The sequence below is a fragment of the Pseudomonas sp. AC255 genome, assembly GCF_979258175.1.
Genome location: NZ_OZ409841.1, coordinates 1,479,878 through 1,595,220 on the forward strand (window position 1 = coordinate 1,479,878; position 115,343 = coordinate 1,595,220).

At 59.9% G+C, this 115,343-nt stretch carries 84 protein-coding genes, 4 tRNA genes and 3 pseudogenes (2 of these 91 running past the window's edge); 47 read left to right on the forward strand and 44 right to left on the reverse strand.

Features of this window, described 5'->3' with window-relative positions; all coding sequences use genetic code 11:
- Positions 1-512: the 5' portion of a serine/threonine transporter SstT gene (gene sstT / locus ACZZ0K_RS06935; RefSeq protein ID WP_150741182.1), read on the reverse strand. Its footprint begins 721 nt before the window's first position; 512 of the gene's 1,233 nt are visible here — the first part of the coding sequence; the start codon lies at positions 510-512; its stop codon lies beyond the left edge, outside the window.
- A gap of 307 nt (positions 513-819) precedes the next feature.
- On the opposite strand from sstT, the gene ACZZ0K_RS06940 reads away from it, so the two are divergent.
- Positions 820-1,977 (forward strand): MFS transporter, encoded by a 1,158-nt coding sequence (locus ACZZ0K_RS06940; RefSeq protein WP_024013467.1) that lies wholly within the window; start codon positions 820-822, stop codon positions 1,975-1,977.
- Here the strand turns inward: ACZZ0K_RS06940 and nhaR are convergent.
- A complete protein-coding gene (gene nhaR / locus ACZZ0K_RS06945) occupies positions 1,972-2,871 on the reverse strand; it encodes a transcriptional activator NhaR (RefSeq protein ID WP_016775345.1) in 900 nt (299 codons plus the stop codon). The two genes, ACZZ0K_RS06940 and nhaR, sit on opposite strands and share 6 nt — an antisense overlap.
- Before the next feature lie 133 nt (positions 2,872-3,004).
- Here nhaR and ACZZ0K_RS06950 point away from each other — a divergent pair, with 133 nt between their 5' ends.
- Both ACZZ0K_RS06950 and ACZZ0K_RS06955 read left to right on the forward strand, forming a co-directional pair.
- Positions 3,005-3,247 carry a hypothetical protein gene (locus ACZZ0K_RS06950; RefSeq protein WP_024013465.1) on the forward strand — a complete coding sequence of 81 codons (243 nt, stop codon included), beginning with the start codon at positions 3,005-3,007 and terminating at the stop codon, positions 3,245-3,247.
- Between the two features lie 29 nt (positions 3,248-3,276).
- Positions 3,277-4,026: a TerC family protein gene (locus tag ACZZ0K_RS06955; protein WP_056788748.1), complete on the forward strand. Its 750-nt coding sequence runs from the start codon at positions 3,277-3,279 to the stop codon at positions 4,024-4,026.
- Between the two features lie 259 nt (positions 4,027-4,285).
- Here the strand turns inward: ACZZ0K_RS06955 and ACZZ0K_RS06960 are convergent, their stop codons facing one another.
- The gene (locus ACZZ0K_RS06960; RefSeq protein ID WP_191622348.1) at positions 4,286-4,450 is read right to left on the reverse strand and encodes a hypothetical protein; all 165 of its coding nucleotides are present in this window, start codon (positions 4,448-4,450) and stop codon (positions 4,286-4,288) included.
- A 235-nt stretch (positions 4,451-4,685) separates the two neighbouring features.
- Here ACZZ0K_RS06960 and ACZZ0K_RS06965 point away from each other — a divergent pair, with 235 nt between their 5' ends.
- The 3 genes from ACZZ0K_RS06965 (at position 4,686) to ACZZ0K_RS06975 (ending at position 5,873) form a co-directional block, all read left to right on the forward strand.
- A complete protein-coding gene (locus tag ACZZ0K_RS06965) occupies positions 4,686-5,357 on the forward strand; it encodes a cysteine peptidase family C39 domain-containing protein (RefSeq protein WP_056788752.1) in 672 nt (223 codons plus the stop codon).
- Positions 5,358-5,447: 90 nt separating this feature from the next.
- Positions 5,448-5,654 carry a DUF6021 family protein gene (locus ACZZ0K_RS06970; RefSeq protein ID WP_041477158.1) on the forward strand — a complete coding sequence of 69 codons (207 nt, stop codon included), beginning with the start codon at positions 5,448-5,450 and terminating at the stop codon, positions 5,652-5,654.
- Between the two features lie 12 nt (positions 5,655-5,666).
- Positions 5,667-5,873, forward strand: coding sequence for a hypothetical protein (locus ACZZ0K_RS06975; RefSeq protein ID WP_258706943.1), 207 nt, complete (start codon positions 5,667-5,669; stop codon positions 5,871-5,873).
- Positions 5,874-5,927: 54 nt separating this feature from the next.
- On the opposite strand, the gene pbpG is transcribed toward ACZZ0K_RS06975, so the two are convergent.
- Together pbpG and folD are read right to left on the reverse strand one after the other, a co-directional pair.
- On the reverse strand, positions 5,928-6,866 hold the full coding sequence (gene pbpG, locus ACZZ0K_RS06980; protein ID WP_095182110.1) for a D-alanyl-D-alanine endopeptidase: 939 nt from the start codon (positions 6,864-6,866) through the stop codon (positions 5,928-5,930).
- Positions 6,867-7,096: 230 nt separating this feature from the next.
- Entirely contained in the window at positions 7,097-7,951 is an 855-nt protein-coding gene (folD, locus tag ACZZ0K_RS06985) for a bifunctional methylenetetrahydrofolate dehydrogenase/methenyltetrahydrofolate cyclohydrolase FolD (RefSeq protein WP_016775338.1), read from the reverse strand.
- 275 nt (positions 7,952-8,226) lie between these two features.
- Here folD and ACZZ0K_RS06990 point away from each other — a divergent pair.
- The 11 genes from ACZZ0K_RS06990 (at position 8,227) to ACZZ0K_RS07040 (ending at position 19,656) form a co-directional block, all read left to right on the forward strand.
- Positions 8,227-8,303, forward strand: a tRNA-Arg gene (locus ACZZ0K_RS06990).
- A 32-nt stretch (positions 8,304-8,335) separates the two neighbouring features.
- A tRNA-His gene (locus ACZZ0K_RS06995) sits at positions 8,336-8,411 on the forward strand.
- A 57-nt stretch (positions 8,412-8,468) separates the two neighbouring features.
- Positions 8,469-8,553: transfer RNA gene (locus tag ACZZ0K_RS07000), tRNA-Leu, on the forward strand.
- Positions 8,554-8,630: 77 nt separating this feature from the next.
- Positions 8,631-8,706, forward strand: a tRNA-His gene (locus tag ACZZ0K_RS07005).
- Between the two features lie 401 nt (positions 8,707-9,107).
- A complete protein-coding gene (gene tig / locus ACZZ0K_RS07010) occupies positions 9,108-10,418 on the forward strand; it encodes a trigger factor (protein ID WP_258706942.1) in 1,311 nt (436 codons plus the stop codon).
- A gap of 92 nt (positions 10,419-10,510) precedes the next feature.
- On the forward strand, positions 10,511-11,146 hold the full coding sequence (clpP, locus tag ACZZ0K_RS07015; RefSeq protein ID WP_016775336.1) for an ATP-dependent Clp endopeptidase proteolytic subunit ClpP: 636 nt from the start codon (positions 10,511-10,513) through the stop codon (positions 11,144-11,146).
- Positions 11,147-11,258: 112 nt separating this feature from the next.
- Positions 11,259-12,542, forward strand: coding sequence for an ATP-dependent Clp protease ATP-binding subunit ClpX (clpX, locus tag ACZZ0K_RS07020; RefSeq protein ID WP_016775335.1), 1,284 nt, complete (start codon positions 11,259-11,261; stop codon positions 12,540-12,542).
- A gap of 161 nt (positions 12,543-12,703) precedes the next feature.
- Positions 12,704-15,100 carry an endopeptidase La gene (lon, locus tag ACZZ0K_RS07025; protein WP_016775334.1) on the forward strand — a complete coding sequence of 799 codons (2,397 nt, stop codon included), beginning with the start codon at positions 12,704-12,706 and terminating at the stop codon, positions 15,098-15,100.
- 148 nt (positions 15,101-15,248) lie between these two features.
- Positions 15,249-15,521: an HU family DNA-binding protein gene (locus ACZZ0K_RS07030; RefSeq protein WP_016775333.1), complete on the forward strand. Its 273-nt coding sequence runs from the start codon at positions 15,249-15,251 to the stop codon at positions 15,519-15,521.
- 227 nt (positions 15,522-15,748) lie between these two features.
- On the forward strand, positions 15,749-17,620 hold the full coding sequence (locus tag ACZZ0K_RS07035) for a SurA N-terminal domain-containing protein (protein ID WP_258706941.1): 1,872 nt from the start codon (positions 15,749-15,751) through the stop codon (positions 17,618-17,620).
- A 1,181-nt stretch (positions 17,621-18,801) separates the two neighbouring features.
- Positions 18,802-19,656 carry a DUF2242 domain-containing protein gene (locus ACZZ0K_RS07040; RefSeq protein WP_150741177.1) on the forward strand — a complete coding sequence of 285 codons (855 nt, stop codon included), beginning with the start codon at positions 18,802-18,804 and terminating at the stop codon, positions 19,654-19,656.
- Between the two features lie 386 nt (positions 19,657-20,042).
- Here ACZZ0K_RS07040 and ACZZ0K_RS07045 read toward each other — a convergent pair whose 3' ends face one another.
- A complete protein-coding gene (locus tag ACZZ0K_RS07045) occupies positions 20,043-21,083 on the reverse strand; it encodes an AraC family transcriptional regulator (RefSeq protein ID WP_236168548.1) in 1,041 nt (346 codons plus the stop codon).
- Between the two features lie 3 nt (positions 21,084-21,086).
- The gene (locus tag ACZZ0K_RS07050) at positions 21,087-22,217 is read right to left on the reverse strand and encodes a nitrilase-related carbon-nitrogen hydrolase (protein ID WP_258706940.1); all 1,131 of its coding nucleotides are present in this window, start codon (positions 22,215-22,217) and stop codon (positions 21,087-21,089) included.
- Between the two features lie 208 nt (positions 22,218-22,425).
- Between ACZZ0K_RS07050 and ACZZ0K_RS07055 the strand changes: the two genes are divergently transcribed.
- Both ACZZ0K_RS07055 and ACZZ0K_RS07060 read left to right on the forward strand, forming a co-directional pair.
- On the forward strand, positions 22,426-24,465 hold the full coding sequence (locus ACZZ0K_RS07055; protein WP_056788766.1) for an NADPH-dependent 2,4-dienoyl-CoA reductase: 2,040 nt from the start codon (positions 22,426-22,428) through the stop codon (positions 24,463-24,465).
- 125 nt (positions 24,466-24,590) lie between these two features.
- Positions 24,591-25,513, forward strand: a pseudogene (locus ACZZ0K_RS07060) (1-aminocyclopropane-1-carboxylate deaminase/D-cysteine desulfhydrase).
- Between the two features lie 141 nt (positions 25,514-25,654).
- Here ACZZ0K_RS07060 and ACZZ0K_RS07065 read toward each other — a convergent pair.
- Complete coding sequence (locus ACZZ0K_RS07065) at positions 25,655-26,179, reverse strand: collagen-like protein (RefSeq protein ID WP_290127737.1); 525 nt, start codon at positions 26,177-26,179, stop codon at positions 25,655-25,657.
- On the opposite strand from ACZZ0K_RS07065, the gene ACZZ0K_RS07070 reads away from it, so the two are divergent.
- On the forward strand, positions 26,157-26,498 hold the full coding sequence (locus ACZZ0K_RS07070; RefSeq protein ID WP_143498023.1) for a hypothetical protein: 342 nt from the start codon (positions 26,157-26,159) through the stop codon (positions 26,496-26,498). The two genes, ACZZ0K_RS07065 and ACZZ0K_RS07070, sit on opposite strands and share 23 nt — an antisense overlap.
- 86 nt (positions 26,499-26,584) lie before the next feature.
- On the opposite strand, the gene phnX is transcribed toward ACZZ0K_RS07070, so the two are convergent.
- A complete protein-coding gene (gene phnX, locus ACZZ0K_RS07075) occupies positions 26,585-27,412 on the reverse strand; it encodes a phosphonoacetaldehyde hydrolase (RefSeq protein WP_252884494.1) in 828 nt (275 codons plus the stop codon).
- A 128-nt stretch (positions 27,413-27,540) separates the two neighbouring features.
- Positions 27,541-28,650, reverse strand: coding sequence for a 2-aminoethylphosphonate--pyruvate transaminase (locus ACZZ0K_RS07080; RefSeq protein WP_258706938.1), 1,110 nt, complete (start codon positions 28,648-28,650; stop codon positions 27,541-27,543).
- A gap of 113 nt (positions 28,651-28,763) precedes the next feature.
- Here ACZZ0K_RS07080 and ACZZ0K_RS07085 point away from each other — a divergent pair.
- Positions 28,764-29,606 (forward strand): annotated as a pseudogene (locus ACZZ0K_RS07085) (LysR substrate-binding domain-containing protein); the annotation flags it as partial.
- Positions 29,607-29,718: 112 nt separating this feature from the next.
- Here ACZZ0K_RS07085 and ACZZ0K_RS07090 read toward each other — a convergent pair.
- Positions 29,719-30,591, reverse strand: coding sequence for a LysR family transcriptional regulator (locus ACZZ0K_RS07090; RefSeq protein WP_258706936.1), 873 nt, complete (start codon positions 30,589-30,591; stop codon positions 29,719-29,721).
- A 270-nt stretch (positions 30,592-30,861) separates the two neighbouring features.
- On the opposite strand from ACZZ0K_RS07090, the gene ACZZ0K_RS07095 reads away from it, so the two are divergent.
- Both ACZZ0K_RS07095 and ACZZ0K_RS07100 read left to right on the forward strand, forming a co-directional pair.
- Positions 30,862-32,187, forward strand: a complete 1,326-nt coding sequence (locus ACZZ0K_RS07095; RefSeq protein ID WP_258706935.1) for an MFS transporter — start codon at positions 30,862-30,864, stop codon at positions 32,185-32,187.
- 72 nt (positions 32,188-32,259) lie between these two features.
- Positions 32,260-33,651 carry an FAD-dependent oxidoreductase gene (locus ACZZ0K_RS07100; RefSeq protein WP_258706934.1) on the forward strand — a complete coding sequence of 464 codons (1,392 nt, stop codon included), beginning with the start codon at positions 32,260-32,262 and terminating at the stop codon, positions 33,649-33,651.
- An 8-nt stretch (positions 33,652-33,659) separates the two neighbouring features.
- Here the strand turns inward: ACZZ0K_RS07100 and ACZZ0K_RS07105 are convergent, their stop codons facing one another.
- Positions 33,660-35,048: a type VI secretion system Vgr family protein gene (locus tag ACZZ0K_RS07105; RefSeq protein ID WP_258706933.1), complete on the reverse strand. Its 1,389-nt coding sequence runs from the start codon at positions 35,046-35,048 to the stop codon at positions 33,660-33,662.
- Positions 35,049-35,269: 221 nt separating this feature from the next.
- On the opposite strand from ACZZ0K_RS07105, the gene ACZZ0K_RS07110 reads away from it, so the two are divergent.
- Positions 35,270-35,974 carry a YebC/PmpR family DNA-binding transcriptional regulator gene (locus ACZZ0K_RS07110; protein WP_252882301.1) on the forward strand — a complete coding sequence of 235 codons (705 nt, stop codon included), beginning with the start codon at positions 35,270-35,272 and terminating at the stop codon, positions 35,972-35,974.
- 102 nt (positions 35,975-36,076) lie between these two features.
- Here ACZZ0K_RS07110 and ACZZ0K_RS07115 read toward each other — a convergent pair whose 3' ends face one another.
- The 4 genes from ACZZ0K_RS07115 to ACZZ0K_RS07130 form a co-directional block, all read right to left on the reverse strand.
- Positions 36,077-37,390, reverse strand: a complete 1,314-nt coding sequence (locus ACZZ0K_RS07115) for a leucine-rich repeat-containing protein kinase family protein (protein WP_258706932.1) — start codon at positions 37,388-37,390, stop codon at positions 36,077-36,079.
- A 204-nt stretch (positions 37,391-37,594) separates the two neighbouring features.
- Positions 37,595-38,725, reverse strand: coding sequence for a cell division protein ZapE (gene zapE, locus ACZZ0K_RS07120; RefSeq protein WP_258706931.1), 1,131 nt, complete (start codon positions 38,723-38,725; stop codon positions 37,595-37,597).
- Positions 38,726-38,933: 208 nt separating this feature from the next.
- A complete protein-coding gene (locus tag ACZZ0K_RS07125) occupies positions 38,934-39,689 on the reverse strand; it encodes an anti-sigma factor family protein (RefSeq protein ID WP_056788803.1) in 756 nt (251 codons plus the stop codon).
- Positions 39,686-40,192, reverse strand: coding sequence for a sigma-70 family RNA polymerase sigma factor (locus ACZZ0K_RS07130; protein WP_463559027.1), 507 nt, complete (start codon positions 40,190-40,192; stop codon positions 39,686-39,688). Before ACZZ0K_RS07130 ends, ACZZ0K_RS07125 begins: the two co-directional genes overlap by 4 nt.
- 156 nt (positions 40,193-40,348) lie before the next feature.
- On the opposite strand from ACZZ0K_RS07130, the gene ACZZ0K_RS07135 reads away from it, so the two are divergent.
- Both ACZZ0K_RS07135 and ACZZ0K_RS07140 read left to right on the forward strand, forming a co-directional pair.
- Positions 40,349-41,455, forward strand: coding sequence for a catalase family peroxidase (locus ACZZ0K_RS07135; protein WP_258706930.1), 1,107 nt, complete (start codon positions 40,349-40,351; stop codon positions 41,453-41,455).
- Positions 41,452-41,997 (forward strand): cytochrome b, encoded by a 546-nt coding sequence (locus ACZZ0K_RS07140; RefSeq protein ID WP_252878530.1) that lies wholly within the window; start codon positions 41,452-41,454, stop codon positions 41,995-41,997. The genes ACZZ0K_RS07135 and ACZZ0K_RS07140 overlap by 4 nt, the downstream gene beginning before the upstream one ends.
- A gap of 58 nt (positions 41,998-42,055) precedes the next feature.
- On the opposite strand, the gene ACZZ0K_RS07145 is transcribed toward ACZZ0K_RS07140, so the two are convergent.
- Positions 42,056-43,207: a M14 family metallopeptidase gene (locus tag ACZZ0K_RS07145; protein WP_252884485.1), complete on the reverse strand. Its 1,152-nt coding sequence runs from the start codon at positions 43,205-43,207 to the stop codon at positions 42,056-42,058.
- A 95-nt stretch (positions 43,208-43,302) separates the two neighbouring features.
- Between ACZZ0K_RS07145 and ACZZ0K_RS07150 the strand changes: the two genes are divergently transcribed.
- A complete protein-coding gene (locus ACZZ0K_RS07150) occupies positions 43,303-43,521 on the forward strand; it encodes a hypothetical protein (protein WP_252882297.1) in 219 nt (72 codons plus the stop codon).
- A 104-nt stretch (positions 43,522-43,625) separates the two neighbouring features.
- Here the strand turns inward: ACZZ0K_RS07150 and ACZZ0K_RS07155 are convergent, their stop codons facing one another.
- Positions 43,626-44,024, reverse strand: coding sequence for a DUF6124 family protein (locus tag ACZZ0K_RS07155; RefSeq protein WP_056789870.1), 399 nt, complete (start codon positions 44,022-44,024; stop codon positions 43,626-43,628).
- A gap of 130 nt (positions 44,025-44,154) precedes the next feature.
- Between ACZZ0K_RS07155 and ACZZ0K_RS07160 the strand changes: the two genes are divergently transcribed.
- A complete protein-coding gene (locus ACZZ0K_RS07160; RefSeq protein WP_071172928.1) occupies positions 44,155-44,814 on the forward strand; it encodes a LexA family protein in 660 nt (219 codons plus the stop codon).
- Between the two features lie 42 nt (positions 44,815-44,856).
- Here ACZZ0K_RS07160 and ACZZ0K_RS07165 read toward each other — a convergent pair whose 3' ends face one another.
- The 4 genes from ACZZ0K_RS07165 to ACZZ0K_RS07180 form a co-directional block, all read right to left on the reverse strand.
- Positions 44,857-46,806: an acetyl/propionyl/methylcrotonyl-CoA carboxylase subunit alpha gene (locus tag ACZZ0K_RS07165; RefSeq protein WP_258706929.1), complete on the reverse strand. Its 1,950-nt coding sequence runs from the start codon at positions 46,804-46,806 to the stop codon at positions 44,857-44,859.
- Positions 46,806-47,618: a gamma-carboxygeranoyl-CoA hydratase gene (locus tag ACZZ0K_RS07170; RefSeq protein ID WP_258706928.1), complete on the reverse strand. Its 813-nt coding sequence runs from the start codon at positions 47,616-47,618 to the stop codon at positions 46,806-46,808. The genes ACZZ0K_RS07165 and ACZZ0K_RS07170 overlap by 1 nt, the downstream gene beginning before the upstream one ends.
- A 118-nt stretch (positions 47,619-47,736) precedes the next feature.
- A complete protein-coding gene (locus ACZZ0K_RS07175; RefSeq protein ID WP_056788823.1) occupies positions 47,737-49,341 on the reverse strand; it encodes a carboxyl transferase domain-containing protein in 1,605 nt (534 codons plus the stop codon).
- A gap of 107 nt (positions 49,342-49,448) precedes the next feature.
- A complete protein-coding gene (locus ACZZ0K_RS07180) occupies positions 49,449-50,612 on the reverse strand; it encodes an isovaleryl-CoA dehydrogenase (protein WP_024013438.1) in 1,164 nt (387 codons plus the stop codon).
- A gap of 300 nt (positions 50,613-50,912) precedes the next feature.
- Here ACZZ0K_RS07180 and ACZZ0K_RS07185 point away from each other — a divergent pair, with 300 nt between their 5' ends.
- Positions 50,913-52,610 carry an AMP-binding protein gene (locus tag ACZZ0K_RS07185; RefSeq protein WP_258706927.1) on the forward strand — a complete coding sequence of 566 codons (1,698 nt, stop codon included), beginning with the start codon at positions 50,913-50,915 and terminating at the stop codon, positions 52,608-52,610.
- Between the two features lie 649 nt (positions 52,611-53,259).
- Here ACZZ0K_RS07185 and ACZZ0K_RS07190 read toward each other — a convergent pair.
- The 3 genes from ACZZ0K_RS07190 to ACZZ0K_RS07200 all read right to left on the reverse strand — a co-directional run bounded on the left by ACZZ0K_RS07190 (position 53,260) and on the right by ACZZ0K_RS07200 (position 55,831).
- Positions 53,260-54,159, reverse strand: coding sequence for a hydroxymethylglutaryl-CoA lyase (locus ACZZ0K_RS07190; RefSeq protein WP_095182085.1), 900 nt, complete (start codon positions 54,157-54,159; stop codon positions 53,260-53,262).
- A gap of 144 nt (positions 54,160-54,303) precedes the next feature.
- Positions 54,304-54,702 (reverse strand): MerR family transcriptional regulator, encoded by a 399-nt coding sequence (locus ACZZ0K_RS07195; RefSeq protein ID WP_039763349.1) that lies wholly within the window; start codon positions 54,700-54,702, stop codon positions 54,304-54,306.
- A gap of 199 nt (positions 54,703-54,901) precedes the next feature.
- Complete coding sequence (locus tag ACZZ0K_RS07200; protein WP_056788837.1) at positions 54,902-55,831, reverse strand: LysR family transcriptional regulator; 930 nt, start codon at positions 55,829-55,831, stop codon at positions 54,902-54,904.
- 171 nt (positions 55,832-56,002) lie between these two features.
- Here ACZZ0K_RS07200 and ACZZ0K_RS07205 point away from each other — a divergent pair, with 171 nt between their 5' ends.
- On the forward strand, positions 56,003-57,232 hold the full coding sequence (locus ACZZ0K_RS07205) for an acyl-CoA dehydrogenase (protein ID WP_024013435.1): 1,230 nt from the start codon (positions 56,003-56,005) through the stop codon (positions 57,230-57,232).
- 140 nt (positions 57,233-57,372) lie between these two features.
- Here the strand turns inward: ACZZ0K_RS07205 and ACZZ0K_RS07210 are convergent, their stop codons facing one another.
- A complete protein-coding gene (locus tag ACZZ0K_RS07210) occupies positions 57,373-58,707 on the reverse strand; it encodes a phosphate ABC transporter substrate-binding/OmpA family protein (RefSeq protein WP_258706926.1) in 1,335 nt (444 codons plus the stop codon).
- A gap of 179 nt (positions 58,708-58,886) precedes the next feature.
- Positions 58,887-59,699 carry an exodeoxyribonuclease III gene (xthA, locus tag ACZZ0K_RS07215; protein WP_258706925.1) on the reverse strand — a complete coding sequence of 271 codons (813 nt, stop codon included), beginning with the start codon at positions 59,697-59,699 and terminating at the stop codon, positions 58,887-58,889.
- Between the two features lie 324 nt (positions 59,700-60,023).
- On the opposite strand from xthA, the gene ACZZ0K_RS07220 reads away from it, so the two are divergent.
- The 7 genes from ACZZ0K_RS07220 (at position 60,024) to ACZZ0K_RS07250 (ending at position 71,297) form a co-directional block, all read left to right on the forward strand.
- Positions 60,024-60,674 carry a GNAT family N-acetyltransferase gene (locus ACZZ0K_RS07220; protein WP_041477100.1) on the forward strand — a complete coding sequence of 217 codons (651 nt, stop codon included), beginning with the start codon at positions 60,024-60,026 and terminating at the stop codon, positions 60,672-60,674.
- Between the two features lie 66 nt (positions 60,675-60,740).
- Positions 60,741-62,468 carry an autotransporter assembly complex protein TamA gene (locus ACZZ0K_RS07225; protein WP_252884477.1) on the forward strand — a complete coding sequence of 576 codons (1,728 nt, stop codon included), beginning with the start codon at positions 60,741-60,743 and terminating at the stop codon, positions 62,466-62,468.
- A complete protein-coding gene (locus ACZZ0K_RS07230; protein WP_258706924.1) occupies positions 62,465-66,139 on the forward strand; it encodes a translocation/assembly module TamB domain-containing protein in 3,675 nt (1,224 codons plus the stop codon). The genes ACZZ0K_RS07225 and ACZZ0K_RS07230 overlap by 4 nt, the downstream gene beginning before the upstream one ends.
- 249 nt (positions 66,140-66,388) lie before the next feature.
- Complete coding sequence (locus tag ACZZ0K_RS07235; protein WP_016775300.1) at positions 66,389-66,871, forward strand: MarR family winged helix-turn-helix transcriptional regulator; 483 nt, start codon at positions 66,389-66,391, stop codon at positions 66,869-66,871.
- Positions 66,861-68,330 carry an efflux transporter outer membrane subunit gene (locus ACZZ0K_RS07240; RefSeq protein ID WP_258706923.1) on the forward strand — a complete coding sequence of 490 codons (1,470 nt, stop codon included), beginning with the start codon at positions 66,861-66,863 and terminating at the stop codon, positions 68,328-68,330. The genes ACZZ0K_RS07235 and ACZZ0K_RS07240 overlap by 11 nt, the downstream gene beginning before the upstream one ends.
- A 15-nt stretch (positions 68,331-68,345) precedes the next feature.
- The gene (locus ACZZ0K_RS07245) at positions 68,346-69,548 is read left to right on the forward strand and encodes an HlyD family secretion protein (protein ID WP_258706922.1); all 1,203 of its coding nucleotides are present in this window, start codon (positions 68,346-68,348) and stop codon (positions 69,546-69,548) included.
- A 219-nt stretch (positions 69,549-69,767) separates the two neighbouring features.
- Positions 69,768-71,297, forward strand: coding sequence for a DHA2 family efflux MFS transporter permease subunit (locus ACZZ0K_RS07250; protein ID WP_024013426.1), 1,530 nt, complete (start codon positions 69,768-69,770; stop codon positions 71,295-71,297).
- 179 nt (positions 71,298-71,476) lie between these two features.
- Here the strand turns inward: ACZZ0K_RS07250 and lpxH are convergent, their stop codons facing one another.
- Both lpxH and ACZZ0K_RS07260 read right to left on the reverse strand, forming a co-directional pair.
- Entirely contained in the window at positions 71,477-72,223 is a 747-nt protein-coding gene (gene lpxH, locus ACZZ0K_RS07255; protein WP_252876571.1) for a UDP-2,3-diacylglucosamine diphosphatase, read from the reverse strand.
- A complete protein-coding gene (locus ACZZ0K_RS07260; protein ID WP_095189877.1) occupies positions 72,220-72,726 on the reverse strand; it encodes a peptidylprolyl isomerase in 507 nt (168 codons plus the stop codon). The genes lpxH and ACZZ0K_RS07260 overlap by 4 nt, the downstream gene beginning before the upstream one ends.
- A 250-nt stretch (positions 72,727-72,976) precedes the next feature.
- Between ACZZ0K_RS07260 and ACZZ0K_RS07265 the strand changes: the two genes are divergently transcribed.
- Both ACZZ0K_RS07265 and cysS read left to right on the forward strand, forming a co-directional pair.
- The gene (locus ACZZ0K_RS07265; RefSeq protein ID WP_024013424.1) at positions 72,977-74,674 is read left to right on the forward strand and encodes a glutamine--tRNA ligase/YqeY domain fusion protein; all 1,698 of its coding nucleotides are present in this window, start codon (positions 72,977-72,979) and stop codon (positions 74,672-74,674) included.
- 18 nt (positions 74,675-74,692) lie between these two features.
- Positions 74,693-76,074, forward strand: a pseudogene (gene cysS / locus ACZZ0K_RS07270) (cysteine--tRNA ligase).
- A 185-nt stretch (positions 76,075-76,259) separates the two neighbouring features.
- On the opposite strand, the gene ACZZ0K_RS07275 reads toward cysS, so the two are convergent.
- Entirely contained in the window at positions 76,260-78,098 is a 1,839-nt protein-coding gene (locus tag ACZZ0K_RS07275) for a sigma-54-dependent Fis family transcriptional regulator (protein ID WP_252884473.1), read from the reverse strand.
- A gap of 382 nt (positions 78,099-78,480) precedes the next feature.
- Between ACZZ0K_RS07275 and ACZZ0K_RS07280 the strand changes: the two genes are divergently transcribed.
- The 6 genes from ACZZ0K_RS07280 to ACZZ0K_RS07305 are packed head-to-tail and all read left to right on the forward strand — an operon-like array spanning position 78,481 to position 84,433.
- A complete protein-coding gene (locus ACZZ0K_RS07280; RefSeq protein WP_252884472.1) occupies positions 78,481-79,575 on the forward strand; it encodes an ABC transporter ATP-binding protein in 1,095 nt (364 codons plus the stop codon).
- Entirely contained in the window at positions 79,575-80,687 is a 1,113-nt protein-coding gene (locus ACZZ0K_RS07285) for an ABC transporter ATP-binding protein (RefSeq protein WP_041477087.1), read from the forward strand. Before ACZZ0K_RS07280 ends, ACZZ0K_RS07285 begins: the two co-directional genes overlap by 1 nt.
- The gene (locus tag ACZZ0K_RS07290) at positions 80,684-81,550 is read left to right on the forward strand and encodes a carbohydrate ABC transporter permease (protein ID WP_007912484.1); all 867 of its coding nucleotides are present in this window, start codon (positions 80,684-80,686) and stop codon (positions 81,548-81,550) included. Before ACZZ0K_RS07285 ends, ACZZ0K_RS07290 begins: the two co-directional genes overlap by 4 nt.
- A 9-nt stretch (positions 81,551-81,559) precedes the next feature.
- The gene (locus ACZZ0K_RS07295; RefSeq protein WP_073471306.1) at positions 81,560-82,360 is read left to right on the forward strand and encodes a carbohydrate ABC transporter permease; all 801 of its coding nucleotides are present in this window, start codon (positions 81,560-81,562) and stop codon (positions 82,358-82,360) included.
- Between the two features lie 10 nt (positions 82,361-82,370).
- Positions 82,371-82,643: a DUF2160 domain-containing protein gene (locus tag ACZZ0K_RS07300; protein ID WP_038861868.1), complete on the forward strand. Its 273-nt coding sequence runs from the start codon at positions 82,371-82,373 to the stop codon at positions 82,641-82,643.
- Positions 82,644-82,690: 47 nt separating this feature from the next.
- Positions 82,691-84,433 (forward strand): ABC transporter substrate-binding protein, encoded by a 1,743-nt coding sequence (locus ACZZ0K_RS07305; RefSeq protein ID WP_016775286.1) that lies wholly within the window; start codon positions 82,691-82,693, stop codon positions 84,431-84,433.
- 135 nt (positions 84,434-84,568) lie between these two features.
- Here ACZZ0K_RS07305 and ACZZ0K_RS07310 read toward each other — a convergent pair whose 3' ends face one another.
- The 5 genes from ACZZ0K_RS07310 to ACZZ0K_RS07330 are packed head-to-tail and all read right to left on the reverse strand — an operon-like array spanning position 84,569 to position 100,288.
- On the reverse strand, positions 84,569-87,247 hold the full coding sequence (locus tag ACZZ0K_RS07310; RefSeq protein WP_258706921.1) for an RHS repeat domain-containing protein: 2,679 nt from the start codon (positions 87,245-87,247) through the stop codon (positions 84,569-84,571).
- On the reverse strand, positions 87,244-87,648 hold the full coding sequence (locus ACZZ0K_RS07315; RefSeq protein WP_463559029.1) for a hypothetical protein: 405 nt from the start codon (positions 87,646-87,648) through the stop codon (positions 87,244-87,246). Before ACZZ0K_RS07315 ends, ACZZ0K_RS07310 begins: the two co-directional genes overlap by 4 nt.
- Positions 87,588-91,853 (reverse strand): SpvB/TcaC N-terminal domain-containing protein, encoded by a 4,266-nt coding sequence (locus ACZZ0K_RS07320; RefSeq protein WP_463559030.1) that lies wholly within the window; start codon positions 91,851-91,853, stop codon positions 87,588-87,590. Before ACZZ0K_RS07320 ends, ACZZ0K_RS07315 begins: the two co-directional genes overlap by 61 nt.
- Positions 91,850-96,700 carry a Tc toxin subunit A-related protein gene (locus tag ACZZ0K_RS07325; RefSeq protein ID WP_463559031.1) on the reverse strand — a complete coding sequence of 1,617 codons (4,851 nt, stop codon included), beginning with the start codon at positions 96,698-96,700 and terminating at the stop codon, positions 91,850-91,852. The genes ACZZ0K_RS07320 and ACZZ0K_RS07325 overlap by 4 nt, the downstream gene beginning before the upstream one ends.
- A gap of 9 nt (positions 96,701-96,709) precedes the next feature.
- Positions 96,710-100,288, reverse strand: coding sequence for a Tc toxin subunit A (locus tag ACZZ0K_RS07330; RefSeq protein ID WP_252884468.1), 3,579 nt, complete (start codon positions 100,286-100,288; stop codon positions 96,710-96,712).
- A gap of 124 nt (positions 100,289-100,412) precedes the next feature.
- Here ACZZ0K_RS07330 and ACZZ0K_RS07335 point away from each other — a divergent pair, with 124 nt between their 5' ends.
- The gene (locus ACZZ0K_RS07335; RefSeq protein ID WP_463559032.1) at positions 100,413-100,715 is read left to right on the forward strand and encodes a hypothetical protein; all 303 of its coding nucleotides are present in this window, start codon (positions 100,413-100,415) and stop codon (positions 100,713-100,715) included.
- A gap of 15 nt (positions 100,716-100,730) precedes the next feature.
- Positions 100,731-104,699, forward strand: coding sequence for a hypothetical protein (locus tag ACZZ0K_RS07340; RefSeq protein ID WP_463559033.1), 3,969 nt, complete (start codon positions 100,731-100,733; stop codon positions 104,697-104,699).
- A 256-nt stretch (positions 104,700-104,955) separates the two neighbouring features.
- On the opposite strand, the gene nuoN is transcribed toward ACZZ0K_RS07340, so the two are convergent.
- From nuoN to nuoF, 9 genes are all read right to left on the reverse strand, one after another.
- The gene (gene nuoN / locus ACZZ0K_RS07345) at positions 104,956-106,419 is read right to left on the reverse strand and encodes an NADH-quinone oxidoreductase subunit NuoN (protein ID WP_024013420.1); all 1,464 of its coding nucleotides are present in this window, start codon (positions 106,417-106,419) and stop codon (positions 104,956-104,958) included.
- Between the two features lie 7 nt (positions 106,420-106,426).
- Positions 106,427-107,959, reverse strand: coding sequence for an NADH-quinone oxidoreductase subunit M (nuoM, locus tag ACZZ0K_RS07350; RefSeq protein WP_016775285.1), 1,533 nt, complete (start codon positions 107,957-107,959; stop codon positions 106,427-106,429).
- A 39-nt stretch (positions 107,960-107,998) separates the two neighbouring features.
- Positions 107,999-109,852, reverse strand: coding sequence for an NADH-quinone oxidoreductase subunit L (gene nuoL, locus ACZZ0K_RS07355; protein ID WP_024013419.1), 1,854 nt, complete (start codon positions 109,850-109,852; stop codon positions 107,999-108,001).
- Positions 109,849-110,157 carry an NADH-quinone oxidoreductase subunit NuoK gene (gene nuoK / locus ACZZ0K_RS07360; protein ID WP_003180046.1) on the reverse strand — a complete coding sequence of 103 codons (309 nt, stop codon included), beginning with the start codon at positions 110,155-110,157 and terminating at the stop codon, positions 109,849-109,851. Before nuoK ends, nuoL begins: the two co-directional genes overlap by 4 nt.
- Positions 110,158-110,160: 3 nt before the next feature.
- Positions 110,161-110,661, reverse strand: a complete 501-nt coding sequence (gene nuoJ, locus ACZZ0K_RS07365) for an NADH-quinone oxidoreductase subunit J (protein ID WP_007951462.1) — start codon at positions 110,659-110,661, stop codon at positions 110,161-110,163.
- A gap of 9 nt (positions 110,662-110,670) precedes the next feature.
- Positions 110,671-111,219, reverse strand: a complete 549-nt coding sequence (nuoI, locus tag ACZZ0K_RS07370; RefSeq protein WP_016775283.1) for an NADH-quinone oxidoreductase subunit NuoI — start codon at positions 111,217-111,219, stop codon at positions 110,671-110,673.
- An 11-nt stretch (positions 111,220-111,230) separates the two neighbouring features.
- On the reverse strand, positions 111,231-112,238 hold the full coding sequence (gene nuoH / locus ACZZ0K_RS07375; RefSeq protein ID WP_039763316.1) for an NADH-quinone oxidoreductase subunit NuoH: 1,008 nt from the start codon (positions 112,236-112,238) through the stop codon (positions 111,231-111,233).
- Positions 112,235-114,949 (reverse strand): NADH-quinone oxidoreductase subunit NuoG, encoded by a 2,715-nt coding sequence (gene nuoG / locus ACZZ0K_RS07380; protein ID WP_150741145.1) that lies wholly within the window; start codon positions 114,947-114,949, stop codon positions 112,235-112,237. Before nuoG ends, nuoH begins: the two co-directional genes overlap by 4 nt.
- A 136-nt stretch (positions 114,950-115,085) precedes the next feature.
- Positions 115,086-115,343: the 3' portion of an NADH-quinone oxidoreductase subunit NuoF gene (nuoF, locus tag ACZZ0K_RS07385; protein ID WP_024013417.1), read on the reverse strand. 1,098 nt of this gene lie beyond the right edge of the window; only the last 258 of its 1,356 coding nucleotides appear in the window; its start codon lies off the right edge, out of view; its stop codon occupies positions 115,086-115,088.

Below are 115,343 nucleotides of genomic sequence, written 5' to 3' on the forward strand. Positions count from 1 at the left end.
TCGCGAGTGGTGTCGCCAGCGTGGCGGATGGCAATGCCCATGCCGATCGCCCAGGCCAGAATGCCGATGAAGTTGGCATTCATCAGCGCGCTGACCGGGTTATCGACGACGCTCAGCAACAGGCTTTGCAGGACTTCGCCGATGCCGCCGGGCGCAGTCACAGCAACGTTTTCCGTCGACAGCACCAGATTCGACGGAAAGCTCATGCTGGCAACCACGGCCACCACCGCTGCGGCGAAAGTGCCCAGCAGGTAAAGGAACAGGATCGGCCGGATGTGGGTTTCCTGGCCGTGCTTGTGGTTGGCGATCGAGGCCATCACCAGCACGAACACCAGAATCGGCGCCACGGCTTTCAACGCCGAGACAAACACTTTGCCGATGAACGCGGTGGACTTCGCCAGCTCCGGTGCAATCAGGGCCAGGGCGATACCGGCGATCAGACCAATGACGATCTGGGTCACCAGACTCAGGCGTTTCAGGCGTTGCAGTAACGAAGGGGATGAAGCGGTCATAGCGGCATCTCTGTTTTTTATAGGGTGCGAAGCGTCGTGGGCAGTCACGAAACGCCTGTCGAAGTGACATCAACGCCGCCAAACGGCACGTTGAACAGCTGTACGATTTTCAGGGCGCGGACTTTATCACAGCGTAGGCGTGAACCTTCAGGCCTGTGACGATCTGCCACCGGATCGGCCCGGCAGATCGGCAGTTTTGGGCAACTCAGTGCGGACGCAGTCTGTTAAGCTTCGCCATCCTCATTTTCAAGTTCTGCCAGCGGGCCTCCGGGTCATCGCTGGTGTCGTCGTTTTGCTGGAGTTGCGCATGCTGTTGCCTATTCTTCTGTTGTCCGCCGCCGGGTTCACGGTGCTGACCACGGAATTCGTCATTGTCGGCCTGTTGCCGGCGATCGCCCGAGACCTCGAAGTCAGCATCCCGCAAGCCGGGCTGCTGGTGACCTTGTTTGCCTTTACCGTGGCGCTGTTCGGCCCATTCCTGACCGCGTATTTCGCCCGTTTCGAACGGCGCAAACTGTTCATCAGCATTCTGATCATGTTCGGTCTGGCCAATACCGTTGCAGCGTTGGCGCCGAATATCTGGGTGATGGCCATCGCGCGTCTGATTCCGGCGTTGGGTTTGCCGGTGTTCTGGGCCTTGGCCAGTGAGACAGCGGTGGACATCGTCGGCCCGGATTTCGCCGGCCGCGCCATCGCCAAGATCGGCTTCGGTATCGTCTGCGCCACGGTGTTTGGCATTCCGGTCGGCACGCTGATTTCCGACGCGTTCGGCTGGCGCAGCGCATTCGGCATTCTGGCGTTGATCGCATTTGCCAAAGCCTTGCTGCTGTTTGTCTATCTGCCGAAAACCAGTCTGCACCAGCATCAGGTCAGCTTCCGTTCACAATTCAAGATCCTGCGCAGCCCGCTGATGCTCGGCCATATCTTGTTGTCGATTCTGGTGTTCAGCGGCATGTTTACCGCTTACACCTACCTTGCCGACATCCTCGAACGACTCGCCGGTTTCAACGGCACCGTGGTCGGTTGGTGCCTGATGGCGTTTGGCGCGGTCGGGCTGATCGGCAACTCGCTCGGTGGGCGCGCGGTGGATCGGCATCCGCTGGGGGCGTCGGTGTTGTTCTGCGCGTTCATGATCGCCGGTATGGTTTCGCTGGTGCCGAACATTCATTCGCCAGTCGGCCTGGCGGTGGCGATGGGCATTTGGGGCGTGACCCAGGCGGCGTTGTTCCTGGTCAGCCATGTGCGCCTGATGAAAGCCGCGCCGGAAGCGCCGGCCTTCGCCGCGTCGCTGAACATCGCCGGGGCCAATCTCGGCATCGGCTTGGGCGCGATGGTCGGCGGCCGGGTGATCGACAGTGCCGGGCTGGGCTTTCTCGGCTTTGCCGCTGCTGGGTTCATCCTGCTGTCGGTGTTCCTCGCCATGGTTCTGATGACGCTGAAGCCGCGCGAAGTCTGCGCTTCATAATCCGGTAAACAGCTCGCGTCGGGCACCTTCGGTAATCGCTACGATGCCAGGGTGCTTGACCTTGCGCTCCACGGAAATGGCATAGAACGACTCGCTCACGGCGTCGGTCTGGCCGATCAACTCGACGCCGTACTGGCGCTTCACTTCCTCGGCAATCACGCTCGGACCGATAAAGATCCCGCTGCCGGATTGGCCGAAGGCCTGCATCAAAGCACTGTCATCGAACTCGCCGACAATCTGCGGCTGGATCTGCTGTTCGGCGAACCAGCGCTGCAAACGGCTGCGCACCACGGTTTCCGCGCCGGGAATCAACAGCGGCGCGCCGTGCAGGCTGCGCGGGAAATCCTGGCCATACTGTGCGGCGAGTTCGGCGGTGGCGAAAAAACTGATCCCGCACTCACCGAGTTTCTGGCTGTAGCCTTTGATGTCCAGATGCGATGGCATCGGGCTGTCGGAAATCACCAGATCCAGGCGCTGGATCGCCAGATCGGCGAGCAGGCGTTCAAGTTTGTCCTCGCGGCAGGTGATGCGCAGCGGCTCGCTCAACTCCATGGTCGGCGCGATCAGGCGATAAACAATGGATTTTGGGACCACGTCGGCCACGCCGACGCGAAAGAGGATCTGCTGCTCGTTGGGCTGCGCACGCAGCATCAGCTCCAGCTCGCCGCCCAACTGAAACATCTGCTCGGCGTAGGGCAGGGCCTGGCGCCCGGCTTCGGTGAGCTCCAGTTGTCGGCCAACCCGGCGAAACAATTCCACGCCATAGGTTTGTTCGAGCAGTGAAATCTGTCCGCTAATGGTCTGTGGCGTCAGATTGAGCTGCTCGCAGGCCCGGACGATGCTGCCGGTTTTGGCCACAACCCAGAAGTAATGCAGTTGTCGGTAATTGAGCATAGTGATGGCCACTTCGTGAAAACCGAAGTATAGCCGCTAAAAATACGAATTTTCCTGAAGTGTTCATCTCCCTAGAATGCCCAGCCATCGACGGCCGGTGTGTGCGCCTGTCTGTTCATTCGAAGGAAACTTTATGAAATACACATTTCCCGCAGTGATGTTTGCGTCTTTACTGGTTCTGGCCGGTTGTGATCAGGCGGAAAAAAGCGCCCAACAACTGATGGGCGCGGCGGCTGAGACTGCCAAGCAAGCGATCGACGACACCCATAAAGCCGCTGAGCAAGCGCTCAGTGATGCCACCGGTGGTTTGATCGAGAAAAAAGAAACGCCGGAAAAACAAGCGGAAGAATCCGAATCTTCCTCCAAGACCATCTAAACCGTCGTACACAGAGTCAGGACTGACCCATGGAATATCTGTTAGAACTCGCCGCCAGCCCCACCGCTTGGGTTGCTTTGGCCACACTGGTGGTAATGGAAATCGTGCTTGGCATCGATAACCTGATCTTTATTTCGATCCTGACCAACAAGCTGCCCGAACAGCATCGGCAGAAGGCGCGCCGTATCGGTATCGGCATGGCCCTGATTCTGCGTCTGGCGTTGTTGAGCACCATCGCGTTCATCGTGCAGTTGACCGAGCCTGTGATCGAAATCCTTGGCCAGGCGTTCTCCTGGAAGGACATGATCCTGATCGCCGGTGGCCTGTTCCTGGTGTGGAAAGCCACGACCGAGATCCATCACAGCATGGACCCGTCGCCGGAAGACCCGAAGACCGCGACTTCGACCGTAACCCTGGGTTTTGCCGCGGCCATCGGTCAGATCCTGATGCTCGACATGGTGTTCTCGATCGACAGCATCATTACCGCTGTCGGCATGACCGAACACTTGCCGATCATGATCATCGCGGTGGTGGTGTCGGTGCTGGTGATGCTGCTCGCGGCTGATCCGCTGGCCAAGTTCATCAACGACAACCCGACCGTGGTCATGCTGGCGCTGGGCTTCCTGATCATGATCGGCATGACGCTGATCGCTGAGGGCTTCGGCGCCCACGTACCGAAAGGTTATGTGTACGCGGCCATGGCGTTCTCGGCCGGTATCGAAGTGTTGAACATGCTGTCGCGCCGGGCGAAGCAGAAGAAGGTTGTTCAGCAGGCGTAATTGCTGAGAACACAAAAAACCGCCTGGGCTGGTTGAGCTCAGGCGGTTTTTTTCGCTTTGATGTTGGGGGTGTGGTTTAGAGCTTGCCCCTCATCGGAACGCCGCCCGCCCAGCTCTCTCCCGAGGGAGAGGGGGCCGATTGGGGGGCTTTTCAGATCCTGAGTTCGGCTGGATATTTCACGTCGACCTAATTCGGAAGAACAACCCGGTCAGTTCCCTCTCCCTCCGGGAGAGGGCTAGGGTGAGGGGCTCTTGATCTTCAATGCGCAGCAACGTGCCGCACGGCATGCTTTTCTGTCTTCTCAACCGGCATCGTCTGCACCGGATGATGCCGCCGCGAAATCCGCAGCACGCCCCACAACATGGCAGTCGCCACGGCCAGCCAGCCGGCTATCAACATCACGATGGTCATGGTCAGGCTCATTGGTGCCTCCTCTTCGCCCTGCGTCGGGCGCTCGCTTTTCGCAATTCGCTCTATTTCAGTGACAGTCTAGTCAATGGGGTGTTTCAAGCTATTGACCAAAGGTCGTTAGTGACCAATCAGTTTGCTCTATGCAATCGCCCGCTCTGCCGTTTAAGGCTATACCGCAGGCGGGTGCGGCTCTATGATCGCTGGCGTTGCCGGAACACGATGACCGGCGTCTGGAAGAGAGTGATTGATGGTGCAGGTATTTTCTCGAGTGCGCGGAGCGTTGCTTGCTGGCGCTTGCGCGGTGTTGCTGAGCGGATGTGCGGGCAACGTAGCGCCAGAAGTCAAACGCTTGCCGGAGCGGGTTGAACTCAGTGGCACCTTCTATCGTGGCGAAGCCAACCAGAGTGGGCCGCAGGTGCTCGCCAGTCTGCTGTCGCAACAAGGCATCGTCATCACCCCGGGCCTTCTGGAAAAACCGCTGCACTTGCCGGGGGCTGAGGACAAGCTGCAGCAGAACATGCAGAACCTCGCCCGCGAATATGGCCTGGTGGTTTATCCGCTCGACAGCCAGCTGCCAGCCTTGCTGACCCAGGTCGCGGCGGGCTACCCGGTCATGGTGCGTTTCAGTGAAGGTTCGGCATTCTGGGCCGAGCCGCGTTACGCGATCCTGTCCGGCTACGACCGCAACAAACAGAAGGTCCTGCTGCGCGCCGGCATGAATCGTCGGCAGTTGATGGATTTCGGCAGCTTTCAAGCAGCGCTCGAAAAGGCCGGTGGCTGGGCGATCCTGATTCAGAAACCGTCGCAGATCCCGGCAGCCGTCGACCGCTCCCGTTGGCTGAAAGCCGCCGATGAACTGGCGCAGGCCGGTGAAGAAAACGCTGCGGCGCAGGCGCGAAAGGCTCTGGCGGCGCAATAAACCTCCGTTCGTCATCTGCCGGGCACGACTGCGCCGGGCCGGCCTCTGAAGATTAATGCCCGTGCTTCGCGGGTGAATCAAGGAGGCAACATGGCAGATTCCCAAACCCCGAAAGGCCCACACTCGTCCGAACATTCCTCGGGCGATGATCTGGGCTTCGATCCGGATTCGCCGGACCTCGACGATCCGCAAGTTGATCCAGTCGGTCCGGCGAAAGCCCCGCTGGATGTCGAGCCCGGTGAAGATCCGAAGAAACCGGCCAAGCCCTATGATCCGTTAGCCGATCTGAAACCTTGATGTGAGGTGCGTATGAGTACCGATTCAAGCTTCAATGACCACAAACCTGACAGCGTGCCGACCACGCCGGAGCCGGAGGTTGATCCGGTGCTGGACCCGGACAGCCCGATGCGCGACCCGATGGCGCGGCCAAATGTGCTGACGCCTGACGTTTCGCCTGAGCCGAGCTCGGGCGACGGCATCCCCGATGACGACAAAATGCCGCTGCCCAACGACTGATGCGCAGACGAAAAAAAGCCCCGAACATTCGGGGCTTTTTCATGATTGCTGGGTCTACTTCGCCGCCTCGACCACGCCGCTCTGACGGCTCTTGAGGTTCTTGTCGGCTTTGTATTGCTGTGCCACGGCAGGCACGTTGGCGCTGCGCCCGGTTTCCACCCAGCTGCGGATACGGCTGGCGTCGGCAAAATGCGTGTATTTGCCAAACGCATCGAGAATCACCAGGGCGACCGGACGGTTGCCCATCTTCGTCACCAGCACCAGGCAATGGCCGGCCGGGTTGGTAAAACCGGTCTTGGTAATCTTGATGTCCCAATCGGCCTTATTGACCAAGTGGTCGGTATTGCGGAAGCCCAAGGTGTAGTTGGGCTTGCGGAACGCCACGGTCTTTTCCTTGGTGGTGGTCAGTTGCACCAGAAGCGGTTGCTTGTGCGCGGCCACCAGCAATTTGCTCAGGTCGCGCGCGGTGGAAACGTTGCGCTCTGACAGCCCGGTCGGCTCGACAAAGTGCGTGCTGGTCATGCCCAGCGCCTTGGCCTTGGCGTTCATTGCCGCAATAAAAGCAGCGTAGCCACCTGGATAGTGGTGCGCGAGGCTGGCGGCGGCACGGTTTTCCGAAGACATCAAGGCGATCAGCAGCATCTCGCGGCGAGGCAGCTCACTCTTGAGTTTGACCCGGGAGAACACACCCTTCATTTCCGGGGTGTTCCTGATATCGACATCGATCCATTCGTCCATGTTCTGTCGAGCTTCCACCACGACAAGGCCAGTCATCAGCTTGCTGACGGAAGCGATCGGTACGATCACGTCAGGGTTGCTGGAATAAATGACTTTGTTGGTCTGCATATCCATGAGCAGGGCGCTGCCAGACGCGATCTTCAATGTCGAAGCGTCACGTGGAGCAGCGGTGGTTTCCGCAGCGTTGATCGTTGGCGTGATGAATGTGCCTGTAACAGCAAACAACAGGCTCAGAATCGAGAGACGAATTTTCACGCGGGCGAACTCTAAAAGGTTGGATATACCGTTAGTTTGTAACGGGTTATTTCTCAAAACCGGCGCATTTTAGGAGTATGGCTGAAGAACTGTCGATGGTTGTTTGTAAGACCTGAAAATCTCGTGAAAAGGCCTGTAAAAAGAGCGGTTTCCGGCGAACGGTTGAAGTTTTTTCTCAGGCACGAAAAACCCCGCACGAGGCGGGGTTCTTATGCGGCGTAAAAACCCGGTCAGACGTGCAGTGTTTCTGCGGCGTAGAGGGTGTTTTCCAGCAGGCAGGCGCGGGTCATCGGGCCAACGCCGCCCGGTACCGGGGTGATCCAGCCAGCGCGGGGCAGGGCGGTTTCGTAGACAACGTCACCGACCAGTTTGCCGTCGTCCTGACGGTTGATGCCGACGTCAATCACGATCGCGCCTTCCTTGATCCACTCGCCCTTGACCAGGCCCGGCTTGCCGGCGGCAACGACCACCAGATCAGCGCGGCCGACGTGGCCGGCCAGATCCTTGGTGAAGCGGTGAGTCACGGTGACGGTGCAGCCGGCCAGCAGCAATTCCATGGCCATCGGGCGACCGACGATATTGGAGGCGCCCACGACTACCGCGTCCATCCCGTAAAGATCAGCGCCAGTGCTTTCCAGCAAGGTCATGATGCCTTTCGGGGTGCAGGGGCGCAGCAACGGGATGCGCTGGGCCAGGCGGCCGACGTTGTACGGATGGAAACCGTCGACGTCTTTATCCGGGCGAATGCGTTCCAGCAGCTTGGACGCGTCGAGGTGTTCGGGCAGAGGCAATTGCAGGAGAACGCCGTCGATAGCCGGATCGTCGTTGAGGCGATCGATCAGATCGGTCAGGGCGTCCTGAGTGGTGTCGGAGGGCAGGTCGTAGGCTTGAGAGAGGAAGCCAACCTCTTCACAGTCTTTACGCTTGTGCGAGACATAAACCTGAGAGGCAGGATCGCTGCCGACCAGGATCACCGCGAGGCCGGGGGTGCGCAGGCCTTGCTGGCGACGCTCGGCAACTCGTTGGGCGATCTGCTGGCGCAGGCTGGCGGCGATCGATTTGCCGTCGATTAGTTGTGCAGTCATTGCGCGTGATTAACCATCGAGAGGGGAAAAAATGAGAACGCATTCTCGCATGTCGAGCGGTGAGGGCAAAGGCGCTTGGTCAGCAAATTCCTCTAACTCCTTTAATTAAATGAATTTTTTTCAAAAAGGATTTGACGACCTTTGGAGCCCTCTATACTATTCGTCGCACTTGTCGGGCACAGCCTAGCACTGGTTAAGAAGGTGAAGCGGAATCAAGGTTCTGCGACGCTGGAAAGCACTTAGTTTGTAGTCCTTTAAGAGTACAGATTAACAAGGCGCCCGTAGCTCAGCTGGATAGAGCATCCGCCTTCTAAGCGGATGGTCGCAGGTTCGAGTCCTGCCGGGTGCGCCATTAGGCAGCTTTGGCACAAGTAACGCGATATGGTGGGCGTAGCTCAGTTGGTAGAGCACGGGATTGTGACTCCCGTTGTCGTGGGTTCGATCCCCATCGTCCACCCCATATTTCGAAAGGCGCCAGATTTAACGGTCTGGCGCCTTTGCTTTAAAAGCTTCATCCGCGGATGTGGTGGAATTGGTAGACACACTGGATTTAGGTTCCAGCGCCGCGAGGCGTAAGAGTTCGAGTCTCTTCATCCGCACCAAATAAAGCTTCATCTGTGCCTAGGGCCTGATGAAGTTTCGACAAAGAAGTTGTTTGGCTTTTTTGTTACGCAATATGGTGGGCGTAGCTCAGTTGGTAGAGCACGGGATTGTGACTCCCGTTGTCGTGGGTTCGATCCCCATCGTCCACCCCATATTTCGAAAGGCGCCAGATTTAACAGTCTGGCGCCTTTTTTGTTTTAGCGGTTTCGAAATCCGGCCATGGCCGATTTCGAGGCGCTGGGCAGGGCACTTCATCGCTTTTAAAGGATCGGATGACGCTGAACTGCTCGTCGTTCCGGTTTTGCTGGAACGTCTGTCGGGGCGGATTTGATAGTTGCTTCTATATATAGAAGCGTTGCTGCAGAGCCCTGACGTGATCGCTTGTATTCGCCAGTGGAGTGCACGGCATTCGTGCGGCGCTCCCTATAAATTGCCTGCTGTTTTTTTACCCGTTTCCAGTAGGGTGACTTCTTGAGTTTGACCCACTAGAATGCATGCCCTTGATTCTGGGGTCGGAAACGGCCGGCTAACGTCTGTGCAACGAGGAATATCCATGCAAGTTTCTGTTGAAAATACTACTGCTCTCGAGCGCCGCATGAGCGTCACCGTGCCGGCAGAGCGCATCGAGACTCAGGTCAACAAGCGTCTGCAGCAGACTGCCCAAAAGGCCAAAATTGCTGGCTTCCGTCCAGGCAAAGTGCCAATGAGCGAAATCAAGCGCCGTTTCGGTGCTGATGCGCGTCAGGAAGCGGTAGGCGACGTCATTCAGTCTTCCTTCTACGAAGCTGTGGTCGAGCAGAAGCTCAACCCTGCCGGTTCGCCTTCGATCGAGCCAAAGTCGCTCGAAGCGGGCAAGGATCTGGAATACGTTGCTGTATTCGAAGTCTTCCCTGAGTTCACCGTTGCTGGCTTCGAAGGCATCACCGTTGAGCGTCTGAGCGCTGAAGTGGCTGACGCTGATCTGGACAAGATGCTCGAAATCCTGCGCAAGCAGAACACCCGTTTTGAAGTGGCCGACCGTGCTGCCCAGAACGAAGACCAGTTGAACATCGATTTCGTTGGCAAGGTTGACGGCGAAGTATTCGCTGGCGGCTCCGCCAAGGGCACTCAGCTGGTGCTGGGTTCCGGCCGCATGATCCCGGGCTTCGAAGAAGGCCTGGTTGGCGCTAAAGCCGGCGAAGAACGCGTTCTGAACCTGACCTTCCCTGAGGACTATCAGAACCTGGACCTGGCTGGCAAAACCGCCGAGTTCACCGTGACCGTCAACACTGTGTCCGAGCCTAAGCTGCCTGAGCTGAACGAAGAGTTCTTCGCTCAATTCGGCATCAAGGAAAGCGGCATCGACGGCTTCCGCACCGAAGTTCGCAAGAACATGGAGCGTGAACTGCGTCAGGCGATCAAATCCAAGGTCAAGAATCAGGTAATGGACGGTCTGCTGGCCACCAACCCGATCGAAGTGCCAAAGGCTCTGCTGTCCAACGAAGTTGACCGTCTGCGCGTGCAAGCTGTTCAGCAGTTCGGCGGCAACATCAAGCCAGATCAACTGCCGGCCGAGCTGTTCGAAGAGCAAGCCAAGCGCCGCGTCGTGCTGGGTCTGATCGTTGCTGAAGTGGTCAAGCAGTTCGATCTGAAGCCTGATGAAGCTCGCGTTCGCGAAATGATTCAGGAAATGGCTTCCGCTTACCAGGAGCCAGAGCAGGTCGTGTCGTGGTACTACAAAAACGAGCAGCAACTGAACGAAGTGCGTTCGGTTGTGCTGGAAGAACAAGTTGTGGATACTGTTCTGCAGAAAGCTAGTGTGACCGACAAATCGGTCTCCTACGAAGAAGCAGTCAAGCCGGTAGAAGCTCCAGCAGCCGACTGATTGATTTTGCGTTAGAAGTGCACACCATAAGCCAGCTCTCGAGCTGGCTTATGCGTATTCAAGACATAACTATTTGGGAGCGACTGCAGAGCATGTTCCGTAATTCTTATATTCAGCAGAACTCTGATATCCAGGCCGCCGGCGGCCTGGTCCCGATGGTTGTCGAGCAGTCCGCTCGTGGCGAACGTGCCTACGACATCTACTCGCGCCTGCTCAAGGAGCGAGTGATCTTTCTGGTGGGCCCGGTAGAGGACTACATGGCCAACCTGATCTGTGCGCAACTGCTGTTCCTTGAAGCGGAAAACCCGGACAAGGACATCCATCTGTACATCAACTCGCCGGGCGGTTCGGTGACTGCCGGCATGTCGATCTACGACACCATGCAGTTCATCAAGCCGAACGTGTCGACCACCTGCATCGGTCAGGCGTGCAGCATGGGCGCATTCCTGCTTACCGCAGGTGCACCGGGCAAGCGTTTCTGCCTGCCGAACTCGCGCGTGATGATTCACCAGCCACTGGGCGGTTTCCAGGGCCAGGCGTCGGACATCGAAATCCACGCCAAGGAAATCCTCTTCATCCGCGAGCGTCTGAACATGCTGATGGCCAAGCACAGCGGCCGCACTCTGGAAGAAATCGAGCGCGATACCAATCGCGACAACTTCATGAGTGCCGAAGCTGCGAAGGAATATGGCCTGATCGACGAAGTGATCAACCAGCGTCCAGCTTAATATAAGCAGCGCAAAACAGGCCTGATCGGCATGTCCGATCAGCGGCGGGCTTGAAAAAGCCCGCAATAGCCTTCATCTTGTGTTGCAAGCCTATCGGATTTGGATCGAACGAATGACTGACACCCGCAACGGCGAGGACAACGGCAAGCTGCTCTATTGCTCCTTCTGTGGCAAAAGCCAGCATGAAGTGCGCAAATTGATTGCCGGCCCCTCGGTCTTTATCTGCGACGAGTGCGTCGACCTGTGCAATGACATCATCCGCGAGGAGGTGCAGGAAGCACAGGCCGAAAGCAGCGCGCATAAATTGCCTTCGCCTAAAGAAATCAGCGGCATCCTTGACCAGTACGTCATTGGTCAGGAGCGTGCGAAAAAGGTTTTGGCCGTAGCGGTGTACAACCACTACAAGCGCCTGAACCAGCGTGACAAAAAGGCTGACGATGTCGAACTCGGCAAGAGCAACATCCTGCTGATCGGCCCGACAGGCTCCGGTAAAACCCTGCTGGCCGAAACACTGGCCCGCTTGCTGAACGTTCCGTTCACCATCGCTGACGCAACTACCCTCACCGAGGCCGGTTACGTGGGTGAAGATGTCGAGAACATCATTCAGAAGCTGCTGCAGAAGTGCGATTACGACGTAGAGAAAGCCCAGATGGGCATTGTCTACATCGACGAAATCGACAAGATTTCCCGCAAGTCCGACAACCCGTCGATCACCCGTGATGTTTCCGGTGAAGGCGTGCAGCAGGCCTTGCTCAAGTTGATCGAAGGCACGGTCGCTTCGGTACCGCCGCAAGGTGGCCGCAAGCATCCGCAGCAGGAATTCCTGCAGGTCGACACCCGTAACATCCTGTTCATCTGCGGTGGTGCGTTCTCCGGCCTGGAAAAGGTCATTCAGAACCGTTCCACCAAAGGCGGCATCGGCTTCAACGCCGAAGTGCGCAGCAAGGAAGAGGGTAAGAAGGTTGGTGAATCCCTGCGTGAAGTCGAGCCTGACGATCTGGTCAAGTTCGGTCTGATCCCGGAATTCGTCGGTCGTCTGCCGGTCCTGGCGACACTGGATGAGCTCGACGAGGCTGCGCTGATGCAAATCCTCACCGAGCCGAAAAATGCTCTGACCAAACAGTATGCCAAGCTGTTCGAGATGGAAGGCGTGGATCTGGAATTCCGTTCCGACGCGCTGAAATCGGTCGCCAAGCGTGCCCTGGAACGTAAAACCGGTGCCCGTGGCCTGCGTTCGATTCTCGAAGGTGTGCTGCTCGACACGATGTATGAGATCCCCTCGCAGTCCGAGGTGAGCAAAGTCGTGATCGATGAAAGCGTGATCGAAGGCAAGTCCAAGCCACTGTATATCTACGAAAACAGTGAGCCGACGGCCAAGGCAGCGCCGGACGCGTAAGCGTCCACCGCGCCGCAACAAAGAAGGGGCCTTCGGGCCTCTTTTTTTATGTCGATTTTTACACCCGCTTTGCGCTTGTTTTTTTTCGAGGCAGCCCCCATCTTGGTTTCAAGCTTAATTCCAACTGATTACGGCCATACGGCCGCCGTAGAGGCGAAATCATGAAGACAACCATCGAATTGCCTCTCCTGCCATTGCGTGATGTCGTGGTTTATCCGCACATGGTTATCCCGCTGTTCGTGGGGCGCGAGAAATCCATCGAAGCCCTCGAGGCAGCGATGACGGGTGACAAGCAGATTCTGCTGCTGGCCCAGAGAAACCCGGCTGACGATGATCCCGGTGAAGACGCTCTCTATCGCGTAGGTACAATTGCCACGGTTCTGCAACTGCTGAAGCTGCCTGATGGCACTGTCAAGGTTCTGGTCGAAGGCGAGCAGCGTGGCACCGTCGAACGCTTCAGCGAAGTCGATGGCCATTGCCGCGCCGAAGTCTCGTTGATCGAAGAAGTCGACGCCGCTGAGCGTGAGTCGGAAGTCTTCGTGCGCACGCTGCTGTCGCAGTTCGAACAATACGTTCAGCTGGGCAAGAAGGTTCCGGCTGAAGTCCTGTCGTCGCTCAACAGCATCGATGAGCCCGGTCGTCTGGTCGACACCATGGCCGCGCACATGGCGCTGAAAATCGAGCAGAAGCAGGAAATCCTCGAGATCATCGACCTGTCGGCGCGTGTCGAGCACGTGCTGGCGCTGCTGGATGCCGAAATCGACCTGCTCCAGGTTGAAAAACGCATTCGCGGTCGCGTCAAAAAGCAAATGGAGCGCAGCCAGCGCGAGTACTACCTGAATGAGCAAATGAAGGCCATTCAGAAAGAACTCGGTGACGGCGACGAAGGCCACAACGAAATCGAAGAGCTGAAAAAGCGCATCGATGCTGCCGGCTTGCCGAAAGACGCGCTGGCCAAGGCCACCGCTGAGCTGAACAAGCTCAAGCAGATGTCGCCGATGTCGGCTGAAGCCACCGTGGTGCGTTCCTACATCGACTGGCTGGTGCAAGTGCCGTGGAAGGCGCAGAGCAAAGTACGCCTCGACCTGGCCCGTGCGGAAGACATTCTCGACGCCGATCACTACGGCCTCGAAGAGGTCAAGGAGCGCATCCTTGAATACCTCGCCGTGCAGAAGCGCGTGAAGAAAATCCGTGGTCCGGTGTTGTGCCTGGTCGGTCCTCCAGGTGTGGGTAAAACCTCGCTGGCGGAATCGATTGCCCATGCCACCAATCGCAAATTCGTACGTATGGCCTTGGGCGGCGTGCGTGACGAAGCGGAAATTCGTGGTCACCGCCGGACTTACATCGGTTCGATGCCGGGTAGATTGATTCAAAAGATGACAAAAGTGGGCGTACGCAACCCGCTGTTCCTGCTCGATGAAATCGACAAGATGGGCAGCGATATGCGTGGCGATCCGGCTTCGGCGTTGCTGGAAGTGCTTGATCCCGAGCAAAATCACAACTTCAACGATCACTATCTGGAAGTCGATTACGACCTCTCTGATGTGATGTTCCTGTGCACCTCGAACTCGATGAATATCCCGCCAGCGCTGCTGGACCGGATGGAAGTCATCCGTCTGCCGGGTTACACCGAAGACGAGAAGATCAACATCGCTGTGAAATACCTCTCGCCGAAACAGATCGCCGCCAATGGTCTGAAGAAGGGCGAGCTGGAGTTCGATGAGGAAGCGATTCGCGACATCATCCGTTATTACACCCGTGAAGCGGGCGTGCGGGGCCTCGAGCGACAGATCGCCAAGGTCTGCCGCAAGGCAGTCAAAGAGCATGCGCTGGAAAAACGCTTCTCGGTAAAAGTGACAGCTGACCTGCTCGAGCATTTCCTCGGCGTGCGCAAGTTCCGCTACGGCCTGGCCGAGCAGCAGGATCAGGTGGGGCAGGTGACTGGCCTGGCGTGGACTCAGGTTGGCGGTGAATTGCTGACTATCGAAGCCGCAGTGATTCCGGGTAAAGGTCAACTGATCAAGACCGGTTCGCTCGGTGATGTGATGGTCGAATCGATCACTGCCGCACAGACCGTTGTGCGCAGCCGCGCCAAGAGCCTGGGCATTCCGCTGGACTTCCACGAGAAGCGCGACACGCACATTCACATGCCGGAAGGTGCTACGCCGAAAGACGGCCCAAGTGCTGGCGTCGGTATGTGCACGGCGCTGGTCTCGGCATTGACCGGCATTCCGGTGCGTGCGGATGTGGCCATGACTGGTGAGATCACTCTGCGTGGGCAAGTGCTGGCAATTGGCGGTTTGAAAGAAAAACTGCTGGCGGCTCACCGCGGCGGAATCAAGATTGTGATTATTCCGGAAGAAAACGTCCGCGATCTGAAGGAGATTCCTGACAATATCAAGCAGGATCTGCAGATCAAGCCGGTTAAATGGATTGACGAGGTCCTGCAAATTGCGCTGCAATACGCGCCGGAGCCCTTGCCGGATGTGGCTCCGGAGATAGTTGCCAAGGACGAAAAACGCGAGTCTGATGCCAAGGAAAGAATTAGCACGCATTAATACGTTTTAGCCTGGGGGCTTTCCTTGACAGCATTTTAGAGCCCTTGTTATAAAGCGGCTCTTAAGTGTCTGTAGGCCATTCAGCACTCGTTTTTGCTTTCACCAAAAAACTTAGAAACATCTCAAAATAGATATAAGGGGACTTAGAGTGAACAAGTCGGAACTGATTGATGCTATCGCTGCATCCGCTGATATCCCGAAAGCTGCTGCTGGCCGTGCGCTGGACGCTGTAATCGAATCCGTCACTGGCGCTCTGAAGGCTGGCGACTCCGTTGTTCTGGTTGGTTTCGGTACTTTCTCCGTGACTGACCGTCCGGCTCGTACCGGTCGCAACCCGCAAACTGGCAAGTCTCTGGAAATCCCGGCTGCCAAGAAGCCAGGTTTCAAAGCCGGTAAAGCGCTGAAAGAAGCTGTTAACTGAGTTTCCAGGTTTTTACCCATCCGGGTCGGGGTCAAGCCTGACTTGGCAGCGGAGCGGTAGAGCAGGTGGCTGGAACAGGCACCTGTAACGCCGGGATCGAGGGTTCGAGCCCTGTCCGCTCCGCCAGTTACGAGAAGGCGCATCCTCGGATGCGCCTTTCTTCTATCCGGATTCTACCCACGCTCCACGGTTGCCTAAATTGAAGTTCAACCGTTTCTGGGGGACGCATGCTGCAAAATATCAGGGACAATTCACAAGGCTGGATTGCCAAGACCATTATCGGGGTCATCGTTGCACTGATGGCCCTGACCGGTTTCGATGCCATTTTCCAGGCCACGACTCACAAGAACGAGGCGGCCAAGGTCAACGGTGACGAAATCAGCCAGAACGAGCTGAGCCAGGCCGTTGATATGCAACGCCGTCAGCTGATGCAACAGCTGGGCAAGGACTTCGATGCGTCCTTGCTCGACGAAAAAATGCTGCGCGAATCGGCGCTCAAAGGCCTGATCGACCGCAAGTTGCTGCTGCAAGGCGCCGAACAGGCGAAGTTCTCGTTCTCCGAAGCCGCGCTGGATCAAGTGATCCTGCAGACGCCTGAATTCCAGGTCGACGGCAAGTTCAGCTCCGAGCGCTTCGACCAGGTGATCCGTCAACTGGGCTACAGCCGCATGCAGTTCCGTCAGATGCTGGCTCAGGAAATGCTTATCGGCCAGCTGCGCGCTGGTGTTGCCGGCAGCGGTTTCGTCACCGACGCCGAAGTGCTGGCTTTTGCCCGTCTGGAAAAACAGACCCGTGATTTCGCCGCTCTTAACGTCAAGGCCGACCCGGCTGCGGTCAAGCTGACCGATGACGAGGTCAAGGCTTACTACGACGAGCACGCCAAGGAATTCATGACGCCGGATCAGGTGATCATCGATTACGTCGAGCTGAAGAAATCGTCGTTCTTCGATCAGGTTGCGGTCAAGGATGAAGATCTTGAGGCGGCTTACCAGAAAGAGATCGCCAACCTGTCGGAACAGCGTCGTGCCGCGCACATCCTCATCGAAGTGAACGACAAGACTACCGAAGCGCAGGCAAAGGCGAAGATCGACGAAGTCCAGGCGCGTCTGGCCAAGGGCGAGAAGTTCGAAGCGTTGGCCAAGGAGTTCTCGCAGGATCCGGGTTCCGCCAACAATGGTGGTGACCTTGGTTATGCCGGTCCTGGCGTTTACGACCCGGCTTTCGAAAAAGCGCTGTACTCCTTGTCGAAAGACCAGGTGTCCGAGCCGATTCGTACCGACTTCGGTTATCACCTGATCAAGCTGTTGGGCGTGGAAGCGCCTGAAGTGCCGACCCTGGCCAGCCTGAAAGACAAGCTGACCCGCGAGCTGAAAGCCGCTCAGGTCGAGCAGCGTTTTGTTGAGGCGACCAAGCAACTGGAAGACTCGGCGTTCGAAGCTTCTGACCTGGCGCAGCCAGCAGCGGATCTGAAACTGACCGTGCACACTTCCAAACCGTTCGGCCGTGAAGGTGGCGAAGGTGTTGCAGCCAACCGTGCCGTGGTCACTGCCGCGTTCAGCCCGGAAGTGATTGATGAAGGTGCCAACAGCACCGCCATCGAGCTGGATCCGGAAACCGTGATCGTGCTGCGGGCCAAGGAGCATCTCAAGCCTGCGCAATTGCCACTGGAAAGCGTCAGCGCGGCGATCCGCACTCAGTTGACCAAGGAGCACGCCAGTGCCGAGGCCAAGACCCGCGCCGAGAAGCTGATCGCTGATCTGCGCGATGGCAAGGCGCCGCTGGACAAGGCCATTGACGGTCAGAACTGGAAGATCACCGAAGCGGCCACCCGTGGTCAGGAAGGGGTTGATCCGGCTGTGCTGCAGGCACTGTTCCGTATGCCGAAGCCGGCTGCCAAGGACAAGCCGACGTTCTCCAGCGTTACCTTGCCGGATGGCAGCCTGATGGTGGTGCGCCTCAACGGTGTTAACGAAGCTGCTGCACCGACGGAAGAAGAGAAAGCGCAATATCGTCGTTTCCTCGCTTCCCGTGAGGGCCAGCAGGACTTTGCGGCGTATCGCAAGCAACTGGAAGCTGAGGCGAAGATCGAGCGGTTCTGATCTTTTGACTGACGTTTGAAGGAGCCCCGGCCTGATGGTCGGGGCTTTTTTGTTTTTGGTGGCGTGGCGGCCTTTGGGCCGGCCATGCTCTGGGTGGTTTGGGTGAATATCCGTTGCTGCGGGGGTTGCTGATTACGGTTCCGCCCTTACGGCGGGTCACCTTTTCCAAACGCCGAAAAGGTAACCGAAAAGGCTTGCTCCTACGTTCGGCCCTCGCAAGCTCGGGTCCCTTCGCTCCGGGACTGATCCGGGCGCAGCGGCTCCGGTTTGCTACGCTGCACCTCCTTCCGCTGTGTCTGGCTGCGCCAGACGGTCGCTGCGCTCCCACGCCCGGATCAATCCCTCCGCTCAGCCTTCCGACGTTGCCGGTGGATCAAAAGCAAGATCAAAAGCACTCGAGCTTGCGCTCGTTGTGTAGGAGCTGCCGAAGGCTGCGATCTTTTGCTTTTGCTTTTCTGTGGGAGGAGCCCCGGCCTGGTTGGTCGGGTTTTTTTTTGGCGTGGCGGCCTTTGGGCCGGCCATGCTTTGGGTGGTTTGGGTGAATATCCGTTGCTGCGGGGGTTGCTGATTACGGTTCCGCCCTTACGGCGGGTCACCTTTTCCAAACGCCGAAAAGGTAACCGAAAAGGCTTGCTCCTACGTTCGGCCCTCGCAAGCTCGGGTCCCTTCGCTCCGGGACTGATCCGGGCGCAGCGGCTCCGGTTTGCTTCGCTGCACCTCCTTCCGCTGTGTCTGGCTGCGCCAGACGGTCGCTACGCTCCCACACCCGGATCAATCCCTCCACTCAGCCTTCCGACGTCGCCGGTGGATCAAAAGCAAGATCAGAAGCACTCGAGCTTGCGCTCATTGTTGAGTGGGGCGGCTTTGCCGCGGGCAGCTGCGCTGCTTTGCTTTTCTGTGGGAGCGAGCCTGCTCGCGAAGGCGGCCTGACAGCCGACCTGATCTTGAGCTTTTACCTTTCTTTTGCATTTAGAACACGCCGGTCGGTTCTGGGGTTAATGGCCGTCGAGCCGACAAGCCATGGCGAAATTGCGCGCATTGATTGATCATTTGTCGGCGCGGCTTTTTCCTGACGGCCATGACCGGTAAAGTTGTAACCGATTCTTGACACTATTCCATGCGCCATGGGGCGACGATCTGTTGCACAATACGCCCCGGACTGTTTTCCCTCAGGATGTTCAATGTTGATTTCCACTCCCATGCGTGTTGTCGGGCTGGCGCTTTTGTTGACTGCGGTGGCCGGTTGTTCGAAGGACAAGCCGATCTATGAGCATGAGAACTTCGATGACTCCGGCACCTTTTCGCGCAATTACCCGGTAACCGACACCGCCAGTTGCGAAGCGGCCCGGCGCGCGTTGCTCAGTCAGGGCTACATCATTACCAGCAGTGATCCCAAACTGGTCAGCGGGCACAAGAGCTTCCAGCAGACCGGCGAGACGCACCTCGAGATCAGTTTCAACGTGGTCTGCGCCGAAGATGGCAGCGCCGGGCATCATGCGACGGTGTTCGCCAACGCCTTGCAGGACCGTTATGCGCTGAAGAAGACCAACAACTCGGCCAGCCTCGGGGTTGGTGTGTTGGGCTCGGTGTCGATGCCGATCGGCTCCTCGGACGACTCGATGGTCAAGGTCGCCAGTGAGACGGTCATTGCGCAGAAGTTCTACGAGCGTTTCTTCACACTGGTGGAGCAGTTCCTGCCCGCCGATGCGAAGAAAGCTGCACACATCGAAGAAAAGCCGAAAACCGATCTTGGTGTGCCAGAACCAAAAGCGGCACCTGCACCTGCGCCTCTGGCGCCGACACCTGCAGCGGAACCGGCCCCCGCGCCGGCTGCGGAACCTGCACCGGCCCCGGTTGAAGCCGCGCCAGTGAGTTCCGAGCCGGTGGTACCGCCAGCGGAGTCGACGCCGATTACGCCTGCGCCAGCGCCAGTGGAAGAGCCAGCGCCGGCCAGCGAAACCATCACCCCGCCGACCAACCCGGATATTCCGCCACCATCCGAGCCGATTCCGGCGATGCCTGCGTCGGGCCAATAAGAAACCAAGCGAAACCCTGTGGGAGCGAGCCTGCTCGCGAAGCGGTGTATCAGTCGACAGATGATTAGACTGACACACCGCTTCGCGAGCAGGCTCGCTCCCACAGTGGTTTTCGGGTTGGCTTAAAATCTGGTAACACACCTGCGGCATCATCGCCGCGATAAATCCCCAACCACCTGCTACGTTTTATTCATGAAGGCAGCGTTTCACTTTTCCTTCACACGGGCACTTTATGCTCGGGGCACAGGTCGATTGATCAGGCCATTTTCATAGCGAGCACTTGGGGGATTCATACGATGGATGAGTATCAGGAAGAACTGCTTGAATACCAGGCCTTTGAACTGGATCAACCGGAACCGGCTGACGACGCGACGGAACTCTGAGCTTCAGGCCCCCGAGCGGTAATTTCGTCGGGATTCGCCGGGCGTCTGCCCGCTCCAGCGCTTGAATGCGCGCTGGAAGGCTTCAGCTGAGGCGAAGCCCAGCAGGTAGGCGATTTCGCCGAATGCCAGTTCGGTGTCGCGGATGTAGGTCATCGCCAGGTCGCGGCGTGTGTCATTGAGGATCGCGCGAAATTGCGTGCCTTCCTCAGTGAGCTTGCGGCGCAAGGTCCAGGTCGGCAGTTTCAGGCGTGCCGCGACTTCTTCAAGGTCCGGCTCGCGGCCGCCATTGAGCAGCGGGCCGAGCAACTGAGTGATGCGCTCGCGCAGGCTGCGGGTGCGGGTCAGTTGTTCCAGCTCCCGCTCGCACAATTGCAGCAGATGTCGCCAGGTGCTCGGGCAATGTTCAGGGTTGCGCAGGGCGAGGCTGCTCAGGCTCAGGCGCAGTTGGTTGCGCTCGGCGCTGAACTGGATCGGGCAGTCGCCGAGCATTGTGTAGGCGTCGCGGTAATCCGGCGCTTCGAATTCGATTTCAATTCGCTCGGCGCGCAACGTTTCGCCGCAAAGGCTCGACAACTGATGCAGCCAGCCGGCGAGGATCGAGTCGACCACGAAGCGGTTATAGGTGTTGTACGGGCTGATCGAGTAGAAGCGCAGCCAGGCACCGTTGGCATCTTCATGAAAACTGGACTGCCCGCGATAGTTCGAGCCGTAAAGCGGCTCGAAGCGCGTCAGGCAGCGGGCCGCTTCACGCACGGTGGGTGCTTGCGCCGCAGTGATGCCGGCCAGACCGGCCTGATTCAAGCGGATCATCCGGCCCATGCGCAGGCCCAGGGCCGGGTCGCCGGTGAGTTGAATCGCCGCATGGCCGAGGCGCATGTAACGCGGGATCGACAAGCGCGCCCCGGCCTCGGCCAGTCGCGCGGCATCAAGGCCATATTGTTCAAGCAGAGGCAGCGGATCGACGTCGTGGCTGCGCACGGCATCGGCCAGACTATGGACGAAGCCCACTGACAGATCCCCGAGGCGCATCGGCTGTGGCTTCATGGTTTACAGCCAGACGTTCAGCAAGCGCGCACCACGGGCCTCGCCATCGGCGAACTGCTGACCGTTGCTGCTGAGGAAGCTTGTGCCGGTACTCGACTTGTCCCAGAACTGCCCGCGCATGAACACACTGACGCCGGCAATCGCGTGGCTGCTTGGCGGTTGCGCGGTGAGGGTCAGTCGGTGCCAGGCCTGACCTTCACTGAGGTCGCCGGGCTTGAGGCTGACCGAGCCCGGCGTGCTCGAACCCTTGTAGCCACGCCATGGCTTGTCCCAGGCGCCTTGGCCAATAACCTGCGCCGGCACGGCCACCAGTTGCGCGCCTTGCTCATCGAGGGTGCGGTAGTTGGCGGGGTACCAGCTGTCACTGCCGATCAGGATGCCCAAGCGTCCGGCCGGTGTGTCGACGACCTGGATGGCGTGTTTATCTTCGGCCTGAATCACACCTTGCTGATCAAAGATCGGATGCATCTGCCGCTGCGGCTGGCCCAACGGTACGCCGTCGCGACCAAACACCACGCTGCTGTTGAACAGGGCGCCGCTGCCGGGCTTGAGCCGGCCGTCGCGGATGCTTGGCTCCGGCAGCACGATGGAGCCGGCCACCAGGGTGACCTGGAACTCCTTGGCCAGACCGCCGAACAGCGCCTGGTAATCCTTGGCCATGGCTTTCGCTTTCATCCGCAGATAAGCGTCATCCAGGCGTTGCTCGCCCTTGGCCCGCAGCCACGCTCGGGCAAACAGCAGTGGATTGCTCGCCGCCAGCCAGTTCATTGCCTCCGCCAGCGTTGGCGCCTGATACAACTCGTCTTTCTCGCCGCTGATCATCAGCCAGGTGCCGACGTGCTCGGGCAACACCACCACGGTTTTTTCGTTGAGCAAGCCCTGATCGCGGGCCTGCTGCAGATACGCCGCGAGTTTGCGGTGCAGGCGTGCGGAGCTTTGGTAATCGGTGGGGAACAGTTCGGGCTGGATGCCGAGCAGATTGCCACGGTCGCCGGGCGTGCCCTGATTGACGGCGAGCTTGATGCGCAGGTCCGACAGGTAATGTCCCGCCGGCCGGTCTGCCGCCCACATGGCGTAGGTGGTCAGGGCGGCAACGAGGGCCATGGAGAAAAACAGATACAGAAGTTTGCGCATGAAAACCAACAACAGCCGGGTACAGGATGTGCCGACTAGGGTAGGGCTCATGGCCCGGGTTGCCAAGGGGCGCTGTGCATTTGGATCAATAACTTGTCAGTTACGGTCATTGAGTGACAGCGGTGCGACTCTTAGTCTGTCGAACATGACTGACGGGGGACGCAGAGCTCCCGCAACTTTTCCGTGATCGCTCGTTGTGGAGTTACCGATGACCGCCGCTCATTACCCGCATCTGCTGGCCCCGCTGGACCTGGGATTCACCACGCTGCGCAACCGTACCCTGATGGGCTCGATGCACACTGGCCTTGAAGAAAAGCCGGGTGGCTTCGAGCGCATGGCGGCGTACTTCGCCGAACGTGCCCGTGGCGGTGTCGGCCTGATGGTCACCGGCGGCATCGGCCCGAATGACGAGGGCGGCGTGTATTCCGGCGCGGCCAAGCTCACTACCGAGGAAGAGGCGCTCAAGCACCGCATCGTCACTCGCGCGGTGCACGAGGCGGGCGGCAAGATCTGCATGCAGATTCTTCACGCCGGGCGTTACGCCTACAGCCCGAAACAAGTAGCACCGAGCGCGATTCAGGCGCCGATCAACCCGTTCAAGCCCAAAGAGCTGGACGAAGAGGGCATCGAAAAACAGATCAGCGATTTCGTCACCTGCTCGGTATTGGCGCAAACCGCCGAATACGACGGCGTCGAGATCATGGGCTCGGAAGGTTACTTCATTAACCAGTTCCTCGCCGCGCACACCAACCACCGCACTGACCGCTGGGGTGGCAGCTACGAAAACCGCATGCGCCTGCCGGTAGAAATTGTCCGTCGTGTGCGCGAAGCGGTCGGGCCGAATTTCATCATCATCTTCCGCCTGTCGATGCTCGATCTGGTCGAAGGTGGCAGCACCTGGGATGAAATCGTCATGCTGGCCAAAGCCATCGAGCAGGCCGGTGCGACCATCATCAACACTGGTATCGGCTGGCACGAAGCGCGGATTCCGACCATCGCCACCAAGGTTCCGCGTGCAGCGTTCAGCAAGGTTACGGCCAAGTTGCGCGGCTCGGTGAGCATCCCGCTGATCACCACCAACCGCATCAATACCCCGGAAATTGCCGAGCAGATTCTTGCCGAGGGCGATGCCGACATGGTCTCCATGGCCCGACCATTCCTCGCCGATCCGGACTTCGTCAACAAAGCCGCCGAAGGCCGCGCCGACGAAATCAACACCTGCATCGGCTGCAACCAGGCGTGCCTCGACCACACCTTTGGCGGCAAGCTCACCAGTTGCCTGGTCAACCCGCGCGCCTGCCACGAAACCGAACTCAATTACCTGCCGGTGCAGCAGATCAAGAAAATCGCCGTGGTCGGTGCCGGCCCTGCCGGCTTGTCTGCCGCCACCGTGGCCGCCGAGCGCGGTCATCAGGTGACGTTGTTCGATTCGGCCAGTGAGATCGGTGGCCAGTTCAACATTGCCAAGCGCGTGCCGGGCAAGGAAGAGTTTTTCGAAACCCTGCGCTACTTCAACCGCAAGCTGCAAACCACCAATGTCGAGGTGTGCCTGAACACCCGCGTCGACGTTGCGAAACTGGTCGAAGGCGGTTACGACGAGATCATCCTTGCCACCGGTATCGCCCCGCGCGTGCCGGCGATTCCGGGCATCGAAAATGCCAAGGTGCTGAGTTATCTGGATGTGATCCTCGAGCGCAAACCGGTCGGCAAGCGTGTCGCGGTAATCGGTGCGGGCGGGATCGGTTTCGATGTCTCGGAATTTCTCGTTCATCAAGGCGTAGCCACCAGTCTGGATCGCGCGGCGTTCTGGAAAGAGTGGGGCATCGACACGCAACTGGAGGCCCGTGGTGGTGTGGCGGGAATCAAAGCGGCACCGCATGCGCCGGCCCGTGAGGTGTTCCTGTTGCAGCGCAAGAAAACCAAGGTCGGCGACGGTCTGGGCAAAACCACCGGCTGGATTCACCGCACCGGTCTGAAGAACAAACAGGTGCAGATGCTCAACAGCGTCGAATACCTGAGCATCGATGACCAAGGCTTGCACATTCGCATCGGCGAGTCCGGCGAGCCGCAACTGCTGGCAGTGGACAACATCGTGATCTGCGCGGGGCAGGATCCGTTGCGTGAGTTGCACGATGGTCTGGTTGAAGCCGGGCAGAACGTGCACTTGATCGGCGGCGCGGATGTGGCGGCGGAGCTGGACGCCAAGCGCGCGATCAATCAGGGTTCGCGGCTGGCGGCTGAGTTGTAAACACATTCTGTAGGAGCTGCCGAAGGCTGCGATCTGTTGATCCTGATTTCAAAAGCAAGATCAAAAGATCGCAGCCTGCGGCAGCTCCTACTAGTATGTGGTCTTTTCCAGATTGTGCAGTGCCCATGCTTTTGCCTCCCCCAACTGGCTACCCCCGGCCCCTCTCGAACCGCTCTATCTGGACTGGCTTGCAGTTGCCGGCATCGAGGTCGCGATCCTGCGCCTGGACCGCATCGACCCGCTGATCAGCGGCAACAAGTGGTTCAAACTCGTCGAACACCTCAAAGCCGCCGAGCGTGCCGGTGCCGAGGGCATCATCAGCCTCGGCGGTGCGCATTCCAATCACCTGCATGCGCTGGCGGCGGCGGGCAAGCGGCTGGGTTTCAAAACCGTGGGACTGCTGCGCGGGCACCCGCAGGACACGCCGACAGTGCGGGATCTGCAAGCGTTTGACATGCAGTTGCATTGGCTGGGTTACGCCGGCTATCGCGCGCGGCACGAAGCGGGATTCTGGACGCCATGGCAAGCGCAATATCCGACGCTGCGTGCAGTGCCCGAGGGCGGTGGTGGACTGGCCGGCGCACTGGGTTGCGCAGCGATCAGGCAGCAAGCCGAAGAGCAATTGGCCAAGCTGGGCTGGGATGATTTCGACGCCTGGTGGCTGGCCTGCGGCACCGGCACGACACTGGCCGGGCTGGCGCTCGCCGAGAAAGGCAAGCGCGCGGTGTACGGTGCTCTGGCGGTACCGGATGATCACGGCGTAGCGCCGAACATCGAGTCGATCCTCGCGCCCGCCACCGAGCATGCGGCGGGCTATCAACTGATCGACGCCAGCCGTGGTGGTTTCGCCAAAGTTGACGAGGCGTTGCTGACCTTCATCGATCAGACCGAGCAAACCAGCGGCATCCCTTTGGAACCGCTGTACACCGGCAAGGCCTTGCTGGCGCTCAAGCAGCATGTCGAAGCAGGCGAATTTGCCATCGGCACGCGTCTGATCTTTATCCACACGGGGGGCTTGCAGGGGCGACGCGGATTTGCAAAGACATAGCCGATGGACGCGATCAGTACATGCCAGCGTTTCGGCGTAATGATATTTGCAACACACAAAAGTCTTGTTTGTACGGTTTATTATTTCTGCTTATTTAAAGTTGTTGGTGTGCGTTGATCTGTGGGCGTAACTCTATGTTGCTTATATCTTGTAGGTTCTTTTGATTTGAATAGTTTGTTGTGCGTGATTATTGTTGGTTCGGCTCTTTAGTTTGTTATTAAAGATCATAATTATATTTGTAAATTTGAGTGTGAATATGAAAAGTCCGATCTCCAAGCCTCGCCCCACTACCACTACACCAAAGCCAGTGGCGCCAACCAAACCCGTAGCACCGACCAAACCAGTGGCGCCGACAAAACCAGTGGCACCAACCAAGCCAGTAGCACCAACCAAACCGGTAGCGCCGACCAAGCCGGTAGCGCCGACCAAGCCGGTAGCGCCAACCAAGCCAGTAGCACCAACCAAACCGGTAGCGCCGACCAAGCCAGTGGCACCAACCAAACCGGTAGCGCCGACCAAGCCAGTGGCGCCAACCAAGCCAGTAGCACCGACCAAACCAGTGGCGCCAACCAAACCGGTAGCGCCAACCAAACCAGTGGCGCCGACCGCACCAGTAGCGCCGGTCGATACCAAGCGTCCGCCAATGCCATGGCCGACTCTTAACATCAACATCGATCCGGTGGCCTTGATTACGCTGATTCAAACACTCGGTGCGACCGTCAATGTCGATGGTTCGACCACACTGCCTGACGGTAGCGTGGTTGACGTTGATAAGACTTCGATCAAGCGTCCCGACGGCATCATTCAATATGACGACGGCCGGGTAGAGTATCCGGACGGGCGAATCGTATGGTCTGATAATACCGTTGAATATCCGGATGGCCGTATTGTCTGGGAAGATGGTACTGAACAATTGCCTGACGGAAGCGTTAAACATCCCGATGGTAGTGCGTACGACGCAGAGGGCAACCTTGTTTCAGAGTAAGTAATAACCGGGCAATATATTTATTTAAGACAGTGCAAAAAAACACCGCTGATTGTCATGGATCAGCGGTGTTCCGGTTATCGGCCTCAGGCGTTTTGCGGCATCTCACCGTTGGCCAGACGCTTGTTGATGTCGGCGATCACTTCCGGCAGATCGCTGATGGTGTCGATCATGTAATGCGGCCGCGAACTTGCGAACAGCGCGTGGATGCGCTGGCGCTCGCTGGCCAGTTCATCGCTGCCCAGCGCGCGGAAACCCTCATAATCCAGACCCAGCGCGTTGCCCGAGCAAATCAGCGCAACCGTCCACATGCCGGCCCGGCGGCCTTCGAGAATGCCCGGCACGGTGTCGTCGATCTTCACGCACGCTGCAACATCGTCGATGCCCAGAGCGATCACGTTGGCCAACGCTTGCGCCGGCCATGGACGACCGTTTGGCACTTCGTCGGTGGCGACCACGTGGTCGGCGACGTAGCCGTTGCTGGCGGCGAGTTCGACGACTTTGTCCATCACCGCTTTCGGGTAGCCGGAGCAGGAACCGATCTTGATCCCTTGCTGGCGCAGTTGGGCGATGGCGTCCAGCGCGCCGGGAATCAGTGCCGAGTGCTCGGCGATTTTCTCGATCTGCAACGGCATGAAGCGGTTGTAGATAGCGGTGACGTCATCGTCGGTCGGCGTGCGACCGAATACCTTGCGATAACGCTCGGCCACTTGCGGCTGATCACAGAGGGTGCGGATGTGATCCCACTTGCCCATGCCCATCGGCCCACGGGCCTCTTCGATCGACACCTGCACATCGAACTCGGCGAAGGCTTCGACGAAGATCTGCGTCGGCGCGAACGAGCCGAAATCGACCACGGTACCGGCCCAGTCGAGGATCGCGGCTTGCAGCTTGCTTGGATTGGTGTAGTTCATGGCAATCAATTCCTGATTTGAAAATGAGATCAAAATGTGGGAGCGAGCCTGCTCGCGAAAGCGGTCTGACATCAGCGTATGTGTCGCCTGGGACGACGCTTTCGCGAGCAGGGGATTTTTGGTGAGGCTCAGATATCGAGCACTTCCATCTCGCGCAGCACTTCACCCACTGCTGCCACGGCCTGGCGCATTTCGTCCGGGGTGACGTGGCCGATGCAGCCGACGCGGAAAGTTTCGACCTGGGTCAGCTTGCCGGGGTAGAGGATGTAACCCTTGGCCTTGACCCGCTCATAGAAGTCCTTGAACTGGTAGCGCGGATCCTGCGGCGCATGGAAAGTGGCGATGATCGGCGCCTGAATCGCCGCCGGCAGGAAGCTGCGCAAGCCGAGCTCGTTCATCTCTTCCATCAGCGCCTGACAGTTGGCGGCATAACGCGCATGCCGCGCCGGCAGACCGCCTTCTTCGCGGTATTGCAGCAACGCTTCGTGCAGCGCCGCGACCACATGGGTGGGCGGGGTGAAGCGCCATTGCCCGGTTTTCATCATGTAGGCGTGCTGGTCGTACAGGTCCATCGCCAGCGAGTGCGAGTTACCGGCAGATGCGGCCAGCGATTCCTTGCGGGCGAAGACAAAACCCATCCCCGGTACGCCTTCCAGGCATTTGCCGGAAGCGGCAATCAGCGCGTCGAATGGCACTTGTTGCGCATCCACGGGCAATGCGCCGAATGAGCTCATGGCGTCGATGATCAGACGTTTGCCGTGTTGCGCGACGACCTCGGCTATCTCTGCCAGCGGATTGAGAATGCCGGTGCTGGTTTCGCAGTGGATCAGCGCCACGTGGGTGATGTCAGCGTCGGCGCGCAGCAAGCGGTCGACGTCGGCGGCGGTGGTCGGCTCGTCTTCGGCGGTTTCGAAGGTGCTGAACGAGCGCCCAAGCACTTCGCAGATCTTCGCCAGCCGTTTGCCGTAAGCGCCGTTGATCAGCACGAGGATTTTGCCATCACGCGGTACCAACGTGCCGATCGCCGCTTCGACAGCGAACGTGCCGCTGCCCTGTAACGGTACGCAATGGTGGCTGGCGGCGCCGTTGAGGATGGCCAGCAATTGCTCGCACAGGCTGGCGGTCAGCTGGTTGAAGCGGTCATCCCACGAACCCCAATCGACCATCATGGCCTGACGGGTGCGGGCCGAAGTGGTCAAGGGGCCGGGAGTGAGCAGAATCGGTGCGGCGGTACTCATTCGTTTGTCCTCGCGAAAACGCTGTGGGATGAAGCTACGGGGCCTACGTTGCAATTCGCCGTTGCATCAATCAAATTGTTTGTTGTTATGCCAGTCATCAGTGAGGGTTATCCATGAATCTGTTTCAGCTGCGCGCCTTCGATGCCGTGGCCCGCGAAGGCAGCTTCACCCGCGCGGCTGCGCGGTTGTTCATCAGCCAGCCAGCGGTCACCGGACACATCAAGGCACTGGAAGAGCATTACCAGATCACTTTGCTGCGGCGTACCGCGCGACGGGTGGAACTGACCGAGGAGGGCACCAAACTGGCAGCGATCACCCGCGCCATGTTCGGCCTGGCGGAAGAAGCGCAGACGCTGCTCGAGGCCAATCGGCAATTGTTGACCGGGCGTCTGGAGGTGGCGGCGGATGGGCCGCACATGGTCATGCCGATGCTGGCGAGTTTGCGCGCACGCTATCCGGGCATCACCGTCAACCTGCGTCTGGGCAATGCGCAGGAAACCCTGGCGGCGCTGTTGTCGGAACACGCCGATGTCGCGGTGCTTACCGAGGTCGAGCCGCGCAAGGGCCTGCATCTGCAAGCGCTGAGCAAATCGCGGATCTGCGCGCTGGTGCCGGCGGGGCATCGCTGGGCGAATCGCTCAGGCGAAGTGAAACTCAAGGAGCTGGATCAAGTGATCATGGTCCTGCGCGAGCCGACTTCGATCACCCGCCGCACGTTTGACCAGGCGTGTGCGCAGGCGTCGATTCAGCCGCGGGTGTTGCTGGAGCTGGACAGTCGCGAGGCGGTGACCGAAGCGGTCGCGGCCGAGTTGGGGGTCGGTGTGGTGTCATCGGTGGAGGTCAGTCATGATCCGCGCGTGGTGGCGATCCCGATTGCCGGGGAAGGGCTGGTGAACCGGCACATGATTGGCTGCATGGAGCGCCGGCGCGAGTTGCGCTTGATTCAGGCTTTTTTGATCTGGCGCCAGCCTGAAAACCGTGGCGACTTTTCGCGAGCAGGCTCGCTCCCACATTGCAGAGCGCGGTCCCATGTGGGAGCGAGCCTGCTCGCGAAGGGGCCGATACTGTTTACGCAAGACTCTCGCGAACCATATCGAGAAACGTCGCCACCACCCGCCGCGAACTCTGCTCGCGCAAGCACACCAGGGTTTCGGTCAGGCGCCTCGTGCAATCGGTGATCGGCAACGCGCAGACCCGTGAGTCGGCGCCGAACTCCGCCGCTGAAACCACACCAACCCCGATCCCCACCACCACTGCTTCGCGCGCCGCTTCCCGACCTTCAACCTGAATCGCCGGGCGGATGCGCAAACCTGCGCGGGCCATTTCCTCCTCCAGGGTCTGCCGTGTCACCGAACCGGTCTCACGCAGCACCAGTGGCGTGTCATCCAGATCGGCCAGACAGATCGATTCGCGTTCGGCCCACGGATGATTGCGCGAAACGAACGCCACCATCGGATCGTTGCGCAACGGCACACACAGCAAGCGTTCATCGGTTACGTCGCGGCCGAGCAGCGCCAGATCGGCCTGATAGTTGAACAGGCGAAACAGCGATTCATCGGTATTGCCGGTCTCGATTTTCACGCTGATGCCCGGGTAGCGCTCGCAGAACCGCGCGATCTGCGGCAACACGTGGATCGGCGCGTCCACCGCGAGAATCAGGCTGCCGGTCTGCAGGGCCTGGGATTCCTGCAGCAATTCCTGCGCTTCGGCTTCGATCACGAACAGGCGCTGGGTGATCGCCAGCAGACGCTCGCCCAGGTCGGTCAGGCGTACGGAACGTTTATTGCGGTGAAACAGCAGCACGCCGAAGCGTTCTTCGAGTTTGCGCACCTGGTCGGAAATCGCCGGTTGCGTCAGATAAAGCCGCTCGGCGGCGCGGGTGAAGCTGCCATGGACGGCCACCGCGTGGAACGCTTTGAGTTGGGCGTGAGAGACAGACATGGTGGCTCCAGTAACAAGCTCGGCTTATTTGTGAAATACGATAAATCGATTTTATTTATTAAACAGTAATTGCTTTGATCGGCTCACGCCATCGCTGACTGCTCGGTCGAGCAGCGGCGCCGGCCCATGAGCCTGTGCGTGCAACAGCAGACTCATCTGACCGTTATCGCCGAAGGGAAGGGGCGGTATCGCAGTGCTCAACAATAAAAAACACAGGCGTTTTTCTTAACGATTCTGCCGGCACACTCACACCCTGAGGTCAGAACCACCATGAACAAGCACATCGGCACCCTGGCGCGTTGGCGCGTGCAGATCTTCGCTATTACCTGGCTCGCGTACGCCGCGTTCTACTTCACCCGCAAAGCGTTTTCGGTGGCCAAACTGGGCATCGCCGAAGACCCCGATTTCACCCTCGACAAAATGGCCATGGCCAACCTCGACGCGATCTATCTGGCGGCGTATGCCCTCGGACAGTTCACCTGGGGCATGCTCGCCGATCGCTTTGGCCCGCGAGTCGTAGTGCTTGGCGGTTTGCTGATATCCGCCGCTGCGGCGCTGGTGATGGGCAGTTTCGCTACATTGCCGATCTTCGCCACGTGCATGTTGATTCAAGGTCTGGCGCAGTCCACTGGCTGGTCGGGGCTGTGTAAAAACCTTGGCAGCTTCTTCCCGTCAGAGCAGCGCGGGCGCGTGCTCGGCTTGTGGAGTTCCTGTTACGCGTTTGGTGGTCTGGTCGCCTCGCCGTTCGCCGGCTGGTGGGCCTACACGCTGGTCGGCACCTGGCACGCGGCATTCATTTCCAGCGCGGCGGTGGTCGCGGTGGTGGCCGTGCTGTTCTTTATCTTCCAGCGCAACAAACCGGAAGACGTCGGCTTGCCGGCGGTGGAGCCCGAGCCGGAACTGACCGCCGAGGAAACCGAAGCCAACAGCAAACTCAGCGTGTGGGAGCCGTTAAAGGAAATCCTGCGCAACCGCACGGTGCTGGTGCTGGGCCTGGCGTATTTCCTGCTGAAACCGGCGCGCTACGCGATTCTGTTGTGGGGCCCGGTGATTGTTTTCGAGCAGATGCCCAGTGTCGGCAAGGTCGGCGCGGCGATCATTCCCACCGCGTTTGAACTGGCCGGATTGCTCGGGCCGATCATGATCGGCCTGGCCTCGGACAAACTCTTCGGCGCCCGACGCATGCCGGCCTGCGTGCTGAGTCTGTTGGCGCTGACCGTAACGCTGGCGCTGTTCATGGCTGCGCTGAACACCGGCAGCGTGTTGTTGGTCGTCGCGTTGCTGTTCGTCATGGGCCTGACGTTGTACGGCCCGGACTCGATGATCAGCGGTGCGGCCGCCATCGATTTCGGCAAGGCCAAGGCCGGTGCCACCGCCGCCGGTTTCGTCAACGGCTGCGGCTCCGTAGGCGCGGTGCTCGGCGGTTTGCTACCGGGCTACTTCGACTCGGTGACGGTGTTCATCGTCTTCGCCGGATGCGCGCTGTTCTCGGCGCTGGTGCTGATTCCGCACTGGAACAGTCGGCCGGTCGGCGTGATGGAGTCGCGCGCGGCGATCCCCAACTGCCCGCTGAGCGTCAAACCGCTGCGTTCCTGAAACCCTTCGCCCCGTGGCCTGCTGCGCGGTGCGCGGCAGGCTGCGTCGTGGCTTTCTGACTGGAGATTTCCCATGCGACCGTTCTGGCTCGAGCAAGCCTTGCAGGCCGACCCATCCGAGCAGTGTCCACCGCTGCAAGGCGAGGTGCGCACCGATGTGTGCATCGTTGGCGGCGGCTACACCGGATTGTGGACGGCGATCATGCTCAAGCAGCAAAACCCCGAGCTGGAGGTGCTGCTGATCGAGGCGGACATCTGCGGCGCTGGCGCCAGTGGCCGCAATGGCGGCTGTGCGCTGTCGTGGTCGGCGAAATATTTCACCCTGGAACGCTTGTTCGGCGTCGACGAGGCGGTGCGTCTGGTCAAGGAATCCGAGCGCAGCATCCATGCGATCGGCGAGTTCTGCGAGCAGTACGGCGTCGATGCCGACTACCGCCTCGACGGCACGCTGTATACCGCGACCAATCGCGCCCAGGTCGGCGCAACTGACGCGGTGATCGCGGCGCTGGAGCGTAACGGCATCAACTCGTTCAGCCAGCGACCGCTCGCCGATGTGCAGCGCATGGCTGGTTCAGCAAAACACCTGGAGGGCTGGTTTTCCCCGGCGGCTGCCAGCGTGCAACCGGGCAAACTGGTGCGCGGCCTGCGCCGGGTGGCGCTGCAATCGGGCGTGAAGATCCATGAAGGCACGGCGATGACCGGGCTGGAAGAGGGCCGCCCGGCACGCATCCACACGCCCGGCGGCAAGGTCATCGCCGACCGGGTGGTGCTGGCGATGAATGCGTGGATGGCCCGCGCGTTTCCTCAGTTCGAGCGCAGTGTGGCGATCGTTTCCAGTGACATGCTGATCACCGAACCGCGCCCGGACCTGTTGCAGCAAATCGGTTTGACCAGCGGCGTCAGCGTCCTCGATTCGCGGATTTTCGTGCATTACTACCACAACACCCCGGACGGCCGGATCATGCTCGGCAAGGGCGGCAACACCTTCGCCTATGGCGGGCGGATGCTGCCGGTGTTCGATCAGCCGTCACCTTATGCCGGCTTGCTCAAGCGCAGTCTCGCGGATTTTTTCCCGGCGTTCGCCGAGGGCAAAATCGACGCGACGTGGAACGGCCCGTCGGATCGTTCGGTGACCGGTTTACCGTTTTTCGGCCAGATGAGCGGGGCGGGCAATGTGTTTTACGGCTTCGGTTATTCCGGCAGCGGCGTCGGCCCGTGTCACATGGGCGGGCAGATTCTCGCCGCGCTGGTGCAAGGCCTGGATAACCCGTGGACCCGCTCGCCGCTGGTCAACGGGCCGCTGGGTTATTTCCCGCCGGAACCCATCCGCTACCTCGGCTCGTTGATGGTGCGCAACGCCATCCGCCGCAAGGAGCGCGCCGAAGATCACGGGCACCGGCCTCGGCATCTGGACGTGCGCCTGGCCAGGTTCGCGGCGGCGGCGGGCAAGGCGGACAAAGGCTGAGGCGCCGATCAATGCTCGGCGCGGTGGCTCAGCCAGTCGAGCAACAGGCTGTCGCGCACGGGCTCTGATTCGCGCTCCGGCGGCTGGCGTGCGTGGCTGAGGCACAGGATCGGTCGGTCCGGATCGCTGTCGAGGAAACTCACCCACACTTCACTGCCGGCACACGGTAATTGATCGATGGCGACGGGGCCGCTGAGCCGACTCATGGCGATCGGCAGCCACAGGGCGTCGCTGGCGGATTTATCTTCAGCCGGCCACAGGCTTACAGCGAGGCAGCCGTTTTCGTCCACTTGCGCAGGTTGCCCAGGCGCACCCGCCACTTTTGCCAAGTGATAACCGGCAATATTCGGGCGAGCTTGTTTGAGTGGCGGACGGAAATCGGTCGACCAGGGCTGCGCAGTGAAGTCGTTGTGATAACGCTGAACGCTTGGCGCCGGATCAAGGATCGAAGGGTGCTGCCCGTGGTGGCGCACCGCGCTGATCAGCCATTGTTCGTTGAAATGATGAATCGGGTGGTCGGCCACAAGCAGCAGTCGTCCACTGAGCAAATCGCTGCAATCACTGCGCCCGTGAATGGAGCGCAACTGGCAGCGTTGGCGTTGCAGATGACGTCGGCTGCGTTGTTCGGCGTGCAGACGTTCCGGCGATCGCGCGGGCATCGGCAACTCGGTCGAGACCTCGTTGGCGGCTTCGGCATTGCCGGTTGGCTGACCGCGATTGCGCACCGCATGCAGCATCGGTACAGGCGCCGCGCGATGCTGTTGATAGAGCGCGCTGACGCAGGGCGACGGTGGTTGCTCATCAGCACTGAAAGGGATTTCGACCGGTTCCTGCGGCAGGCTCAGGCTGTCGTCAGCGAACACCACGACGTGTCCGTCCGGCCCGTGTTCGAAGTGATAGTGGATGCCTTCTTCTTCGCATAGCCGCTGCAGCAGCGCCAGATCGCTTTCTTCGTACTGAATGCAAAACGCCCTTGCCGGGTAGTGACCGACGCTCATTTCAATGCGATAGCTGTGCGCTGGCAGGGCATGTTCTTCGAGCAGTTGTTGAATGATCTGCGGCACACTCAGGTGAGTAAACACGCGGCGCTTATGCGTTTGCGCCAGTTGTTGCAGATGCGGCACCAGAATCAGTCGATAGCCGACCCGATGCGTCCCGCGATGTTCGCAGCTGGCGCTGGAAATGACGCCGTGGAATCCGTGCTGCTCACTGAGCCGCAAAAAGGCTGGCCTGTGCAGGAAGGATCCCGGGACGATGGCCGGGGCCAGTCCGAGCAGTTCAATGTCGAAACGGTAAGGCTGGTTCAGCGCTTCCTCGCCGCGAAAACGCACCACCGGCAGGCGCAATCCGCTGTCGGTCAGCGTAAGGGTGAAGGGACTTTCCTTGTCATTGAGCATTCGAGCAGGCCCTGTCAGGCGATACGGGGTTTCAAGGGTACGAAACCGTCGGGCTGAATGGTCATGTCAAAGGCGCTTTTCAGAATCCCCCTACATGCTTTGGTGAAGATGTCGATTCCGTCGGCTGTTTTTTTGGTCGATTGCCGACTTTAGGCCGTATAAACTTGCCGCCACGCGTCGGCCAATAGATGTCTCGGCGCCACAGATCAAGAGAGTGAGTAATGGGCGCACAGTGGAAGGTTAAACACAAAGAAGCGGCAGCCAACGCCAAAGGGAAGATCTTCGGCAAACTGGTGAAGGAAATCACCATTGCTGCGCGCAACGGTGCCGATACCGCCACCAACGCACACCTGCGTCTGGTGGTCGAACAGGCGAAAAAAGCCTCGATGCCAAAAGAAACCCTCGATCGCGCGATCAAGAAAGGCGCCGGTCTGCTGGGTGAAACCGTGCAATACCATCGCGTGACCTACGAAGGCTTCGCGCCGCATCAGGTGCCGCTGATCGTCGAATGCGTCACCGACAACATCAACCGCACCGTCGCGGAAATTCGTGTGGCGTTCCGCAAGGGCCAGTTGGGCGCTTCGGGTTCGGTGGCGTGGATGTTCAACCACGTCGGCATGATCGAAGCCGCGCCGGACAGCCCGGAAGCCGATCCGGAAATGGCTGCGATCGAAGCCGGTGCCCAGGATTTCGAGCCGGGCGAAGAGGGCGCGACGCTGTTCCTCACCGACCCGACCGACCTCGACGCTGTGCAGAAAGCCCTGCCGGAACAAGGCTTCACCGTGCTCTCAGCCAAGCTCGGCTACCAGCCGAAGAACCCGGTCAGCGGCTTGAGCGACGAGCAGATGGCTGAAGTCGAGGCGTTCCTCGAAGGCCTCGACAACCATGATGACGTGCAGGACATGTTTGTTGGTCTGGCTGGCTGATCCGTCGCGCCAGTAATGACCTCTTCGCGAGCAGGCTAGCTCCCACATTTGCAATGCATTCCAATGTGGGAGCGAGCCTGCTCGCGAATGACCGCGCAGCGGTCACAGATTCTCCAGCATCTCGATGACTTCACTGAACCCCGGCCGCCCCAGCACATCCGCCTGACAGCAACGTCGTTCCAGCGCCTCCAGGTGCGCGCGCCGCTCCGTACTCAATCCTGAGTCGACACGCTCCAGCAACTCCCCCAACAACACACCGAACGCACGGACTTCCAGGCGCTGCAATGCGCGCGTCTGCACATCATCGCGGGTGGCATGAAACGACGCCGCGCCGAAATCCCCCAGCAGACAATCGCCCTGATCGTTCAACAGAATGTTGTGGCCATACAGATCGCCGTGGGTAATGCCTTGGTGGTGCAGGTGCTCGGCCGCTGAGGCGATGCCTTGGGCGACGCGCAGGGCAACCTCCGCCGTGAACCGGCAGTCCTCGGCATAAACATCCCGCGAGCACGAGGCCAGGCTCGGCAAGCCGGCGAGATTGCCGAAGCTCGGATCTACCAACTGCATCACCAGCCCCTGCTGCTGATCGGGGTGGCCGCTAATGCGGCCCTCGACGCGGATCAGGTTGGGGTGCAAACCGGCAGTGATGCAGGCGTTCATCTCGTGCAATGGCGAGCCGTCGCTGGTCATCTCGCCTTTGTACAGCTTCACCGCAACCGCCTGCGCCGTGCCATCGTCGCACTGCCAGACCGCCCGGGAAATCACCCCGGAAGCGCCTTCGCCCAGTTGCTGTTCCATGCGCAGCGTCGACCAGTCGATCAGCGGCGTGGCCTCAAGGGCAGCGGCATCGGCTTCGGTTTCCAGCGGATTGCCGGCGTAGGCCAGCCAGGTCAGGCTCGGCAAGGTCAGCAGCCATTGCGGCAGTTCGCTGAGTTGGTTGGCAGCGATGCGCAGCAATTCCAGCCGATGGCAGTGACGCAGGGAGTCTGGCAGCGAGCGCAGGCGATTGCCGGCGAGCATGAGCTTCTGCAGGGCGGGCCGTTCACCGAGTTCGCTGGGCAGGCTTGCGATGCGGTTATCGGTGAGGATCAGCCAGCGCAGCTGCGGCGGCAGAGCTTCACCAGGGACATTGACGATGCGGTTGGCCTTGAAGCCGACCATCGTCAGCGCGGTGCATTGGCCGAGGCACGCCGGCAGTTCGCTGAACTGGTTGTCGGAGCAGAACAGCACGCGCAGGCGTGTCAGGCGATGCAGGTCATCGGGCAGGCTGCTCAGCGCGTTGCCGCTGAGGTTGAGCACTTCCAGCGTGTCGGCCAGTTGGAATATTTCGCGGGGGAATTCGGTCAGCCCGCAGGACAGGTCGAGGCGGGTAATGCCTGACAGCTCGCCGGCGCGCAGTTGAGCAAGGGTGTGCATGTCTGGTTTCGCTATTGATCGGTGGAGCGACGCGGGGGCGCTGGAATGGGCGACATGATAGCGGTAAAGCGGATGCTGAACGGATTTTGAGTTGTCCCGGGACCTTGTGGGAGCGAGCCTGCTCGCGAAAGCGGTGTATCAGTTAAATGAACCCTGACTGACATACCGCTTTCGCGAGCAGGCTCGCTCCCACAGGGTAGGGTGTCAGTTGGGTTCGTGAATTTCCTGCAATTGCCCCAACCGGCTGCGCGTGCGCGCCAGGTCGATGGCGTGACCTTCCAGGCTCTGGCCCAGCGGCAGTTGGCCGAGCAGGGTCAGGTGCTTGTCCTGATCGTAGAGCACGTCGATCAAATTGATGAAGCGCTGTTGCACGGCGATCGGACACTCGCCGAGCGGCGGCAGGTCATCGATGATCCACTGGTCGAAACGCTGGCACAGTTGCAGATAATCCATCACTGCCGTTGGCTGTTCACACAGGTCGTTGAAGGTGAAGGCGACTCGCCGGCCTTGGCAGAAACGGGCCTGAAGCTGGCGCTTGCCAACTTCGAGGGCAAGGGCAGGCGCGTCTGCCGGTGGCAGGTCCAGAGCCTGGCGCTGCGCTGTTGAAGCCGGCCAGACGTAATGCCCTTGGGTAAACACTTGATGCGAATGCTGGCGGTTGAGTGTGCGGTAGTCGTGGTCGCCGCCGACTTCCATCACCTGCATGCGCGTGTTGATCAGCTCGATCACCGGTTTGAAGCGTGCGTGATACAGCGGGTTGGGCAGCAGGCCCTCGGGTGCATAGTTGGAGGTCACCAGCAGCATGATCCGCCGTTTGAACAGGGCCTTGAACAAACGCGTGATCAGCATCGCGTCGCCGATGTCGTGCACATGAAATTCGTCGAAACACAGCACCTGGCAATCTTCCAGCAACTCATCCAGGGTGATTTCCAGCGCGTCTTCCTGCAGGCGGTGACGGAACATGCCGTCGTGCAGCCGGGCAAAGAACTGATGGAAGTGCAGGCGACGTTTGCGCGTGATCGGCAGCGCCTGGAAAAAACCGTCGAGCAACCAGCTCTTGCCGCGCCCGACGGCTCCGTACAGGTACAGACTCGGCGGTGTGTGGCCGCTGTCGCCCAGCAGTACGCTGGCCTGCTGCGCCATGCAGTCGATGACGTGCTGCTGACTGCGGCTAAGGGTGTAGCCCTGGCTTTTGGCTTTGTCGCGGAAATAATCGCGGATGGTCGCGGCATGAGCATCGTGCCCGGCGCTGACGGGCAGGCTTTTGCCGAACAGGCGGCGCAACAACGGCCAGCGTTGGCTCAGTCGTGATCGTTTCGGCGTTCGGGCGGGCACGCGGGAAAGGCTCCTGGTTGATTGGGCGGGCTCCACCGGGAGCGCGGTGGCCCAAGTGTAACCAGAGCTCAGGCGTCGGCTCCATGAAATATGTGCACGGTCCCCTGTAGGAGCTGACGAGTGCAACGAGGCTGCGATCTTTTGATCTTGGTTGCCGCCAACAGATCGCAGCCTCGTTGCACTCGTCAGCTCCTACAAGGGGCGGATTTCAGAACGGCGGCGATTGCTTGAGCAACTCTGCTGCCGGCGAGTCGGTCGGGCTGACCACCGCATAGTTGTAACCCGGCCCTGACCAGTAATCGGCCTGCAGATCGCCATCGCTGCGCGAACCGCGCGGCAGCAGGGTGTTTTTCGGCCCCGGTGGACGCAGGTAGAAACTGACCTTGTGACCGCTGCCATCCTCATACATCACCATCGCCGCCGCGCCTTCATCGGTGCTGAGCAAACGCCCGCTGACCGGCTCGAATCCGGCAGCTTTCAAGTCCGGCAAGCGCCCGGCGCCGCTGAAGTAGCGGTCGAGCCAACGCTGCATGTCGCCGTCGCTGTCGACCTTGTAATCGGCGGGCAGTACGCCTTGCTGGGCGATCAGGCGATAGGCTTGCAACGCGTCAGTCATCGGCAATTGCGCAGGGCGCGCCAGGGTCATTTCCCGCGCCTGCCAGCCACTGAAACCGCCAATGCTCACGGCAATCAGCAACACCGCCGCGCTGGCCAGGTGCCGACGGGACTGCTGGCGACGGCGCTGGCGAATCATCATCGGGTCAAGCGCCGGATTGGCCGGTTGCTGCAACGCGCCACTCAGCGCTGCGCGCAATTGCTGGGCGTCGCGTTGCCAGGCGCGAACCTGCGCCGCTTCTTCAGGGTGGCTGGCCAGCCAGGTTTCGAGCACGCGCCGATCGGCGTCGCTGAGCTGGTGGTCGATGTAGGCGTGCAAATCACGTTCGTTGGGAGGCAGGCTGATCATTTGAGTATCCGCAAGGAAGGGCTGCTGATTTCGCCGTCGCTGAGTTGGCGCAAGGCCTGGCGGGCGCGGGACAGGCGCGACATCACGGTGCCGATCGGGGCGCCGAGGATCTCGGCGACCTCTTTATAGGACAGGCCTTCCACCGAGACCATCAGCAGCAAAGCGCGCTGTTCGGTCGGCAGGCGTTCGAAGGCTTGCAGGGTCGACTGGGCAATCACCGTGCGTTCCACAGACGGCTCGGCATCGTCGACACCGGTGAAAAATTCCAGCATCCGCGCATAGCGCCGCGAACGACGGTGCGCATCGAGAAATTGCCGATAGAGGATCGCGAACAGCCAGGCGCGCACGTCGCCGTCAGCGCGTTTTTCGCCCCACGCCGAGAGTGCCCGCTCGAGGCTGGCCTGGACCAGATCGTCAGCGCTGCTGCTGTTGCGCGTCAACGACACGGCGAAGCGGCGCAATCTGGGAATGATTTCTCTCAACTGTTCGTCGAATTCGCTCATGAATGTCTGCTGGTCGCTACGCTGTGGACTAGGAAGACGCCCGTCAGCGCAGGTTATTCCCCGTGCGCAAAAATAAATACCGCGCCGTGGAATAAACCCGGACGGGGTGCGTCTTGCTGACTCTTTCCACTTGTGGCCGATGGCCTGGAGATATTCATGGTTGATCGCTCGTCCCCCAACGCTGCACCGCCCGGCAGGCCGCCGCGCCAGCCACTGAGCGCCGCGAGCCTGGTTTTACGTCTGGGCGGCATTGCCGTGATTGTCGCCGCCGTGGCCGGGGCGTTTGCCTACGTGCATGGCAACCTTGACCCGCAACGATTGACGCCAAAAGCGTTGGTCGATGTGCTGGAAAAGAACAACGGCGTGCATCCCGGCTTTCGTCGCAATCACGCCAAGGGTGTCTGCGTGATCGGCCATTTCGAAAGCAGCGGCGAGGCGCGCGCGTTCTCCACGGCACAGCTGTTCAACCTGCCACAGACACCGGTGGTGGGGCGTTTCGCCTTGCCGGCCGGCAATCCCTACGCGCCGGACAGCGCCGTACCGATCCGCAGCCTGGCGCTGCGCTTCACCCAGGCGAACGGTCAGCAATGGCGCACCGGGATGAACAGCATGCCGGTGTTTCCGGTGGGCACGCCCGAAGCGTTCTACCAATTGCAGCAGGCGCAGTCGCCGGATCCAGCCACCGGCAAGCCAGACCCGACGAAGGTGCCGGCGTTTTTTGCCGCACATCCGGAAGCCGTGCCGTTTCTGACGTGGGTGAAGACCGCCAAGCCTTCGGCCAGCTACGCCACCGAAACCTATAACAGCATCAATGCGTTCTATCTGGTCGATGGCAACGGTAAAAAACAGGCCGTACGCTGGAGCATGACGCCGCTGGCGCAGGACGCGGCGGGTGCCACGGCTCCTGAAGGCGCGGACTTTCTCGAGAAGGATCTGGTGCAACGCCTGGCCGCCGCACCCTTGCGCTTTCAGTTGAACATCACCCTGGCCAACGCCGGTGACCCGGTGAACGATGCCAGCAAGACCTGGCCCGCAGATCGCAAAGTGCTGAACGCCGGAACCCTGGTGCTGGAGAAGACCCAGCCGCAACTCAGTGGCGAGTGCCGTGACATCAACTACGATCCGCTGGTGCTGCCGGCCGGGATTCAAGGCTCGGAAGATCCACTGCTGGCCGCGCGTTCTGCCGGCTATGCCGATTCCTACCTGCGTCGCACCAGCGAAGTCAGCCAGTTGCCCGCCGCCAAACAGGAGGCTCGTCCATGAACAAGCAACCGACGCATTTCGTTTTGCTGGCGCGCCTGCTGCACTGGCTGATGGCGCTGATGATCATCGCTATGCTGTTTATCGGCGCGGGCATGGTCACTTCGGTGTCGTCTCGCCATGAATGGCTGATTCATCTGCACAAGCCGCTGGGCATCGCGATTCTGGCGCTGGTGATCGTGCGCCTGCTGGTGCGCTTCACCACGCGCCAACCGCCGCTGCCGGATGATCTGCCGGGCTGGCAGGTGCTCGCAGCCAAGGCTTCCCACGTCTTGTTGTATGCGTTGATGCTGGTGTTGCCGTTGCTCGGCTGGGCGATGATCAGTGCCTCGGGCGAGCCGGTGATGCTCTCGGCGTCGCTGCATCTGCCGTCGATTGTGCCGGCCGATGCGCAACTGTTTGCATTGCTGCGCAAGTCCCATGGCTATCTGGCGTATCTGCTGTTTCTGACGGTGCTGCTGCACTTGGCGGCGGCGCTGTTCCATGGCTGGGTGCGGCGTGACGAAGTGCTCGACAGCATGTTGCGCGGGCGCGATCGCGGCTGACCGGTTAAAGCAAAAGATCGCGGACAGGCCGCGATCTTTTGTTGTTGCAGGGAGGGGATCAGCGCAGGGTGTCGACCATGTCGGCGAAGGTGGTCAGCACATCCTTGCCCAATTGCTTGGAACGTTTGCCCGACCAGCCGGTGATCTTGTCCGGGTGGTCGTCGTGGTCCTTGAACGGCATCTCCAGGGTCAGCGACAGGCAGTCGTATTTCTGCCCGACGCTGTTGCACGCCAGGGTCATGTTGGCCTGTCCCGGTTCGTCGCGGGTGTAGCCATAGGTGGTCTGGAAGTCTTTGGTGGTGTGCTTCAAGTGGCTGCGGAAATGCTCTTCAAGCTTTTCGATGCGCGGCGTAAAACCAGGATTGCCTTCACAGCCGGCGGTGAAAACGTGAGGTATGGTTTCGTCGCCGTGTACGTCGATAAACGCATCGACGCCATACTTTTGCATCTGCTGCTGAACGAATAGCACTTCCGGGCTGATGTCCTGACTGGCGCTCTGCCAGGCCCGGTTCAAGTCCTGCCCCATGGCGTTGGTGCGCAGGTGGCCGTGGAACGCGCCGTCCGGGTTCATGTTCGGCACCAGATAAAGATCGGCGCTGGCCAACAGTTTGTTCAATACCGGATCGTCCTGTCGTTCCAGACGCTCGATCACACCTTCCATGAACCATTCAGCCATGTGCTCGCCCGGATGCTGCTGGGCGATGATCCAGATTTTGCGCTGGCCTTCGGCACCGGTGCCTTTGCGCAGCAGCTGAATGTCGCGGCCCTCGACACTTTTGCCGGTCGCCAGCAATTCGGTGCCAGCCTTGCTTAGCGCTTGCTCGATCAACCAGTCGTGGCGGCCGCGGCTGTAGGGTTCGAAGTAGGCGAACCAGGCGTGGGTCTGTTCCGCTTCGAGGCAGAAGCGCAGGCTGTCGCCTTCGAAGCTGGTGGGGATGCGGAACCAGTTGACGTGATCATACGACGCCACCGCTTGATAGCCCGGCCAGCCTTTGCTGTAGGTCGATTGGCTGGCGTTGACCAGGCGAAACCAGTGTTCCTGGTGCACATGCAGGCCGCTGGCCTTGAAGTGGAACCACTGAAAATGAGCGCTGCGGGTGTCCGGGCGGATGGCCAGGACGGGACTGAGCGGGTTGCTGATATCGATGACTTGGATATTGCCGCTGTCGAAATTGGCGCTGATGTCGAACGAAGATTTGGCCACGGTCATGGTCGGTTCCTGATCAGGATTTTTATGACCGGTACTTTACACGCAGGCAGGGCTGAAACCGAGGGGAATCGCGGGTGTAGCGGGGGGCGTCTTCCGTGACGCTCCAGCAGCTTAGAGGCTATGCGATTGATTCTCAAGTGCTGATTGCCATTAGTTTCGCCCAATGTGGCTGGGCTCGGCTTGCCAATCAATATTCTTTTGATATTATCCGCGCCATCGAATTTGCAGCACCCAAAGACTTCATTAGCCTGAAGACACAAGCCCGAAAAACGGGCAAAAAAAGACCCGGCAAAAAGCCGGGTCAAAAACCGTGATTAGCCTGATGAGGAGATAGTCCAGAAGACCGACCTAAGGTCTCTGGTCCATCGACTGATCTCGCGACCAGCTGCTTGCAATAATAATCATTATCATTTGCAAGTCAAATGTTTTTATCTGCGCGATGGGAAAATTCTTTCCTGTCCGCCCGTACCTTGTCCGCCGTGACTTCATCGTTGTCGATCGAATGGTCGACCATCGCCCGCGCCATATCCACCATGTGCACCACCGAAAAGGCCAGATCGCGACTGGTGCCTTGCAGGTTTTCTGCGGCCTTGAACGCGGTGGCGGCCGCACATCGCAACAGATCCGAGGCATGCACCAGTGCTTCCTCGCCGCTGAGATGGCCTTTGACATTGAAAAAACGTTCGTCCGTCTCGGATTTCGAAACAGTCGGTTTCAAGTAGTAGTCCAGCGCGCGCTGTGCGGCGGCATTGCCCTGAGGGGAGGTGAAGCTGGTGTCAATTTGCAGATCGGGCATGTCTTTGCTGCTGATGTTCATCATGAAACGTCACTCCATGTTCGATTGAAAGTCCGTTCCTCTAGGATAGTACCGCCTGTATTTGTGACTAGGATTTAAATACTACAATATGTGTTTTGCCGGTCGAAGACGTCCGCGTAAGGTGCGGCACATGGATAAATGGATTGAGTTGGTCAAGGCCAAGATGAGTGAACTCAAAGTCACTCAAACAGAGCTCGGAGAGCGCGTCGGCATGTCCCAGGGCGGGATCGGTCATTGGCTGAACAAGCGTCGCGAACCCGGTGTTACCGAAATGAACCGCGTGCTCAAGGCGCTGGGAATGGACTTCCTTGAAGTCGTTCTGGTGATTCGCGAACCGCAGCCGACGCCGGAAGACGAGATGCCGCTGGCGCAGAAGTACAACCCGTACTTCCGTTATCCGGTCTGCGATTGGCGTGCACCGTGCGAAGTGCGTGACACTGCGGCGAGCTATCCCGGAGCATCAGCGAAGCAGCGCTTCGAACTGACGGATTACCACGCTCGCGGCGGTGCGGCGTTCTGGCTGACGGTGACGGGGGATTCGATGACCGCGCCGAGCGGGCAGAGCGTTGCCGAGGGCATGCTGATTCTGGTCGATCCGGAGTTGGAGGCGGTGCCAGGCAAACTGGTGATCGCCCAGTGGCCGGACAGCGAAGAAGCGATTTTCCGCAAACTCGACGAGCAGGCCGGCCAGCGTTACCTGGTGCCGCTCAATCCGACCTGGCCGAAAACCCTGCTCACCGATGAATGCCGGATCATCGGCGTAGTGGTTCAGGCAACGGCGCGTTACTGAACGGATCGATCCTCGCGCAAGGCCAGGATCGACCCTTTTATTTCATCCCTCTTCCAGTTCAACCAAAGCGCTGCCTTCGCTGACCATATCGCCTTCCTGGCAATACAGCGCTTTGATCACACCGGCCTGCGGCGCGCGGATGCTGTGTTCCATCTTCATGGCTTCCAGCACCACCAGTTGCGCCCCGGCCTCAACCGACTGTCCCGTTTCGACCAGCACGCGCACGATGCTGCCGTTCATTGGCGCGGTCAGACCGCCCTGATGGCTGTGGCTGGCTTCAACGGCACTGATCGGATCGAACGCCTCGATGCGCCGCAACTCGCCGTCCCATTCCAGATACAACGCGCCAGCCTGACGAATCGCCCGCAATGTGCGGCGCACGCCGTCATGCTCGACGATTAGTGCTTCGCCCAGCAGTTTTGCATGGGCCGCAGTTCTCAAGGTCAACGCGCGATCCTGTCCCTCGCAACTCAAATGCGAGGTGATTTGCGCCGGCAAACCTGCTCGCAATCCGCCACCTGAAGCCCACGGCGAAGCGGGATCATCCGCCCGAGCACGCTGCGGCAGACTCTGCGCAAACGCCTGCGCCGCCGCCTGCCAGAACTCATCGCTCAACGTGCCTGGTGCTGGCAGCAATTGCTCCTGATAGCGCGGAATGAACCCGGTATCCAGCTCTGCCGCCGCAAACGCCGGATGCGCGATGATCCGGCGCAGGAAATTGATGTTGGTCTTCAGCCCGCCAATCGCAAACTCGTCGAGCATGCTCAACAGACGCAAGCGCGCCTGTTCGCGATCTTCACCCCAGGCAATCAGCTTGCCGAGCATCGGGTCGTAGAAGGGCGATATCTCGTCACCTTCCTCAACGCCGCTGTCCACCCGCCGCCCCGGTCCCTGCGCCGATTCGCGATACAAGTCCAGACGCCCGGTGGCCGGCAGGAAATCATTCGCCGGATCTTCGGCATACAAGCGCACTTCGATCGCATGACCATTGAGCGGCACCTGCGCCTGAGTGATCGGCAGCGTTTCCCCACGGGCGACGCGAATCTGCCAGGCGACCAGATCGAGCCCGGTGATTGCTTCGGTCACCGGGTGCTCGACTTGCAGCCGCGTGTTCATCTCCATGAAGAAAAACTCGCCGCGCGCATCCAGCAAAAACTCCACGGTGCCGGCGCCGACATAACCGATCGCCTGCGCCGAACGCACGGCCGCTTCGCCCATTGCCCGGCGTAGCTCGGGCGTCAGGCCCGGCGCCGGGGCTTCTTCGACGACTTTCTGGTGACGGCGCTGGATCGAGCAGTCGCGCTCGTTGAGATACAGGCAGTTGCCGTGCTGATCGGCGAACACCTGAATCTCCACATGACGTGGCTTGAGCAAATACTTTTCCACCAGCATCCGCGAGTCGCCAAACGACGATTGCGCTTCGCGCTGCGCCGAGGCGAGGGCTTCAGCCAGTTGGCTGACATCCTCGACGACTTTCATGCCTTTACCACCGCCGCCGGCCGTAGCCTTGAGCAGCACCGGATAACCGATGCGTTCGCAGGCTTCGCGGAAGGTGTCGAGGTCCTGCGCCTCGCCGTGATAGCCCGGCACCAAAGGCACACCGGCCTTTTCCATCAACGCTTTGGCGGCGGATTTGCTGCCCATCGCGTCGATGGCCGAGGCGGGCGGGCCGAGGAAGATCAGCCCGGCGGCTTCGATGGCGCGGGCGAATCCAGCGTTTTCCGAGAGAAAACCGTAGCCGGGATGAATCGCCTGGGCACCGCTGGCCTTGGCGGCGGCGATCAATTTATCGATTTGCAGATAACTCTCGGCAGCCTTGCTGCCGCCCAGATCGACGCGGATATCGGCTTCACGGCTGTGGCGCGCATCGCGGTCGGTGGCGCTATGCACAGCGACGGTAGTCAGGCCCAAGGCCTTAGCGGTGCGCATCACGCGGCAGGCGATTTCGCCACGGTTGGCCACCAGCAGGGTGGTAATCACAGGTGCGCTCATCAACGCGACTCCTTGGTGGGTGCGGCTTGCCAGTTCGGTGGGCGTTTTTGCAGGAAGGCGCGCAAGCCTTCCTGGCCTTCGGCGCTGACGCGAATCCGCGCGATGGCATTTTCCGTGTAGCGGCGCAGGGCCGGGGTCAGCGCGCCGTTGCCGACTTCGCGCAGCAAGTCCTTGCTGGCGCGCATCGCGGCGGGGCTGTTGAGCAACAGGTTGTCGATCCACTGTTCGACCTGTTGCTCCAGTTCAGCCGCAGGATAGCTTTCGGCGAGCAAGCCAATCTCCCGCGCCCGCTGCCCGTTGAAGCGCTCGGCAGTCAGCGCATAGCGCCGCGTCGCACGCTCACCGATCGCTTGCACCACGAACGGGCTGATTACCGCTGGGGCCAGACCGATGCGCACTTCCGACAGGCAGAACTGCGCGTCATCGGCGCCGATCGCCATGTCACAGCAACTGATCAAGCCCAGCGCGCCACCAAACGCCGCGCCCTGAACCACAGCCAGAGTGGGGATTTTCAGCTTGGCGAGGTTGTACATCAGCTCGGCCAGTTCGCGGGCGTCATCGAGGTTGGTGTGGTAATCGAGTTCCGCCGATTGCTGCATCCACGCCAAGTCGGCGCCGGCACTGAAGTGCTTGCCGCGCCCACGCAGCAGCAGGAAACGCAGGCTCGAATCGCTGGCGACCTTGTCGAGGGCGAGGATCAGTTCGCGGATCATCTCGGCGTTGAAGGCGTTGTTTTTCTCGGCGCGATTGAGCCATAGCGTCGCGAAACCGCGTGGATCGGTTTGCAGTTCGAGGGTATTGAAGTCGCTCATATTCATCTGTCTCCACGGTTCTTGTGGGAGCGAGCCTGCTCGCGAAAGCGGGGTATAAGTCGATCTATCCGCCGCCTGACAGAGCGCATTCGCGAGCAGGCTCGCTCCCACAAAAACATCACATCCGGAACACGCCGAAGCGGCTCGGTTCGATTGGCGCGTTCAGCGACGCGGACAGGGCCAGGGCCAATACATCGCGGGTCTGCGCCGGGTCGATGACGCCGTCGTCCCACAGCCGTGCGCTGGAATAATAGGGGTGACCCTGTTCTTCGTACTGATCAAGAATCGGCTGCTTGATCTCGGTCTCCTGCTCGGCGCTGAACGCCTGACCGCTGCGTTCGGCTTGTTCGCGTTTGACCTGCACCAGCACACCGGCGGCCTGTTCGGCGCCCATCACGCCAATCCGCGCGTTCGGCCACATCCACAAGAAACGCGGATCATAAGCGCGCCCGCACATGCCGTAGTTGCCGGCACCGAAGCTGCCGCCGATGATCACGGTGAATTTCGGCACCTTGGCGCAGGCCACCGCGGTCACCAGTTTCGCGCCGTGCTTGGCGATGCCGCCGGCCTCGTATTTCTGGCCGACCATGAAACCGGTGATGTTCTGCAGAAACAGCAGCGGGATGCCGCGCTGGCAGGCCAGTTCGATGAAGTGCGCGCCTTTCTGCGCGGCTTCGGCGAAGAGGATGCCGTTGTTTGCCAGAATCGCGATCGGGTAGCCGTGCAAGTGCGCGAAACCGCAGACCAGCGTGGTGCCGAACAGCGCTTTGAATTCATCGAACACCGAGCCGTCGACCAGCCGCGCAATCACTTCGCGCACATCGAATGGCTGCTTGGCGTCAGCCGGAACCACGCCGTACAACTCGTCGCTGGCGTACAGCGGCGCGATCGGCGTGCGTTGCTGCACCTCGCCGAGCTTGCGCCAGTTGAGGTTGGCGACGCTGCGGCGGGCGAGGGCGAGGGCGTGTTCGTCGTTCTCGGCGTAATGGTCGGCCACGCCGGAGGTCTTGCAGTGCACATCGGCGCCGCCCAGATCTTCGGCACTGACCACTTCGCCGGTCGCGGCTTTCACCAGCGGCGGGCCGGCGAGGAAAATCGTCGCCTGGTTGCGCACCATGATCGCCTCGTCCGCCATCGCCGGCACATACGCGCCGCCAGCGGTGCACGAGCCCATCACCACGGCGATCTGCGGGATGCCCATGGCGCTCATGTTGGCCTGATTGAAGAAGATCCGCCCGAAATGCTCGCGATCCGGAAACACTTCGTCCTGACGCGGCAGATTGGCCCCACCGGAATCCACCAGATAAATGCACGGCAGGCGATTCTGCTGGGCGATGGTCTGCGCGCGCAGGTGTTTTTTCACGGTGAGCGGGTAATACGAGCCACCTTTCACCGTCGCATCGTTGGCGACGATCATGCACTCGACGCCTTCAACGCGACCAATCCCGGCGATCACCCCGGCAGCCGGCACGTCTTCGCCGTAAACCGCATGGGCGGCCAGTTGGCTGATTTCGAGAAACGGCGAGCCCGGATCAAGCAAGCGATTGATGCGCTCGCGCGGCAGCAATTTACCCCGCGAGGTGTGGCGTTCCTGCGCTTTGACACCGCCACCCTGCGCCACTTGGGCGAGCAAGGTGTGCAGCGCGTCGACCTGTTTGAGCATCGCCGCACTGTTGGCGGCGAACTCCGCTGAACGCGGGTTGAGCTGAGTGTGCAGAATCATGGGGCTTACTCCGTAAGCAGCTTCCAGCTACAAGCGGCAAGCTGCAAGTTGGGGCAAGAGCGTGGTTCTCTTGCAGCTTGTCGCTTGCGGCTTGCAGCTGACGAAATTCATTTCGTCTCGTTGAACAGTTCGCGGCCGATCAGCATGCGGCGGATCTCGCTGGTGCCTGCGCCGATTTCGTAGAGCTTGGCGTCGCGCAGCAGGCGGCCGGCGGGGAATTCGTTGATGTAGCCGTTACCGCCGAGAATCTGGATCGCGTCGAGGGCCATTTGCGTGGCGCGTTCGGCGGTGTAGAGGATCACCCCGGCAGCGTCCTTGCGCGTGGTTTCGCCGCGCTCGCAAGCCTGGGCCACCGCGTACAGATAGGCACGGCTGGCATTGAGCTGGGTGTACATGTCGGCGACTTTGCCCTGGATCAGCTGGAATTCGCCGATGCTCTGGCCGAACTGCTTGCGGTCGTGGATGTACGGCACGATCAGGTCCATGCACGACTGCATGATCCCGGTCGGGCCACCGGAAAGCACCACGCGTTCGTAATCGAGGCCGCTCATCAGCACTTTCACGCCACCGTTGAGCACGCCGAGAATGTTTTCCTCCGGTACTTCGACGTCATCGAAAAACAGCTCGCAGGTGTTGGAGCCGCGCATGCCGAGCTTGTCGAACTTGTTGCTGCGGCTGAAGCCTTTCCAGTCACGCTCGACGATGAATGCAGTAATGCCGTGCGGGCCTTTTTCCAGATCGGTCTTGGCGTAGATCACGTAGGTGTTTGCGTCAGGGCCGTTGGTGATCCAGGTTTTGCTGCCGTTGAGGACGAAGCGATCGCCGCGTTTGTCGGCGCGCAGCTTCATCGAGACCACGTCGGAACCGGCGTTGGGCTCGCTCATCGCCAGGGCGCCGACGTGCTCGCCGCTGATCAGCTTCGGCAGGTATTTGGTTTTCTGTTCGTGGTTGCCGTTGCGGTTGATCTGGTTGACGCAAAGGTTGGAGTGCGCGCCATAGGACAACGCCACCGACGCCGAGCCACGGCTGATTTCTTCCATCGCCACCACATGCGCCAGATAACCCAGACCTGCGCCGCCGTACTCCTCTGGCACGGTGATGCCGAGCAGGCCCATGTCACCGAATTTGCGCCACATGTCGGCGGGGAACAGGTTGTCGTGGTCGATCTGCGCGGCGCGCGGGGCGATCTGATCGGCGACGAAGGACTGCACCTGATCGCGCAGCATGTCGATGGTTTCACCGAGGGCGAAATTCAGGGATGGATAGCTCATGAGGCACCTTTTGGCTTTTTTATCGGGTGGAGCGCACGACGAATCGGCGTTCAGCTTTACGTTAACGTAAAGCTTCCACAGTTCGACTGTCAATCGGCTTTACGTAAGCGTCAACTTGGGCGAGAGTAAGGACAGTTCAGGATCAGATATCGGTTTGTTTCTGGTGGGAGCGAGCCTGCTCGCGAAAGCGCTGTATCAGTCGCCCTCAAGGCTGAATGACGCAGCGTATTCGCGAGCAGGCTCGCTCCCACAGGGATTCAAAACCGGGAAAACCCACTAATAAAGACAATAGGGGTCGTCATGGATCTACCCAGTGCAAACCCGCAGCGCAGCTACACCCGTGGCTCGCAGGACAAAGCCCTGCTGGCGATGACCATCGGTCAGCGCTTCGATCAGACTGTCGCGCAATACCCGGACGGCGAGGCTTTGGTGGTGCGCCATCAACAGTTGCGTTACTCCTGGCGGCAACTGGCCGACGCGGTGGATGAGCAGGCCAGGGCCTTGCTCGCGCTGGGCTTGCAGACCGGAGATCGCCTGGGTATCTGGGCGCCGAATTGCGCGCAGTGGTGCATCACTCAGTTCGCCACGGCGAAGATCGGCGTGATCCTGGTCAACATCAATCCCGCCTACCGCAGCTCCGAACTCGAGTACGTGCTCAAGCAATCCGGCTGCCAGTGGCTGGTCTGTGCCGGAGCGTTCAAGACCTCGAATTACCACGAAATGCTCCAGGGCCTGGCGCCAGAATTGGCTGAGCACGCCATCGGTCAGCTGCGTAGCGAACGCCTGCCGGAGTTGCGCGGCGTGATCAGCCTCGATGCCAATCCGCCGCCCGGTTTTCTGCCGTGGTCGCAGCTCAGCGATCTGGCCGTCAGCGTCTCGCCCGATCAATTGCGCGAACGCAGCGCCAGTCTGCATTTCGATCAACCGGTGAACATCCAGTACACCTCCGGCACCACCGGTTTCCCCAAGGGCGCGACCCTCAGTCACTACAACATTCTCAACAACGGCTACATGGTCGGCGAAAGCCTCGGCCTGACGACTGCCGATCGTCTGGTGATTCCGGTGCCGCTGTATCACTGCTTCGGCATGGTCATGGGCAACCTCGGTTGCGTCACCCATGGCAGCACGATGATCTACCCCAACGACGCTTTCGATCCGGCGCTGACCCTGCAAGCGGTCGCCGAAGAAAAAGCCACGGCGCTGTACGGTGTGCCGACCATGTTTATCGCCATGCTCGATCAGCCGCAGCGGCAGACCTTCGACCTGTCGAGCCTGCGCACCGGGATCATGGCCGGCGCGACCTGTCCGATCGAGGTCATGCGCCGGGTCATCAACGAAATGCACATGAGCGAAGTGCAGATCGCCTACGGCATGACCGAAACCAGTCCGGTGTCGTTGCAGACCGGGCCGGCGGATGAGCTGGAGTTGCGCGTCACCACCGTCGGCCGCACCCAGCCGCAACTGGAAAGCAAGATCATCGACACCGCTGGCAACGTGGTGCCCCGCAACACCATCGGCGAATTGTGCACGCGCGGCTACAGCGTGATGCTCGGCTACTGGAAGAATCCGCAGGCCACCGCCGAATCAATCGATGAGGCGGGGTGGATGCACACCGGCGACCTGGCGAGCATGAACGAGGAGGGTTATGTCAACATCGCCGGGCGTAACAAGGACATGATCATTCGTGGCGGCGAGAACGTTTATCCCCGTGAGCTGGAGGAATTCTTCTTCACCCATCCGGCGGTGGCGGACGTGCAGGTGATCGGTATTCCGTGCTCGCGCTACGGTGAGGAAATCGTCGCCTGGATCAAATTCCACCCCGGCCACAGCGCCTCCGAACTGGAGCTGCAAGCCTGGTGCAAGGAGCGCATCGCCCATTTCAAGACACCGCGTTACTTCAAATTCGTCGACGCGTTTCCGATGACGGTGACGGGCAAGATCCAGAAATTCAGGATGCGTGAGATCAGTATCGAGGAGCTGAAAACAACCGAGCGGTAACCTAAACCCTGTGGGAGCTGGCTTGCCAGCGATGGCGTCAGGTCAGCCAGCATCAATGTTGAATGTTCTACCGCAATCGCTGGCAAGCCAGCTCCCACAGGGATCGGGGGATTCAGGAATCACAGAAAGCACAAAGGGGAGCCGAAGCTCCCCTTTAATTTGTCGTTGCGTGCTCTTTTTATTATTGAGGGTCGGTCTGTTGTTGTTTTTGGCAACCGTGGCCCTGTACAGCTTTTGGCGACCCCCATCCGGGGTCAAGAGCAAACGTATTTTTTTGAGCGCTGATCTGCTTTCTCGTTAACGATCCAACCGATTCGGGAGCTACCTGAAGGTAGTTTTATTGTTCTCTGCCCGGTTGCGGGTCACTCCTGAGAGCACCCTGAAAAGCACACCTTCTCCAAAAAAATCTGTTAGCTGCGTCTCTGCCGTGTTGTTCTTGTTATGTCAGAGTCGTTTCGTCTTGTTTTTATTGGTTTGCGGCTTTTTATTCTTGTTATGCCATAGAGATAGCAGGTGTCGTGCCAACTTTTAAAAAGCCTTACAAATCAGTGACTTAGGTTTTTCTGGCTTTTTCACTCCCGGGCAAAGCCAGACAATTTGTTTCCGTGTTACTCGCTTTTGCCCACTTCACTGATCCAGCGGTAACACCTCACTGCGCGCTGCGTGCCTTGGCCACTCGCGAACCGCTTGGACGACCGAGTACTGCACTGATCTGCTGGCCCGCAGCAATCAAGGCGTTCAGATCAATACCGGTCTCGATGCCCAGGCCATTGAGCAGGTACACCACGTCTTCGGTCGCAACGTTACCGCTCGCGCCTTTGGCGTACGGGCAGCCGCCGAGGCCGGCGATAGAGCTGTCGAACACTGCAATGCCTTCGAGCAGGCTGGCATAGATATTGGCCATGGCTTGGCCATAGGTGTCGTGGAAATGCCCGGCGAGTCTGTCCCGTGGCACCTGCGCCGAGACCACCTCGAACAGGCGCCGGGTCGCGCCCGCCGTGCCGGTGCCGATGGTGTCGCCCAGCGACACTTCGTAGCAGCCCATCGCGTACAGTTCGCGCGCGACCAGCGCCACTTGCTCCGGCGCAACCGTGCCTTCATACGGGCAGCCCAGCACACAGGAAACGTAACCGCGCACGGTAACGCCGTGTTGTTTGGCGGCCTCCATGATCGGCGCAAACCGCGCCAGGCTTTCGCTGATCGAGCAATTGATGTTGCGCTGCGAGAACGCCTCGGAGGCGGCGGCGAACACCGCGACTTCCTTGACCCCGGCGGCGAGCGCGTCTTCAAAGCCGCGCAGGTTCGGCGCCAGCGCGCCGTAGGTCACGCCGGGCTTGCGCTGAATTTGCGCGAACACCTCGGCGGAGCCGGCCATCTGCGGCACCCACTTGGGCGAAACGAAACTGCCGACTTCGATGTAGCCGAGCCCGGCGGCACTCAGGGCATCGACCAGTTGCACCTTGTCAGCGACGCTGATCGGTTGGGCTTCGTTCTGCAGGCCATCGCGCGGGCCGACTTCGATCAGGCGTACTTGGGAGGGGAGGGACATGGGTGGGACCTGCCTGTTTTTTAGTTCACGAAGAACCCTGTGGGAGCGAGCCTGCTCGCGAAAGCGGTGGATCAGTCACCGTTAATGTTGGATGACAGAATGCATTCGCGAGCAGGCTCGCTCCCACAGGGGCGCCAGTGTTGGCTAGACCGCCTGCTGGCTCTTGAGCGTCTGCTCCAATGCCTGCACGCAGCGCTCTTCAGCAGTGTCCAGCTCGAGCTTCATCTGTTCGATATCGAGCAACTGCTGTTCGAGCTGTTCGCGGCGTTCGCTGATTTTTGCCAGCATGCTGTTGAGCTGTTTGGTGTTACCGCCGGACGGATCATAGAGTTCGATCAGCTCGCGGCATTCGGCAAGGGAAAAACCGATGCGCTTGCCGCGCAGGATCAGCTTCAGGGTGACCTTGTCGCGCGGCGAATAGATACGTTCCTGGCCACGACGCTCGGGGCTGAGCAGGCCTTGCTCTTCATAAAAGCGGATCGCCCGGGTGGTGATGTCCAGCTCGCGGGCGAGATCGGAAATGCTGTAGGTCTGACTGCTCATGAAAGCGCTCGGAAAAGGGGCATGGCGCTAAGCTAATCGGTGGTTTACGTTTACGTCAAGCGGGATGGATTTGGGGTGTCCGTACAGGCCTCTTCGCGAGCAGGCTCGCTCCCACATTCGACCGCGTTCCTTCAGATGAAATGCAATTCATTGTGGGAGCGAGCCTGCTCGCGAAGAACGATAACGCGGTAAAAAAGCCCTACACCTTCTCCAGCTTCTTCTCCTGCGCCGTCACCTGTTGGCACAACTCGATCATCTGCTCGCGCATCCAGCGGTTGGCCGGGTCCTGGTCGGTGCTCTCATGCCAATACAGGTGCGTTTCCACCGAGGGCACATCATTCACCGGCAAATTGAACGATTGCAGATCATGGCGGCGGGCGAAGCGTTCCGGCACGGTCATGACCATGTCGGTCTGCTGCATCACTTGCGAAGCCATCAAATAGTGCTGCGAGCGCAGGGCGATCTTGCGCTGGATACCCATTTTGCCCAGCGCCAGATCGACATAGCCCAGCCCGCTGCGGCGGCTGGAAATATGGATGTGAGTCAGCGACAAATAGTCATCGAGGCTGAGTTTTTCCTTGCCCGCCATTGGATGGCCCTTGCGCATGGCGCAGACGTAACGGTCGTCCATCAGCTTGACGTGGCGTACCTGCGGGTCGGTGTTGAGCGGCGCATCCACGGCGAAATCCAGACGCCCGGCGGCCAGTTCCTTGGTGGTTTCCCGGCGCTTGGACAGAAAGCTTTCGATGATCACCGTCGGCGCCAGGCGGCGCAGACGCTGGAACAAGGGCGGCAGAATGATTGCCTCCGTCAAATCGGTCATGCTGATGCGGTAAGTCTTGGCCGCCTGCGCCGGGTTGAAGATGCGGCTTTCCTGCACCGACACGCGCAGCAGCGACAGGGCGTTGCGCACCGGGCCGATGATGTTCTGCGCCATCGGCGTGGGCACCATGCCCTGAGCGGTACGCACGAAGAGCGGGTCGTTGAAGGTTTCGCGCAACCGCGCCAGGGCATTGGACACCGCCGGCTGGGTGATGCCGACAATCTGCCCGGCGCGGGTCAGGTTGGCTTCGGTGTAGATCGCGTCGAAGACGATGAAAAGGTTCAGGTCGACCTTGCTCAGATTCATAACGCGGCTTCTCTTGTTATTAAGTGCAAGTGTTTTGGGGCTGACGATCAGCGGATCATATATTGGTGATGAATGTTTATACACGCCGAGAATAGGCTAGGTAAATGATCAGCGCTGTTCTAGCATCGATTGCATGACTTGAACAACCTCTGCCCGAGAAGGTAACTACCCATGGATTTCGCTTATTCGCCCAAGGTTCAGGAACTGCGTGAGCGCGTGACTGCGTTCATGGACACTTACGTTTACCCGGCCGAAGCGGTGTTCGAACGCCAGGTCGCCGAGGGCGATCGCTGGCAGCCGACCGCAATCATGGAAGAGCTCAAGGCCAAGGCCAAGGCTGAGGGTCTGTGGAATTTGTTTCTGCCTGAGTCCGAGCTGGGCGCCGGCCTGAGCAACCTCGAATATGCGCCATTGGCGGAAATCATGGGCCGTTCCCTGCTGGGGCCGGAGCCGTTCAACTGCTCGGCGCCGGACACCGGCAACATGGAAGTATTGGTGCGCTACGCCAACGAAGAGCAGAAACAGCGCTGGCTCGAGCCGCTGCTGCGCGGCGAGATCCGTTCGGCGTTCGCCATGACCGAGCCCGACGTGGCATCTTCCGACGCGACCAACATGGCCGCTCGGGCCGTGCGCGATGGCGATCAGTGGGTGATCAACGGTAAGAAATGGTGGACTTCCGGCGCCTGCGATCCGCGCTGCAAGATCCTGATTTTCATGGGCCTGAGCAACCCCGACGCGCCGCGTCACGCCCAGCACTCGATGATTCTCGTGCCGGTCGACACCCCCGGGGTGAAAATCGTCCGTCCGCTGCCGGTGTTCGGCTACGACGACGCACCGCACGGTCACGCCGAAGTGCTGTTCGACAACGTTCGCGTGCCGTACGAAAACGTCCTGCTCGGTGAAGGACGCGGCTTCGAAATCGCTCAGGGTCGCCTTGGCCCAGGCCGCATTCACCACTGCATGCGTTCGATCGGCATGGCCGAGCGTGCGCTGGAACTGATGTGCAAACGCTCGGTGAGCCGCACCGCATTCGGCAAACCGCTGGCGCGTCTGGGCGGCAACATCGACAAGATCGCCGACTCGCGGATGGAGATCGACATGGCGCGTCTGCTGACGTTGAAAGCGGCGTACATGATGGACACCGTCGGCAACAAAGTGGCGAAAAGCGAGATTGCGCAGATCAAAGTCGTCGCACCGAACGTGGCCCTGCGGGTGATCGACCGCGCTATCCAGATGCACGGTGGGGCAGGGGTGTCGAACGATTTCCCGCTGGCCTACATGTATGCGATGCAGCGCACCCTGCGTCTGGCCGACGGCCCGGACGAAGTGCACCGCGCGGCGATTGGCAAGTTCGAGATCGGCAAGTATGTGCCGAAGGAGATGATGCGTAGCGGCCAGTAATACCGCGTTATCGTTCATCGCGGGCAAGCCCGCTCCCACAAGGATCTACAGTGAACATGAAATCTCGTGTTCACGATCGAACCTGTGGGAGCGGGCTTGCCCGCGATGGCCTAAGCAGGTTCACCACAGCAGGGGCTGAGTCAATACACCCAAACCTCAACCCGCCGGTTCTTGATCCGCCCCTCATCCGCGCTGTTGGTCGCCACCGGCATCAGCGCACCAAAGCCGCGTACTTCGCGCATGACCACACCGTTCCTGACCAGCTCGCGCCGCACCGCCATCGCTCGCAGCTTCGACAGCAGATCGGCCCGCGCCGGGTCATCCTTCAAATCACCAAACCCCACCAGCGTCACCGCCCGTTCGGTCTTGCCATTGCGCTTTATATAGTCGAGCACCCGCGCCAGATCCTGCCGCGCCTTGTTGTCCAGACTGGCGCTGCCCTCGGCAAAACGGAAATTCACTGTCAGACGCTGGGCATGCCGGCTGAGGGATTGGTAACCCTCGGGCATCAGCGCATTCGGCGCCACGCTCATGGCTTGTACGGTCTGGCTGACAAAACCGCTGGCCGCGACGATCGCCTGACCCTCTGGGCTCTGGGCAAAGCTGGCCAACGCCTGCGCCCACGGATTGCGGCTGTCCGGCGGCAGATAAAAGAACAAGCGCCGCGACAGCGGATAGTCTTCGGTGGCGATCAGGCTGTTCAGCGGCAGCATCGCTTGCGACGCGCCGTCGGCAATCGCTACGGCTTTGGCTTGACGCACATAGGGCAAGCCGATGAAGCCGATACCTTGCGGATCGTTGCTGACCGCATCGGACAATTGCTCGCTGGATTCGAAACGCTTCGCCGCGCTGCCGAGACTTTTCCCACGCCGGCTCAGGACCAGTTCCTTGAACGTGTCGTACGTCCCCGATTGATCATCCCGCGCATATAAATGAATGGCGCCGCCACGGCCACCGAGTTCTTCCCAGGTTTTCACTTCGCCGGCAAAAATCCGCGCCAGTTGCTCGGTGTTCAACTGCTCAAGCGGGTTGGCCGGGTTGAGGATGATCGCCAGGCCGTCGATGGCAATGACTTGCTCGGCCGCCGGGCTTTTCAGATCGCCGAGGGCTTGCAGGGCAAGCAGTTCGCTGTCCTTGATCTCACGGGAAGAGGCGGCCAGATCGGCGCTGGCGTTTTTCAGCGCAGCGAAACCGGTGCTGGAACCGTGAGCGGCGACTTCGATGATGACGCGTTGCCCTTGTGCGGTCTGGCCGACGATGCGTTGTTCGTTGGCGGTGTCCGGGGTTTCGCGGTGGATTTTCAGCAGGCCTTGTTGCTGCAACAGGCCTTCGACCAGCGCCGGACCCAGATCGGCACCGATGGTGTTGGAGCCCTGAATGCGTAGAGCCGGGCCGTTTTCGGGGATCGGCAGGGCGGCGGCGTAGATCGACAACCAGCCACTCAACAGGAAAATGCAGAGAACACGCAGGGTCATGCCGGCACCGAATCAAGCCAAGGGGATTGCCGGGGAGATTAAGTCAGGCGCGTGACCGAAATATGACAGGGGATTACCTGTGGGAGCGAGCCTGCTCGCGAAGGCGGCGTGTCAGTCGAAAAATTCGTCGCTGATCCACCGCTTTCGCGAGCAGGCTCGCTCCCACAATGAAAATTCCCTCAGGCCAGCTCAAGCCAGATCGGCGCATGGTCCGATGGCTTTTCCATGCCGCGCAGTTCGTAGTCCACGCCGGCGTCCTTGACCCGTGGCAGCAGGCCATGGGAAGCCAGAATTACATCGATGCGCAGGCCGCGTTTGGGCTCATCTTCAAAGCCACGGCTGCGGTAGTCGAACCAGCTGAACATGTCGCTCACGTCGGGATTGAGGTGACGGTAGCTGTCGGTCAGGCCCCAGTTTTTCAGGCGCGCCATCCACTCGCGCTCCTCCGGCAGGAAGCTGCATTTGCCGGTTTTCAGCCAGCGCTTCATGTTGTCCGGGCCGATGCCGATGTCGCAGTCTTCCGGGGAAATGTTCACATCGCCCATCACCACCAGTGGCTGTTCATTGTGGAACTGGCTTTCCAGCAGCGTTTGCAGGTCGCTGTAGAAACGCTCTTTGGCAGGGAATTTAGTTGGATGGTCACGGCTTTCACCTTGTGGGAAATAGCCGTTCATGATCGTCACCGGCACGCCGTTGGCATCGGCAAAAGTGCCCCAGATAAACCGCCGCTGCGCGTCTTCTTCATCGGTGGCAAAGCCTTTGTGGATGGCGATCGGTTCGTTGCGCGAGAGCAGGGCGACCCCGTAATGACCTTTCTGGCCATGGAAGTGCACGTGGTAGCCGAGGGCGCGGATGTCTTCGAGGGGGAACTGGTCGTCGTGGACCTTGGTTTCCTGCAGGCCGATCACGTCGGGCTGATGTTTTTCGATCAGCGCTGCCAGCTGATGCGGACGGGCACGCAGTCCGTTGATGTTGAAGGAAACAATCTTCATGGTCGGCAGTCCTGGCAAAAGGGCGATGCTAGCTGACATGGGGGAGATGGGCCAGTGTGGGAGAAATCAATTTCACCTGTGGGATTTGTAGCGCTTGTCCCGGCCCCATCGCTGGCAAGCCAGCTCCCACAGGTTTCTGTGGTGTATGTAAATGTTGTGAACGACGCAGACACTGTGGGAGCTGGCTTGCCAGCGATGAGGCCCGCCCCAGTCGATGAAGATCCGAGGCTGGTCTAACCTGTCAGGGGAACCACATCACCCGCCCAAGGTTCGTACCAACAAGCGCGCCAGCCTCCGAGCGCGCCCCCGGGGAGAATCACTGCAATGCCTGAAACCCAGACCGCCGTTGCCGACATCCATATGCTCGACCGCGGCTATTCGCGCGAAGCCCGCTCGTTGCTGTATCAGGCCTATCGCCACGAGCCGACCTTCGGCTACCTGTTCGAAGCCGAACGTCCCGGCTATGAACAACGGGTGCGCGCCACGGTGCGCGAGTTGGTCAAACAGCATTTTCTCCAGGACCTGCCGGCGATCGGCCTGCTGGTCAACGATCGCTTGATCGGCATCGCCCTGATCGCACCGCCGCAACGGCGCCTGGGCGTTACCGAAAGCTGGGCATGGCGCCTGCGCATGGTGCTCAGCACCGGTTTTCGCTGCACCCGGCGTTATCTGGAATACCACGATGCCGTTGCTGCATGCGTGCCGGGTGATTCGGTGCACATGCTGCCGCTGCTCGGTGTGCACCCGCAGTTTCAGGGCAAGCACTACGGCGAACAGTTGCTCACCGCCGTGCACAACTGGTGCGCCGTTGATGAAACATCGCAAGGCGTGGTGCTCGACACCGGCAACCCGCGCTACCTGGAATTCTATAAAAGGCAGGGTTATCAGGAGATCGGCGAGGTTGCCGTCGGGCCGGTGCGCGAACACGTATTTTTCCACGCCAATCCGCAGGTGTTACAAACAGCAACGGGATAATGATCGAACTTCTTCACAAATTACCTGTTCTATCAGGCTCCCGAGCCCGTGATAGCATCCGCGCCTATGAAGTTTCCACGAAGATTTACCAGCGGCGTGCTGATGCTGTTATCCAGCTGCGCGGCGCTGGCGCAAAGTGAATTGGATGTACGGATCAAGCCGTCCAACGATGAACTCAAGGCCAATATAGAAGGCTATATCGGCAGCCTCGGCGATCGCGACGAAGAAGCCTTGCTGCGTTTCAGTCGCGGCGCCGAAGAGCAGGCGCGCAAAGCGGCTCAGGCGCTGGGCTACTACCAGCCGCAGATCGACAGTGACATCAAGGGCGGAGAAAAACCGCGTCTGGTGTTGAACATCGATCCCGGCGAGCCGATTCGCCTGCGCAACGTCACCGTGCGCGTCGACGGCCCGGCAGCCTCGCTGAAATCCTTTCGCGTGCCGAAAAGCGACCTGCTCAAGTCCGGCGCCGTGCTCAACCATGGCCGTTACGAAGACGCCAAGCGCGTGATTCAAAATCAGGCCTCGCGCTTCGGTTACTTCAGCGGTCATTTCACCAGCCAGAAACTCATGGTCGATCCGCGCGCGGGCGTGGCCGACATCGAATTGATCTACGACAGCGGCCCGCGCTATACGCTGGGCAAAGTCAGTTTCGAGGGCGACACGCCCTTCGACGAAGACCTGCTGCAACGCATGGTGCCGTTCAAGGCAGGCGAGCCTTACGATTCGGAACTGATCGCCGAACTCAATCGCGATCTGCAATCGAGCGGCTATTTCGAAGGCGTGCGCGTCGACGCGGCACCGACGGCAGCGCAGAACGATGTGATTCCGGTCGCCGTCAAACTCGACACGCGCAAGCCGCGCACCATGGGTCTGGGCCTCGGTTATTCGACCGACGTCGGCCCACGGATCAAGGCCAACTGGACGCGTCACTGGGTCAACCCGCAGGGCGACAGCTATGGCTGGGAGGCCGAGCTCTCGGCGCCCCGGCAGAACGTCGGGCTGTTTTACGACATCCCGCTCGACCCGCCATTGACCGACAAACTGCGCTGGGCCGGCGGCTATCAGTTCGAAGACATCGAAGGCTCCGACACCCTCAGCAAGCTGCTGACTTTCGGCCCGGAATGGCACAGCAAGTTGCCCAGCGGCTGGCAGCGGGTGATCTCGCTGAAATGGCAACGTGAAGAATACGAACTCGGCGACGACTCCGGCCTGAGCACGTTGCTCATGCCCGGCATCAGTTATTCCTATCTGAAAAGCGACAACCGCATCGACCCGCGTAACGGCTATCGCCTGAGCTTCGAAAGCAAAGTGGCCAAGGAAGGCCTCGGTTCGGACAACAACCTTTTATATGGCACCGCGCTGGTCAAGGGCCTGACTACGGTGTTCGACAAGCACCGCTTGCTCGGTCGCGTGCAGGTCGGCGGCAGCGCCACCAACGGCTACAACTCGATTCCGCCGTCGCTGCGCTTCTTTGCCGGTGGCGATCAGAGCGTGCGCGGTTACGACTATCAGAGCCTGTCGCCGAAAAACTCTGACGGCGACCGCATCGGTGGCCGCTACATGATTGCCGGCAGCGTCGAGTATCAGTATTCGATCGCCGAGAAATGGCGGGTCGCGACCTTCGTCGACCAAGGCAACTCTTTTAACAAACTCGAACTGCCCGACCTCAAGACCGGGGTCGGTGTAGGTGTGCGCTGGGTCTCGCCGGTCGGGCCGATCCGCCTTGACCTGGCCCATGCGCTGGACGACGACGGCGGCATCCGGCTGCACTTTTCCATGGGGCCTGAGCTGTGAAGCGTGGTGTGAAAATAACGGCGCTGACGCTGTTGGCGCTGGTTGTGTTAATCGTCTTGAGCCTGGCCGCACTGCTTGGCACGCAGGCCGGCAGCCGTTGGGCGCTGGGCCTTGTGCCCGGCTTGAGCGTGGAGAATTTCCACGGTCGCCTCGCTGGGCAGTGGAGTGCCGATCACCTGGTATGGCAACAGGACACCAGCCGCGTCGAGCTGAACAAGGCAATCTTCGCCTGGTCGCCGCTGTGCCTGACGCGCATGACCTTGTGCATTGATCAGCTCAAGGCCGATCAGGTCGTCCTGCAATTCCCGCCGAGCGAAGAAACCACCGAGAGCGGCCCGATCAAACTGCCGGACCTGCAATTGCCGTTGGCCATCGAATTGGGCGACGTCGAGGTGGGCAGCCTGTTGTTCAACGGCAGCGAACAGCTCAAGGGCTTGCAACTGGCGGCGCACTGGACCGCTCATGGGCTGCAGATCGACAGCGTGAAATTGCAGCGCGACGAGCTCAGCCTGAACCTGTCCGGCCTGCTGCAACCGAGCGGCAACTGGCCGCTGACGATTCAGGGCGATTTGACTTTGCCTTCTCCCGGCAGCGAGCCGTGGACGCTGGCGCTGAAAGTCGACGGCGACCTGCTGAAAACCCTCAACCTGCACGCCGACAGCCGCGGCTACCTCGACGGCCAGTTGAACGGCGAGCTGCAAGCGCTGGCGGAAAACCTCCCGGCCAAGCTGCGCGTCACCAGCGATGCGTTCAAGCCGAGCGCCGATCTGCCGGACACGCTGCAATTCAATCAGCTTGTGCTCACCGGCGAAGGCGACCTGAAAAACGGTTATCAACTGCTCGGCAACGCCACGCTGCCCGCCGAGAAATCACCGGTGGCGCTGCTGCTCAAGGGCAAGGTTGACGCCAACGGCGCGCAGATCGCCGGCCTCGACCTCAACGCCAACGACACGCAAAGCCTCAAGCTCACCGGCAATGTCGACTGGAGCAAGGGTCTCAGCGCCCAGGCCAATATCAACTGGCAAGACTTCCCGTGGCACCGGCTCTATCCGGAGATCGACGAGCCACAAGTCGCATTGCGTACTTTCACTGGCGAAGTGTCCTACACCGACGGTCAGTACCTCGGCAACTTCGACGCTGCGCTGGATGGCCCGGCCGGGGCGTTCACCTTGAGCAGTCCGTTCAGTGGCAGTCTGGAACAGATCGCCTTGCCGCAACTGGTCATGCAGGCCGGGCAGGGCAAGGCCGAAGGGCACGTCAATGTGCGCTTCGCCGACGGCATCGCCTGGGATACCGCGCTGGATCTGTCGGCGCTCAACCCGGCGTACTGGGTCGCCGAACTGCCGGGCACCCTGGCCGGACCGTTGAAGAGTAAAGGCGAGATGAAGAATGATCGACTCAGCCTCAGCGCCGACCTCGATCTCAAGGGCAAGTTGCGCGGCCAACCGGCGGTCCTCCAGGCCAAGGCTGACGGCGCGGGCGAGCGGTGGAATCTCAATGCCCTGCAGATCCGCCTCGGCGACAACAGCATCAATGGCAAGGGCAGCCTGCAGGACAAACTCGGCGGACAGATCGACATCAAGCTGCCGCGTCTGGCCCAGTTGTGGCCGCAATTGCGCGGGCAGGTCAACGGTCAGGTCAACGTCGCCGGCACGCTGAAGGCGCCGCAGGGCAAGCTTGATCTGCAAGGTTCGCAACTGGCCTTCCAGGACAATCGTCTGCAAAGCCTCAACCTCGACGCCACGCTCGACAGTGCGCAGCGGGCGAGGATCAATCTCAAAGGCAGCGGCATTCAGACCGGCGACACCTCGCTGGGCACCCTGACCGCCAGTGCTCAGGGCGATATCAAAAGCCAGAAACTCAACCTCGACCTGATCGGGCCGAAGCTGAAACTGGCGCTGGGTCTGGACGGCAATCTCGACAAGGGCAACTGGCGCGGACGCTTGGCCAGTGGCGACATTCAGGCCGGTGGCCAGGACTGGAAGCTGCAAAGCCCGGCCAGACTGGAGCGCCTGGCGGACGGCCAGATCAATTTCGGCGCGCATTGCTGGCTGTCCGGCAATGCCAGCCTGTGTGGCGAAGATCAGCGCCTGATGCCCGAGCCTAAGCTGCGTTATCACCTCAAGCAATTCCCGATCGAAAGCCTTGCGCAATGGTTGCCCAAGGACTTCGCCTGGCAGGGCCGGCTCAACGCCGATCTGCAACTGGACTTGCCGGCGAGCGGCCCGAACGGCGTGGTCAGTGTCGACGCCAGCGGCGGCACCCTGCGCGTGCGCGACAAGGATCGCTGGCTGGATTTCCCCTACCAGACCCTCAAACTCAGCAGCAAGCTCACGCCCAAGCGCGTCGACACCGAGCTCAATTTTGTCGGCGGCAAACTCGGCGAATTGATGGTCCAGGCGCAGCTCAATCCGCTGCCGAAGAACAAACCGCTGAGCGGCTCGTTCCGCCTCTCTGGCCTCGACCTGTCGGTGGCGCGGCCGTTTGTACCGATGGTCGAGAAACTCACCGGCCGCCTCAACGGCAGTGGCACGATCTCCGGTGGTTTGCTCGCGCCGCTGGTCAACGGCACTGTGCAGCTCAGCGATGGCGAAGTGTCCGGCGCCGAACTGCCGATGGAGCTGCAGAACCTGCAACTGACTGCGGCGATTGCCGGTGAATCGGTACGCCTGGACGGCGGCTGGCAAAGCGGCAAGACCGGTCAGGGCAGCCTCAACGGCAACGTCGCCTGGGGGCAGGCGCTGGTGGTCGATCTGGCGCTCAAGGGCACGCAATTGCCGGTCAGCGTCGAGCCCTACGCCAAACTGGAAATGGCCCCGGATCTGAAGATTTCCATGGCCGGCGATGAGCTGAAAGTTGCTGGCAAGGTGCTGGTGCCGAAAGGCGAAATCACCGTGCGCGAGCTGCCGCCATCGACGGTAAAAGTCTCCGACGACACGATCATCGTTGGTGCGCAGACCGAAGAGGGCAAACCACCGATCGCGATGAAAATGGACATCGACGTGATCGTCGGCCAGGACAAGCTGAGCTTTGCCGGTTTCGGCCTGACCGCCAATCTGCAAGGTCAGGTGCACATCGGCGACAACATGGACACCCGTGGCGAGCTCTGGCTCAACGACGGCCGCTATCGCGCCTATGGCCAGCGCCTGACCGTGCGTCGCGCGCGTCTGTTGTTCGCCGGTCCCATCGACCAGCCGTATCTGGACATCGAAGCGATCCGCCAGACCGACGACGTCATCGCCGGTATTCGCCTGAGCGGCAGCGCCGAACAGCCGACCACGCAGATCTTCTCCGAACCGGCGATGAGTCAGGAACAGGCGCTGTCGTACCTGGTGCTGGGCCGCCCGCTGAGCACCAATGGCGAAGACAACAACATGCTCGCGCAAGCCGCGCTGGGCCTGGGCCTGATGGGCAGCGCCGGGGTCACCAGTGGTCTGGCCAAGGATCTGGGCATCGAGGATTTCCAGCTCGACACCCAGGGCAGCGGCAATGACACCAGCGTCGTCGCCAGCGGCAACATCTCCGAAAAACTCAGCCTGCGCTACGGCGTCGGCGTCTTCGAACCGGCCAGCACCATTGCCTTGCGCTACAAGCTGAGCAAGAAGGTTTACGTCGAAGCGGCGAGCGGCGTGGCGAGTTCGCTGGATATTTTCTACAAGCGGGATTTCTAGAGCGCGTTCTCTCCAATGATCGTTCCCACGCTCTGCGTGGGAATGCCTCAAGGGACGCTCTGCGTCCCGGCTCTCAAAAAACGGACGCAGAGCGTCCCCGGCTGCATTCCCACGCGGAGCGTGGGAACGATCCCGCGTGGCCGGTCAGTGATTAATTACAAAGCCCCCTAACTATTGCGTTGACATTCGCTGCCTAAGCAGTAACATCTCGACATACATTCACTGCCTAGGCAGTTATCAGGTCGACCCATGAAGCATTTCACTCCGGAAGAATTCAAACATTGCCACCTCGGCCTGTTGCTCGGTCGTGCCGCGTTGCTCAAGGACCGGATCATCGATACCCACATGGAACCCCACGGCATCACCGCCGCGCAGTTCAAGGTGTTGATCATCATGGCCCAGTTCGGCGTCGACACCCCGGCCGAGCTGTGCCGCCATCTGTCGCTGGACAGCGGGTCGATGACGCGCATGCTCGATCGCCTCGAGCAGAAGGCTTTTCTGCTTCGTCAGCGCAGCGAAGGCGACCGGCGTCAGGTGCAGTTGAAGCTGACCGAGCAGGGCCAGCAACTGGCTGATCGTCTGCCGCACATCGGTGCCGATGCGATGAATGAGCTGGCCGGCGCGATCTCCCGCGAAGAGTTGAAAACCCTGGAATACATCCTGAAGAAAATCCTGCTGGCCGCCGGTGACCCGATCACCATCCAGCGTCTAGGTGATCACAATGAGCGCTAACACTTTGCGCAGCAGTCTGACGCTGCTGTTGTCGGCGATGATCCTCGCCGGTTGCGCCAATTACAGCGGCCTCGACACTGAAGGCCAGCGCCTCGACGCGAAGAGCCTGAAGACAGCGCAGTCTCTGGACGGCGTCAGCCTGTCGCCAGCGGCGTGGCCGAAAAGCGATTGGTGGAGCAGCCTCGGCGATCCGCAGCTCGACGGCCTGATCCGCGAAGCCCTGCAAGACAGCCCGGACATGCAGATCGCCGCAGCCCGCGCTCATCAGGCCAGTGCCGCCGCCTATGCCGCCGATGCCGAGCGTTATCCGACCCTCGACGCCAGCGCCGGCATCAGCCGTTCGCGGCTGGCCCGTGACCAGGATCCGCGCGGGCAGGGCGGGGCTTACGCGACGGTGCGCAATGTCAGCGCCGGCTTCAATTACAACTTCGATTTGTGGGGCGGCCAGCGCGATGCCTGGGAAGCCGCACTCGGCGAGGCCCGCGCCGCCGAAGTCGACCGTCAGGCCGCGCAGCTGACCCTTGCCGCTGACGTCGCTCGTGCTTACAGCGATCTCGGTCAGGCGCACATCGTTTACGACCTTGCCAGCGAAGACCTCAAGCGCACCCGGCAAATGCTCGACCTCAGTCAGCGCCGCTTGAGTTCGGGGATCGATAGCCAGTACCAGTTCCAGCAAACCCAGAGTCTGGAAGCCAGTTCTCAAGCGAGCCTGATCGACGCGGAAAAACGCCTGAACAGCGCGAAAATCGCCTTGGCGGTATTGCTCGGCAAAGGCCCGGATCGTGGCAACGAAATCGCTCGACCGAAAGTTCTGCAAGCCAGCGCCGTGGCGGTGCCGTCGGTGTTGCCGGCGGAACTGCTCGGCCGCCGCCCGGATCTGGTCGCGGCGCGCTGGCGTGTCGAGGCGGCGAGCAAAGACATCGATGCGGCGAAAACCCGCTTCTATCCCAACCTCAACCTTTCGGCCTCGGCCGGCGCCGAGTCGTTGCTGGGTGATGCGATGTTCGGTTCGGCCAGCCGCTTCTTCAACATCGCACCGACCGTATCGCTGCCGATTTTCGATGGCGGACGCCTGCGCGCCAACCTTGATGCGCGCGACGCTGATTACGATCTGGCGGTGGCGCAGTACAACAAAAGCCTGGTGAAAGCCCTGGGTGATGTTGGCGACACCATCAACCAGCTGCGTGATATCGGCCGGCAGATCGGCGCGCAGCAACATGCCACCGACATTGCTCAGGATTCTTACAACACCGTCGTCCAGCGTTACGGTTCCGGCATCGGCAACTACCTGGACGTGCTCAGCATCGAGCAGCAATTGCTCCAGGCCCAGCGTCAGCTGGCGACCCTCAATGCCGAGCAGATCGACCTGTCGATTCAACTGATGCAAGCGCTGGGCGGCGGCTTTCAGGGTGAAAACCTGAACGCAGCCAACGCCAGCCCCGCCTCGTCGCACCATTAATTCAAGGTATTTGTCATGGCCACTGCCGAAAACACCCAAGCTCAAGGCAACACCCCGGACACCGGCAACCCGCGCAAACGCAAGGTGATGCTGCTGGCCCTCGCCGTGGTCGTCCTGCTCGCCATTGCCGGCGTCTGGGCCTATCACGAGTTCATCGGGCGCTTTAACGAAAGCACCGACGATGCCTACGTCAATGGCAACGTCGTGGAAATCACACCGCTGGTCACCGGCACCGTGGTCAGCATCGGCGCTGACGACGGTGATCTGGTCCAGGAAGGCCAGGTGCTGGTCAACTTCGACCCCAACGATGCCGAAGTCGGCCTGCAAAGTGCCAAGGCCAAACTGGCCCGCACCGTGCGTCAGGTGCGCGGCCTGTATAGCAACGTCGACGGCATGAAAGCCCAGGTCAACGCGCAGCAGGCCGAAGTGCAGAAGGCCCAGGACAACTACAACCGGCGGAAAAATCTCGCCCAGGGCGGGGCGATTTCCCAGGAAGAGCTGTCCCACGCCCGCGACGACCTGACCTCGGCGCAGAACGCCTTGGCTAACGCCAAACAGCAACTGAAAACCACCAGCGCACTGGTCGACGACACCGTGGTCTCGTCCCATCCGGACGTAATGTCGGCGGCTGCCGATCTGCGTCAGGCCTACCTGACCAATGCGCGCAGCACCTTGATCGCGCCGGTCACCGGTTACGTCGCCAAGCGCACCGTGCAGCTCGGCCAGCGCGTACAACCGGGCACCGCATTGATGGCGGTGATTCCGCTGGATCAGCTGTGGATCGACGCCAACTTCAAGGAAACCCAACTGCGTGACATGCGCATCGGTCAGCCAGTGGATATCGAGGCCGATATTTATGGCAGCGATGTGAAATACAGCGGCACCGTCGACAGCCTCGGCGCCGGTACGGGTAGCGCGTTTGCTCTGCTGCCGGCACAGAACGCCACCGGTAACTGGATCAAGATTGTTCAGCGTGTGCCGGTGCGTATCCACATCAACGCCGAAGAGCTGGCCAAGCACCCGCTGCGTGTCGGTCTGTCGACCAATGTCGAGGTCAATCTGCACGACCAGAGCGGCCCGGTGCTGGCCCAGCAACCGCCGCAAAAGGCCTCGTTCAGCACCAACGTCTACGAGCGCCAACTGGCCGAAGCGGACGCGATGATTGCCCAGTTGATTCACGACAACAGCGCAGCAGCAGGCAAGACCGCACAGCGCTGAGAGCACACCGGATCAGAAGTAGGCTCTGTGGTGAGCGGTTATCTGTGGCGAGGGGATTTATCCCCGCTGGACTGCGCAGCAGGCCCGTTTTTCCTGAGCCAAAAGAGGGGCCGCTTCGCGACCCAGCGGGGATAAATCCCCTCGCCACAAGGGCCTGTTACCACAGGGCCTGCTGTGTTCATCAGACCGCAGCGACCATCAGGTTTCATAGGATTCACAATGAGCAATAACGCTTCTTTCACGCCGCCCAGCCTGTTGCTCAGCACCATCGGCCTGTCGCTGGCGACGTTCATGCAAGTGCTCGACACGACCATCGCCAACGTGGCGCTGCCGACGATTTCCGGCAACCTCGGGGTGAGTTCGGAGCAGGGCACCTGGGTCATCACTTCGTTCGCCGTGAGCAACGCGATTGCGCTGCCGCTGACCGGTTGGCTCAGCCGCCGCTTCGGCGAGGTGAAGCTGTTTCTGTGGGCGACGATGCTGTTTGTGCTGGCGTCGTTTCTCTGCGGTATCTCGACTTCGATGCCCGAGCTGATCGGCTTTCGTGTGCTGCAAGGCCTGGTGGCCGGGCCGTTGTATCCGATGACGCAGACGCTGTTGATCGCGGTGTATCCGCCGGCCAAACGCGGGATGGCCCTGGCATTGCTGGCGATGGTCACGGTGGTCGCGCCGATTGCCGGGCCGATTCTCGGCGGCTGGATCACCGACAGTTACAGCTGGCCGTGGATCTTCTTCATCAACGTACCGATCGGCATCTTTGCGGTGATGGTGGTGCGTTCGCAACTGGCGAAACGGCCGGTGGTGACCAGTCGCCAGCCGATGGATTACGTCGGCCTGATCACGCTGATCATTGGCGTCGGCGCGTTGCAGGTGATCCTCGACAAGGGCAATGACCTGGACTGGTTCGAATCGAACTTCATCATCGTCGGCGCGGCGATTTCCGTGGTCGCCCTGGCGGTGTTCGTGATCTGGGAAATGACCGACCGCCATCCGGTGGTCAACCTGCGCCTGTTCGCCCATCGCAACTTCCGCATCGGCACGCTGGTGCTGGTCTTGGGTTACGCCGGGTTCTTCGGCATCAACCTGATCCTGCCGCAGTGGCTGCAAACGCAAATGGGTTACACCGCGACCTGGGCGGGACTTGCCGTGGCGCCGATCGGGATTCTGCCGGTGTTGCTGTCGCCATTTGTCGGCAAATACGCGCACAAGTTCGACCTGCGTCTGCTCGCCGGGATTGCGTTTCTGGCGATTGGCCTGAGCTGTTTCATGCGCGCCGAGTTCACCAACGAGGTCGACTTCCAGCACATCGCTCTGGTGCAGTTGTTCATGGGTATCGGTGTGGCGCTGTTCTTCATGCCGACCCTGAGTATTCTGATGTCGGACTTGCCGCCGAGCCAGATCGCTGATGGCGCAGGCCTGGCGACTTTCCTGCGGACACTGGGCGGCAGCTTTGCGGCGTCGTTGACCACCTGGATCTGGATTCGCCGGGCCGATCAGCATCATGCGTATATGAGCGAAAGCATCAGCACGTTTGAGCCTGCCACCCGCGAGACCCTGAATCAGTTGGGTGGGGCGAGCCAGTCGGCGTATGCGCAGATGGACCAGATCCTCACCAGCCAGGCGTACATGCTTTCGACCGTGGATTACTTCACGTTGCTAGGGTGGGGATTCATGGGGCTGATTTTGATTGTATGGCTGGCGAAACCGCCGTTTGCCGCCAAGGCCGGGCCGGCAGCTTCGGGGCACTAGAATCAAGAGCCCCTCACCCTAACCCTCTCCCGGAGGGAGAGGGGACTGACCGCGGTGCATGTTCGAGGTACATCGACTTGCGATACCGAGTCGAACTCAGGTTTTGAACTGCATGCGATCAGCTCCCTTTCCCCCTCGCCCCCCTGGGGGAGAGGGCTGGGGTGAGGGGGTAAAGCTCTTCAGCCGTGCGGCAATGCCAGCGGCGGGGCGAAATCGAACGGCGCCAAGGCATACCCGCTCTCATCCACCTGCAACGCCCAACCCTGACGATCCCAATCCCCCAGCACAATCCGCTTCGCCGCTTGTTCACCAAGCTGCAACTTGTGAATCGCCGGGCGGTGGGTATGGCCGTGGATCAGGGTTTTCACGCCGAATTCGTGCATCACTCGCGGAATCTCTTCCGGGGTGACATCGACGATGTCATTGGCCTTCATCCGCGTCTGTGCGCGGCTTTCGCTGCGTAGCTTGCGCGCCAGTTTATGGCGGCTGCGCAGTGGCAGGTGACGGAGGATGAACAGGGTAATCGGGTTGCGCAGGTAGCGGCGCAGCTTCATGTAGCCAACGTCGCGGGTGCACAGGCTGTCGCCGTGCATCAGCAGCACCGGCTCGCCGTAGAACTGCACGACACTCGGGTCCTTCAGCAATGTGCAGCCGGCCTGTTTGCAGAAGGCCTTGCCGAGCATGAAGTCGCGATTGCCGTGCATCAGGAATATGGCCGTGCCGCTGTCGCTCAAATCGCGCAGGGCCTGGCAGATGGAGCGCTGAAAGGGCGTCATGGCGTCGTCGCCAATCCACGCCTCGAAGAAGTCGCCGAGGATGTACAACGCACTCGCCGAGCGGGCGCGTCCGGCGAGCAAATCCAGAAACGCCCGGGTAATGTCCGGGCGCTCCTCTTCCAGATGCAAGTCTGAAATCAGCAATATCACGCTTCGATGATCTCGGCTTTCTCGATGATCACGTCGTCTGCGGGTACGTCCTGGTGGCCGGCCTTGGAAGTGGTCGACACGCCTTTGATCTTGTCGACAACGTCGGTGCCGGCGGTGACTTTACCGAATACCGCGTAGCCCCAGCCCTGCACGTTCTTGCCGCTGTGGTTGAGGAAGGTGTTGTCGGCGACGTTGATGAAGAACTGCGCCGAAGCCGAATGCGGCTCCATGGTGCGGGCCATGGCGACGGTGTATTTGTCGTTGGAGAGACCGTTGTCCGCTTCGTTCTGGATGCTTGGACGCTTGTCTTTCTTTTCTTTCATGCCAGGCTCGAAACCGCCGCCCTGGATCATGAAGTTGCCGATGACGCGGTGGAATACGGTGTTGGTGTAGTGACCGGCGTTGACGTACTCGATGAAGTTGGCAACGGTGATCGGCGCCTTTTCAGCGTTCAGTTCTATGACGATGTCGCCATGGTTGGTGGTCAGTTTGACTTGAGTCATGATCGCTACTCTTCTGAGGAATTCGTGGTTCTGGGACATTGAGCCCCACAACCGGTTCAGCCTGCTTCGGCCAAGGTGCGCAGTTTAGCGTGACAGGCGCGAATTTCGAGGCGGTTTTTCATTTCCCGGCGATTAAATGCATGCCTTTATAAGAGCTGCTCTGTCAGGCCCTTGACAGCATCGGCTATGATAGCGGCTTTGTTTTGTCTGGCCCCTCTTTGCGGCCGCGCACCTGTACGTCAAGGATCCTATGAGCAAGCCCACTGTCGACCCTACCTCGAATGCCAAGTCCGGCCCTGCCGTGCCGGTCAACTTCCTGCGGCCGATCATCCAGGCAGACCTGGACTCGGGCAAGCACACCCAGATCGTGACTCGCTTTCCGCCGGAGCCCAACGGCTACCTGCACATCGGCCACGCCAAGTCGATCTGCGTCAACTTCGGCCTGGCCCAGGAGTTCGGTGGCGTCACGCACCTGCGTTTCGACGACACCAACCCGGCCAAGGAAGATCAGGAATACATCGACGCCATCGAAAGCGACGTCAAATGGCTGGGCTTCGAATGGTCCGGTGAAGTGCGCTACGCCTCGCAGTATTTCGACCAGTTGCACGACTGGGCCGTCGAGCTGATCAAGGCCGGCAAGGCCTACGTCGACGACCTGACCCCGGAGCAGGCCAAGGAATACCGTGGCAGCCTCACCGAGCCGGGCAAGAACAGCCCGTTCCGTGACCGTTCGGTTGAGGAAAACCTCGACCTGTTCGCGCGCATGAAGGCCGGTGAATTCCCGGACGGCGCGCGCGTGCTGCGGGCGAAGATCGACATGGCCTCGCCGAACATGAACCTGCGCGACCCGATCATGTATCGCATCCGCCACGCCCATCACCACCAGACCGGTGACAAGTGGTGCATCTACCCGAACTACGACTTCACCCATGGGCAGTCGGACGCCATCGAAGGCATCACCCATTCGATCTGCACCCTCGAGTTCGAAAGCCATCGCCCGCTGTACGAATGGTTCCTGGAGAACCTGCCGGTGCCGGCGAACCCGCGCCAGTACGAGTTCAGTCGCCTGAACCTGAACTACACGATCACCAGCAAGCGCAAGCTCAAGCAACTGGTTGACGAGAAGCACGTCAACGGCTGGGACGATCCGCGCATGTCCACGCTGTCGGGCTTCCGCCGCCGTGGCTACACGCCGAAATCGATCCGCAACTTCTGCGAAATGATCGGCACCAACCGTTCCGACGGCGTGGTCGATTTCGGCATGCTCGAATTCAGCATCCGCGACGACCTCGACCACAGCGCACCGCGCGCCATGTGCGTGCTGCGTCCGCTGAAAGTGGTCATCACCAACTACCCGGAAGGCCAGGTCGAAAACCTCGAACTGCCACGCCATCCGAAAGAAGACATGGGCGTGCGCGCGTTGCCATTCGCTCGGGAAATCTACATCGACCGTGAAGACTTCATGGAAGAGCCGCCGAAGGGCTACAAGCGCCTGGAACCGGCCGGTGAAGTGCGTCTGCGTGGCAGCTACGTGATCCGCGCCGATGAAGCGATCAAGGACGCCGACGGCAACATCGTCGAATTGCGTTGCTCGTACGATCCGGACACCCTCGGCAAGAACCCGGAAGGGCGCAAGGTCAAGGGCGTGATCCACTGGGTGCCGGCCGCCGCCAGCGTCGAGTGCGAAGTACGTCTGTACGATCGCCTGTTCCGTTCGCCGAACCCGGAAAAGGCCGAAGACAGCGCCAGTTTCCTCGACAACATCAACCCTGACTCGCTGCAAGTGCTGACCGGTTGTCGCGCCGAGCCATCGCTCGGCAACGCACAGCCGGAAGACCGTTTCCAGTTCGAGCGCGAAGGCTACTTCGTCGCGGATCTGAAGGACTCGAAACCCGGTCAGCCGGTATTCAACCGTACCGTGACCCTGCGTGATTCGTGGGGCCAGTGAGTGAGTCAAGGAACTAACGTGCTAACGATCTACAACACGCTCAGCAAGAGCAAAGAAGTCTTCAAGCCGCTGGATGGCAACAAGGTGCGCATGTACGTCTGCGGGATGACCGTGTACGACTACTGCCACCTCGGCCACGGCCGCAGCATGGTCGCGTTCGACCTGGTGACACGCTGGCTGCGCTTCAGCGGTTATGACCTGACCTACGTACGCAACATCACCGATATCGACGACAAGATCATCAATCGTGCGCGCGAGAACGGTGAATCGTTCGAAGCGCTGACCGAGCGCATGATCGCCGCGATGCACGAAGACGAAGCGCGCCTGAACATCCAGAAGCCGGATATGGAACCGCGCGCCACCGATCACATCGCCGGCATGCACGCGATGATCCAGACCCTGATCGACAAGGGCTACGCTTACGCGCCGGGCAATGGCGACGTGTACTACCGCGTCGCCAAGTTCATGGGCTACGGCAAGCTGTCGCGCAAGAAGATCGAAGATTTGCGCATTGGCGCTCGCATCGAAGTCGACGAGTCGAAACAAGACCCGCTCGATTTCGTTTTGTGGAAAGCCGCCAAGCCGGGCGAGCCGAGCTGGGAATCGCCATGGGGCGCCGGACGTCCGGGCTGGCACATCGAGTGCTCGGTGATGTCGACCTGCTGCCTCGGTGAGACTTTCGATATTCATGGCGGCGGCAGCGACCTGGAGTTCCCGCACCACGAAAACGAAATCGCCCAGAGCGAAGCGGCCACCGGCAAGACCTACGCCAACGCGTGGATGCATTGCGGCATGATCCGCATCAATGGCGAGAAGATGTCCAAGTCCTTGAACAACTTCTTCACCATCCGCGACGTGCTCGACAAATACCACCCGGAAGTGGTGCGTTACCTGCTGGTGTCGAGCCACTACCGCAGCGCGATCAACTATTCGGAAGACAACCTCAAGGACGCCAAGGGCGCACTGGAGCGTTTCTACCATGCGCTGAAAGGCCTGCCGAGCGTGGCGCCGGCCGGTGGCGAGGCGTTCGTCGAGCGTTTCACCACGGTGATGAACGACGACTTCGGCACCCTGAAGCGTGCGCTGTGCTGTTCGAGATGGTGCGCGAGATCAACCGTCTGCGCGAGAGCGATCTTGATGCGGCGGCGGGGCTGGCGGCACGTCTGAAGGAACTGGCGAGTGTGCTGGGCGTGTTGCAACTTGAGGCCGATGACTTCCTGCAGGCGGGCGCTGAAGGGCGTGTCGATGCGGCTGAAGTCGATGCGCTGATCGCGGCGCGTCTGGCGGCTCGGGCGGGCAAGGATTGGGCTGAGTCCGATCGTATCCGTGATCAGCTGACGGCGATGGGTGTCGTGCTGGAAGACGGCAAGGGTGGGACTACCTGGCGTCTGGCTGACTGAGGCCCAAAGCCCCTACCATGATCGTTCCCACGCTCTGCGTGGGAATGCCTCAACGGACGCTCCGCGTTCGGCTCTGTAGGGACGCGGAGCGTCCGGGCTGCGTTCCCACGCGGAGCGTGGGAACGATCGATGGAAACGCGATCCCTGTAGGAGCTGCCGAAGGCTGCGATCTTTTGATCTGGCTTTTAATTGCCAATCTGCCGCAACCGCTTGTAAAGCGTATTGCGGCTAACCCCCAGCCGCCGCGCCAGATGCGAAATATTTCCCCCGGCCGCCTTCAACTCGCGATTCAACGCCTCAACATCATTCAAATCCAGCCCCAGCGGCGCAGCCGTCTCAACCGGCTCCATCTCCAGATCGACAAAAAAATCATCCGGCAAATGCTCCGGTCGCACTGGTTGTTCCTCGGCCATGGCCAACGCCACCTGCATCACGCTGCTGACCTGACGCAAATTCCCCGGCCACGGATGCTTGTCAAACAACTCCAGAACTTCAGGGCTCAGCCCCGCCCATTGCGTCGGCTCGCGATGCTGCTCCCACAGTCGTTTGAACAGCGCCTGCTTGTCACTGCGCTCACGTAACGGCGGCAGCTCCAGGGTCAGACCGCCGATGCGGTAGTACAAGTCTTCGCGGAATCGGCCCAGTTGCACCTGCTCGCGCAACGAACGGTTGGTCGCGGAAATGATCCGCAAATCAACCGGGAACAACTCGCTGCTGCCCACCGGCTGCACGCAGCGCTCCTGCAACACACGCAACAAACGCGCCTGGGTCGGCAGCGGCATGTCACCGATCTCATCGAGAAACAGCGTGCCTTTGTCGGCCTTGCGGATCAGGCCGATGCTGCCTTTCTGGTTGGCCCCGGTGAACGCGCCTTTCTCGTAACCGAACAACTCGGACTCGACCAGTTCAGCGGGGATCGCTGCACAGTTCACCGCGATGAATGCCTGTTTTTGCCGGGAGCTGGCCTGATGCAAGGCTTTGACGAACACTTCCTTGCCGACGCCGGTTTCACCGTGAATCAGTAGCGGAATGTCTTTCTCCAGCAAACGCTCGGCCTGGCGCACGGCTTTTTCCACGCGACTGTCGCCGAAATGCAGCGTATTGAGGCTGATCGCACTGGCTGGCGCAGGCTTGTCCTCGGCGACAAACACCCGCGCCTGCACCGGTGCCTGTTTCGGCCGTTTCAGCAAACACTGGAAACGGTTGCGTCCGGAGGTCTGCAGGGCAAACGGCAGACCTTCGGGCTGATTGATCAACTCCAGCAGCGACACCTTGAACAGGCTTTCAACGCTGACGCGCGACAAACGCACACCGAGCAAATTGTCGGCGCGGCGATTGGCCGACAGCACTTGACCGCTTTCATCGAAGATCAGCAACCCGGCCCACTGGCTGTCGAGGTTGTTCAACCCGGTGTTGAATGTCAGTTGAAAGTGCTGTCCATGGAACAGGTTGAGGATCAGCCGGTTTTCCACGGTCTGGCTCATCATCTTGACCATGCCGAGGGTGTGCGAGGGTGGCAGATAGCTGTCGCTGGAGACATCGAGCACGGCGATGACCTTGCGCTCGGCGTCGAAAATCGGCGCGGCGGAGCCGGTCATGAAGCGGTTGGCCTTGAGGAAGTGTTCGTCGTGTTCGATGTGCACCGCCTGCTCACAGGCCAGTGCGGTGCCGATCGCATTGGTGCCGCTGCTGCGCTCCATCCAGCTCGCCCCGGCCTGAAAGCCCCGGGCCAGATTTGGTTCGATAAAGCGCTGTGTGCCCCATGAGGTCAGCACCTGGCCCTGATTGTCGGCGAGCATGATCAGGCAGTTGGAATTGCTTAGAATGTTTTCGTAGTAGGGCAGGACTTCCTGATGCGTGGTCTGCACCAGCGAATGATGGCTGTCGAGCAGCCGCGCAATGCCGGCGGCGGGCAATTGATCGAAGGCCGGGGCGCTCTGGTGGTCGAGGCCGAACGCGCGGCAACGTTGCCAGGAGGTCTGGACGATCGCGTCGTGGGACAGCGGCGAAGCAGGTGCGGCCATGGGGCGAGCCTCTGAGTGCAGCGATTTTATTATTGTTATGAGCCCGATCTTCAAAACTACACAAATCCCCATGTGGGAGCGAGCCTGCTCGCGAAAGCGTCGGTTCAGTCAATGGATTCATTGAATGACACACCGCTTTCGCGAGCAGGCTCGCTCCCACAGGGATCCATTTTGCATTCAGGATTGGGCAAAAGCGTGCATAGAGTGTTGTTCACTATTGTTCATTGTCAATCAATCCGACTGTTCAAAAGTGTTCAGCTGTGAACGCCGCTTGCCCCCGTAAACACTGCTTCTCAAGACAAATCAACCACTTGCCATTTCTGGCACGAATGTCGCTCTGTTGCTCCGGTCGCTTGACTCCAAAAATAAAAAAGGCCGAGCCATGTCACTCACCCTGGAGCACGTCAGCCGTACCGTCGAGGGCCAGATCTGGATCGACGATGCGTGCCTGAAATTCGAACCCGGATCCTTCAACGTTCTGCTCGGGCGCACCCTGTCCGGCAAGACCAGCCTCATGCGCCTGATGGCCGGCCTCGACAAGCCCGACAGCGGCCGCGTGCTGATGAACGGCGTCGACGTCACCCAGCGCCCGGTGCGGCTGCGCAACGTGTCGATGGTCTATCAGCAGTTCATCAATTACCCGACCATGACGGTGTTCGAGAACATCGCCTCGCCACTGCGTCAGGCCGGCATCTCGAAAGAGATCATCCACAGCAAGGTGCAGGAAACCGCACGCATGCTGCGCATCGAGAAGTTCTTGCAGCGCTATCCGCTGGAGCTCTCCGGTGGGCAGCAACAGCGCACGGCCATGGCCCGCGCGCTGGTCAAGGATGCTGAACTGATCCTCTTCGACGAGCCTTTGGTCAACCTCGACTACAAGCTGCGCGAAGAGCTGCGTCAGGAAATGCGCGAGCTGTTCAAGGCGCGCCACACCATCGCCGTCTACGCCACCACCGAGCCTAACGAAGCGCTGGCCCTCGGCGGCACCACGACCATCCTGCACGAAGGCCGGGTGATTCAGAGCGGCCCGTCGACCGAGGTCTATCACCAGCCGCAGTCGGTGCTCGCCGCTGAATTGTTCTCCGAACCGCCGATCAACCTCATGCCGGGACGCATTGCCGGCAACGAAGTCAGCTTCGCCAACTTCGTCCACTTTCCGTTGAACGTCGATCTGCGCCCGGTGGGCGAGGGTGAGTTCCGCTTCGGCGTACGCCCGAGTCATATCTCGCTGGTGCCGAGCAACGATGACGATCTCGAATTGGCCGTGACCGTCGAGGTCGCCGAAATCAGCGGTTCGGAAACCTTCCTGCATGTGCGCAACGAGCATTTTCTGCTGGTGCTGCACTTGCCGGGTGTTCATGAATACGACGTCGATGCGCCGATCCGCATCTATATCCCGACCCACAAACTGTTCGTTTTCGATGCGCAGGGCCGTCTGGTGCAAGCACCGGGCCGGCGTGTCGCGAGGGTTGCCTGATGGCCGAAATCCGTTTGCAGCACCTCGCCCACAGCTACAGCAAAACCCCGAGCGGCGCGGAGGATTATGCGATCCGCGAGATGGATCACGTCTGGGAGCAGGGTGGCGCCTATGCTTTGCTCGGCCCGTCCGGTTGCGGCAAGTCGACCTTGCTCAACATCATTTCCGGCCTGCTCAGCCCGTCCCAGGGCCATGTGCTGTTTGACGGCAAAGCGGTCAACGACCTCACGCCGGAGAAGCGCAACATCGCCCAGGTTTTCCAGTTTCCGGTGGTCTACGACACCATGACCGTGTTCGACAACCTCGCTTTCCCGCTGCGAAACCAGGGCATGGCCGAGGCGAAAGTGCACAGCAAGGTGCAGGAAATTGCCGAAGTGCTCGACTTGCAGAATCTGCTGAGCAAGAAGGCGCGCAATCTCACCGCCGACGAAAAGCAGAAAGTCTCCATGGGTCGTGGGCTGGTGCGCGATGACGTCTCGGCAATCCTCTTCGATGAGCCGCTGACGGTGATCGACCCGCACCTGAAGTGGAAGCTGCGGCGCAAGCTCAAGCAGATCCACGAGCAGTTCAACATCACCATGGTCTACGTCACCCACGACCAACTGGAAGCCTCGACCTTCGCTGACAAGATCGCGGTCATGTACGGCGGTCAGATCGTTCAGTTCGGCACGCCACGGGAATTGTTCGAGCGGCCGAGCCACACCTTTGTCGGCTATTTCATCGGCAGCCCGGGGATGAATCTGATTGAGGTGCAGCCGCAGCCCGGGGGCGTCGGTTTCGCCTCGACGCACCTGCCGTTGTCCGACGCCTTGCAGCGCCATATCGAGCACGGCCAGTGGAAAAATCTCAAGGTCGGCATCCGCCCGGAGTTCATTCATGTGTGGGACGAGCCGTTTGACGACGCGATGCAGGCCAAAGTCGTACACGTCGAAGACCTCGGCACCTACAAGATCATGACCCTCAACCTCGACGGCGCGCCGTTGAAGGTGCGTCTGGCCGAAGACAAACCGGTGCCGCAGGGCACCGCGTACATCAGTTTCCCGGCGCAATGGCTGATGGTCTATGCCGATGAATTTCTCCTGGAAGTCAGCGACGAGGAGGTGCAGCCATGAACAAGGTGCAGAACAACAAGGCCTGGTGGCTGGTGTTGCCGGTGTTCCTGCTGGTGGCGTTCAGTGCGGTGATCCCGATGATGACCGTGGTCAACTATTCGGTGCAGGACATCTTTGACCAGTCCAGCCGCTACTTCGTTGGCGCTGATTGGTACAAGCAAGTGTTGCTTGATCCGCGTCTGCATGACTCGCTGCTGCGCCAGTTCATCTATTCCGCCTGCGTGCTGCTGATCGAAATCCCGCTGGGCATCGCCGTCGCGCTGACCATGCCGACCAAGGGTCGCTGGTCCTCGGTGGTGCTGATCATTCTGGCGATACCGCTGCTGATTCCGTGGAACGTGGTCGGCACCATCTGGCAGATCTTCGGCCGCGCCGACATCGGCCTGCTCGGTTCCAGCCTCAATGCGATGGGCATCAGCTACAACTACGCGGCCAACACCATGGACGCCTGGGTGACGGTGCTGGTGATGGACGTCTGGCACTGGACTTCGCTGGTCGCGCTCCTGTGTTTCTCCGGTTTGCGGGCGATTCCCGACGTGTATTACCAGGCGGCGCGGATCGATCGCGCCTCGGCCTGGGCAGTGTTTCGCCACATTCAGTTGCCCAAGCTGAAGAGCGTGCTGCTGATCGCGGTGATGCTGCGCTTCATGGACAGTTTCATGATCTACACCGAGCCGTTCGTGCTCACCGGCGGCGGGCCGGGCAATGCCACGACCTTTTTGAGTCAGACGTTGACGCAGATGGCTGTAGGGCAATTCGACCTCGGTCCGGCAGCGGCGTTTTCGCTGGTGTACTTCCTGATCATCCTGTTGGTGTCCTGGCTGTTCTATACCGCCATGACGCACTCCGACGCCAACCGCTGAGGCCCGGCCATGAGCAAGAAAAAGCTTATTCCGTTGCTGGTCTACATCCTGTTCCTGCTGGTGCCGATCTACTGGCTGCTGAACATGTCGTTCAAGAGCAACACCGAAATCCTCGGCGGCCTGACGCTTTTCCCACAGGAATTCACGCTGGCGAACTACAAGGTGATCTTCACCGATCCGAGCTGGTACACCGGCTATCTCAACTCGCTGTACTACGTCAGCCTCAACACGGTGATTTCCCTGAGCGTGGCGTTACCGGCGGCCTATGCGTTTTCACGCTATCGTTTCCTCGGCGACAAACACCTGTTCTTCTGGCTGCTGACCAATCGCATGGCGCCGCCGGCGGTGTTTTTGCTGCCGTTCTTTCAGTTGTATTCGTCGATCGGCCTGTTCGACACGCACATCGCCGTAGCCTTGGCGCACTGCTTGTTCAACGTGCCGCTGGCGGTGTGGATTCTGGAAGGTTTCATGTCCGGCGTGCCCAAGGAGATCGACGAAACGGCCTACATCGACGGCTACAGTTTCCCTAAGTTCTTCGTGAAGATTTTCATCCCGTTGATCGGTTCCGGTATCGGCGTCACGGCGTTTTTCTGCTTCATGTTTTCCTGGGTCGAACTGCTGCTGGCGCGCACGCTGACCTCGGTCAACGCCAAGCCGATTGCGGCAGTGATGACGCGCACGGTGTCGGCATCGGGGATCGATTGGGGCGTGCTGGCAGCAGCGGGGGTGTTGACCATCCTGCCGGGCATGCTGGTGATCTGGTTTGTGCGCAACCACGTGGCCAAGGGCTTTGCCCTCGGTCGAGTCTGAGGAGCTGATGATGGAATGGATGAGCTGGACGACACCGACCGCCGCGTTCTTCATCGGCATCGGTCTGATTCTGGTGGGCATGACCACCTGGGAATTGCGCTCGCCGAGCATTCTGCGGCGCGGGTTTCTGCCGATTGCCACCACCCGTGGCGATCGCTTGTTTATCGGTCTTCTCGGCAGCGCCTACCTGCATTTGCTGGTAATCGGCGTCACCGACTGGAGCATCTGGGTGGCGTCCGCGTTGTCCCTGGTGTGGCTGTTGGCTGTGATGCGTTGGGGCTAGTCGAATCGTTCGGCAACGCGGCTCCACAACTTAAACAGGAGGTCTCTATGTTCGATAAAAACAATAAGCTGCGACATAGCATTTCATTGGCAGCCATGCTGGCACTCAGCGGTTTGAGCGCATCTGCCTGGGCCGACGCCTACGAAGATGCTGCGAAAAAATGGATCGGCAGCGAGTTCAAGCCCTCGACCCTGACGGCCGAACAGCAGCTTGAAGAACTGAAGTGGTTCATCAAGGCCGCCGAGCCGTTTCGCGGCATGGACATCAAGGTCGTTTCCGAAACCCTGACCACCCACGAATACGAGTCCAAGGTGCTGGCCAAGGCCTTCAGCGAAATCACCGGGATCAAACTCACCCACGACCTGCTGCAGGAAGGCGACGTGGTCGAGAAAATGCAGACGGTGATGCAGTCGGACAAGAACATCTATGACGGCTGGGTCAACGACTCCGACCTCATCGGCACGCACTTTCGCTACGGCAAGACCGAATCGATCACCGACCTGATGGCCAACGAGGGCAAGAACTTCACTTCGCCGACCCTCGACATCAAGGACTTCATCGGCATCTCCTTCACCACTGCGCCGGACGGCAAGATCTATCAACTGCCCGACCAGCAATTCGCCAACCTGTACTGGTTCCGCGCCGACTGGTTCGAGCGCGCCGATCTGAAAGCCAAGTTCAAGGAAAAGTACGGCTACGAATTAGGCGTGCCGGTGAACTGGTCGGCCTATGAAGACATCGCCAAATTCTTCAGCGAAGACGTCAAGGAAATCGACGGCAAACGCGTCTACGGCCACATGGACTACGGCAAGAAAGACCCGTCGCTGGGCTGGCGTTTCACCGATGCCTGGTTCTCCATGGCCGGTGGCGGCGACAAGGGACTGCCCAACGGCTTGCCGGTGGACGAGTGGGGGATCCGCGTCGAGGACTGCCACCCGGTCGGCTCCAGCGTGACCCGTGGCGGCGACACCAACGGCCCGGCGGCCGTGTTTGCCACCACCAAATACGTCGACTGGCTGAAGAAATACGCGCCACCGGAAGCGGCCGGCATGACCTTCTCCGAGTCCGGCCCGGTGCCCTCGCAGGGCAACATCGCCCAGCAGATTTTCTGGTACACCGCGTTCACTGCCGACATGACCAAACCCGGCCTGCCGGTGGTCAACGCCGACGGCACGCCGAAATGGCGCATGGCGCCGTCGCCTAAAGGCCCGTATTGGGAAGAGGGTATGAAGCTCGGCTATCAGGATGTGGGGTCGTGGACATTCATGAAATCCACGCCTGAGAAACAGAAACTCGCGGCGTGGCTGTACGCGCAGTTCGTGACCTCGAAAACTGTTTCGCTGAAGAAAACCATCGTCGGTCTGACACCTATTCGCGAGTCGGACATCAACTCGCAGGCGATGACCGATCTGGCGCCGAAACTCGGTGGTCTGGTCGAGTTCTATCGCAGCCCGGCCCGCGTGCAATGGTCGCCGACCGGCACCAACGTGCCGGACTACCCGCGTCTGGCGCAACTGTGGTGGAGCCATATCGCCGAAGCCGCCAGCGGCGAGAAGACCCCACAACAGGCGCTCGATGGCCTGGCCAAGGATCAGGACCGCATCATGGAACGCCTCGAACGCTCCAAGGCCCAGGCCACTTGCGCGCCGAAGATGAACCCGGAACGCGATGCGCAATACTGGTTCGATCAACCGGGCGCACCGAAGCCGAAACTGGCTAACGAGAAGCCGAAGGGCGAAACGGTGAGCTATAGCGAACTGCTGAAATCCTGGGCGGATGCGCGTAAATGATGTTGGAAATGTAAGAAGCGAACGGCACCGGAAGGTGCCGTTTAGCTTTCTTCCCATCGATCTGAAGCAATAGCAACCTGGCTTCCATATGTTTTGAGGTGCGCGCATTCCATCAAGGGCTTGAGGGAATGGAAGTCAGCGTTTCACGTTGCGAGCAAATTGAGTCAGCAACTGTTTTTTACTTCGCTCGTATGAGTCTATCGTGTACTGGGCAAGCTCAAAGGGGAACGGCTGCATGTCGACGGGGTAAACTTTAGTATCTCTCTCCGACCAGAGGAAATTATGGTCCTGTACATCCTGGTGATATAGGTCCTTTGCTTCCATTTCATTAAACATCTCCAAAAGTGCATTGGCGCCGCTTGCCGGAATGGAACCTTTCTTGATGTCGCCGAGGGGGATGCCATCGAGTTTTATCATCTTGAGGTAACTCTGATTGTCTTCAATAAGTGCCGTCGCCGAGCCTGCTCCATAGTAAGCATTGAAACCCTCGGCTTCGGTTTTTACATACCCCGGAATACTGTTTCGCTTGTCGGCTCCTCTGAACTTTTTATAGACATGTTTTCCGTCGGCGCTTTCGTATATTTCTCCTTCGCCCCCGCCGCCTATAGCAGGGCGACCACCAATATCATCGGCAATCGACGTTGGCTTGTTCTTCAGCGAAGAATCGGTCAATTGCACTTTCTCCATCAACATTTCGATGGAGTGGCTTGCGCTCTTTACTTCTGGAGACAATGGTGGTGTATCAGGAAATCCAAATCTCGTGCTTTCGTTAATGACAGAGTTTGCTGAAAATGGCGTTGATGATTGCGGCGAAGGCGAAGATCCGATGGTCGCTTGAGTCGGGTACTCCTCATTGACGCCTTCACGAATTCGCCCATCAGTATCGAAGTAGGCCAACGGATTGCCTTTCACCATGCTGAACAGATTCAGACCATCAATCGCCCCGGACGGATCCGGATTCAACCATCGCTGCCAACCCGCCACGTAATACCTGAACCCGTAATAATAAAGCCCGGTCGCATCCCGCTCTTTGCCCGAATAGCGCAGCGTTTTATAGCTTGTCTCGATTTCGCTACGCCCGGCAAACCACGCGGTGGTGCCGAAAGGGTGGTATCGCTCCTGACTGATGAGCTTGCCCGTGGCGTCGAGTTCCAGGGTGCAGGAACCCAAATGGTCGTTGAGGCTGTAACGCGCTTGATCGTTGTCGATGCCTTGGGGCGGTTCGGATTCCCAGTGCAACACCTGCACGCTGCTGCGCCCGGCCTGGACACTGATCACCTGCAGTATTTCTCCCGTACCACTGTGGGTACGGATTTGCAGATTCGGCAGATAACGCACTTCGTTCATCAGCGTTTTAGCGTTGGTCTGCATCAGCCGCACTTTGCGCACGCGCATGCCGTCTGAGGCGTATCGGTATTGCTCGTTATCAGCCGAACGGTCTTCACGCAAAACCAGCCGGACTTCACGCAATCGGTTACGCAAGTCCCAGTTGAAAGTCTGTCCTGGTTGCAGGCCAAGCAGATTGCCATTGGCATCGAAGCCGTTGCGCAAATCTTCCTCGCCCGGGTCCATGCCATCGCGCACCGGCAAGCAGCGGTTACTGTGCTTGGCGGCGACCAGGCGGTGACCGTGGCCTTGTGGGCCGTCGTGGATCAATTTGAGCAAATTGCCACCGCAGTCATAGTGATAGGTCTGGGTGTAATTGGCGATCGCTGCAGGATCTGCCAGTGAAAACTTCGATGTCTGACCGGCCTCCCAACCCGTGGCCTCGATCAACTGATCGAGACTGTCATAACGGTAGCGGTTGACCGGTTCGATGCGCTGGTTGGCAAAGTATCGAATCGGGAGGGCGGCGTCTTCAATACTCAGCACGTTGCCTACCGGGTCGTAGACATAACGCAGGTCTTGCAGGATGTCATTGCCGCGCTGGCTTTGCAGGCTGATCAGCCTGCCATCCTCGGCGGCGTAGTCCAATGTGGTGATCACTCCGTTGTCAGCGGTTTCCCGAAGGGTATGTCCTTGGGCATCGTACTGGATGGCGCCGACCAGGGTTTTCGGCGCGATGCCCTTCAATTGCAGTCGAACGTCTCGCAACTGGCCGTCCAGGGTCTGGCTGAAAAGCTGTCGGTGTCCTCTGGCGTCGATTTGTTCGATGGTTTCCGAGAGCGGGTTGAAACGCGAGTAGCTCGTGGCGGCAGGCGCGTCTTCGAGCAATTTGTCACGCTCGCTGAGCGATACCGGCCAGTCAGGAGGGTCGAGTGAGCGCAGAAAGCGTCGAGACTGAGCGATGATTCCACCGGTCAATCCGAACTGTTCGAACAACTGCGTGCCGGCCGGATCATCGAGGCGGATGATCTGTCCGCACTGATTCCGCGTGGCAAATGTCGGATTGCTGCCGGCATAACCATATCGCTCCGTGCACAAAGGTTTTCCGTCATCGGCGTGTTCGAACACAGCCAGTGGTCGCAGCTGTTCGTCATACTCGATGCTGCGCACGCTACCCCGGCCATCCCAACCGTGCAGCGGTTGACGCGCCTCGCCCCACAGACTGACGCGCCATCCGGCATCGACGCTGAGCGTGATCAGCACCTGACCGGTCAGTGAGTAAACCGTCCTGAGATTGGCGGGGGCTGATGCGTCGGCGAACAATCGTGGATCGCGCTGCGCCACCCGTCGCCCGGCAACGTCATGCTGAACCGCGGTGATGCGCGCTTCAGATTCGCTGCCATCTTCGCGCCAGTAGGCAACCTGCCGCACCGGTAAGCCTCGGGCATCAGTGACGCTAAGATGCGGTGTCTGCGCATGCGTGCTCACCTTCCTGTCCACCAGTTGCGTCGCCGTTGTTCCGGCGGCGGGTCGAACAGGTCATTTTCGTCGAAGGCGACGTTACACCAGATCCAGTACCAGACTTCCCGGCGCAGGGGTTTGAGCGTCGGTGGATTGCCTTGCAGCATTTGCTTCGCCAGCACGGTTGCGGTCGGTCTGCCCACCGCGTCGTAGAACTGCTGGTCGTGAAAAGCATGCTTGCGCATCGAGCGATCATTGATGTAGCGCGGTTGATCGGCGAAGTAGGGCCGGTAAATCCGCACAGTCTGGCCTTTGTTGTTGTATTCCACTGGCTCGCTGACACGCCAGCGTCGCTGGGCCTGGGCGTCTATTGGTTTGCCATTGTCGTCGAGGACCAACTCACCGTTGTCATCGACCTGCCAGGCCACGCCCGGGGGACCTCATGTTTGGTTTGCAGAGTGCGGCCGAAACCGTCCAGGCAAGCAATGCTGACTCGCACTTGCAGATCGGGATCAAGCGGATAGCGGTCGGCCACCAGAGAGACGGCATACACGGGCTCACGCTGTGCATTATCGATTTGCTGCTGGAGTTCGGTTTCATTCCGATCGGGATTTTCCACAGCGGCAAGGTACTGTCGGGCGCGATCGCAAATGTGTCCTTCGGGCAGAATGTAGCCTTGGCTTTTCGCCCAGTCCCACCACTCTTGGGAGCGTGAGGACGTGCGGGAGATGCAACCCATCCAACTGAACGTATCCCAGAAAGCGGCACGGGCGAAGTTGCCAATGGCTTGTTTCGGATCGGCGATGGCAATGGCCGGATCGCGGTCTGCCGGCGGGACGTAGGTTTGCAGCGGGTCAAAACCCACCGGTTCTCCAAGGTCGGTGCCGTGGAAACTGCTCACCAGCGGCTCGCCGAAAGCGTTGTAGCGCGCTTCCTGCAGGTTGCGGTTGGCATCTTCAATGGCCGCAGGGAGGAAGGTGCGGTAGTCCACGTCGAGGCTGCGGGTAGTGCAGCCGTCCGGTAAGGTCACGGCGGTTGTCACACACCAATACGCGTCATAGGTAATCAGGGTTTCGCCGTGACTGCGGGTTTCACGGTATTTCTGCACGTTATGAAAGCCGTCTAGCGTGTGGTAGGTGGGAAAACCTCTGTGCACTGACCACAGATAGTTCTTCGCATCGTCAGGATCATCGATCGGACCGTGGTCTTGCTCGGGCAGGAACAGCGGCATGATGTGGTAACCGACCTCCTGCGATTCGAGTTTCTCTTTCAGGTTGAAGGGTAATTGGCCATCCACCTCGAGTTTGTCATATGCGCTGAGGGCGACGGCGTCCAGTTCGGCCGTCTCCATGTAGGCGGGCAAACCCTCGAAAGTCGCGGCGCCCGGATCCAGCGTTGCACCGCTGCGAGGGTCGATGTAGCGCTGCAGCGTCAATGCAGACAACACTGCTTGCTGCGCCCATTCGCCATCCTCGCGGGCCATTAGCAAAATATGTTCATGGTGGATCGTTGCAGCACTCAGCGCCGCTTTTTCCAGCACCAGCGAATTGCTGCGCAAGCGGCAGGGCAATCCAAGGCGCCAGGCCTCGTCATTGGGCAAATGAATCGATTCTGACCGGAGCTGCGTCAGGTACCATTTTTGCTGCGCATCGTCATGAGCATCCTTCCACCAGTTCTGCTGATGCTCTTCAGTGAACGGCGGCGCATCGCTGCTGGTTTTGCGTCGCGCGTAGTTCACCGTGAAAGCATGCACCACACGGCCGTAGGGGTCCCATTCCAGATTCAACTGGTGCTGGCACATCGGATCGTCGGCAATTGCCGGTTCGTACTGATAACTGATGGATTCCGCGTCCAGGGGCAAGATCACTGCATAAGGCTGGTACTTGCCTTTGGGGCGCAGCACCCGTGCGCCATAGCGATGTTCCTGGACCACATAGGGGACTGCGGTCGCCGCGTCGTCACCGGCGGCGAACACTTCCGAGCGCATTACTCGGCCGCTCAGGGTGCGGGCGATCTCTCGCGCAGTCTCCTCATCGGCTTCGGTGAAAGGTTGCGCGATGCGATCATTGAAGTGATAGAGCTGCAGCAGTGTGGGTTTGAGATCGACCGCATCATCGTCACGGCTGTAATAACCGGTTCTTGACGGGTCGATGGTTTCGCCTGTGTGAAACCAGGTCTTACTGAGAATCGGCGCGGTGAACTCGGTTGCTGACGCTTCGGTGTCGCTTTGCAGCAGCAGGCGAAAACCACGGAATTCGCGCTCGAAACGGTCGTAATAACCGCCGCGATAGCTGAAGAGCTGTGTCAGTGTGTTGCCGGTGATCTCATCATGTTGGATTTGCTCGTGTACCAGGTGCATGGCCATTGGTAGACCGGACACTGGATTTTCAACACCGGCTGCCTGTTGCTCACGTTTTTCATCCAGCCATTCCTGCGCCGAACTGCGGTAATTCACGCTGGCGCTGCAACCCATGTTGTTGCAGCTTCTGTTGAGCAGATAGGGTTTGGCGTCGACGAAATCGTAACGCCAGTGTCTGGGCGACATGTGCGGCAATGTCACCACCAGGCTCGAGCAGCCCAGGCCTTGCAGATCTGCGCTGGTGACCTGCCAGAGCGCGTCATGGGCGAGGCCCTCAGGCCAGGGAAGATCAATGGATGTTTGGGCGAAACCGCTGCCGGCATGGTTCATGAAAATACGCAGGCGCTCGGCTTCCATGTAGATCAGGTCAGCCGCACCCGAGCCGTCGAGATCCGCCAGCAAGACCCGTGAGGCGTTGAATTCATCGTAGGCAAAGGGCAGGGTGCACAGCACAAAGCCTTTGCCGAAACGACCATGTCCCAAATTCGGCCAGCACTTGACTTCGTTATGACGGATCCGCACCAGATGTTGCTGACCGCTGCCGATGAGATCGGCGAATGCAACGATTTCGCTCGGTGTATTGCTCAGCACAGGCAGCTCATCATCATCGCCTGCGGCGGTTTTTTCCGCATGCGGCACGTCGACGGCCTCGGCGAAGCCAGCCGCGCGACGATTGGCATACAAACGCACGCTGCGCGGGCCGACCAGCGTCAGGTCGCTCAGGCCGTCACCCAGCAAGTCGGCGATCTGCGCCATCGGGTGGGAAAATTCGCCGGGAAATGCATCGAAGGGCACGAACCCTGACCAGTTGCGGTCTGGGTCGAGGGTGAAAAATCCGCACATGCCCGGCGCGGCGAGCACCCAGTCGAGCTTGCCGTCGCCGGTCAGATCGGTAAGCGACTGATGCACGGGTTTGCCGGCGTCGGACATCGGCACGCCTTCAAGAAGTTTCCACTCGCTGTACTCGATCTGATCGCTGCCGGTCTCTGCGCGCATCGGCTCGCGGTAATACCAGCCGTGGTCATAACGGCAGAGCACACCCGCCAGGCCCTCACCGTACAGGTCAACCAACTGATATTGATGACCATCGTCGAGGCCGGGCATGGCCGTGAATTCTTTCCAGCCCTGCGGCTGCGGGGCGAGGTCGAACGTGTTGTAGCTGAACTCCATTGGCGGTCGGCTTTCGATCTGGCCGAGGCCGTCATAGGCCTGCTGATGCGCCGCGCTCAGATGGCTGTAACCCAGTGGGCTGAGGCGATATTGCAGGAGCAGGCGCTGCACCAGAACCGGATGGTCGCCCAACTCTTTGGGGAAGTGATGAAACATCAGCACTTGTCGACACAGGCGTCGGTTGCCCAGCTCGAAACCGTAGGCGTAGATCCAGTAAGGGTCGCTGCGCTCGGCCCATGGCTGTTGTTCTTCAAACGTTGGCACTTGTTCCAGATCGCTGCTGCGTTCGCCATAGTCGAACACCAGTTGAAAGTGCCACAACTGTTTTTCCCGGCTACCGCTGTCCCAGGCATACAGGTGCGCTGAGGCTTTTTCGTTGCCATAACACACGCGTTTGAGATAGCGCTGAGCGCGATAGTCGCGATACTGCGGAGCGACTGGCAGTTCGGTTTCCGCCTTGTATTCGTAGATGATGTGTTCGCCGCGGGTATTGAGGCTTTCGTCGATCATCCAGACGCCGACGCGCTGCGGGTCGGCAGGGTCGGCCCGGCGTGAATTGGCGGTGGTGCCATAGATATGCAGGCTGCCGTCGGCACCGTGAATCAGCCAGAAACCGGCTTTTTCGGTCTCGTTCGACCAATGTTCGATCAAGGCGAATGCACCCTCGACCCGTGGCCAGTGGCGAACGACGTCATACGCTGTCGTCAGGGGCAAGCCGTTGTATTGCTCAGTGGTGCGGAAGATCAATTCACCGGTGCTTTCATTGCGCTCGGGCAGCCATACATCACCGTCAGGCCCCACGACCTGGTCAGTGCCGTCATAAGTCGGCACGCCATTGACCGTGCGCAGGGTCACCGCGTCAACCGTCAACTGCCAGCCAATCCCGCAGGAACTGTTGCCCGTGCCACTGCTATAGCCCAGACCCAATGGCGGGACAAAACCGCGTCCGGTGGAAATCGGCAACGACAGTTCCAGCGACGCAGTGCCTTTGGTACCCACGCCGGCCGATCCCTTGCCAATACTCTGGATGGCGCCGCCGCCCTTGGGCAGGCTCGGTGTGTTGATCTGCATTGTCGACTGTTGCGGCGGCGGCTGTTCGTTCATAGCGAACCGCCTTCGCATCTCGCGGTGTAGCACACATGCAGGATGATGTCGGGCAAGCGCTGGAGTATGTGCTCCTGACCCTTGGGAAACGTCAGGATCCAGCGTGAAATCGCGCCGGTGTATTCGAATGGCAGATAGCGTTCGTCCTGGAAGTTGAGCTGAAACATGCCGTTGTCTTCCAGCGAACTCGACAGGGCGATCTGTTGACTGGATCGCAGGTTTTCTTTGACGCTGCTGCCGATCGCGGGAGCCATTTCAACTTTGCTGTAGGTCTGTTTCAGCACCGCCCGAATATCTTGATAAGGCCCGAGCACGGCCGGTAGCGTCACGCTTATAGTCTTGATCCGGCGCAGGTAATGATTTTGCCCGGCGTAATCATCGTCGAACATTTGCTGAGTCAGTTCCAATTCACACGTGCCGTTGTCGATCAGCGATTGCTTGATCTGTGCCCACGGTTTATTGATGGTTGAACTCGGATCCTTGCCGGTCAAATCCTTCAGTGACACGGTTTTCCTGATTTCCAGATCGCGGCGGTTGTGCTGCACGTACTGGCTGTACATCTGTTGCAGGCTCATCTTCAACTCTTCCCCGGCACCGAGGCCGCGGTACGTGGCATTCCACGCGCCGGGATGGACAAAGGTTCGGGTGAAATCGCCCATTTCGTATTGCCAGCAGGCCTCAGCGGCCTGGCATAGCGATTGTGCGTTGGTGAAGGCGGTATGGTAGAAACCGGCGAATTTGCTGTTGAGCCAGTCGTAGGTCTGCGATCGGCTGAAACGATTGCTGCTCAGCAGGAAATCGTGGGTGGCCTTGGCCTGGTTGAGTGCTGCTCGCGCCTGGCGCAGTTGCAGTTGCGTGGCTTTGTGTTGTTCGTCGGAGACGGCAAGCTGGGCCTTGATTTGCTCGGCTTCGAGTTTTGCCTGGTCGCGGGCCTGGGTCCATTCCTGGGCGCGGCGCCGGTATTGTTCGATGCGATCCATGGTTTGGCTTGCGCCATACGCAACGTGTGAAAACGCTTGCATATGGGCCGCGAAGCCGTTGGCAGCACCTTCCAGGCGTGCGCCACCGGCCGCCATGCCAAATATGTTCGGTGCTACAGTCATTGCCTGGCCGATTCCGTGGGCAATCGTCGCTCCGGTCTGGCCGAGACTTCCCAGCAGGTAAGAAGCTCCCGCGCCGATTTCCAAGGTGCTGACACCGTCTTTCAGCAATTTCTCGTAATAACTCACTCGGTCCAGAATGGTGTCCTGACTCGCCAGCAACGCCTCCTTGTTTTTTTCATCAATCTTCTCGGCCTGAACCTGTATTTGCACCGCCATCTCCGCGAGGTTCCACGCCTGCTGCTGTTGCAGTTCCAGGTACTGCGCCTGCTCCTTGCGTTCGATCAGCGACAGTAGCGTGGCGCCGAACGCGATCACGCTGTCCACCGCGTTCTGCGCGAGTGCGAACATGAAACTGAAGCGACAATGGGGAATCTGCGGGTTCAACAAGCGGCTGAGTGCTGCCCCGGACAAGCCTTGGCCCCACGCGGCGAGCAGTGCGCGCGGATCCAGCGGCGTGGCGAATAACGGCAGGTTCAGCGGAGCGCCGGCCATATCGAGGTTATGTCGCAGGTTAAACAAGCGGCTTTCGGCTCGATCCCAGTGCATGATCAGTTCGGGGTTGAAGGGCCGACGGAAATACTCAGTGTCCGCGCTCGCCAGTAGCGGGTCATGGCCGTCAGGCCGCAGACACAATAGTGGTGCAGGCTGCGAAGCCGTGGCCCTGCCGATACGCAAAGGTGGCTGTTGTTGCAGCTGCTGGTGGGCGCTGATCAGGCGCTGTTCGAATTGACGCAGTTGCACATTCTTCGACGAACTCAATTCGTCGAGCGTGAGCGGCAACCATTCGTCGATCTGGCGTACATCCGGGCGCGGTCCCAGCAGATCCATGATGTGGACGTAGCGCATCTTGGCTTCAGCCAGGCCGTCCGGCGTCAACTCTGCATACGCCAGATCAGCCTGGCGGCTTTCGATCTCGATAAACAGTTTCCACAGCGCCTTGCGAAAGTGCACCGGAAAACTCAAGGCAATCTGATGCGGATCGTCCGGGTACAGAATGGCCAGGCTGGGGTCGACCGGACCGGGCCATACCGGCTCTTCCAACGGTACGGCCTGCCAGTAACCGGGGTGTCCCGGGTCCGCGCTTTGTCGTGTCGGGTCAAACAGATACGCAAGCCACTGTTTCGCTTCGTCGTACTGCTGCTCTTCGTTCAAGCGGTAGGCCACCAGCCAGGGCAGGTACAGGAACAGTTCCAGGAAATACAGGTAGTAAGCGCCCGAGAAATCCATGGCTTGCGATCCCTGACCGTCCGGGATAGGTGGTTCTGTGTGCTGGGTCTGGGTTTCCCAGCTCAGCAGAGGTTCCATGCCGCCTTCGGCAAGGTTGATCAGTTGCCGGGCGAAGGTGGTGTTCATGCGCACAGCGGCCCGACGTGATCCTTCGGGTTCCTGCCCGTCGCTCAACTCGATGCCGGAGCCGCTGAAGTCAATGAATTGCGCCTTGCCCAAAGAAGGGCTGTCCCCCAGAGACGGGTCGATCATGCTGTTGATGCTGGGCGCTATTTGCAAGTTTGAGGGAGGCACTTCTGCCCATTCAACGGTCAGCGCCTTGAGTGCTCCGCCAATCAGCGTGGTTGCCAAGGAGCCTGCGTGATAAACCAGAACACCATAGATCAGCGGGATTTTCAGTTCCTTTGGATCCTCAGGCCACTCCACTGGCCAGCCGTCGGGCTGGAGGGTGGATTGATCGACCGAAAACGAATAAGTCAGCGAGGAGTCCTTCGACAGGCTATTGACGATGGCTGTAGACGCCAGCTTGCGCATTGCGCTGAATGTTTCAGGCGGCTTTGTTGACAGAACATTCAGCGGGTGTGCGATGAAAAACTGGTAGCCCACGCTGCTGTTATAGCGCCCTGCTGAAGGATGAAGATCGATTTCATTGTGATCGGTGGTAGAACGCCAAAAGGACGTAAACAAAACCATGCTGGAGCCGATCAGTTCATAGAGCACCCTTCGATTTGCATGTTTACCTGCAAGGCACGCCGTTTCTCCTTGCTTGGTGGCGGGTACCGTAAATTCAGTCGGATTCCCGACAGGGTCGGCGATCAAGCTACGCAGCCGATCAGGGTAGCCCTTGAAACAGAATGCCGTATCTGCGACATCCATGAAGTCGGTACCAACAGGTTCAATGATGGAGCCTGGAAGTAGCGGAACTTCAAGGTGATTTTCCGAAGGATCGAACACCAGCGTAACTTTGATGAGCTCCTTGTTTTCGTCGTGTTTGTCGAAGACGGAAAGTTTGAAAATCAGGAGGTTGTTGAATCCTGCCGCCAGCCTTGCGGTCAACTCGATATTGGACGCCGCCCGGTTATAGACAAAGTCGACGTCTTTCACGCTGGTCTCGATTCGCGACTGCCACCCCTGATAATCCCAGGTGGTCTTTTCGCTATCCGGTGTCTGGTGCTCGACTGCACCAAACATTGGCGTGCCGGAGGGAAGCCAGTATTGGAAACGACCAGCGTTGCCATTGGCGAAAATATTGCCGATCAGCCTCACGTGGGCTTCGCCGTTCTTGAGGACCTCGACGGAGGGAGGTGAGGCCGGTCTGACCTCCGGCGCCATCCCGAATGACGGTGGCAGCGGTGTCACATTGAAGTTCTTGTCTATCTGTACCGTTCGCAGAAAATCATAGGTATCTGCATCGCCCGGAATCTCGGAAGGGACGCCCTGATAGTTCGAATACAGCATGAGCACCATCGACTCAGGTGACGTCGAGTGGTCATACACCGCAATGGTCTGGGTTTGCTCCGCAATTTCTTCCTGCGGTTTTTCGATCAGCGCTTTGGTCTGGCAATAACTCTCGATATAGACCCGCGGCGTACTCCAGGTCTCGTCATATTTCTTGTAGCTGGCATATAGGCGGAACCTGGGATTGACCTTGACGCTCTGGTCGGCCTTGCCGTCAACGGGGGCCTGCATGGCGTCCGCATCCTGAAGCTCCAGCTCGGCCCAGATCACGAACAGACGATTGTTGAACCAGCACGGGCGAATGGTGTGTTCCAGCGCCTTTTCCGAAATGGGCACGTTGGCTTTTTGCCAATCCGACCAGGCATTGGGCAGCGGCTTGTCATATTTGACCGGGGTTTCGCCTGCTGCACTCGCGGGCGCTTTGACCGCGCGCTGCGACATGTCCAGTGAGCGCCAGTAATAAGCATTTTCGGCAGGGGATTTGCCGATGAAATAATAAGTACTGTTGGCAAAATCTTCCCCGTCAATGTAGCCATTGCAGATTTTCAGGTTGGCAATTTCTTCGAACCTGGCAAGGTAAGCCAGCACTGCGGTTTGTACTGTTTCGGGCTGAATCTGCGCCTGGTTGAGGTCATTCTCCAGTTGCTCGAAACTGGCGCTCTTGGTCAGGCGCAAAGTCGGGTCCAGATAGATGTCCGGGAACGTGCGCAACTGCTGGAGGGCGGGCCAGATCGAGTAGCGATTGAGGCCGTCGCGCCAGGTGCTGGTTTGCAAAGGCATAAAGCTGTCATCGCTGTAACCGGGCTCCAGGTTCAGCATCATGCTGTTGATTTGCTGTTGGTAGCTGGCAATGGCGCAGGCCACCGGACTGGTCGGGACATCCTGGCTGACCAGTACATCCAGCAACCAGAATTCATAAAGGTCGTTGGCGGTCTTGATCGTTTGAGCCAGCCCTTGCTCGATCAGGTAGGGATCGCTGGGTATTGCTTCGTGCAGATACAGGGCGAGCATCGCGTCACGCAGTGCTTCGTTAAGCGGCGCATCGAAGGCAGTCGTCATGATCGTTCCTCAACCATTGTCACGTGATGGGGCGGCGTTAGAGTGGGCGGCCATGACTCCCTCACCGACGGCTTTCCAGGCCAGCAGATCGCTTTGTTCGCCCAGCGCGGTGGCTTGCAATAGGGTTTTGGCGGCCAAGCCGCTGGCCTGACAAGCGGCCTGGCAACGACGGACCCAGTCGACTTGAGCCATCGAGGTGGCGCGTTTATCGGGGAGCGAGCTGGTCAGCTCGGCAACTTGCGCCTGCGGCCAGTTCAGCAAACGAGCAAGGGCAGCATCGGCCGTTTCGCTGGCGAGCTGGCGCAGGGCCTTGTTTTTCAATTGGGCCTTGGCTGGATTGGCGCAGCTGAAATAACTCAGGACATGGTCTTCGGACTGGCTCTGGCTGTGGAACCAATGACTGAAGCGTTCAAGCAGATAGAGATCGGAAAGCGAAGGCATGCTGTTACTGCCTTCCTCGTATGCCGCGCCACCCAGCCACATCGGATTGATTGCAAACAGGCGCAGAGCGCTATTGCTCAAACGCAGCTCTCTGACGATCTCGGCGTGGCGAGCCACCCGTTGATAATCCTCGATCAACGCTTGGGGCAGCGGGGTCTTGAGTGCTTGCTGCAAAATGCTATAGGGCGTGGCCCACGCCCAGTGAATGACCGCCCGGCAGCAATCCGGCGCAAGTTTCGCGGTTTCTTGGAAAAGCCCTTCGAGCAACTGGGCCTGACGGTCATGCACATCGAGCAGGAACTTGACGAGTCTGTCTGCGCAAGCATCTTTGACAGGTTGGGCCAGCCCTAGACCTTTGAGCGCTTGCGCGACATCGGCCTGTAACCAGGCAACGGGTTCATCTGTCAGGGTCAGTGTGCGATCAAGGCCAGACAGCAGGCCGTCAGCAGTGATCAGATGGTGTTCGATCAGCAACTGAAACCAGTTGATTTCTCCTCGCTTGCGTTTGCCATCCTCTTGCAGTGGCAGACCCAGCGCATTGACTTGCGCCTCGGTCGCCAGGCTGCGGCGCGTATCGCTCTGCAGCGTGGTCAGACGCGCCCGCAACTCATCGGGCAGGGGAGCTTGCTCGGCCAATCTGATCTGCTGATCATTTTCCTGCTCTTCGGGATTTGGCGGGGCATCGATGCCCAGGCGTTGCAATACCTGCGTCACGGTCTGCTGACTGTCTTTGAGCCAGGCGAAGGCCCAATCCAGTTGCATCAGCACATCGAGGATGTCCGGATTCGCCTCCGCGGTCGTTGCACTCAAGCGGCCGCTGGCCAGTGCGGTTTTGTAAGACGAGCCTCCGAGAAGTCCCGCCAACGCCAGCAGTTCTTCGACCGAGTGACCGAACAACCGGGCTATCCGCGCCTGGCGGTACAACGAGGAAACGGTAGGCAAGTCACGCTTGAGCGCGCCCACGTGCTTTTCGGTCTGACGGGCAATCAACAGCAAAGAGTCTTCGGTGGGTTGCACACCGAGCCCGGCACAGAGTTGCAGCAGGGTTTTCTGCGTCGCGGCATCGAGGGTGGTCAAATCGATGGGTGTTTGATCAAGAATCAGCGGTGTGTCGAACAGTTGCACATGGTTGAACACTTGATCGAACAACGGCACCGCGTCCTTGCCGCTGGCATAGGGGCTGAGGTCGTGCAGCAGCGCCGCGAACTCTTCAGGTTCGATGCTGTAGCGCTGGTTCAGGTAGCGATAGACGCCCAGCGCACGCAGGGTGTTTGCGTTGAGTTCCATGCCCAGGTTTGATTCGCCCTCGGCGCGCATGGCACTGCAGATCAACGTGTCGAGCCTGGCGAAAGGAATGCCGCTCCAGCGTTGCAGGCGGATCATCCGCTGAAGACGATCGAGACGATCAAGTGAGGTTTTGGTCAGACGCCATTGTGTGTTGTCACCCGACGCTATCCGCTCCAGTCCTATGGCGTGGTCTGACTCATCGCTCAGGTCTGTTTCCGGGGCCGTTTCCGGCGCGTTGTCGGACAGTTCAGCACCGGGACCGATGCCATTGACGTAGCAGGCACCGTAGTGATTTGGAAAAGACCCGGTCAGCAGGTCAATCCTGTTCGGGGTCGGCTGCAGGTATGGACAATTGGGCGACAATCGCACTGCAAAGCTGCGGCGGGCCACAAGTTGCTCGACCTGTTCAGCGGTGAGGCCAGTGTGCTGCATGAAGTCGGTCAACAGGGTCAATTGCTGCACAGGCGCATCGCTGGTGACTTCGACACCGTAGGCGCCTTTGAAAAAGTTCTTTTCTGTCGTCGTCAGGCGGTACTGGTCATCGAGCGTAAAGGCGAAGCGCTGTCTGGCCAGACGAACCGGTTGCTCCACGGTCCCGGTGGCGGTGATCAGATCGAATCTGGCTGTGTATTCCTGCTCGGTCGGCGTGGGAAGGGTGGCAGCCTGGAAATGCACAACGATGGGTTTATCTATCGCAGCGTGCAGACGATTTATCAGCCAGCCAGTCCCTGTGAGGTCCGGCACGTTAGAGCTCAGATCGATACTGGCAGGCACGGTCTTGTCGTCTTTACGAAAGGTCAGTGAGACAACGGTTTTGGAGCCGCCTTGATTCGTTGGTGCGTCCGCCAACGGAGTCGCGACCACGTCGTCGGGCTGCCCGGACAGGAGCAAGTAACATCTGCTTGGTGTGGTATGTGGCCGCAGGTAGGCAGTGAGAGGGTTTTGCCAGCCGTTGATGAGATTGCTGCGGGTCAGATAAAAATGGCTGAACACCGGGGGGGCGAGCAGCAATTGCTGTTGTTGTGGGCTCAACCCGCACAGCAACCGTTGTGCCTGTAGCGCCGGTTGCTGCAATTGCCCATAGTCATTGATTGCCACCTGTTTGATCGGTAGCAACAGACTGGCCCGGTAATTCAACTCGCCCAGACGCGGCTTATTATCAGCGAGCCCAAGTTGGCATTGGTGATGATAGAAGTTGTAGGGCAGTTCGAAGGGGTAGCTCCGTTCGGCCAGTACCTGATAGGTGGATTTGCTTTTGTCGGGAAGATTGCCATCCAGATAGGTGCGCAGATGACTTTCCAATACCTGCGTGACAATTTCCAGCATTGGTCTCGGTGTGAAGGTGCTCTCCTGGCTGATCAACAGGTCCTTGAGGTCAGGACGGCGTTGATCCATCAACAGTCGCTTGGGATCCTCACTGGTGGCTTCCAGTTGCAGGGAAAATCTCCGCAGTTCAGTCAGGTAGGCCACCGGACTATCGTTGGCGGCAATGGCTCCGACCTTGGTGAACTCGTCCCAGTTTTCATTGAACATGCGTTGATAGGTAGCGCCCAGCGAAACCAGCGAGCTCACACCACTGCGTTGAGCCAGTTGCTGCAACGCGCCGGAAGAGGTCTGGTATTCCCGATACAGGCGCGAAATGAGCGCCGCATACTTCATCGCATTGTCATAAGCCACATCGGCGTTGGCGTCGCTGTGAAGGGCGAGCTGGCGAGCGAACGCTGCTTTGGATAAACGGACGATGTCGAAAACTGACGTGAAGCCCATTTGCTGCATGGCGGTGGGGAAGTCGCTGCGGTCTTTCTTCAATCTGGCGTCGGAACTGATGAGGGCATTCATCAGGGAGGGGGTGTCGGCCATGACTTTGGATCTCCTGCCAGAAGGGGAGGCATTGGAAAAATGCCTGGGCAGGAACAAAGTAACGACAAAATGAACTTGGGTAACCTGTCAAACCTGACAGGTTTTCAACAGTTTTTTAGGCCTTATGGAAATCAATCTGATTGCTGTTATGCAGTTTGGAAATGCCGATTTTTCCATGCTCAAGCGTGACCGTTCGTCAGAACTGTCAGAGTTGACAGGTAGGCGCAAGGGATGCCCGACATCAAGAATCGCGTCTGAAGATCGGCAATTGCGCCGGGATAACGGGAGCGATGGATATGGACGACGAGAACAAGCTGCAACCGAATGGCCTGTGGCCGGCGCCTTTGATTTTGTCACCTTTAAGCAACTCTACAGTCTCGCCAGGCGGGTTCAATATCGTCGCTCTATCTCCTGGAGGAGTCACTGATAGTTGGAAAATTGAATGCTGGGGAGAAGCAATGACCATCATGGTTCAGAAGATGAGTGGGCAAAGCTGGAGCATTGGGTACCTGATACGTCTTTTGATCGCTTTGGTGCGTACTTCAATTTCAAAGTCAGGTACAAGCAGGTCTGGGTCTGGAGTGAATGGGCTGAATGTCACAATTTGTATGTGCCGCAACCCAAACCGCCCAGACCGACCATCAACACGCCGCCTTACCCGGCGGCGGTCAAACAGGCGCTGACTATTACCGGCGTCGTCGCAGGCAACGTCACGCTGCAAATGTCCACCGATGCAGGCGCACCGGTGGCTGGCAGTTTCACTGGCAGTGGCAGTACGCGCATTTTTACGCCAAGCGCGAACTGGGCAGCAGGCCTCACGTGGATCAAGGTCGTTCAAACCGTAGATGGCTTGGCTTCAGACCCGAGCGATCCTGTTTCCCTTGCAGTGAAGCCATCCAGTCCCGCCATACCTGCGCCACCCAAGCCTGCCTCAGCAAGACAGATACTGACCATTACCGGCGTCGTGACAGGTGACGTCACGCTGCAAATGTACACTGAAGCGGGCGCACCGGTTGCTGGCGGTTTCACTGGCAGTGGTGCAACGCGCGCTTTTACGCCAACCTCGGACTGGGTTGCAGGCATTCGGGTCAAGGTCGTTCAATTCTTGGATGGAGTGGCTTCGGATCCGAGCGATCTTGTTTCTATTCCAGTTAAGCCATCCAGCCCAGCCATCACACCGCCGCCCAGCCCGGCCTCGCCCATGCAGACCCTGGAGATAACCGGCGTCGTGGCAGGCAACGTTCCGATGCAAATGTCTACCGAGGAAGGCGCACCGGTGGAAGGAAGTTTCATGGGCGGTGGCACCTTACGCACCTTTACGCCGACCTGGAGATGGGATGCAGGCACCACCCGGGTCAAGGTAGTTCAAACCGTAGAGGGTGTGGCTTCTGATCCGAGCCATCTTGTATCCATCGCAGTCAAGCCATCCAGACCATCCATTACACCGCCGCTCAATCCGGGGCCGGCAAGACAGATACTCATCATTACTGGCGTCGTCGCAGGAAACGTCACGCTGCAAATATCCACCGAGGCAGGCGCACCGGTGGCTGGCACTTTCAGCGGCAGCGGCAACACACGCAATTTCACTCCAACAGCCGACTGGATTGCAGGCCGGGTCAAGGCTACTCAATCCGTAGGCGGCGTGGCTTCGGATCCGAGCGATCTCGTTTCCATCGTAGTGAAGCCACCCAGACCATCCATTACACCGCCACCCAGCCCATCCGAGATCAGACAGGCGCTGACCATCACCGGCGTCGTGACAGGTAACGTTACGCTTCAAATGTCCACCGAGGCAGGCGCACCGGTGGCGGGCGCTTTCACTGGCAGTGGAAGCACGCGTACTTTTATGCCAGCTTCGGACTGGGCGGCTGGCTCCAGAGTCAAGGTCGTCCAAACTGTAGGCGGCGTGGCCTCGGATCCGAGCGAAATTGTTTCCATTGGAGTGAGGCCATACAGACCTGCTATTGAAAGGCCGCCCATCCCGACTTCACCAAAACAGAGACTGACTATTACCGGCGTCGTGATAGGTAACGTCACGCTGCAAATGTCCACCCAGGAAGGTGAACCGGTGGCTGGTCATTTCACTGGCGGCGGCACCTTTATTTTTACGCCAACCCTGGAATGGGCTACAGGCGCGACCTATGTCAAGGTCCTTCAAATCGTTGGGGGCGTTCCTTCATATTGGAGCGATGTTGTTTCAATCATAGTGAAGCCATCCAGACCGGCCATCACTCTACCGCCTGATCCGACTCTGCCGAATCAGGCGTTGACCATTACTGGCGTCGTAGCAGGTAACGTCACGCTACGGCTGACCACAGAGAAAGACGCGCCGGTGGCTGGCGATTTCACTGGCAGCGGAAGCACACGTACTTTTATGCCAGCTTCGGACTGGGCTCCAGGCACTAATCAGGTAAAGGTCGTTCAAGTCCTGAGTTTGGTGAGTTCGGATCCGAGCGATCTCATCGTCTTCTCAGCGAAGCCATCCAGACCAGCCATCACACCGCCGCCCCGCCCAGCCTCAGCAAGACAGACACTGACTATTACCGGCGTCGTGGCAGGTATCGTCACGGTGCAAATGTCCACCGAGGGAGGTGCACCGGTGGCTGGCAAATTCACCGGCAGTGGGGCCAACCGCCTCTTCACACCGGCGGAGGACTGGACGTCCGGCGAAAACTCCGTCTACGTCATCCAGACAGCAGGCGGCGTGGACTCTGACCCCAGTGACTTGTGCACTTTCACCGTGGAAGGGGAGGACAGGCCCGACGCCCCTCAATTCCGGCAGCCACAGGCGGGAGGCATAACCTCAAGGTATCCCACCCTCAAGATCGCCGGCCTGCCAGGCGCGCTGCAAACCGTTCGCTTTGAGAACGGCGCGACGTTGCACGAAGAGACAGCGGGTGCAGACGGGATCCTGACATTCACAGTGGTGGAACCGTTGGATCCAGGCACCATTGTCCTTGAGGCTAAACAGGCCAGCGGTGGGACTGATTCGGATTGGAGCGCGCCGCATCGGTTTACGGTCAAGGCTGCCCCGTCAACTCCATCGATCGAAGCGCCACGGGCGAACTCCGAAACATCACGCTATCCGAGGATTCGAGGCACAGGAGCAACGGGAGGTGAGATTGTCCTGCGTCATGCGCTTGATCCCAAGGAAGAGTTTGCCATCGTCGACGGTTCAACCCGGTGGAATTGGACCGCAGAAAAAGCGTGGCCCCTCGGAGACTACGCCGTGCAGGCCCGGCAGACATTCGACGGCGACTGGTCCGACTGGACTGAGGCTCGCTCCTTCAAGGTCAGCGAATCGCGGTATGCCATTGGCGACGCTACACCCGCCATCGGTACACCGGTGGTGGGCACCGAGCAGAGCGTGCTGTTGCGAATCCAGGTCATCTCCGGTGTCAGCGGGGAGGTAGCGGCTGGCGTGGAGGTGAAGTGGCGCGTCAATGGCGAGGAGGAATTGCTGGCGACAACGCAGACCGACGTCAACGGCTGGACCAGTTATCGCTATACACCTGAGACAGTCGGCAAGCATGAAATTCTGGCGGACGTCACTCAGGATAACGCCGGTGTGATTTTGACCGAACTCTATGAAGTGAATGCCGTACTGGACGATGTCTGGGCGCAGGCAGCAGAGCTTTATCTGGACGGTGAGCGCGTCGACCCTGCAAGCGAACTCGTGCTGTTGAGAAAAAACCTGCCCTATAAGCTGGAGCTGAAGATTGCCGACGACAGTGTTTTGATTGGCTCTACCGTCACTTTGCAGAACTTCTGGGGCGCGAAGGAACGAGGCCTGACTTTCAACCCTGATCTGGGCACGCCGCTGACTATAAACAAAGGATCGTCAATCCATTGGTATATTTCTACCGAAGAGGCGAACAGTGGTTTTTATGGTTTGAGTCTGGCCAGTTCGATACTGCCCGACTGGGAGCTACCCGGGCGAGTGGAAGCGGGGGATTTGGCTGACGCCGTGAGGTTTGATCTGGATGGGTTCCCCCAGGTGTTCGGTGGTGCCCCGGCGTACCCCTGCCTTGGGGCCACGCATACATTGACTTTGCGACCCCAGGACAGCAGTTTTTTGCTCGGCCAGGACGTGGTTCTGGAGTTGAGTGCGCAAGCGGCCGATCTAGGCGTGACCTTGAGTCCGAGCATCCCGCAAACGCTCGGCGAGGACGGGGTGAGCTGGTTGCTGAACTGCGTCGACAGTACCAGTGCCGGCGATTTCGCAGTCTGGTTGAAGGTGCCGGCGCTGGAATTCAGTTCGCTGGAGTTGCCCATGTCGCTGGCGCATAACAGTGCTGAAGTATCTGAAAAATTCGGCCCTCAACAAATGGGAGGTTCGGCCGCGTACTGGAGATATGGCATTCGCGCGGTTTCCACTTTCACGGGACTGCCGGCGGGGGAGTGCCCGTGACTGTCGCGGTGACTGGCAAGCCAACCGTGGAGAATTTTACTGCTCGCGATGGCTGGATATTTATCAGCTACTACGACGGAGAGTTTGCGAGTTTGACCATTCGTAACCGCTATGGAAAGTAATGGCTGGGCAAGCGTCGGCAACTAGAGTGCGGCGCGGTACTTGTCACGGGTTGTTGCTGCGCAAAAAATCCCGGAGCAAAAAAACGGCACCTGCGAAGGTGCCGTTTTCATTTCCAGCCAGATCAGCCGAGCAATCAGCCCGCCAGACCCGCCTGTTGTACCAGCACCAGCAATGGCTGCGGGTACACGCCCAGGAAGAATGCGACCAGGGCGATGGCCAGCAGCATCACGCCGCCTGCTTTCTGTTCCCAGTGCAGCTGGGCGTCGTGGCGACGCAGGTTTGGCTCGATCAGGTACAGGGTGACCATCACGCGCAGGTAGTAGAACACCCCGATGGCGCTGCCCAGTACCAGTGCGCCGACCAGCCACCACTGACGCGTTTCGACGCCGCTGGCGATGATGTAGAACTTGCCGATGAAGCCAGCGGTCAGCGGAATGCCGGCCAGGGACAGCATCATCACGGTGAGCACGGCGGTCAGGTACGGACGGCGCCAGAACAGGCCGCGGTACTCGTACAGGGCGTCGGCGTCGCGGCCGTTGTACGGCGAGGACATCAGGGTGATCACGCCGAACGCGCCGAGGCTGGTGATGACATAAGTCACCAGATAGACGCCGATGGCTTCCACCGCCAGACCCTTGCTCGCCACCAGCGCGATCAGCAGATAGCCGAAGTGCGCAATCGACGAGTAACCGAGCAGACGCTTGAGGTTGCTCTGGGTCAGGGCCAGCAGGTTACCGAACAGGATCGAGGCGACCGCGATAACGCTCAGCACATCGCTCAGCACACCACTGCTGGCAGCAGGGGAGAGCTGGAACAGACGCACCATCACCGCAAACACCGCCACCTTCGAAGCGGTGGCGAGGAACGCCGCCACCGGTGCCGGAGCACCTTCGTAGACGTCCGGCGTCCACAGGTGGAACGGTACCAGCGACAGCTTGAACGCCAGACCGATCAGCATCATGCCCAGGCCCAGTTGCGCCAGCGGGCTTGGCAGGCCGGTCGCGGCCAGGGCCTGACCGATGCCGACGAAGCTCAGCGAACCGGCGTCGGCGTAGAGCAGCGCCATACCGAACAGCAGGAACGCGGAACCGGCGGCCGACAGCACCATGTACTTGATGCCGGCTTCCAGCGAACGCTTGTTGAAGAAGGCGTAAGCCACCAGACCGTAGACCGGTACCGAGAGCAGTTCCAGACCGATGAACAACCCGGCCAGGTGCTGCGCGCTGACCAAAACCAGACCACCGGCGGCGGCCATCAGGATCAGCAGGTACAGTTCTTCGCGGTTGCCCGGGTAGCCCGAACCGCCATCACCCAGATAAGCGTGGGCGAGGGTGACGCAGGCGAGCGTGGCGACCAGGATCATCGCCATGTACAGACAGGCAAACGCGTCGATCTGCAGCAACGGGGTCACGGCCAGAGGCGCGACTTTCAACGCAGGCAGGATCGACAGCAGGGCCAGGTTCAGACCCGCCACCGAAATCAGGAAGGTCTGCGAGTGGTTGCGGCGCCAGGCGATTGCCAGCATCACCACGATAATGGTGAGGCTGGTGATCAACAGTGGCGCAAGCGCAATAAAGTGTTGAATCGTGAATTCCATAGCGCTCTTACCGGGCCGAAGCGAGTTGAGAGAAGGCGGTGCCGAGCCACTGCTGCACGCCATGCATGGTGGCGGCAGAGGTGTCGAGGAACGGTTGCGGGTAGACGCCGAGGTAAATCAGCAACACCGCCAGACCGAGCACCATGATCAGTTCGCGCGCGTCCATGCCGTGCAGCACCGCGTCGGATTTCGACGGGCCGAAGTAGGCACGGTGGATCATGATCAGCGAGTAGACCGAACCGAACACCAGACCGGAAGTGGCAATCGCCGTGACCCATGGAGCGCTGGCGAAGGAACCGATCAGGATCAGGAACTCGCCAACAAAGTTACCGGTACCCGGCAAGCCCAGCGACGCCGCCGCGAAGAACAGGCTGATGGCCGGCAGGTAAGCGATACGCGACCACAGACCGCCCATCTCACGCATGTCACGCGTATGCAGACGCTCGTACAACTGACCGCTGAGGATAAACAGCGCCGCTGCCGACAGACCGTGCGCCAGCATCTGGATCACTGCACCTTGCAGCGCCAGTTGGCTGCCGGAGTAGATGCCGATCAACACGAAGCCCATGTGGGAAACGGAAGAGAAGGCAATCAGACGCTTGATGTCGGTTTGTGCGAACGCGAGGAACGCGCCGTAGAAGATCCCGATCAGACCGAGGGTCATGGCGATCGGCGCGAACTCCGCCGAAGCGTTCGGGAACAGCGGCAGGGCGAAACGCAGCAGACCGTAGGCCGCAGTTTTCAGCAGGATACCGGCGAGGTCGACGGAACCGGCAGTCGGTGCCTGGGCGTGAGCATCAGGCAGCCAGGAGTGGAACGGTACGACGGGCAGCTTGACCGCGAAAGCGATGAAGAAGCCGAGCATCAGAATGTACTCGGTGGTCATCGACATCTTGGTTTTCAACAGGTCGGCGTAGTTGAAGGTGATCACGCCGGTGTTGTTGAAGTTGACCAGCACCAGACCGAGGATCGCCACCAGCATGATCAGGCCGGACGCCTGAGTGAAGATGAAGAACTTGGTCGCTGCGTAGATCCGGGTTTTCTTGCCGTCCGAAGAACTGTGACCCCAGAGCGCGATGAGGAAGTACATCGGCACCAGCATCATTTCCCAGAAGAAGAAGAACATGAACAGGTCGAGGGCGAGGAACACGCCGACGACGCCGCCCAGGATCCACATCAGGTTGAGGTGGAAGAAGCCAACATGACGTTGAATCTCTTTCCACGAGCAAAGTACCGAGAGGATACCCAGCAGACCGGTCAGCAGGATCATCAACAGCGACAGGCCGTCGAGGGCCAGGTGCACGTTGATGCCGAAACGCTGGATCCAGACATGCTTGAACTCAAGCGCCCAGGTCGGATCGGCGCCCGGCGCCGGTGCGAATGAATAGTCACCGTGGGCCCACAGCCAGAGGCCGAGCGCGAGTTCCAGGGTCATGGTCAACAGCGCAATCCAGCGCGGGAGGGTAGCGCCGAAGCGCTCACCCATCCAGCACAGCAGGCCGCCGATGAAGGGGATCAGGATTAGCCAAGGCAGAATCATGACGGGCTCGTTTCCTTTCGCAAATTCGCAAGGTTCATATCAGACCGCTACCAGCACGATGGCGCCGATCACCAGCACGGCACCAGCAGCCATCGAGGCGGCGTACCAACGCAGTTGACCGGTCTCGGTGCGGCTCAGGGCAGTGTGACCACCCTTGGCCATACGCGGGATCAGACCGATGGTCTGGTCGAGCGGGTCTTTGCGCAGTACATGGCTGATCGCAAGGTACGGCTTGACGAACAGTTTGTCGTAGATCCAGTCGAAGCCCCAGGCAGCGAACCACCAGGCCGAAAGGAAACGGCCGATGCCGCTGTTGGCGATCGCCGTGACGAAGCGACGCTTGCCAAGGAACAGCAGCGCTGCCAGCAGGATACCGGCCAGGGCGATGGCGCCCGAGGCGATTTCCAGACTGTGCTTGGCTTCGCCACCGGCATGGCCGACGCTTTGCGGCAGTACGCCGTGCAGCGGTGGCACGATCATCGCGCCGACGAAAGTCGACAGCACGATCAGTACCGACAGCGGCAGCCAGTGGGCAATGCCGTGGCCGGCGTGGGCTTCGGTCTTGGCTTCACCATGGAACGCGATGAAGATCAGGCGGAAGGTATACAGCGACGTCATGAACGCACCGACCAGACCTGCGTAGAGCAGACCCTGGTTGCCGCTGGCGAACGCTTCCCAGAGGATTTCGTCCTTGGAGTAGAAGCCAGCGGTAACCAGTGGCAGAGCGGCCAGCGCGGCACCACCGACGATGAAGCTGGCGTAGGCCAATGGCAGTTTCTTCCACAGACCGCCCATTTTGAAGATGTTCTGCTCGTGGTGGCAGGCAACGATCACCGCACCGGAAGCAAGGAACAGCAGGGCCTTGAAGAAGGCGTGGGTCATCAGATGGAAGATCGCGCCTTCCCAGGCGCCAACGCCCAGCGCCAGGAACATGTAGCCGATCTGGCTCATGGTCGAGTAGGCGAGGATACGTTTGATGTCGGTCTGCACCAGCGCGGCGAAACCGGCCAGTACCAGGGTCACGCCACCGACGATGCCGACGAGGTGCAGGATGTCCGGCGCCAAGGCGAACAGACCATGGGTACGGGCGATCAGGTAGACACCGGCGGTGACCATGGTTGCGGCGTGGATCAGTGCCGAAACCGGGGTTGGGCCGGCCATCGCATCCGCGAGCCAGGTTTGCAGCGGCAGTTGCGCCGATTTACCGACAGCACCACCGAGCAGCATCAGGGTTGCCAGAACGATCCAGAAGTCACCGACCTTGAAGTGCTCAGGCGCACGCACCAGCAGTTCCTGGACGTTCAACGTGCCCAGTTGCTGGAACAGGATGAACAGGCCGATGGCCATGAACACGTCGCCGATGCGGGTGACGATGAATGCCTTGAGTGCCGCGTTACCGTTGTTGCGGTTGCTGTAGTAGAAACCGATCAACAGGTACGAGCACAGGCCCACGCCTTCCCAGCCGAAGTAGATGAACAGCAGGTTATCGCCGAGGATCAGGAACAGCATGCTGGCGATGAACAGGTTGGTGTACGAGAAGAAGCGCGAGTAACCGTCTTCGCCACGCATGTACCAGGACGCGAACAGGTGGATCAGGAAGCCGACGCCGACGACCACGCCGAGCATGGTCACCGACAGGCCATCCAGGTACAGCGCGAAGTTCGGCTGGAAACCTTCCACCGACATCCAGCGCCACAGCACCTGGGTGTACACGCCACCTTCCGGCGGCGCGACGTTGAATTGCCAGATCACGTAAGCGGTGACGATGGCCGACAGGCCGATCGAACCGACACCGATCAGCGCCGAGAGGTTTTCCGAGAAGCGGCCGCGCGAGAACGACAGCAACAGGAACCCGATCAGAGGGAATACGAAAGTCAGAAAGAGTAGGTTCATCCGCGCATCTCACTGGCAGCGTCGATATCGAGCGTGTGGAAGCGGCGATACAGTTGCAGCAGGATCGCCAGGCCAATACTGGCCTCGGCCGCTGCAAGGCTGATCACCAGGATGAACATGATCTGTCCATCCGGCTGCGCCCAGCGGGCGCCCGCAACGATGAAGGCCAGGGCAGAGGCATTCATCATCACTTCCAGACTCATCAACACGAACAAAATGTTGCGGCGGACCATCAGGCCGACCAGACCAAGGCAGAACAGGATGCCGGCGACGGCTAAACCATGTTCGAGAGGGATAGCAGGCATGTCTTACTCCTTCGCCTCGTTACGGCCCAAATGGAACGCCGTGACGGCTGCGGCGAGCAGCAGCATCGAGGCGAGTTCGACCACCAGCAGGTACGGGCCGAACAGGCTGATGCCCACGGCTTTCGCGTCTACGGTGGTGTGGCCGATGGCCTGGCCGCTCTGGTGAGCGAACAGCACATACAGCAGTTCGGCCAGCAGCAGCGCGGCGAGGATCACCGGTCCTGCCCAGATGCCGGGCTTGAGCCAGGTGCGTTCCTGCTGCACCGAGGCGGGACCCAGGTTGAGCATCATCACCACGAACACGAACAGCACCATGATGGCACCGGCGTAGGCGATCACTTCCAGCACACCGGCGAACGGCGCGCCGAGGGCGAAGAATGTCATGGCCACGGCAATCAACGAGATGATCAGGTAGAGCAGGGCGTGCACAGGGTTGGTGTTGGTGACCACACGCAGCGTGGACACCACAGCAATACCCGATGCGAAATAGAAAGCGAATTCCATCGTTCTTCCTTAAGGCAGCAAGCTCTTCACGTTGATCGGTTCGGCTTCGTTCTGCGCAGCGCCTTTCGGCTTGCCAGCGATTGCCATACCTGCAACACGATAGAAGTTGTAATCAGGGTTTTTGCCGGGGCCGGAGATCAGCAGATCTTCTTTCTCGTACACCAGGTCCTGACGTTTGAACTCGGCCATCTCGAAATCCGGGGTCAGCTGGATCGCGGTGGTCGGGCAGGCTTCCTCGCAGAGACCGCAGAAAATGCAGCGCGAGAAGTTGATCCGGAAGAAGTCCGGGTACCAGCGACCGTCTTCGGTTTCAGCTTTCTGCAGCGAGATGCAACCCACCGGGCAGGCCACGGCGCACAGGTTGCAGGCTACGCAGCGTTCTTCGCCATCGGGGTCGCGGGTCAGGACGATGCGGCCACGGTAGCGCGGCGGCAGATAGACCTGCTCTTCGGGGTATTGCAGGGTGTCGCGTTTGCGAAAGCCATGGCCGAAGACCATGACCAGGCTGCGCAACTGGGTACCGGTACCCTTAACGATGTCGCCAATATATTTGAACATGGGTCAAATCCTCACTGAACCGCAACCGCAGGCGTGTTCAACAACACAACCGCAGCGGTCACCAGCAAATTGATCAGGGTCAGTGGCAGGCAGAATTTCCAGCTGAAATCCATCACCTGGTCATAACGCGGACGCGGGATGGAAGCGCGCAGCAGGATGAACAGCATGATGAAGAACGCGGTCTTCAGTGCGAACCAGACGAAGGACAGTTGCGGCAGGATGCCGAACGGACCGTGCCAGCCACCGAAGAACAGGGTGACCAGCAGCGCCGAGATCAGGATGATGCCGATGTATTCACCGACGAAGAACATGCCCCATTTCATACCGGCGTATTCAATGTGGTAACCGTCGGCCAGTTCCTGTTCCGCTTCCGGCTGGTCGAACGGGTGACGGTGAGTCACGGCGACGCCAGCGATGAAGAAGGTACAGAAGCCGAAGAACTGCGGAATGATGAACCACAGGTTCTGCGCCTGGTACTCGACGATGTCGCGCATGTTGAACGAGCCGACCTGCACCACGATGCCCATCAGGGCCAGGCCCATGAACACTTCGTAGGACACGGTCTGCGCCGAGGCACGCAAGCTGCCGAGCAGGGCGAACTTGTTGTTGCTCGACCAGCCGGCGAACAGCACCGCGTACACCGACAGACCGGCCATGGCGAAGAAGAACAGCAGGCCGATGTTCAGATCCGCCACGCCCCAGGTCGGGGTGATCGGGATGATCGCGAAGGCGATCAGCAGGGCGGACATGGCCACCACCGGCGCCAAAGTGAAGATCACCTTGTCGGCAAACGGCGGGGTCCAGTCTTCCTTGAAGAACATCTTCAGCATGTCGGCGGCGATCTGGAACATGCCGAACGGGCCAACGCGGTTCGGACCGTAACGGTCCTGCCACCAGCCCAGCAGGCGACGTTCGACAAAGCTGAGCAAGGCGCCCGCGACCACCACGGCCAGCAGGATCACGATGGCTTTGATGACCGTCAGGATCACATCGATCACTTCAGGGGTGAACCAGGTCATTGCGCTGCCTCCTGCAGACCGTCGACGGATACGCCGGCGAATGCCGGTGGAATGCCGGCGATGCCCGCAGGCAATGCCACCAGACCGGCGCCCAGTTCTTCATTGATGCGCAGCGGCAGACGCAGGGTCTGGCCGGCAACGTTCAGGCTCAGCAGAGCACCGTCGTTGACGCCGAGGCGATCCGCTTCGGATTTCGCCAGAGCCACGTACGGAGCCGGAATGCGCTCTTGCACCGGCGCGGCTTTCGAAGAATTTTCTTCGCTGCCGAACAGGTGATAGAACGGCACGGCCTGCCAAGTGCCCGGCGCCGGATTGAATGCGCGCGGAGCAGCAGCGAACCAGTTCAGCGAGTCGCCAGTGCTTTCGATCAGGCGCGTGCCCGGATCGCCAGCGCGCAGATGACCACCGACTTCGTCCTGGAACTTGTTCCACGCTTGTGGCGAGTTCCAGCCCGGCGACCAGGCGAATGGCACCTGCTGACGCGGTTCGGCGGAGCCCGAGTAACCTTCCATGGAGAAGGCGAACGCGGTGTCCTGGTCTTGCGGGGTGCGTGGTTCGTGAACGCTGATGTCGGCGCGCATCGCGGTGCGACCGGAGTAACGCAGCGGCTCACGGGCCAGTTTCAGACCCTTGATGCGGAACGCAGCGGAAGGTGCAGCATCGACGATACGTGCCAGTTGCGCGGTGCTCGAGGCAACGGCAGCGGTGACGTGGTCGAGTTGCGTCCAGTCGATCGGCTGGTTCAGCAGGGTCGCGCGCAGGGCGTGCAGCCAGCGCCAGCCTTCGTGCACCAGAATGCTCGCGTCCATGTATTGCGGATCGAAAACCTGGAAGAAGCGCTGGGCGCGGCCTTCCTGGCTGACCAGCGTACCGTCGCCCTCGGCGAAGCTCGCCGCTGGCAGAACCAGGTGCGCGCGATCGGTGGTGGCGGTTTTCTGATGGTCGGCAACGATCACCACTTTCGCGGCGTTCAATGCGGCATCGACCTTGGCTTTGGCGGTGCGGGTGTACAGATCGTTTTCCAGCACGACGATCGCGTCGGCCTTGCCATCGATGACCGCTTGCAGCGCGTCGTCGACCGACTCGCCACCGAGCATGGCCAGACCGAGGCTGTTGGCCTCCGGCACGATCAGGCTGATCGAACCGTTCTTCTCGCGCAGCTTCAGGGCCTTGGCGATGTTCGCGGCGGCTTCGATCAAGGCTTTGGAGCCCAGCGAAGTACCGGCGATGATCAGCGGACGCTTGGCGGCGAGCAGGGCATCGGCGATACGCTGCGCCAGTTCCAGGGCTTCGGTGTCCAGACCTTCAACGGCCGGCGCGCTGGCATCCAGCGCGTGAGCCACGGCGAAACCGATGCGTGCCAGGTCGTCGGGAGCTGCGTGTACGCATTCTTCGGCAACGTCGTCGAGCTTGGTTTCGGCGAGGCTGGCGATAAACAGCGGGTTCAGCGCGTGCTGACCGATGTTCTTCACCGCCGCGTCGAGCCAAGGCTGGACGCGCATGGCTTCGGCCATGTCTTCAGCCTTGCCCTTGACCGACTGACGCAGAGCCAGCGCCATGCGCGCAGCGGTCTGGGTCAGGTCTTCACCGAGGACGAAAATCGCGTCGTGGTCTTCGATATCGCGCATGTTCGGCACTGGCAGCGGGCTGTCGTTCAGCACCTGAAGGACCAGACGAATGCGCTCCAGCTCGGAGGCTTCGATACCCGAATAGAAGTGCTCGGCGCCTACCAGTTCGCGCAACGCGTAGTTGCTCTCGAGGCTGGCGCGCGGCGAACCGATGCCGACGATGTTGCGTCCGCGCAGCAGGTCGGCGGCTTTGTCCAGCGCAGCGTCGAGGCTGAGCTTGGTGCCATCGGCCAGCAGCGGCTGACGTGGGCGGTCGGTGCGGTTGACGTAGCCATAACCGAAACGGCCACGGTCGCAGAGGAAATACTGGTTCACCGAACCGTTGAAACGGTTTTCGATGCGACGCAGTTCACCGTAACGCTCGCCCGGGGAAATGTTGCAACCGCTCGAGCAGCCATGGCAGATGCTCGGGGCGAACTGCATGTCCCACTTGCGGTTGTAGCGCTCGGAGTGAGTCTTGTCGGTGAACACACCGGTCGGGCAGACCTCGGTGAGGTTGCCGGAGAACTCGCTCTCGAGGGTGCCGTCTTCAACGCGACCGAAGTACACGTTGTCGTGGGCGCCGAACACACCGAGGTCAGTGCCGCCAGCGTAGTCCTTGTAGAAACGCACGCAGCGGTAGCAGGCGATGCAGCGGTTCATTTCGTGGGAAATGAACGGGCCGAGTTGCTGGTTCTGGTGGGTGCGTTTGCTGAAGCGATAACGGCGCTCGTTGTGGCCGGTCATCACTGTCATGTCTTGCAGGTGGCAGTGACCGCCTTCCTCGCACACCGGGCAGTCGTGCGGGTGGTTGGTCATCAGCCATTCGACAACGCTGGCGCGGAACGCCTTGGATTCTTCATCGTCGATGGAGATCCAGGTGTTGTCGGTGGCGGGCGTCATGCAGGACATGACGATGCGACCACGGGTGTCGTTCTCGTCGGTGTACTGCTTGACCGCGCACTGGCGGCAGGCCCCGACGCTACCAAGCGCGGGATGCCAGCAGAAATATGGAATGTCGAGGCCCAGCGACAGACATGCCTGTAACAGGTTGTCTGCCCCGTCGACTTCGAGCGCTTTGCCGTCTACGTGGATAGTGGCCATGGTTCAAAGGTCTTCGTTGGCCCGGTGTCAGCGGGCGTGGCTAATGGAATCTTGTTATGCGTCCGAATCCAAACAGCCCCGGAGGGCGTCATCGGACGAAAGGCGAAGGGCACGGACCCTTCGCCTTTTTAAGCGTTTAAGCGCCGACTACGATCGGCCTTGCCAGAGGCGGGACGGCGGCGCTGACAGGCGCAATACCGGCTTCGAACTCTGGACGGAAGTATTTGATGGCGCTGCCCAGCGGCTCCACGGCACCCGGTGCGTGAGCACAGAAGGTCTTGCCCGGGCCGAGGAAACCGACCAGACCCAGCAGGGTCTCGATGTCGCCCGGCTGGCCCTTGCCCTGTTCGATGGCCATCAGGAGCTTGACGCTCCATGGCAGACCATCGCGGCA

Excerpts from the sequence above, each read along its gene's own strand:
- ACZZ0K_RS07160 (WP_071172928.1), top strand. The coding sequence starts at position 44,155 with ATGGATAAATGGATTGAGTTGGTCAAGGCCAAGATGAGTGAACTCAAA.
- ACZZ0K_RS07130 (WP_463559027.1), bottom strand. The coding sequence starts at position 40,192 with ATGAGCGAATTCGACGAACAGTTGAGAGAAATCATTCCCAGATTGCGC.
- ACZZ0K_RS07185 (WP_258706927.1), top strand. The coding sequence starts at position 50,913 with ATGGATCTACCCAGTGCAAACCCGCAGCGCAGCTACACCCGTGGCTCG.
- ACZZ0K_RS06965 (WP_056788752.1), top strand. The coding sequence starts at position 4,686 with ATGGTGCAGGTATTTTCTCGAGTGCGCGGAGCGTTGCTTGCTGGCGCT.
- ACZZ0K_RS07065 (WP_290127737.1), bottom strand. The coding sequence starts at position 26,179 with ATGTTAAGAGTCGGCCATGGCATTGGCGGACGCTTGGTATCGACCGGC.
- ACZZ0K_RS06955 (WP_056788748.1), top strand. The coding sequence starts at position 3,277 with ATGGAATATCTGTTAGAACTCGCCGCCAGCCCCACCGCTTGGGTTGCT.
- ACZZ0K_RS07115 (WP_258706932.1), bottom strand. The coding sequence starts at position 37,390 with ATGCACACCCTTGCTCAACTGCGCGCCGGCGAGCTGTCAGGCATTACC.
- ACZZ0K_RS07285 (WP_041477087.1), top strand. The coding sequence starts at position 79,575 with ATGGCCGAAATCCGTTTGCAGCACCTCGCCCACAGCTACAGCAAAACC.
- ACZZ0K_RS07275 (WP_252884473.1), bottom strand. The coding sequence starts at position 78,098 with ATGGCCGCACCTGCTTCGCCGCTGTCCCACGACGCGATCGTCCAGACC.
- ACZZ0K_RS07165 (WP_258706929.1), bottom strand. The coding sequence starts at position 46,806 with ATGAGCGCACCTGTGATTACCACCCTGCTGGTGGCCAACCGTGGCGAA.
- ACZZ0K_RS07180 (WP_024013438.1), bottom strand. The coding sequence starts at position 50,612 with ATGAGCTATCCATCCCTGAATTTCGCCCTCGGTGAAACCATCGACATG.
- ACZZ0K_RS07210 (WP_258706926.1), bottom strand. The coding sequence starts at position 58,707 with ATGACCCTGCGTGTTCTCTGCATTTTCCTGTTGAGTGGCTGGTTGTCG.
- ACZZ0K_RS07225 (WP_252884477.1), top strand. The coding sequence starts at position 60,741 with ATGAAGTTTCCACGAAGATTTACCAGCGGCGTGCTGATGCTGTTATCC.
- ACZZ0K_RS07190 (WP_095182085.1), bottom strand. The coding sequence starts at position 54,159 with ATGTCCCTCCCCTCCCAAGTACGCCTGATCGAAGTCGGCCCGCGCGAT.
- ACZZ0K_RS07240 (WP_258706923.1), top strand. The coding sequence starts at position 66,861 with ATGAGCGCTAACACTTTGCGCAGCAGTCTGACGCTGCTGTTGTCGGCG.
- ACZZ0K_RS07235 (WP_016775300.1), top strand. The coding sequence starts at position 66,389 with ATGAAGCATTTCACTCCGGAAGAATTCAAACATTGCCACCTCGGCCTG.
- ACZZ0K_RS07100 (WP_258706934.1), top strand. The coding sequence starts at position 32,260 with ATGCGACCGTTCTGGCTCGAGCAAGCCTTGCAGGCCGACCCATCCGAG.
- nuoI (WP_016775283.1), bottom strand. The coding sequence starts at position 111,219 with ATGTTCAAATATATTGGCGACATCGTTAAGGGTACCGGTACCCAGTTG.
- clpP (WP_016775336.1), top strand. The coding sequence starts at position 10,511 with ATGTTCCGTAATTCTTATATTCAGCAGAACTCTGATATCCAGGCCGCC.
- ACZZ0K_RS07320 (WP_463559030.1), bottom strand. The coding sequence starts at position 91,853 with ATGAACGAACAGCCGCCGCCGCAACAGTCGACAATGCAGATCAACACA.
- ACZZ0K_RS07265 (WP_024013424.1), top strand. The coding sequence starts at position 72,977 with ATGAGCAAGCCCACTGTCGACCCTACCTCGAATGCCAAGTCCGGCCCT.
- ACZZ0K_RS07045 (WP_236168548.1), bottom strand. The coding sequence starts at position 21,083 with ATGAAGCCACAGCCGATGCGCCTCGGGGATCTGTCAGTGGGCTTCGTC.
- ACZZ0K_RS07070 (WP_143498023.1), top strand. The coding sequence starts at position 26,157 with ATGCCATGGCCGACTCTTAACATCAACATCGATCCGGTGGCCTTGATT.
- ACZZ0K_RS07280 (WP_252884472.1), top strand. The coding sequence starts at position 78,481 with ATGTCACTCACCCTGGAGCACGTCAGCCGTACCGTCGAGGGCCAGATC.
- clpX (WP_016775335.1), top strand. The coding sequence starts at position 11,259 with ATGACTGACACCCGCAACGGCGAGGACAACGGCAAGCTGCTCTATTGC.
- ACZZ0K_RS07330 (WP_252884468.1), bottom strand. The coding sequence starts at position 100,288 with ATGGCCGACACCCCCTCCCTGATGAATGCCCTCATCAGTTCCGACGCC.
- ACZZ0K_RS07155 (WP_056789870.1), bottom strand. The coding sequence starts at position 44,024 with ATGAACATCAGCAGCAAAGACATGCCCGATCTGCAAATTGACACCAGC.
- nuoM (WP_016775285.1), bottom strand. The coding sequence starts at position 107,959 with ATGATTCTGCCTTGGCTAATCCTGATCCCCTTCATCGGCGGCCTGCTG.
- nuoH (WP_039763316.1), bottom strand. The coding sequence starts at position 112,238 with ATGACCTGGTTCACCCCTGAAGTGATCGATGTGATCCTGACGGTCATC.
- ACZZ0K_RS07200 (WP_056788837.1), bottom strand. The coding sequence starts at position 55,831 with ATGAATCTGAGCAAGGTCGACCTGAACCTTTTCATCGTCTTCGACGCG.
- nuoG (WP_150741145.1), bottom strand. The coding sequence starts at position 114,949 with ATGGCCACTATCCACGTAGACGGCAAAGCGCTCGAAGTCGACGGGGCA.
- ACZZ0K_RS06950 (WP_024013465.1), top strand. The coding sequence starts at position 3,005 with ATGAAATACACATTTCCCGCAGTGATGTTTGCGTCTTTACTGGTTCTG.
- ACZZ0K_RS07290 (WP_007912484.1), top strand. The coding sequence starts at position 80,684 with ATGAACAAGGTGCAGAACAACAAGGCCTGGTGGCTGGTGTTGCCGGTG.
- ACZZ0K_RS07340 (WP_463559033.1), top strand. The coding sequence starts at position 100,731 with ATGCTGGGGAGAAGCAATGACCATCATGGTTCAGAAGATGAGTGGGCA.
- ACZZ0K_RS07335 (WP_463559032.1), top strand. The coding sequence starts at position 100,413 with ATGGAAATCAATCTGATTGCTGTTATGCAGTTTGGAAATGCCGATTTT.
- lon (WP_016775334.1), top strand. The coding sequence starts at position 12,704 with ATGAAGACAACCATCGAATTGCCTCTCCTGCCATTGCGTGATGTCGTG.
- ACZZ0K_RS07105 (WP_258706933.1), bottom strand. The coding sequence starts at position 35,048 with ATGCTCAATGACAAGGAAAGTCCCTTCACCCTTACGCTGACCGACAGC.
- ACZZ0K_RS07090 (WP_258706936.1), bottom strand. The coding sequence starts at position 30,591 with ATGTCTGTCTCTCACGCCCAACTCAAAGCGTTCCACGCGGTGGCCGTC.
- ACZZ0K_RS07295 (WP_073471306.1), top strand. The coding sequence starts at position 81,560 with ATGAGCAAGAAAAAGCTTATTCCGTTGCTGGTCTACATCCTGTTCCTG.
- ACZZ0K_RS07125 (WP_056788803.1), bottom strand. The coding sequence starts at position 39,689 with ATGATCAGCCTGCCTCCCAACGAACGTGATTTGCACGCCTACATCGAC.
- nuoK (WP_003180046.1), bottom strand. The coding sequence starts at position 110,157 with ATGCCTGCTATCCCTCTCGAACATGGTTTAGCCGTCGCCGGCATCCTG.
- ACZZ0K_RS07250 (WP_024013426.1), top strand. The coding sequence starts at position 69,768 with ATGAGCAATAACGCTTCTTTCACGCCGCCCAGCCTGTTGCTCAGCACC.
- ACZZ0K_RS07110 (WP_252882301.1), top strand. The coding sequence starts at position 35,270 with ATGGGCGCACAGTGGAAGGTTAAACACAAAGAAGCGGCAGCCAACGCC.
- ACZZ0K_RS07300 (WP_038861868.1), top strand. The coding sequence starts at position 82,371 with ATGGAATGGATGAGCTGGACGACACCGACCGCCGCGTTCTTCATCGGC.
- tig (WP_258706942.1), top strand. The coding sequence starts at position 9,108 with ATGCAAGTTTCTGTTGAAAATACTACTGCTCTCGAGCGCCGCATGAGC.
- ACZZ0K_RS06960 (WP_191622348.1), bottom strand. The coding sequence starts at position 4,450 with ATGAGCCTGACCATGACCATCGTGATGTTGATAGCCGGCTGGCTGGCC.
- ACZZ0K_RS07175 (WP_056788823.1), bottom strand. The coding sequence starts at position 49,341 with ATGATTCTGCACACTCAGCTCAACCCGCGTTCAGCGGAGTTCGCCGCC.
- ACZZ0K_RS06975 (WP_258706943.1), top strand. The coding sequence starts at position 5,667 with ATGAGTACCGATTCAAGCTTCAATGACCACAAACCTGACAGCGTGCCG.
- ACZZ0K_RS07205 (WP_024013435.1), top strand. The coding sequence starts at position 56,003 with ATGGATTTCGCTTATTCGCCCAAGGTTCAGGAACTGCGTGAGCGCGTG.
- phnX (WP_252884494.1), bottom strand. The coding sequence starts at position 27,412 with ATGAACTACACCAATCCAAGCAAGCTGCAAGCCGCGATCCTCGACTGG.
- ACZZ0K_RS07040 (WP_150741177.1), top strand. The coding sequence starts at position 18,802 with ATGTTGATTTCCACTCCCATGCGTGTTGTCGGGCTGGCGCTTTTGTTG.
- nuoL (WP_024013419.1), bottom strand. The coding sequence starts at position 109,852 with ATGAACCTACTCTTTCTGACTTTCGTATTCCCTCTGATCGGGTTCCTG.
- ACZZ0K_RS07220 (WP_041477100.1), top strand. The coding sequence starts at position 60,024 with ATGCCTGAAACCCAGACCGCCGTTGCCGACATCCATATGCTCGACCGC.
- ACZZ0K_RS07055 (WP_056788766.1), top strand. The coding sequence starts at position 22,426 with ATGACCGCCGCTCATTACCCGCATCTGCTGGCCCCGCTGGACCTGGGA.
- ACZZ0K_RS07245 (WP_258706922.1), top strand. The coding sequence starts at position 68,346 with ATGGCCACTGCCGAAAACACCCAAGCTCAAGGCAACACCCCGGACACC.
- ACZZ0K_RS07135 (WP_258706930.1), top strand. The coding sequence starts at position 40,349 with ATGGTTGATCGCTCGTCCCCCAACGCTGCACCGCCCGGCAGGCCGCCG.
- ACZZ0K_RS07080 (WP_258706938.1), bottom strand. The coding sequence starts at position 28,650 with ATGAGTACCGCCGCACCGATTCTGCTCACTCCCGGCCCCTTGACCACT.
- ACZZ0K_RS07140 (WP_252878530.1), top strand. The coding sequence starts at position 41,452 with ATGAACAAGCAACCGACGCATTTCGTTTTGCTGGCGCGCCTGCTGCAC.
- ACZZ0K_RS06940 (WP_024013467.1), top strand. The coding sequence starts at position 820 with ATGCTGTTGCCTATTCTTCTGTTGTCCGCCGCCGGGTTCACGGTGCTG.
- ACZZ0K_RS07305 (WP_016775286.1), top strand. The coding sequence starts at position 82,691 with ATGTTCGATAAAAACAATAAGCTGCGACATAGCATTTCATTGGCAGCC.
- ACZZ0K_RS07095 (WP_258706935.1), top strand. The coding sequence starts at position 30,862 with ATGAACAAGCACATCGGCACCCTGGCGCGTTGGCGCGTGCAGATCTTC.
- nhaR (WP_016775345.1), bottom strand. The coding sequence starts at position 2,871 with ATGCTCAATTACCGACAACTGCATTACTTCTGGGTTGTGGCCAAAACC.
- ACZZ0K_RS07195 (WP_039763349.1), bottom strand. The coding sequence starts at position 54,702 with ATGAGCAGTCAGACCTACAGCATTTCCGATCTCGCCCGCGAGCTGGAC.
- folD (WP_016775338.1), bottom strand. The coding sequence starts at position 7,951 with ATGACTGCACAACTAATCGACGGCAAATCGATCGCCGCCAGCCTGCGC.
- ACZZ0K_RS07170 (WP_258706928.1), bottom strand. The coding sequence starts at position 47,618 with ATGAGCGACTTCAATACCCTCGAACTGCAAACCGATCCACGCGGTTTC.
- ACZZ0K_RS07035 (WP_258706941.1), top strand. The coding sequence starts at position 15,749 with ATGCTGCAAAATATCAGGGACAATTCACAAGGCTGGATTGCCAAGACC.
- ACZZ0K_RS06970 (WP_041477158.1), top strand. The coding sequence starts at position 5,448 with ATGGCAGATTCCCAAACCCCGAAAGGCCCACACTCGTCCGAACATTCC.
- xthA (WP_258706925.1), bottom strand. The coding sequence starts at position 59,699 with ATGAAGATTGTTTCCTTCAACATCAACGGACTGCGTGCCCGTCCGCAT.
- ACZZ0K_RS07050 (WP_258706940.1), bottom strand. The coding sequence starts at position 22,217 with ATGCGCAAACTTCTGTATCTGTTTTTCTCCATGGCCCTCGTTGCCGCC.
- nuoN (WP_024013420.1), bottom strand. The coding sequence starts at position 106,419 with ATGGAATTCACGATTCAACACTTTATTGCGCTTGCGCCACTGTTGATC.
- ACZZ0K_RS07325 (WP_463559031.1), bottom strand. The coding sequence starts at position 96,700 with ATGACGACTGCCTTCGATGCGCCGCTTAACGAAGCACTGCGTGACGCG.
- ACZZ0K_RS07260 (WP_095189877.1), bottom strand. The coding sequence starts at position 72,726 with ATGACTCAAGTCAAACTGACCACCAACCATGGCGACATCGTCATAGAA.
- nuoJ (WP_007951462.1), bottom strand. The coding sequence starts at position 110,661 with ATGGAATTCGCTTTCTATTTCGCATCGGGTATTGCTGTGGTGTCCACG.
- ACZZ0K_RS07145 (WP_252884485.1), bottom strand. The coding sequence starts at position 43,207 with ATGACCGTGGCCAAATCTTCGTTCGACATCAGCGCCAATTTCGACAGC.